General features: G+C 62.8%; 106 protein-coding genes, 6 pseudogenes and 1 riboswitch (2 of these 113 only partly in view). Of the genes and pseudogenes, 37 read left to right on the top strand and 75 right to left on the bottom strand.

Annotation, left to right across the window (positions count from 1 at the left end):
- Positions 1-1,664 carry the 5' portion of a L,D-transpeptidase family protein gene (locus tag ATC00_RS23920; RefSeq protein WP_064254652.1) on the bottom strand. 229 nt of this gene lie to the left of the window's left edge, so only the first 1,664 of its 1,893 coding nucleotides appear in the window; the start codon lies at positions 1,662-1,664; the stop codon falls past the left edge of the window.
- 510 nt (positions 1,665-2,174) lie between these two features.
- On the opposite strand from ATC00_RS23920, the gene fumC reads away from it, so the two are divergent.
- Positions 2,175-3,566 carry a class II fumarate hydratase gene (gene fumC / locus ATC00_RS23910; protein WP_064254678.1) on the top strand — a complete coding sequence of 464 codons (1,392 nt, stop codon included), beginning with the start codon at positions 2,175-2,177 and terminating at the stop codon, positions 3,564-3,566.
- 154 nt (positions 3,567-3,720) lie between these two features.
- Positions 3,721-4,791, top strand: a complete 1,071-nt coding sequence (locus ATC00_RS23905) for a GGDEF domain-containing protein (protein WP_064254650.1) — start codon at positions 3,721-3,723, stop codon at positions 4,789-4,791.
- A gap of 40 nt (positions 4,792-4,831) precedes the next feature.
- On the opposite strand, the gene ATC00_RS23900 is transcribed toward ATC00_RS23905, so the two are convergent.
- Both ATC00_RS23900 and ATC00_RS23895 read right to left on the bottom strand, forming a co-directional pair.
- Positions 4,832-5,440 (bottom strand): pyridoxamine 5'-phosphate oxidase family protein, encoded by a 609-nt coding sequence (locus ATC00_RS23900; RefSeq protein ID WP_064254649.1) that lies wholly within the window; start codon positions 5,438-5,440, stop codon positions 4,832-4,834.
- Positions 5,441-5,530: 90 nt separating this feature from the next.
- Positions 5,531-6,448 carry an alpha/beta fold hydrolase gene (locus ATC00_RS23895; protein WP_064254648.1) on the bottom strand — a complete coding sequence of 306 codons (918 nt, stop codon included), beginning with the start codon at positions 6,446-6,448 and terminating at the stop codon, positions 5,531-5,533.
- 17 nt (positions 6,449-6,465) lie between these two features.
- Between ATC00_RS23895 and ATC00_RS23890 the strand changes: the two genes are divergently transcribed.
- Positions 6,466-6,999, top strand: coding sequence for a MarR family winged helix-turn-helix transcriptional regulator (locus ATC00_RS23890; RefSeq protein WP_082912526.1), 534 nt, complete (start codon positions 6,466-6,468; stop codon positions 6,997-6,999).
- Here the strand turns inward: ATC00_RS23890 and ATC00_RS23885 are convergent, their stop codons facing one another.
- On the bottom strand, positions 7,000-7,374 hold the full coding sequence (locus tag ATC00_RS23885) for a gamma-butyrobetaine hydroxylase family protein (RefSeq protein ID WP_037388905.1): 375 nt from the start codon (positions 7,372-7,374) through the stop codon (positions 7,000-7,002).
- A 164-nt stretch (positions 7,375-7,538) separates the two neighbouring features.
- On the opposite strand from ATC00_RS23885, the gene moaA reads away from it, so the two are divergent.
- Positions 7,539-8,588, top strand: coding sequence for a GTP 3',8-cyclase MoaA (gene moaA, locus ATC00_RS23880; protein WP_072642813.1), 1,050 nt, complete (start codon positions 7,539-7,541; stop codon positions 8,586-8,588).
- A gap of 159 nt (positions 8,589-8,747) precedes the next feature.
- On the opposite strand, the gene ATC00_RS23875 is transcribed toward moaA, so the two are convergent.
- Entirely contained in the window at positions 8,748-11,291 is a 2,544-nt protein-coding gene (locus ATC00_RS23875; RefSeq protein WP_064254647.1) for a methyl-accepting chemotaxis protein, read from the bottom strand.
- Here ATC00_RS23875 and ATC00_RS23870 point away from each other — a divergent pair.
- The 4 genes from ATC00_RS23870 (at position 11,281) to mobB (ending at position 13,779) form a co-directional block, all read left to right on the top strand.
- Positions 11,281-11,511: a hypothetical protein gene (locus ATC00_RS23870; protein ID WP_072642814.1), complete on the top strand. Its 231-nt coding sequence runs from the start codon at positions 11,281-11,283 to the stop codon at positions 11,509-11,511. The genes ATC00_RS23875 and ATC00_RS23870 overlap by 11 nt on opposite strands.
- Before the next feature lie 177 nt (positions 11,512-11,688).
- A complete protein-coding gene (locus tag ATC00_RS23865) occupies positions 11,689-12,597 on the top strand; it encodes a DMT family transporter (protein WP_064254645.1) in 909 nt (302 codons plus the stop codon).
- Positions 12,598-12,610: 13 nt separating this feature from the next.
- On the top strand, positions 12,611-13,270 hold the full coding sequence (gene mobA, locus ATC00_RS23860; RefSeq protein WP_064254644.1) for a molybdenum cofactor guanylyltransferase MobA: 660 nt from the start codon (positions 12,611-12,613) through the stop codon (positions 13,268-13,270).
- Positions 13,267-13,779, top strand: coding sequence for a molybdopterin-guanine dinucleotide biosynthesis protein B (gene mobB, locus ATC00_RS23855; protein ID WP_064254643.1), 513 nt, complete (start codon positions 13,267-13,269; stop codon positions 13,777-13,779). Before mobA ends, mobB begins: the two co-directional genes overlap by 4 nt.
- 105 nt (positions 13,780-13,884) lie before the next feature.
- Here the strand turns inward: mobB and ATC00_RS23850 are convergent, their stop codons facing one another.
- Entirely contained in the window at positions 13,885-16,158 is a 2,274-nt protein-coding gene (locus ATC00_RS23850; protein WP_064254642.1) for an OmpA family protein, read from the bottom strand.
- A 392-nt stretch (positions 16,159-16,550) separates the two neighbouring features.
- Between ATC00_RS23850 and ATC00_RS23845 the strand changes: the two genes are divergently transcribed.
- The 4 genes and pseudogenes from ATC00_RS23845 (at position 16,551) to ATC00_RS23830 (ending at position 19,557) form a co-directional block, all read left to right on the top strand.
- Positions 16,551-17,333 (top strand): ABC transporter substrate-binding protein, encoded by a 783-nt coding sequence (locus ATC00_RS23845; protein WP_064254641.1) that lies wholly within the window; start codon positions 16,551-16,553, stop codon positions 17,331-17,333.
- 163 nt (positions 17,334-17,496) lie between these two features.
- Positions 17,497-18,301, top strand: a pseudogene (locus tag ATC00_RS23840) (ABC transporter permease).
- Positions 18,298-19,128, top strand: coding sequence for an ABC transporter permease (locus ATC00_RS23835; protein WP_037388435.1), 831 nt, complete (start codon positions 18,298-18,300; stop codon positions 19,126-19,128). Before ATC00_RS23840 ends, ATC00_RS23835 begins: the two are co-directional and overlap by 4 nt.
- A gap of 162 nt (positions 19,129-19,290) precedes the next feature.
- Positions 19,291-19,557 (top strand): usg protein, encoded by a 267-nt coding sequence (locus ATC00_RS23830; RefSeq protein ID WP_037388432.1) that lies wholly within the window; start codon positions 19,291-19,293, stop codon positions 19,555-19,557.
- A gap of 24 nt (positions 19,558-19,581) precedes the next feature.
- Here the strand turns inward: ATC00_RS23830 and ATC00_RS23825 are convergent, their stop codons facing one another.
- Entirely contained in the window at positions 19,582-20,307 is a 726-nt protein-coding gene (locus ATC00_RS23825; RefSeq protein ID WP_037388429.1) for a DUF2270 domain-containing protein, read from the bottom strand.
- 192 nt (positions 20,308-20,499) lie between these two features.
- On the opposite strand from ATC00_RS23825, the gene ATC00_RS23820 reads away from it, so the two are divergent.
- The 3 genes from ATC00_RS23820 (at position 20,500) to ATC00_RS23810 (ending at position 22,982) form a co-directional block, all read left to right on the top strand.
- Positions 20,500-21,324: a class I SAM-dependent DNA methyltransferase gene (locus tag ATC00_RS23820; protein ID WP_064254640.1), complete on the top strand. Its 825-nt coding sequence runs from the start codon at positions 20,500-20,502 to the stop codon at positions 21,322-21,324.
- A 72-nt stretch (positions 21,325-21,396) separates the two neighbouring features.
- Entirely contained in the window at positions 21,397-22,287 is an 891-nt protein-coding gene (locus tag ATC00_RS23815) for an NAD(P)-dependent oxidoreductase (protein ID WP_268801749.1), read from the top strand.
- Entirely contained in the window at positions 22,284-22,982 is a 699-nt protein-coding gene (locus tag ATC00_RS23810; RefSeq protein WP_064254639.1) for a DNA alkylation repair protein, read from the top strand. The genes ATC00_RS23815 and ATC00_RS23810 overlap by 4 nt, the downstream gene beginning before the upstream one ends.
- Positions 22,983-23,051: 69 nt before the next feature.
- On the opposite strand, the gene ATC00_RS23805 is transcribed toward ATC00_RS23810, so the two are convergent.
- The 3 genes from ATC00_RS23805 to ATC00_RS23795 all read right to left on the bottom strand — a co-directional run bounded on the left by ATC00_RS23805 (position 23,052) and on the right by ATC00_RS23795 (position 24,934).
- On the bottom strand, positions 23,052-23,540 hold the full coding sequence (locus ATC00_RS23805) for an Lrp/AsnC family transcriptional regulator (protein WP_037386133.1): 489 nt from the start codon (positions 23,538-23,540) through the stop codon (positions 23,052-23,054).
- Between the two features lie 64 nt (positions 23,541-23,604).
- Positions 23,605-24,240, bottom strand: a complete 636-nt coding sequence (locus tag ATC00_RS23800; protein ID WP_064254675.1) for a uracil-DNA glycosylase family protein — start codon at positions 24,238-24,240, stop codon at positions 23,605-23,607.
- The gene (locus tag ATC00_RS23795) at positions 24,233-24,934 is read right to left on the bottom strand and encodes a thermonuclease family protein (RefSeq protein ID WP_064254676.1); all 702 of its coding nucleotides are present in this window, start codon (positions 24,932-24,934) and stop codon (positions 24,233-24,235) included. The genes ATC00_RS23800 and ATC00_RS23795 overlap by 8 nt, the downstream gene beginning before the upstream one ends.
- A gap of 237 nt (positions 24,935-25,171) precedes the next feature.
- On the opposite strand from ATC00_RS23795, the gene ATC00_RS23790 reads away from it, so the two are divergent.
- Positions 25,172-26,707 (top strand): sensor histidine kinase, encoded by a 1,536-nt coding sequence (locus ATC00_RS23790; protein WP_037386135.1) that lies wholly within the window; start codon positions 25,172-25,174, stop codon positions 26,705-26,707.
- Between the two features lie 23 nt (positions 26,708-26,730).
- Here ATC00_RS23790 and ATC00_RS23785 read toward each other — a convergent pair whose 3' ends face one another.
- Entirely contained in the window at positions 26,731-27,141 is a 411-nt protein-coding gene (locus tag ATC00_RS23785; protein WP_037386137.1) for a diacylglycerol kinase, read from the bottom strand.
- Between the two features lie 187 nt (positions 27,142-27,328).
- Positions 27,329-28,345, bottom strand: a complete 1,017-nt coding sequence (cobT, locus tag ATC00_RS23780) for a nicotinate-nucleotide--dimethylbenzimidazole phosphoribosyltransferase (protein ID WP_037386139.1) — start codon at positions 28,343-28,345, stop codon at positions 27,329-27,331.
- 148 nt (positions 28,346-28,493) lie between these two features.
- Here cobT and ATC00_RS23775 point away from each other — a divergent pair, with 148 nt between their 5' ends.
- From ATC00_RS23775 to ATC00_RS23765, 3 genes are read left to right on the top strand one after another with little or no spacing between them, the layout of a single operon-like run.
- On the top strand, positions 28,494-29,282 hold the full coding sequence (locus ATC00_RS23775; RefSeq protein ID WP_037386186.1) for an adenosylcobinamide-GDP ribazoletransferase: 789 nt from the start codon (positions 28,494-28,496) through the stop codon (positions 29,280-29,282).
- Positions 29,283-29,328: 46 nt separating this feature from the next.
- The gene (locus ATC00_RS23770) at positions 29,329-29,550 is read left to right on the top strand and encodes a DUF1289 domain-containing protein (RefSeq protein WP_064254638.1); all 222 of its coding nucleotides are present in this window, start codon (positions 29,329-29,331) and stop codon (positions 29,548-29,550) included.
- Complete coding sequence (locus tag ATC00_RS23765) at positions 29,547-30,248, top strand: TIGR02281 family clan AA aspartic protease (RefSeq protein WP_037386143.1); 702 nt, start codon at positions 29,547-29,549, stop codon at positions 30,246-30,248. The genes ATC00_RS23770 and ATC00_RS23765 overlap by 4 nt, the downstream gene beginning before the upstream one ends.
- A gap of 83 nt (positions 30,249-30,331) precedes the next feature.
- On the opposite strand, the gene ATC00_RS23760 is transcribed toward ATC00_RS23765, so the two are convergent.
- From ATC00_RS23760 to ATC00_RS23750, 3 genes are all read right to left on the bottom strand, one after another.
- On the bottom strand, positions 30,332-31,327 hold the full coding sequence (locus ATC00_RS23760) for an ABC transporter permease (protein ID WP_037386146.1): 996 nt from the start codon (positions 31,325-31,327) through the stop codon (positions 30,332-30,334).
- Between the two features lies 1 nt (position 31,328).
- Positions 31,329-32,894: a sugar ABC transporter ATP-binding protein gene (locus ATC00_RS23755; RefSeq protein ID WP_037386149.1), complete on the bottom strand. Its 1,566-nt coding sequence runs from the start codon at positions 32,892-32,894 to the stop codon at positions 31,329-31,331.
- 62 nt (positions 32,895-32,956) lie between these two features.
- The gene (locus ATC00_RS23750) at positions 32,957-33,889 is read right to left on the bottom strand and encodes a sugar ABC transporter substrate-binding protein (RefSeq protein ID WP_064254637.1); all 933 of its coding nucleotides are present in this window, start codon (positions 33,887-33,889) and stop codon (positions 32,957-32,959) included.
- Between the two features lie 184 nt (positions 33,890-34,073).
- Between ATC00_RS23750 and ATC00_RS23745 the strand changes: the two genes are divergently transcribed.
- Positions 34,074-35,075, top strand: coding sequence for a LacI family DNA-binding transcriptional regulator (locus ATC00_RS23745; RefSeq protein ID WP_234782411.1), 1,002 nt, complete (start codon positions 34,074-34,076; stop codon positions 35,073-35,075).
- Positions 35,076-35,100: 25 nt separating this feature from the next.
- On the opposite strand, the gene ATC00_RS23740 is transcribed toward ATC00_RS23745, so the two are convergent.
- From ATC00_RS23740 to ATC00_RS23705, 8 genes are all read right to left on the bottom strand, one after another.
- Entirely contained in the window at positions 35,101-35,862 is a 762-nt protein-coding gene (locus ATC00_RS23740; RefSeq protein ID WP_037386154.1) for an ABC transporter permease, read from the bottom strand.
- Positions 35,859-36,785 carry an ABC transporter ATP-binding protein gene (locus ATC00_RS23735; protein WP_037386190.1) on the bottom strand — a complete coding sequence of 309 codons (927 nt, stop codon included), beginning with the start codon at positions 36,783-36,785 and terminating at the stop codon, positions 35,859-35,861. The genes ATC00_RS23740 and ATC00_RS23735 overlap by 4 nt, the downstream gene beginning before the upstream one ends.
- Before the next feature lie 128 nt (positions 36,786-36,913).
- Positions 36,914-37,246 (bottom strand): ArsR/SmtB family transcription factor, encoded by a 333-nt coding sequence (locus ATC00_RS23730; RefSeq protein ID WP_037386195.1) that lies wholly within the window; start codon positions 37,244-37,246, stop codon positions 36,914-36,916.
- Positions 37,247-37,252: 6 nt separating this feature from the next.
- Complete coding sequence (locus ATC00_RS23725) at positions 37,253-38,143, bottom strand: MBL fold metallo-hydrolase (protein ID WP_037386157.1); 891 nt, start codon at positions 38,141-38,143, stop codon at positions 37,253-37,255.
- Between the two features lie 182 nt (positions 38,144-38,325).
- Positions 38,326-39,147 carry a sulfite exporter TauE/SafE family protein gene (locus ATC00_RS23720; protein WP_037386200.1) on the bottom strand — a complete coding sequence of 274 codons (822 nt, stop codon included), beginning with the start codon at positions 39,145-39,147 and terminating at the stop codon, positions 38,326-38,328.
- 279 nt (positions 39,148-39,426) lie between these two features.
- Positions 39,427-40,653, bottom strand: coding sequence for an extensin-like domain-containing protein (locus tag ATC00_RS23715; RefSeq protein ID WP_037386160.1), 1,227 nt, complete (start codon positions 40,651-40,653; stop codon positions 39,427-39,429).
- A gap of 206 nt (positions 40,654-40,859) precedes the next feature.
- Positions 40,860-41,405 (bottom strand): Kazal-type serine protease inhibitor family protein, encoded by a 546-nt coding sequence (locus ATC00_RS23710; RefSeq protein ID WP_064254636.1) that lies wholly within the window; start codon positions 41,403-41,405, stop codon positions 40,860-40,862.
- Positions 41,406-41,619: 214 nt separating this feature from the next.
- On the bottom strand, positions 41,620-43,428 hold the full coding sequence (locus tag ATC00_RS23705) for a methyl-accepting chemotaxis protein (protein WP_037386167.1): 1,809 nt from the start codon (positions 43,426-43,428) through the stop codon (positions 41,620-41,622).
- Between the two features lie 201 nt (positions 43,429-43,629).
- Here ATC00_RS23705 and ATC00_RS23700 point away from each other — a divergent pair, with 201 nt between their 5' ends.
- Both ATC00_RS23700 and ATC00_RS23695 read left to right on the top strand, forming a co-directional pair.
- Positions 43,630-44,016 (top strand): acyl-CoA thioesterase, encoded by a 387-nt coding sequence (locus ATC00_RS23700; protein WP_037386170.1) that lies wholly within the window; start codon positions 43,630-43,632, stop codon positions 44,014-44,016.
- A 10-nt stretch (positions 44,017-44,026) separates the two neighbouring features.
- Positions 44,027-44,604 (top strand): annotated as a pseudogene (locus tag ATC00_RS23695) (hypothetical protein).
- An 8-nt stretch (positions 44,605-44,612) separates the two neighbouring features.
- Here the strand turns inward: ATC00_RS23695 and ATC00_RS23690 are convergent.
- On the bottom strand, positions 44,613-44,966 hold the full coding sequence (locus ATC00_RS23690) for a DMT family protein (protein WP_037386173.1): 354 nt from the start codon (positions 44,964-44,966) through the stop codon (positions 44,613-44,615).
- Between the two features lie 247 nt (positions 44,967-45,213).
- Here ATC00_RS23690 and uvrB point away from each other — a divergent pair, with 247 nt between their 5' ends.
- Positions 45,214-48,168 (top strand): excinuclease ABC subunit UvrB, encoded by a 2,955-nt coding sequence (uvrB, locus tag ATC00_RS23685; protein ID WP_064254635.1) that lies wholly within the window; start codon positions 45,214-45,216, stop codon positions 48,166-48,168.
- Between the two features lie 497 nt (positions 48,169-48,665).
- Here uvrB and ATC00_RS34150 read toward each other — a convergent pair whose 3' ends face one another.
- Complete coding sequence (locus ATC00_RS34150) at positions 48,666-49,097, bottom strand: hypothetical protein (RefSeq protein WP_064254634.1); 432 nt, start codon at positions 49,095-49,097, stop codon at positions 48,666-48,668.
- A 303-nt stretch (positions 49,098-49,400) separates the two neighbouring features.
- Positions 49,401-50,018, bottom strand: a complete 618-nt coding sequence (locus ATC00_RS23675; RefSeq protein WP_153045278.1) for a J domain-containing protein — start codon at positions 50,016-50,018, stop codon at positions 49,401-49,403.
- A gap of 502 nt (positions 50,019-50,520) precedes the next feature.
- Between ATC00_RS23675 and ATC00_RS23670 the strand changes: the two genes are divergently transcribed.
- Positions 50,521-50,733, top strand: a complete 213-nt coding sequence (locus tag ATC00_RS23670; protein ID WP_014764845.1) for a cold-shock protein — start codon at positions 50,521-50,523, stop codon at positions 50,731-50,733.
- Positions 50,734-50,971: 238 nt separating this feature from the next.
- On the opposite strand, the gene dusA is transcribed toward ATC00_RS23670, so the two are convergent.
- Both dusA and ATC00_RS23660 read right to left on the bottom strand, forming a co-directional pair.
- A complete protein-coding gene (gene dusA / locus ATC00_RS23665) occupies positions 50,972-52,123 on the bottom strand; it encodes a tRNA dihydrouridine(20/20a) synthase DusA (protein WP_064254633.1) in 1,152 nt (383 codons plus the stop codon).
- Positions 52,124-52,384: 261 nt separating this feature from the next.
- Complete coding sequence (locus tag ATC00_RS23660) at positions 52,385-52,633, bottom strand: hypothetical protein (protein WP_037386209.1); 249 nt, start codon at positions 52,631-52,633, stop codon at positions 52,385-52,387.
- A 416-nt stretch (positions 52,634-53,049) separates the two neighbouring features.
- On the opposite strand from ATC00_RS23660, the gene ATC00_RS23655 reads away from it, so the two are divergent.
- From ATC00_RS23655 to ATC00_RS23635, 5 genes are all read left to right on the top strand, one after another.
- The gene (locus ATC00_RS23655; RefSeq protein ID WP_037386214.1) at positions 53,050-53,289 is read left to right on the top strand and encodes a DUF982 domain-containing protein; all 240 of its coding nucleotides are present in this window, start codon (positions 53,050-53,052) and stop codon (positions 53,287-53,289) included.
- A 415-nt stretch (positions 53,290-53,704) separates the two neighbouring features.
- Positions 53,705-53,914: a hypothetical protein gene (locus tag ATC00_RS23650; protein ID WP_012708291.1), complete on the top strand. Its 210-nt coding sequence runs from the start codon at positions 53,705-53,707 to the stop codon at positions 53,912-53,914.
- Between the two features lie 210 nt (positions 53,915-54,124).
- Entirely contained in the window at positions 54,125-54,811 is a 687-nt protein-coding gene (locus tag ATC00_RS23645; protein ID WP_064254632.1) for a fumarylacetoacetate hydrolase family protein, read from the top strand.
- Positions 54,812-54,867: 56 nt separating this feature from the next.
- Positions 54,868-55,398, top strand: coding sequence for a gamma carbonic anhydrase family protein (locus ATC00_RS23640; protein WP_064254631.1), 531 nt, complete (start codon positions 54,868-54,870; stop codon positions 55,396-55,398).
- Between the two features lie 73 nt (positions 55,399-55,471).
- Positions 55,472-56,125 carry a phytochelatin synthase family protein gene (locus tag ATC00_RS23635; RefSeq protein ID WP_064254630.1) on the top strand — a complete coding sequence of 218 codons (654 nt, stop codon included), beginning with the start codon at positions 55,472-55,474 and terminating at the stop codon, positions 56,123-56,125.
- Positions 56,126-56,135: 10 nt separating this feature from the next.
- Here ATC00_RS23635 and ATC00_RS23630 read toward each other — a convergent pair whose 3' ends face one another.
- Genes ATC00_RS23630 through ATC00_RS23620 form a run of 3 tightly spaced genes read right to left on the bottom strand, consistent with a single transcriptional unit; the run spans position 56,136 to position 58,253 of the window.
- Complete coding sequence (locus ATC00_RS23630; RefSeq protein ID WP_037386225.1) at positions 56,136-56,531, bottom strand: Fur family transcriptional regulator; 396 nt, start codon at positions 56,529-56,531, stop codon at positions 56,136-56,138.
- Positions 56,531-57,352, bottom strand: coding sequence for a zinc ABC transporter permease subunit ZnuB (gene znuB / locus ATC00_RS23625; protein WP_037386227.1), 822 nt, complete (start codon positions 57,350-57,352; stop codon positions 56,531-56,533). The genes ATC00_RS23630 and znuB overlap by 1 nt, the downstream gene beginning before the upstream one ends.
- Entirely contained in the window at positions 57,345-58,253 is a 909-nt protein-coding gene (locus ATC00_RS23620; RefSeq protein ID WP_064254629.1) for an ATP-binding cassette domain-containing protein, read from the bottom strand. The genes znuB and ATC00_RS23620 overlap by 8 nt, the downstream gene beginning before the upstream one ends.
- Positions 58,254-58,410: 157 nt before the next feature.
- Between ATC00_RS23620 and ATC00_RS23615 the strand changes: the two genes are divergently transcribed.
- Entirely contained in the window at positions 58,411-59,433 is a 1,023-nt protein-coding gene (locus ATC00_RS23615) for a zinc ABC transporter substrate-binding protein (protein WP_064254628.1), read from the top strand.
- Positions 59,434-59,524: 91 nt separating this feature from the next.
- On the opposite strand, the gene ATC00_RS23610 is transcribed toward ATC00_RS23615, so the two are convergent.
- The 13 genes from ATC00_RS23610 to ATC00_RS23550 all read right to left on the bottom strand — a co-directional run bounded on the left by ATC00_RS23610 (position 59,525) and on the right by ATC00_RS23550 (position 75,568).
- Positions 59,525-59,896, bottom strand: a complete 372-nt coding sequence (locus tag ATC00_RS23610; protein WP_037386233.1) for an RcnB family protein — start codon at positions 59,894-59,896, stop codon at positions 59,525-59,527.
- Between the two features lie 125 nt (positions 59,897-60,021).
- Positions 60,022-61,638, bottom strand: coding sequence for a glycoside hydrolase family 43 protein (locus ATC00_RS23605; RefSeq protein WP_459550346.1), 1,617 nt, complete (start codon positions 61,636-61,638; stop codon positions 60,022-60,024).
- 110 nt (positions 61,639-61,748) lie between these two features.
- Positions 61,749-63,197, bottom strand: coding sequence for a TRAP transporter large permease (locus tag ATC00_RS23600; protein WP_064254626.1), 1,449 nt, complete (start codon positions 63,195-63,197; stop codon positions 61,749-61,751).
- Positions 63,194-63,802, bottom strand: coding sequence for a TRAP transporter small permease subunit (locus ATC00_RS23595; RefSeq protein WP_064254625.1), 609 nt, complete (start codon positions 63,800-63,802; stop codon positions 63,194-63,196). The genes ATC00_RS23600 and ATC00_RS23595 overlap by 4 nt, the downstream gene beginning before the upstream one ends.
- 181 nt (positions 63,803-63,983) lie before the next feature.
- Entirely contained in the window at positions 63,984-65,093 is a 1,110-nt protein-coding gene (locus ATC00_RS23590; protein ID WP_037386241.1) for a TRAP transporter substrate-binding protein, read from the bottom strand.
- A 288-nt stretch (positions 65,094-65,381) separates the two neighbouring features.
- Entirely contained in the window at positions 65,382-66,410 is a 1,029-nt protein-coding gene (gene mgrA, locus ATC00_RS23585; protein WP_064254624.1) for an L-glyceraldehyde 3-phosphate reductase, read from the bottom strand.
- 208 nt (positions 66,411-66,618) lie between these two features.
- Positions 66,619-67,752 carry a Gfo/Idh/MocA family protein gene (locus tag ATC00_RS23580; protein ID WP_064254623.1) on the bottom strand — a complete coding sequence of 378 codons (1,134 nt, stop codon included), beginning with the start codon at positions 67,750-67,752 and terminating at the stop codon, positions 66,619-66,621.
- Positions 67,753-67,767: 15 nt separating this feature from the next.
- Positions 67,768-68,529 (bottom strand): sugar phosphate isomerase/epimerase family protein, encoded by a 762-nt coding sequence (locus tag ATC00_RS23575; RefSeq protein ID WP_064254622.1) that lies wholly within the window; start codon positions 68,527-68,529, stop codon positions 67,768-67,770.
- Between the two features lie 112 nt (positions 68,530-68,641).
- The gene (locus ATC00_RS23570; protein ID WP_064254621.1) at positions 68,642-71,116 is read right to left on the bottom strand and encodes a beta-mannosidase; all 2,475 of its coding nucleotides are present in this window, start codon (positions 71,114-71,116) and stop codon (positions 68,642-68,644) included.
- Positions 71,117-71,197: 81 nt separating this feature from the next.
- The gene (locus ATC00_RS23565; RefSeq protein WP_064254620.1) at positions 71,198-72,283 is read right to left on the bottom strand and encodes an ABC transporter ATP-binding protein; all 1,086 of its coding nucleotides are present in this window, start codon (positions 72,281-72,283) and stop codon (positions 71,198-71,200) included.
- 6 nt (positions 72,284-72,289) lie between these two features.
- Complete coding sequence (locus tag ATC00_RS23560) at positions 72,290-73,225, bottom strand: carbohydrate ABC transporter permease (protein ID WP_052035554.1); 936 nt, start codon at positions 73,223-73,225, stop codon at positions 72,290-72,292.
- Position 73,226: 1 nt separating this feature from the next.
- Complete coding sequence (locus ATC00_RS23555) at positions 73,227-74,135, bottom strand: carbohydrate ABC transporter permease (RefSeq protein ID WP_064254619.1); 909 nt, start codon at positions 74,133-74,135, stop codon at positions 73,227-73,229.
- A gap of 197 nt (positions 74,136-74,332) precedes the next feature.
- On the bottom strand, positions 74,333-75,568 hold the full coding sequence (locus tag ATC00_RS23550) for an ABC transporter substrate-binding protein (protein WP_037386260.1): 1,236 nt from the start codon (positions 75,566-75,568) through the stop codon (positions 74,333-74,335).
- Positions 75,569-76,016: 448 nt separating this feature from the next.
- Between ATC00_RS23550 and ATC00_RS23545 the strand changes: the two genes are divergently transcribed.
- Positions 76,017-77,078: a LacI family transcriptional regulator gene (locus ATC00_RS23545; protein WP_064254618.1), complete on the top strand. Its 1,062-nt coding sequence runs from the start codon at positions 76,017-76,019 to the stop codon at positions 77,076-77,078.
- Positions 77,079-77,100: 22 nt separating this feature from the next.
- Here the strand turns inward: ATC00_RS23545 and ATC00_RS23540 are convergent, their stop codons facing one another.
- The 3 genes from ATC00_RS23540 to ATC00_RS23530 form a co-directional block, all read right to left on the bottom strand.
- Positions 77,101-77,580, bottom strand: a complete 480-nt coding sequence (locus ATC00_RS23540; protein WP_072642816.1) for a tetratricopeptide repeat protein — start codon at positions 77,578-77,580, stop codon at positions 77,101-77,103.
- Positions 77,534-78,799 carry an adenylate/guanylate cyclase domain-containing protein gene (locus tag ATC00_RS23535; protein WP_234782412.1) on the bottom strand — a complete coding sequence of 422 codons (1,266 nt, stop codon included), beginning with the start codon at positions 78,797-78,799 and terminating at the stop codon, positions 77,534-77,536. Before ATC00_RS23535 ends, ATC00_RS23540 begins: the two co-directional genes overlap by 47 nt.
- Before the next feature lie 191 nt (positions 78,800-78,990).
- On the bottom strand, positions 78,991-79,665 hold the full coding sequence (locus ATC00_RS23530; RefSeq protein WP_064254615.1) for a hypothetical protein: 675 nt from the start codon (positions 79,663-79,665) through the stop codon (positions 78,991-78,993).
- A 204-nt stretch (positions 79,666-79,869) separates the two neighbouring features.
- Here ATC00_RS23530 and ATC00_RS23525 point away from each other — a divergent pair.
- Positions 79,870-80,468 (top strand): annotated as a pseudogene (locus tag ATC00_RS23525) (YdeI/OmpD-associated family protein).
- A 24-nt stretch (positions 80,469-80,492) separates the two neighbouring features.
- Here the strand turns inward: ATC00_RS23525 and ATC00_RS23520 are convergent.
- The 6 genes from ATC00_RS23520 to ccoG form a co-directional block, all read right to left on the bottom strand.
- On the bottom strand, positions 80,493-80,762 hold the full coding sequence (locus ATC00_RS23520; protein ID WP_064254614.1) for a hypothetical protein: 270 nt from the start codon (positions 80,760-80,762) through the stop codon (positions 80,493-80,495).
- 105 nt (positions 80,763-80,867) lie between these two features.
- Positions 80,868-82,298 carry an NADP-dependent phosphogluconate dehydrogenase gene (gene gndA, locus ATC00_RS23515; protein ID WP_064254613.1) on the bottom strand — a complete coding sequence of 477 codons (1,431 nt, stop codon included), beginning with the start codon at positions 82,296-82,298 and terminating at the stop codon, positions 80,868-80,870.
- Between the two features lie 177 nt (positions 82,299-82,475).
- Complete coding sequence (ccoS, locus tag ATC00_RS23510; protein WP_037386277.1) at positions 82,476-82,634, bottom strand: cbb3-type cytochrome oxidase assembly protein CcoS; 159 nt, start codon at positions 82,632-82,634, stop codon at positions 82,476-82,478.
- Positions 82,631-84,901 carry a cation-translocating P-type ATPase gene (locus ATC00_RS23505; protein ID WP_064254612.1) on the bottom strand — a complete coding sequence of 757 codons (2,271 nt, stop codon included), beginning with the start codon at positions 84,899-84,901 and terminating at the stop codon, positions 82,631-82,633. The genes ccoS and ATC00_RS23505 overlap by 4 nt, the downstream gene beginning before the upstream one ends.
- Positions 84,898-85,392 (bottom strand): FixH family protein, encoded by a 495-nt coding sequence (locus ATC00_RS23500; RefSeq protein ID WP_037386280.1) that lies wholly within the window; start codon positions 85,390-85,392, stop codon positions 84,898-84,900. The genes ATC00_RS23505 and ATC00_RS23500 overlap by 4 nt, the downstream gene beginning before the upstream one ends.
- 7 nt (positions 85,393-85,399) lie before the next feature.
- Complete coding sequence (ccoG, locus tag ATC00_RS23495) at positions 85,400-86,974, bottom strand: cytochrome c oxidase accessory protein CcoG (RefSeq protein WP_064254611.1); 1,575 nt, start codon at positions 86,972-86,974, stop codon at positions 85,400-85,402.
- Between the two features lie 203 nt (positions 86,975-87,177).
- Here ccoG and ATC00_RS23490 point away from each other — a divergent pair.
- From ATC00_RS23490 to ATC00_RS23480, 3 genes and pseudogenes are all read left to right on the top strand, one after another.
- Positions 87,178-87,984: pseudogene (locus ATC00_RS23490) on the top strand (helix-turn-helix domain-containing protein).
- A gap of 108 nt (positions 87,985-88,092) precedes the next feature.
- Positions 88,093-88,518: a polyketide cyclase gene (locus ATC00_RS23485; protein WP_037386283.1), complete on the top strand. Its 426-nt coding sequence runs from the start codon at positions 88,093-88,095 to the stop codon at positions 88,516-88,518.
- Complete coding sequence (locus ATC00_RS23480) at positions 88,515-88,862, top strand: VOC family protein (RefSeq protein WP_064254609.1); 348 nt, start codon at positions 88,515-88,517, stop codon at positions 88,860-88,862. The genes ATC00_RS23485 and ATC00_RS23480 overlap by 4 nt, the downstream gene beginning before the upstream one ends.
- 330 nt (positions 88,863-89,192) lie before the next feature.
- Here the strand turns inward: ATC00_RS23480 and ccoP are convergent, their stop codons facing one another.
- The 18 genes and pseudogenes from ccoP to ATC00_RS23395 form a co-directional block, all read right to left on the bottom strand.
- Complete coding sequence (gene ccoP, locus ATC00_RS23475) at positions 89,193-90,056, bottom strand: cytochrome-c oxidase, cbb3-type subunit III (protein ID WP_064254608.1); 864 nt, start codon at positions 90,054-90,056, stop codon at positions 89,193-89,195.
- A gap of 83 nt (positions 90,057-90,139) precedes the next feature.
- A pseudogene (locus ATC00_RS33765) lies at positions 90,140-90,289 on the bottom strand (cbb3-type cytochrome c oxidase subunit 3); the annotation flags it as partial.
- 14 nt (positions 90,290-90,303) lie between these two features.
- On the bottom strand, positions 90,304-91,035 hold the full coding sequence (gene ccoO, locus ATC00_RS23465) for a cytochrome-c oxidase, cbb3-type subunit II (protein ID WP_064254607.1): 732 nt from the start codon (positions 91,033-91,035) through the stop codon (positions 90,304-90,306).
- Between the two features lie 13 nt (positions 91,036-91,048).
- Positions 91,049-91,772: pseudogene (locus tag ATC00_RS33760) on the bottom strand (cbb3-type cytochrome c oxidase subunit I); the annotation flags it as partial.
- Between the two features lies 1 nt (position 91,773).
- The coding region (locus ATC00_RS33755; protein ID WP_234782409.1) for a cbb3-type cytochrome c oxidase subunit I at positions 91,774-92,592 on the bottom strand (819 nt) is incomplete at its 3' end.
- Positions 92,593-92,929: 337 nt separating this feature from the next.
- On the bottom strand, positions 92,930-93,640 hold the full coding sequence (locus tag ATC00_RS23455) for a PAS domain-containing protein (protein ID WP_064254672.1): 711 nt from the start codon (positions 93,638-93,640) through the stop codon (positions 92,930-92,932).
- A gap of 376 nt (positions 93,641-94,016) precedes the next feature.
- Positions 94,017-94,940: a lipid A biosynthesis lauroyl acyltransferase gene (locus tag ATC00_RS23450; protein ID WP_064254606.1), complete on the bottom strand. Its 924-nt coding sequence runs from the start codon at positions 94,938-94,940 to the stop codon at positions 94,017-94,019.
- An 11-nt stretch (positions 94,941-94,951) separates the two neighbouring features.
- Entirely contained in the window at positions 94,952-95,980 is a 1,029-nt protein-coding gene (locus ATC00_RS23445; RefSeq protein WP_064254605.1) for a zinc-binding dehydrogenase, read from the bottom strand.
- A gap of 42 nt (positions 95,981-96,022) precedes the next feature.
- Positions 96,023-97,306 (bottom strand): beta-ketoacyl-ACP synthase, encoded by a 1,284-nt coding sequence (locus tag ATC00_RS23440; protein ID WP_064254604.1) that lies wholly within the window; start codon positions 97,304-97,306, stop codon positions 96,023-96,025.
- The gene (locus ATC00_RS23435; protein ID WP_064254603.1) at positions 97,303-98,517 is read right to left on the bottom strand and encodes a beta-ketoacyl-ACP synthase; all 1,215 of its coding nucleotides are present in this window, start codon (positions 98,515-98,517) and stop codon (positions 97,303-97,305) included. Before ATC00_RS23435 ends, ATC00_RS23440 begins: the two co-directional genes overlap by 4 nt.
- Before the next feature lies 1 nt (position 98,518).
- The gene (locus ATC00_RS23430) at positions 98,519-98,995 is read right to left on the bottom strand and encodes a 3-hydroxyacyl-ACP dehydratase FabZ family protein (RefSeq protein ID WP_064254602.1); all 477 of its coding nucleotides are present in this window, start codon (positions 98,993-98,995) and stop codon (positions 98,519-98,521) included.
- Positions 98,996-99,111: 116 nt separating this feature from the next.
- Positions 99,112-99,390 carry an acyl carrier protein gene (locus tag ATC00_RS23425; RefSeq protein ID WP_012708338.1) on the bottom strand — a complete coding sequence of 93 codons (279 nt, stop codon included), beginning with the start codon at positions 99,388-99,390 and terminating at the stop codon, positions 99,112-99,114.
- Between the two features lie 176 nt (positions 99,391-99,566).
- Entirely contained in the window at positions 99,567-100,322 is a 756-nt protein-coding gene (locus ATC00_RS23420; RefSeq protein ID WP_412458421.1) for a glycerophosphodiester phosphodiesterase, read from the bottom strand.
- A 20-nt stretch (positions 100,323-100,342) separates the two neighbouring features.
- Entirely contained in the window at positions 100,343-101,323 is a 981-nt protein-coding gene (cbiB, locus tag ATC00_RS23415) for an adenosylcobinamide-phosphate synthase CbiB (protein ID WP_064254601.1), read from the bottom strand.
- Positions 101,324-102,325: a threonine-phosphate decarboxylase CobD gene (cobD, locus tag ATC00_RS23410; RefSeq protein WP_037386314.1), complete on the bottom strand. Its 1,002-nt coding sequence runs from the start codon at positions 102,323-102,325 to the stop codon at positions 101,324-101,326.
- Between the two features lie 2 nt (positions 102,326-102,327).
- Entirely contained in the window at positions 102,328-103,623 is a 1,296-nt protein-coding gene (locus ATC00_RS23405; protein ID WP_064254600.1) for a cobyrinate a,c-diamide synthase, read from the bottom strand.
- Entirely contained in the window at positions 103,620-104,462 is an 843-nt protein-coding gene (gene cobA, locus ATC00_RS23400; protein ID WP_064254599.1) for a uroporphyrinogen-III C-methyltransferase, read from the bottom strand. The genes ATC00_RS23405 and cobA overlap by 4 nt, the downstream gene beginning before the upstream one ends.
- Before the next feature lie 115 nt (positions 104,463-104,577).
- Complete coding sequence (locus ATC00_RS23395) at positions 104,578-105,036, bottom strand: cobalamin biosynthesis protein (RefSeq protein WP_064254598.1); 459 nt, start codon at positions 105,034-105,036, stop codon at positions 104,578-104,580.
- A gap of 239 nt (positions 105,037-105,275) precedes the next feature.
- Between ATC00_RS23395 and ATC00_RS32685 the strand changes: the two genes are divergently transcribed.
- On the top strand, positions 105,276-105,443 hold the full coding sequence (locus tag ATC00_RS32685; RefSeq protein WP_156877936.1) for a hypothetical protein: 168 nt from the start codon (positions 105,276-105,278) through the stop codon (positions 105,441-105,443).
- A 39-nt stretch (positions 105,444-105,482) separates the two neighbouring features.
- Positions 105,483-106,268 carry a TSUP family transporter gene (locus ATC00_RS23390; protein ID WP_037386325.1) on the top strand — a complete coding sequence of 262 codons (786 nt, stop codon included), beginning with the start codon at positions 105,483-105,485 and terminating at the stop codon, positions 106,266-106,268.
- Between the two features lie 51 nt (positions 106,269-106,319).
- Here the strand turns inward: ATC00_RS23390 and cobO are convergent, their stop codons facing one another.
- The 4 genes from cobO to cobU form a co-directional block, all read right to left on the bottom strand.
- Entirely contained in the window at positions 106,320-106,964 is a 645-nt protein-coding gene (cobO, locus tag ATC00_RS23385) for a cob(I)yrinic acid a,c-diamide adenosyltransferase (protein WP_064254597.1), read from the bottom strand.
- A 13-nt stretch (positions 106,965-106,977) separates the two neighbouring features.
- The gene (cobN, locus tag ATC00_RS23380) at positions 106,978-110,832 is read right to left on the bottom strand and encodes a cobaltochelatase subunit CobN (protein ID WP_064254596.1); all 3,855 of its coding nucleotides are present in this window, start codon (positions 110,830-110,832) and stop codon (positions 106,978-106,980) included.
- A 225-nt stretch (positions 110,833-111,057) separates the two neighbouring features.
- A complete protein-coding gene (gene cobW, locus ATC00_RS23375; protein WP_064254595.1) occupies positions 111,058-112,122 on the bottom strand; it encodes a cobalamin biosynthesis protein CobW in 1,065 nt (354 codons plus the stop codon).
- A gap of 3 nt (positions 112,123-112,125) precedes the next feature.
- Entirely contained in the window at positions 112,126-112,653 is a 528-nt protein-coding gene (gene cobU, locus ATC00_RS23370) for a bifunctional adenosylcobinamide kinase/adenosylcobinamide-phosphate guanylyltransferase (RefSeq protein WP_037386335.1), read from the bottom strand.
- 133 nt (positions 112,654-112,786) lie between these two features.
- A riboswitch (cobalamin riboswitch) is annotated at positions 112,787-113,073 on the bottom strand (it continues 110 nt past the right edge of the window).

Below are 113,073 nucleotides of genomic sequence, written 5' to 3'. Positions count from 1 at the left end.
GCCATACGACGCGGCTCGGCGAGGCGGACGCAGCCGTGGCTCAGCGCACGCTGGTCGCGTTTGAAGAAGCTCTTCGACGGCGTGTCGTGCATGTAGATCGCGTGGGAATTCGGGAAGAGGATCTTCAATTCGCCAAGGGCGTTGTCGCTGCTCGGCGGTTGGCGCACGGCAATCGAGTTCGTCGATCCGTACCAGTCGACCGCATAGGACGGCACGACCTGGCCGCCGACTTCGACCTGATACCCCATGCGGTCGAGATAGCTCGGATCGCTGCGCAGCTTCGGCAGCATCTCGTTGACGATGATCGACTGGGGCACGCCCCAATAGGGATTGACCTCGACGGTCTGGATCTCGTCGTGGAAGAAATAGGTCTGGTTCGCCTTCGAGCCGACCACGACGCGCATCGAGAATTGCTCTGCGCCCTGGTCGGTATAATAGGCCATGAAAGCGGGCTGGTTGATGAAGACGTAGCGATTGCCGAGATCGTTCGGCAGCCAGCGGGCCTGCTCCATCGCGATCTCGAGCTTGTTGATTTTGCTGGCGGTCGTGTCGCCGCCGGTCAGCACCCGGATCGAGGCCTGGCCAACGACACCGTCCGCCTTCAACCCCTGCTCCTTCTGGAAGGCTTCGACAAGGGAAACGAGTTCGGGCGTGTACTCAGGCGTCCCCTGATAACCGGCCAGCACCACGGCATGCTCGGTCTTCAGCGCTTCGGAAGCCTTCAGCTTGATCCCGGCGATGATATTGGCAAGCTCCGGATTGTTATCGCCCGGCTTCAGCAGCGTTCCCGGCGCGATCTCGACACGCGGAGCGGCGGCCGTTTCGGCTCGCAGCCTTTCGAGTTCCTGTTTCAACGCCAGGAACTGCGGGTGCTTCGGATTGCGCTCTTCGATCAGGGCTGCAATGTCAGCGCTCGTGGCGGCCTTGTCGAGGAAGGCGACGAGATCGACGCTCTTGCGCTTGAAGTCGTGGTAGCCGGAAATTTTGTTCGGGTCGATGCGCCCCCGAACCGTGTCCTCGACATAGGTGAGGACCGCCGCGGACATGGCGATCTCGAATTGCACCAAATCTTTTTCCCGCGCGACCATGTCGGCTGGGTCGAAGTCACCGGCCGGAACAGTGACGGCATAGTCCTTCGGGTCGAGCCCAACCTTGGCAGCATCGTCGAGTACCGCCAGGGCGGCACGGGCCCGCCCATTGACGCCCTCGCCTCCGATCCAGACGAAATCGGTCCGGCCGGCATAAAAGGCTTCGACCGCCTTTGCCACCTCGGCCGGGGCGCGCACCTCGACCTGCGGCAGAAGCTTGCGGGCATCGGCAAGCGGGATCCGCAGCATGGGCGGAAAGCCGTAGCTCTGCACCGAGCCCGTCACGACTGGATCGACCAGGCGATCAGTCGCAATCCTGCGCATCTGCTCGGGCTTGTAGTTATAGTAGCGCGGACTGGAAACCTTTGGCGGCTTTACCGCTGTCCTGTCTTCGAGGCGCTGCGGCGCCATCATGTCGTAGCCCGGCTGAACCGGATAGGCCTGCTCGGGCGTCCGCTTCCTGCCGCCGCGGATAAAATCCATCAGCGTGAGAGCTGAGGCTGGTCGCACATCCATGGTTGCAATCGCACAGCCGCCCATAAGCGCCACAATCGCTACCGACTTGATCATTTTCATAAGAATAAACGTCCCCGTATCGCGTTTCCGCCGAATTCGGCCGCTGCCAGATTCTCGCCACGCCCTCGTGCCCGAAGACTTATAGAAAAGGATGGTGAATGAAAAGGAAACGACCGCCTTCGATTTCGAACAGCTGCCCTGAAACTGTTGGCCCCGTCTCGCGCGCGAAGGCCGGCAAGCCTCTGATTTGCATCCATTTTGCACCAAGCGATTGCGCTTAGATGCTCCCCGGCGGCACCGTCAGCGTCAAAATGAAGACGCCCCTCTGTGACGGAAAGGCCACAAGGAGTGCAGGCGACGCGCACGTGTTGTGCAACGCCTCCCACGCGCCTGCGAAAACGACCGCATTGCAACAATTTTCAAACGATTGTAGCTCGCCGCCGGTCCCGGCGGCCCCTTTACAAGCCGGCATCGCCGGGGCAGAGAGATGCCCGGCTCCGGGGAGGACACCGGCCGACACCGGCATTTCGCCTCGGCTTGATGAAGCGCATCACGAAGGCAGGTATCACGATGACATCGAAGCGCACGGAAACTGATACGTTCGGCCCCATCGAAGTGGCGAACGACCGCTACTGGGGTGCCCAGGCCCAACGCTCGCTCGGCAATTTCAAGATCGGCTGGGAAAAGCAGCCGCTGGCGATCGTCCGGGCGCTCGGCATCGTCAAGCAGGCGGCAGCCCGCGCCAACATGGCGCTTGACCGCCTCGATCCGAATATTGGCGACGCCATCGTCAAGGCGGCCCAGGAGGTGATCGACGGCAAGCTCAACGACCATTTTCCGCTCGTCGTCTGGCAGACCGGCTCCGGCACGCAGTCGAACATGAATGCCAACGAGGTCATTTCCAACCGGGCGATCGAGCTGCTCGGCGGCGTCATGGGGTCGAAGAAGCCCGTGCACCCGAACGACCATGTTAACATGAGCCAGTCTTCGAACGACACCTACCCGACGGCCATGCACATCGCCTGTGCCGAGCGGGTGATCCACGATCTGCTGCCGGCACTCAAGCACCTGCACAAGGCGCTTGAGGAGAAGGTCAAGGCATTCGACCACATCATCAAGATCGGCCGCACGCACACGCAGGATGCGACGCCGCTGACCCTCGGCCAGGAGTTCTCCGGCTACGCGGCTCAGGTCGCCTCCTCGATCAAGCGCATCGAGATGACGCTCCCCGGCCTTTGCGAGCTCGCCCAGGGCGGCACCGCCGTCGGCACAGGCCTCAACGCCCCGATCGGCTTCGCCGAGAAGGTGGCCGAGGAAATCGCCGCCATCACGGGTATCGCCTTCACCTCGGCAACGAACAAGTTCGAGGCACTCGCCGCGCATGATTCGATGGTGTTCAGCCATGGGGCGATCAATGCGACGGCCGCGGCCCTCTTCAAGATTGCCAACGACATCCGCTTCCTCGGTTCGGGCCCTCGTTCCGGGCTCGGCGAACTGTCACTGCCGGAAAACGAACCGGGCTCCTCGATCATGCCCGGCAAGGTCAACCCGACCCAGTGCGAAGCGCTTACCCAGGTCTGCGCCCAAGTGTTCGGCAACCACGCGTCCCTCACCTTCGCCGGCAGCCAGGGTCACTTCGAGCTCAACGTTTTCAACCCGCTGATGGCCTACAACTTCCTGCAGTCGGTTCAGCTGCTCGCCGATGCGGCGGTTTCCTTCACCGACAATTGCGTGGTCGGCATCGAGGCGCGCGAAGAGAACATCAAGGCCGCGCTCGACCGATCGCTGATGCTCGTCACGGCGCTGGCGCCGAAGATCGGCTACGACAATGCCGCCAAGATCGCCAAGACGGCCCACAAGAACGGCACGACCTTGCGCGAGGAAGCTGTCGGCGGCGGTTATGTGACGAACGAGGAATTCGATGCGATCGTTCGTCCCGAAACGATGATCAGCCCCGCCTGAGATCAACAAGGGCCGCGGTCGCCCGCCGGCGCCGCGGCCTCCCCAAATCCTTCGAATTGCATCGACAAACCCAAGCAATCGTTAAGACTTCCCAAAGCTTTTACCCCTAAAAAATAGAGCACTATTTGAATTTTTATTTTTAAAGGCTTGGCTGATGCAGACGGCAACTTCGAACAGGACGCCGACGCCGGATATCGCTGCGCAGATTACCCATGCAATGCGCATGATGGGCGTTGCGCCGATTCCGCGCAATTATGAGCTTTACTACGAGGCCTATCTCGGCTCGAACCCGCAACTGTCGAAGGATCTGGCAGCGCTCGGCAGCCGCGCCACGCAGGAAGAGCTAGACGCGATCGGTGCGCGTTATTTCAGCCATATCCACCATTCTCGCGGGATAGAGCGCGCCCATAGTACGCTGGCGGCAAAGCTGAGCGAACTGATCGTGCTCCTGCGCGACGAACAATACGCGCTCGAGAGCTACAACAAGGTTCTCGACGAGGCCTATCTGAACATTACCAGCAAGAGTGCGGCGAGCGCCGACCTCCTCCGCCACGCGATCGACATTCTGAGCGAAGCGACCGCCGACACGATGAACCAGGGCAAGGAGCGCGTTCAGACCGTCGTTCAGAAATCCTTCGAGATGGAAGCGATCCGCCAGGAACTCGATGAATACAAGCGCATTGCCAACACCGATTCGCTGACGCGGCTCGGCAATCGCCGCGCCTTCGACGAGACCCTCGCCGCGGTCTACAACAACGAGCAAATGCGCAATTACACGGGCTTGCTCGTCGTCGACATCGACCATTTCAAGAAGGTTAATGACAGTTTCGGCCACCCGGTCGGGGACAAGATCCTCTCCACCGTCGGCACCGTCATTCGCGCCAATCTCCGCCGGGACGCCTTCGTTGCCCGGACCGGCGGCGAGGAATTTGCCGTCATCCTGAACGACAGCACGCAGGAGGAATGCCTGCAGGCCGCTGACCGCATCCGCACCGTCCTGGCAAACACGCCGTTCAAGAACTCCAAGACTGGCGTCAACTACGGCCCGATCACTCTCTCCGTCGGCGTGTGCATGGCAACGGCGGCGGACGATCCGCTCGACCTCTACCACAAGGCCGACATCGCGCTTTACGCAGCCAAGAATTCCGGGCGCAACAGGACGATTCTCTTCGAGGACGGCATGCGCAAGGATTCCGGCCGCAACTGGCTGATCTACCGTCGCTGAGAGCCTGAAATTTCGGGCCGTCGCACGCGGCCAACCGGGTCTACCACATCGACTTTGCGGCGCGGCCAGGCCATTGCCGGTCATAGCTGTCCTTGTCGAAATCGGCTTTTGCAGCCTTCAACAGCGCGCCGGGCGTCGGTAGCGAGGCCGGTTCGACGAAGCGTTCCGGATTCCACAGCTGCGAACGCAACAATGCCCTGGCACACTGGAAATAGATTTCATTGATCGTGATGACGATGACGGAGCGGGGATGTTTGCCGTCGACTTCAAAGGAGCCGATCAAGACGGGATCGACGCTGACGACCGCTGTCCCGTTGATCCGCATCGTCGTGTTTGAGCCGGGAACGAGGAAGAGGAGCGCCACCCGCGGATCGCGGACGATATTGGCAAGCGAGTCGGTGCGGTTGTTGCCTCGCCAATCCGGCATCAACACCGTCTTGTCGTCCGCAATCCGGACGACCGTCAGATCGTCGCCGCGGGGCGAGCAATCAAGGCCCTCCGGCCCAACCGTCGCGATCGCCGCAAAGGGCGAGGCCTCGATCATCTGACGGTATTCGGCGGTGAGCGTCTCCGTAACCTTGACAATCGACGCCTCACCCGCATCGCCGTAGAGCGCCTTCAGTTCCTCAACCGTCCTGATGATGGTCATTCTGTCCTCCGATCCGGCTCTGCACACCTTACGCAGAAGCGCAGTCCTGCTCACTCCTTGTCGGAATAGCATGACGTTCCGATGACGGCATCATGCGATCCTCTTGAGGTGCTCCGTTTGCTGGCGTTCGCCAAGGAAAGCGACGATCTTCTCGATGACCGGCGGTGCGGAAACGATGCGGCGGTGGCCAAGGCCGTTCGCCCAATGCAATTCGACATGCGGGCCGCTCGCAGCGTAACGGCGGGCGTGATCGGCGGAAACCTCCTTGTCGTCCTCGGCGTGGACAACAAGGACCGGCTTCTTATGCGCAGCCATGACGCCTGCCGCGTCAAAATCCTCGACGCGGCGGCCGGACAAGCGCTTGACCATGCCCTCGAAGGCCGCCTGCGCGGCCGGCACAAGGGCCATCATCTTGCCGAAGCCTTTGAAGAGCCAAGCCATCTCGCTCGGCGCGCCGATGAGCACCAGCTTGGCTGGCACACGCGCAGGCAGGTCGCAAACCACGCCTCCCGCCGCACAGGCCAGGCTGGCGCCGCCAAAGGAATGACCGATGCAGACATCGAAACCGTCGAAGTGCCGCCAGGCGGCATCGATCGCCCGCACCGCCTGCGGCATGGTGAGAGAGCGGCCCGGCGACCCCCCGTGCCCCGGCCAGTCGAGCGCAACAACCTCGGCACCCGCCGCCAGCAGGCCATCGATCAGCGCCGCGAGGTAGTCGCTGCGAGATCCCCAGCCGTGGGTGAGCAGTACGCGCGGTCCCCTGCCGCTTCCGCGACGCTGGAAGTGACGGACGAAAACCCAACCGCCTGCAAAGGACAGCGTCACTTTTCGCGATTGCTGCATCAAAGGCGCCGCAGCGCCCAGCAGTGCCCGTTCCTTGCCGTTCTTCGGCATGCGGTTCGGGGTGAGGCAGAATATCCGAAACGCCAATTCGCCGGCGGCCCCTGGAGAGACCGCCGACACGGCCTTGAGCGAGAGTCGGATGACCTTGGTCGCAAAGGATGCCATAGTGAATCGAGCCCTTAATGTTCAAGCATGAACATATTTGTCCAAGGATGAACAAAAATCAAGTGACTACCGAAGATCACCACTTTCCCTGGGAGCATCCCCGCTTTCGCAGCTGGATCGCCGTCGGGCGCGCATGCCAGCTGATGCAGCAGACGTTGACGCGCCGGCTGGCCCATCTGGACATCAAGCCACCGCATCTCGATATTCTGATCAACCTCTACCGCTTCGCTGGCATTTCGCAGCAGGAACTCGCGCGCAAGCTGCTCGTCGGCCGCTCGAACATGAGCATGCTGCTGCCGCAGCTCGAAAGGCGCGGCCTGATCGAGCGCCGTGGCGATGCCAAGGACAAACGGGTGCTGCGGCTGTCACTGACTGCAGCTGGGCGGGCACTCACCGAAGAGGCGATGGAAATCCAGACGGCACTGATCGAAAGCTCTCACGCCGGCTCTCCGATCGAGGATTGCATGAAGGTTGCGGAATCGATGGAGCGGATCATCTCGACCCTGCTCAAGGAGGATAGCGAACTTCCAGATCGCGAAAGCCAGGACTGATCAACGCGGCTTCTCGGCCCTGTCGCGGGACATGCCCTTGTCGGCAAGCTCCTGCTCATAGGCCATGAATAGCTCTCCGCCCTTCTCGCCGAGTTCGCGCAGATAGGTCCAGGTGTAGATACCGGTGTCGTGGAAATCGTCGAATCCGATCCTTACCGCGTAGTTGCCGGTTGGCTGCACCGAGATGATCTGGACGTTGCGCTTGCCCGGCACCGTCACCCGCTGGCCGGGTCCGTGGCCCTGCACTTCCGCCGATGGGGAAAGCACCCGCAACAGTTCCGCCGAAAGATCGAAGGAAGCGCCGTCGTCGAAGCTGACAGTCAGCCGGTGGCGGTCCTTCGATACACGCAGTTCGGTCGGCCAGAATTCACTCATCGTCATCGCTCCGTTTCTCGGCCTTCGCTGAGTAAAGCAGAATCGAACCGGCGAAAATCGCCCGAAGACGACTCTCCCGATATTTGAAAAACACTTTGCGACGTTATGCGCCTTGACGCGACCTCTTTCGGTCACGACATTGGGGGCGCAGGGAGAAAAAAGACTTGAACACGGCCGCCATAGACAAGACCAGGGCACGACCACTCGACAGAATGACTGCGCCGATGATCGACCCCTTCGGCCGCATGGTCACCTATTTGCGCGTCTCGGTTACCGACCGTTGCGATTTCCGCTGCACCTATTGCATGGCGGAGCACATGACCTTCCTGCCGAAGAAGGATCTTCTAACGCTGGAGGAGCTGCAGAGGCTCTGTTCCGCCTTCATTGCCAAGGGCGTGCGCAAGCTGAGGCTGACCGGCGGCGAGCCGCTGGTGCGCAAGAACATCATGTTCCTCGTGCGCGAGCTCGGCAAGGAAATCGAGGCAGGTCGGCTCGATGAACTGACGCTGACCACCAATGGCTCACAGCTCTCGAAATTCGCGGCCGAACTGGCCGATTGCGGCGTGCGGCGGATCAACGTGTCGCTCGATACGCGCGATCCGGACAAGTTCCGCGAGATCACCCGCTGGGGCGAACTTGCGAAGGTCATCGAGGGCATCGATGCGGCACAGGCAGCCGGGTTAAAGGTCAAGATCAATGCGGTGGCGCTCAAGGGCTTCAACGATGCCGAGATTCCCGAACTGATGCACTGGGCACACGGCCGTGGCATGGACTTGACCCTGATCGAGACCATGCCGATGGGCGAGGTCGACGAGGACCGCACCGATCACTACCTGCCGCTCTCGGAGATGCGCGAACGGCTCGAGAGGGAGTTCACGCTCAAGGATATCCCCTACCGTACCGGCGGCCCTGCCCGTTACGTCGAGGTGGCGGAAACAGGCGGCCGCCTCGGCCTCATCACACCGATGACGCACAATTTCTGCGAAAGCTGCAACCGCGTCCGTCTCACCTGTACCGGTACGCTCTATATGTGCCTCGGCCAGAATGATGCCGCCGATTTGCGCGCTGCCCTGCGCGCCACCGATGACGACGCCTATCTCTCTCAAGTGATCGACGAAGCGATCGGCCGCAAGCCGAAAGGCCATGATTTCATCATCGACCGCGAGCACAACCGCCCGGCCGTCGCCCGCCACATGAGTGTAACCGGCGGCTGACCGTTCCGCATCCATTCCTTGCAATATTGCCCCTCACCTGTCGGCACCTTCTCCCTGATCGCGGGGGCGAAGGGCGATGCCGCGCCTTGTTCCCACTCCCGCAGGCGGGCAGAGCGCTAGTCATCGGGCCAAACCCGAGGAGACCGGCAACTTCCCCAACTACGCGGCGTAGGTCGACCGGTATTGGCCCTGCACAACGTGGCCGCCGGCCCCAGTCTTGAAACGCTCGATCTTCTCGTTGAGCATTTCCACTTGCCGGCGCAGCCCATGGATTTCCGCCGTGTTCTCCTCGACCATCGCGGCGTTCTGCTGGGTGATCAGTTCGACCTCGTGAACGGCCGTATTGACCTCGTTGAGGCCGGTATATTGTTCGGCGGCGGCGGCTTCGATATTGGCGACCAGCTGGTGAATGGTCCCGATATGGTCGTTGATCACCGACAGGGCATCGCCAGTCTCCTGGACCAGCGCGACACCGCTGCGCACCTGGGCGGAGCTTGCCGAGATCAGTCCCTTGATCTCCCGTGCCGCGCCGGCGCAGCGCTGCGCCAGTTCGCGCACTTCCTGCGCCACCACGGCAAAGCCGCGGCCCGCCTCGCCGGCGCGCGCCGCCTCGACGCCGGCATTCAGCGCCAGGAGATTGGTCTGGAAGGCGATCTCGTCGATCACGCCGATGATCGTGCCGATCTTTTCCGACGAGCGGTTGATTTCCGCCATTGCGTCGATTGCCTTGGCTACGACCTGACCGGAATGCTGGGCGTAGGAGTTCGTCTCGTCGACCGAAACGGTGGTCTTGCGAGCGCTCTCGGCGGTGGTGCGTACGATTTCGGTGAGCTGCCGCAGGGCGCGTGAGCTTTCCTCCAGCGCCGCCGCCTGCTGCTCCGTGCGGCGCGCCAGGTCGTCGGCCGATGCCGAGAGATTGCCGGTGCCGCCGGTGATTTCCTCGGTGACGAGGCGGACATCCATCAGCGTCGCGCGCAGAGCGTCGACGGCATTGTTATAGGTCCGCGCCATCATCACGTAGTCCGCCGGCAGATCCTCCGCCATGCCTTCTTCGAGATTGCCCGCGGCAAGCTGCGCAAGGACGTCCGATAGTGCGTTGAGGGCTTGCGTCTGCTCGGCTTCGATGCGGGCGCGTTCGGCGGATCGCCGCGCCTCCTCCTCCGCCGACAAGGTGCGGGCTGCCTGGGCTTCGCGCTCGAGCCGGACGTTTTCCAAGGCATTGTCGCGGAAGACGGCAACGGAACGCACCATGTCGCCGATCTCGTCACCGCGATTGCGGCCTTCGATCGCCACTTCCAAGTCGCCCTTGGCAAGGCGCGTCATGGTTTCGGTGACGCGCTTCAGCGGACCGCGCAGCGTCTCGACGAGCATCAACCCGCCAATGATCGCGAGCAGCGTGCCGGCAACCATCGCGACGATCGAGACTGTCGCCGAACGCTGGCTATCCTGCTTGCCCGCTTCCTGGGCGCTGCTGACGAAACTCTCCAGAGTGCCGCTCGCTTTCGCAACAAGGCTCGAGGCTTCGGCCTTGGCGGCCTGCCATCGGGCGCCCACATCGATCAATGCCGCGCTGCCCTTGTGGATATCGTCGAGCGACGGTCCGAGCTTGGCCGGGAGGTCGCGCAAGGCCGCGTTCTTGCCGCCGAGTTGGGACAGCTTGCCAGCCGTCCCGCGAACGCCGTCGATGTCTGTGACGATCGGCGCACGGCTCGCCGCGTCGAGGTTGCGGTGCAGCTCGCTGACGTGCAACCGGGTGCTGGCGAGGCCCTTGAAGGTTTCATCCATCACGGCGATCAGCGTCTTCAATGTCGAAATTTCGGCGTCCATGCTGACGAAGCGCTTGGCGGCCGTATCGGAATTCTTCGCCGCCTCCTTGGCGAAGTCGGCTTCGTATTTGGAGAACTTGCTGAGGATCGGCACGAGGGCGTTCTTCTTCGCTTCGTTGTCCTGTGCTTCGGCCAGGATCGCCTTTATCTTCTGCGCCTGCTCCTTGATCTCACCGATCGGCTTCTTGACCTTGTCGGAGGCGATCCTCTCAGACTCGCCGATCTGCTTCATCAGGTGCGGCAAGAGCTTGTTCGCCTGTTCGATCTTCGCATCGGGATTGACGGCCATCGTCACCGGCAGGCGGAACTTCTTGATTCGCTCGGCGAGTCCCTGATATGCGGCCGCATCGAAGAGCAGCGCCTTGGCGAAGGCTTCCTTCTCGCCCGATTCCTCCTGGAGGATGTCGATCTGCTTATAGGCGCCGTTGCCATTCCTGGTCATCTCGGTGAGCGCCGCTTCCAGCGATTTCGTCACCGTCTCGCGTTCGACCTGTACGGCCCAGAGCTTGTCGGTCTGGCTCCGCATCGCTTCGCCGAGAGCGACGACGGAGGCGATCTGCGCCCTGTCCTCTTCCCGCGTCAGCAACGATTCGAGCGACCTGACCCCCTCCTCCTGCTCGTCGATCATCTTCGCAAGGAGTCCACGGTTCTCCTCACTCGGATCGTCCAGGAATTCCTGCAGCGCACTGCGCAGCGCCTGGAAATCCGACAGGTTGTTGATGGTTTCGCGCGTCACCGTCATGTGGCCATTGAGCGTACGGGCCGTAAAGAAGCCGACGAGACCAATCCCGGCGATTAAGGCCACAAGCGGAACGACGAAAAGCAGGACTTTCGTGACGATGCGCAGGCGCTGCAGAAGACGATCGATGACAGACATTGCGAACCCCGATTTTGTTATGGAGGAACATGTCCGCGCGGTGGAATGCTTGGCGGCCGCTGGCGGCAGCACCGGCATCGTCGACTGCCGGCGGGAGCACCTCCCTGGCTCCGGCTGGCAGTTCTGGAGTCGACGGCAGTTGCGTTTCAAAGCCGTCGCCGCCGATCGCATCATGCGATTGGACTGCGGAATCATCGGGACGATAGGCAGCGAAACTTAAGATTCCGCGAATGGACAACACCTGCGCCCGCACAGCGTGCGTCCTTGCCGCGCGGCAAAACGCAAACCTGTGCTTGAGTTTACGCGCTTTGGACGTCAAAGCTTTAGCACAGGGCGGCAGCATTCGACGGATTCGCCCGGCCCCACCCAGAACACCCCCAACCCAAGGTCATAGGGAATGCATTCCTCAGCCAATATCCGCGGCATCGTCTTCATGACGCTTGCCATGGCCGGTTTCTCCTGCAACGACGCCCTCGTCAAATCCGTCACGGGCGCCATGAACGCGGGCCAGATCATTTTCATTCGCGGCCTGATGACGACGCTGATGATACTGCTGATCGCCCACCGCTTCGGCGCGCTGCGCCCGGTTCGCACCGTCTTCAGGCCGGTCATCATGGTGCGCATCGCCATGGAGGCGCTTGCCTCGCTGACCTACGTCTCCGCTCTCGGTCACATACCGCTTGCCAATGCCTCGGCGATCATGCAGGCCTTGCCGCTGGCGGTCACGCTCGGCGCCGCGCTGTTTCTCAACGAGCCTGTCGGCTGGCGGCGCTGGAGCGCAATCGTGATCGGCTTCGTCGGCGTGCTGATCGTGCTTCGGCCCGGACCGGAAGGTTTCACGCCGGCCGCATTGACGGTCGTCGCCTGTGTCTTCTTCACGGCGACACGCGATCTTTGCACCCGCCGCATCGGCATCGACGTGCCGTCGCTCTTCATCACCGTCACGACGTCACTTGTGACGACGCTAATGGGTGCAGCGCTGATCGTTCCGTTCGGCGGCTGGCAGCCGATATCGGCAAGTTCCTTGACCCATCTCGCTGGCGCCAGCGTGCTCCTCATGCTCGGCTATCAGACCATCGTGCTCGCCATGCGCGACGGCGACATCTCGGTAGTTGCCCCTTTTCGCTATACGAGTCTTCTATGGGCGATCACCATCGGCATCGTCTTCTTCTCGGAGACGCCTGACCGCTGGATGCTGGCCGGCGTTGCCGTTATCGTCGGCTCGGGCCTCTACACATTCTATCGCGAGAGCCTGCGCGGACGCCGACCCGTGGCGCAGCGCTCTCCAGGCGGGCCCATCGAATAGAGGACGCTGAAGGATGGCCCGAAACTCTAACGTGACGAGCCCCCGCCCGCCCGCAGTCATCCTCGCCGGCGGACGGTCGTCGCGCATGGGCAAGCAGAAGGCGACGGTCATGCTCGGCGGGCGATCCATGCTCGCCCGCGTCGTCGAGCGCCTGTCGCCGCAGGCGGCCAGCATTGCGATCAACATCAATGCCGATCCGGGCATCGCCTTGCCCGGCAATCATCCCCTCCTTGTGGACACGATTCCCGGTTTCCCCGGCCCGCTTGCCGGCGTACTCACCGCCCTGCACCACGCCAGCAAAATCGCGCCCGCGGCAAGCCACGTTCTGACGGTGCCGATCGACGCCCCCTTCTTCCCGGCCACGCTTGCTGCTCGGCTTCAGGGGGCGCTGGTCGCCGGGGACGAGATTGCCGTCGCATGGTCCGGTGGAGAGATGCATCCGCTCTTCGCCCTTTGGCCGATAGCGATCGCCGACGATCTCGATGCCTGGATCCGCGCGGATGAGAAGCGCCGCGTTCGAGCCTTCATTGCTCGTCATCCATCGGTCGCGGTAGACTTTCCGGTCGCTGCGACTAAAGCGGGGCCGCTCGACCCGTTCTTCAACGTCAACACCCCGCAGCAGCTTGAAGAAGCTGAAGAGTGGCTGAACCGCCTCGAGGATTCCGAACCATGACCGCACCCAAGATTTTCGGCATCGCCGGCTGGAAGAACTCCGGCAAAACCGGCCTGATGGTTCGGCTCGTCAGCGAAATGACCCGGCGCGGCCATGTGGTGTCGACCGTCAAGCATGCCCACCACGACTTCGACATCGACAAGGTCGGCGCCGACAGCTATCGCCACCGCGAGGCCGGCGCTCACGAAGTGACGATCGTTTCATCGACCCGCTTTGCGATCATGCATGAATTACGCGGCGCACCGGAGCCCAGCTTCGAGGAAATCCTGGCGCGGCTGGCGCCCTGCGATCTGGTGCTGATCGAGGGCTACAAGCGCGAACCGATCCCGAAGATCGAGGCGCGCCGACTGGAATCGGCGAACCGCGAGCCGCTAGCGCCGACCGACCCGTATATCGTCGCGATCGCCGCCGACCACCCGGTCGCCGCGACCGAGCTTCCCTTCTTCGACCTTGACGACACGGCAGCGATTGCCAACTTCGTCGAGAAGGCCGTTGGGCTGCGGCGCTGAATCTTTGCAGCCACCCACTATCGAAGCAATCCAGAAGCTGAAGCATTACAAATGCATCGGGGCCGGCAAGCCGGCCCCCAAAATCGTGAGATTTCGCTGGCGATTTTACCGCTGCGCGACCGGTCGCACCAGCGGAGTGACGCGGCGGATCGTGACGCGGCGGTTCTCCTGCTCGGCCTCCCGCGTGCTGATCTTGAGGAACCGCTCGCCATAGCCCTGAGTCACCAGGTTTTCCGCCGGAACGCCATAGACCTCAGTCAAGAGCACGGCGACGGACTCGGCACGCTCGTCGGAGAGTACCAGGTTCGACCGGTCGGCACCGACGGCATCCGTGTGGCCCTCGATGAAGAAGGTTTCACCCGGATCCTTCTCCAGCACCTTGTTCATCGCGTCCGCGACGCCCCGCAGCGTCTTTGCCTGCGTCATCGACACCTCGGCACTGCCGGTTGCGAAATGGATGGTGTCGAGATCGATACGACGAACCTTATCGCGCAGTCGAGCGGAGTTGCGGACCTCATCGATCGTGTAGACGCGCTCGACCTGCTCGACCGGCGGCTCGGAGAGGAACTCGTAGTAGTCCCGGTCCGGATCTTCGGCGACATCGACGATATACTCGTCGACCGGTATGCCGAGCCGCATCGGCGGCAGGTCGTAGCCGACGTCGACGATCGCCGGCCGGTCCTCTTCATACTCCGGCGTGTACATCATCACATATTCATTGCCGTCCCGATCGACGCGCGTGCGCGTCAGGATATCGCCGTAGCGATTATAGACGGTGACGATCTGGTAGCCGCCGGGACGAACGATGGTTTCGCGGACGCGGCCACCCGAAAGATTGTCGTAGTAGGACTCTTCCGAGTTTTGCCGCAGACGCGGCCGGTCGTCGCCCCTGACGAAGATGCGATCGCCGACGCCGAGGATTACCCGGTCGTCCACCTGCTCGACCACCTGCACTTCCGTCACATTGTTTTCGGTCGTGTTGTTGACGGTGGTATTGTTGATGACCGTGTTATTGATCACCGTATTGTTGACGATGTTGGTGGTCTCGGGCACGGCAAAGGCCGGAGCCTCCTCGACCCGCTCGCCTTCTTCCTTCAGTACGGCCTCGATCTTCTGCGGGATCTCTTCCCGGACCTCGACCGGGATCGCCGCCTGCGCGGAAGCGTCGTCGGTCGGTGGCGCTACGGTTTCCTCCTTGGCGCGCAGTTCCTCGCGCTGCTTGCGCCGGGCTTCGCGTGCCCGGTTGCCGCCGGCATTGTCGGCGTCCTTGTCGCTGTCGAGCACGGCCGCGCCCTTCTCGACGGGCAGCACGACAGTGTCGTCGGATGCCGCCGGGTCCTCGGCGACCTTCTGCTTTTCTTCGGTCGTGCGCTCGTCGACCACTTCGGGAGCGGGCTGACCCTGGAGCTGCTCGCCTTCTGCCGTTGCCGGTTGTTCCGCACCGGGCACCGGCTGCTGCTCGCCTTCGCCCGTCTGTTGGGCCGGAGCCTCGGTCGCCGGCTGCTCGGCGGTCGTTCCGCCGTCAGGCACGACAGCCGGCTGCTCGGCGGCTTTCTGCTCATCCGTTTTACGCTGCTCTTCAGCCTGCTGCTGACGTTTCTTGCGGGAGGGAACCTGTTCCTCGGCCTGCTGCGGAGCGCCCTCCTCTGCCGCGGGCTGCTGCTCTTCGGCCTGCTGCTGGCGCTTCTTGCGCGTGGGCGCCTGCTCTTCAGCCTGCTGTGGAGCACCCTCCTCGGCGGCGGGCTGCTGCTCTTCAGCCTGTTGCTGGCGCTTCTTGCGGCGCGGTGTTTCCTGCTCCTCAGCCTGCTGCGGAGCGACCTCCTCGGCGGCGGGCTGCTGCTCTTCGGCCTGCTGCTGGCGCTTCTTGCGCCGTGGTGTTTCCTGCTCCTCGGCCTGCTGCGGCGCGGCCTCCCCGGCGGCGGGCTGCTGTTCTTCGGCCTGCTGCTGGCGCTTCTTGCGCCGCGGTGTTTCCTGCTCCTCGGCCTGCTGTGGAGCGGCCTCCTCGGCGGGCTGCTCTTCAGCCTGCTGCTGGCGCTTCTTGCGTCGTGGTGCTTCCTGCTCCTCGGCCTGCTGCGGTGCGGCCTGTTCGGCAGCGGGCTGCTGCTCTTCGGCCTGCTGCTGGCGCTTCTTGCGTCTCGGAGATTCCTGCTCCTCGGCCTGCGGCTGCTGTTCTTGCGCCTGACCCTGGGACTCCTCCTCGGCGGCGCGCTGCTTGCGCTTCTTCAGCAGCAGCAAATCCTCCGGCGACGGCTGTTCGGTGCCTTCCTGCGCGACTTCGAACGGCGCCATCAGGCTGTCGGCAAGCGCTGGTTGGACCGCTAGGGAAGCCACAAAAACGGGCAAGGCAACCGTTGCGAAAAGTTTGGATCGAATGGACATTGTCTTCCTTCCTCTTGCAGCTCGGCGCCCTCGCGCGCCGCGCCGCAGTTCAAGCCGCATCGCATCGGCACAGGGCCATGACCCGCGGTTCCGACATTTTTGTGTCGGTCGAAAATCCGTAGTCGAACTCCGCAGCTACGGATCGGTTCCGCCCAAAGGCCTACCGAAGCCGACATTAACCGTTCCTGAACGGTTCGTTCATCCGCCTGCTCAACCACCGCGACCACAAGAAGGGGACATCTCGCGTTTCGCGGTGGGTGAGACCGCTTTCCTGTTGATTTTTACAGGAAAAGCGTACGAATATCGCCGCAACCGGCGGGCAGCTCCTGCCGGCGCTATTTGGCATCCGCGCAAAAGAACAGACCGGATGCCGGCCAACAGAGAGGATAATCATGCGTATTTCCAGACGGATGGTAGCCGCCGCATCGGCTGCCGTTTTCGTGCTCATGGCGAGCTCCGCCATGGCGGAAGGCGAAAAGGTCGTGATCGGCACCGAAGGCGCTTACCCGCCCTTCAACAATCTCGAGGCGGACGGCTCGCTGACGGGCTTCGACATCGATATCGCCAAGGCACTTTGCGCGGAAATGAAGGCCGAATGCACCTTCGTGACCCAAGACTGGGAGGGGATCATCCCGGCGCTGATCGCCAAGAAGTTCGACGCGATCATCGCCTCCATGTCGATCACCGAGGAGCGCAAGCAGAAGGTCGACTTCACCCACAAATACTACAACACGCCGCCGGCAATCGTCGTGCCGAAGGATTCGCCGATTACCGAAGCGACGGAAGCTGCCCTGGAAGGAAAGATTCTCGGCGCCCAGGCTTCCACCACCCATTCCAACTATGCAGAAGCGCATATGAAGGGTGCGGAGCTGAAGCTTTATCCGACCGCCGATGAATACAAACTTGACATCGCGAACGGCCGCGTCGACGCGGTCATCGACGACGTCGTCGTGCTCTCCGAATGGCTGAAGAGCGACGATGGGGCCTGCTGCAAGCTGCTCGGCACATTGCCGGTCGACCCGGCCATCAACGGCGAAGGCGCCGGCATTGCGGTCCGCAAGGGCGACAACGCGCTGCGCGAGAAGTTTAACAAGGCTATCGAAGCCATCCGCGCCAACGGCAAGTACAAGGAAATCAACGAAAAGTACTTCCCGTTCGACGTTTACGGCAGCTGATCGCCGCACTTGCCGAGAAGTCCGGCAGTGATGCCGGGTAAGTCTCGGATGATGAAGAAAATGCACCGGTGGATGGGCTTGCCCTTCCACCGTTTTTGTTTGACAACAAAACGAAAAACATGCGCACAGCGCCAATAAGAATGGATAAGGGGAATATAGAGGCATGAGCGGATTGTTTGCCGCCCTGTACTCCGGCCTTGCCTGGGTCGTGTCGATGATCGACCCATTCTGCGGCCCGGCCGGGGTCTTTCGTTGGTTCGGTTCCGGCACACTCCTGGCGTGCGGCGATACTGGCTGGGGCGACGAGATCGCCTATGGGTTCCTAGTGAACGCGAGTCTCGCGATAGCCACGCTGCCCCTCGGGCTGGTGATCGGCTTCTTCATCGCGCTCGCAAAGCAATCGAACGAGCGGAGCCTGCGGCTTGCGGCCAACATCTACACTACCATCTTTCGCGGCCTTCCGGAACTCCTGACGCTCTTCATCGTCTATTACGGGCTTCAGAGTTCTCGTCCAGCAATTCCTCGCTACTCTCGGCTATGAAGGCCCGGTCGAAATCAATGCCTTTGCCGCGGGCATGATCGCGCTCGGCGTCGTTTTCTCCGCCTATTGCTCGGAGGTGCTGCTTTCCGCCTTCAAGGCCATTCCGCAGGGCCAGTACGAAGCGGGCGATGCCCTCGGCTTTCACCGCGGCAAGACGATGCGGCTGATCATCCTGCCGCAACTCGTGCGCATCGCGCTTCCCGGGCTCGGCAATCTCTGGATGGTACTGCTCAAGGACACCGCTCTCGTTTCGGTCGTCGGTCTGCCCGACATTCTTCGCCAGACCGGCATCGCGGCGCGCGTCACCAAGGAAGCTTTCCAGTTCTTCGGCGTCGCCTGCATCCTGTTCCTCATTCTGGCAATGGTCTCTTCGATCGCCTTCGCGGCACTCGAACGGCGGACCAAACGCGCGGAGATGCACCGATGAGCATTGCCGAAACGATGATTCCGCCGCAGGCGCCGCCGCCTGCTCCGCCGAGGCCCTATACGCTTTCCCGCTTCCTCGGCAGCGTGACGCTCGGCATCTGGCTGGCGCTCGGCGTCGGTATCTTCTTCACCGTCGTCGAAGGCTGGGACCCGGAAAAATTCTCGCGCTACGGGCCGAGCTTCCTGTCCGGTCTCGGGGTGACGCTGATGCTCGTCACCTCGTCGATCCTGATGGGCGCAATTCTGTCGCTGCCCGTGGTGCTCGGACGGATGTCGAAGCACAAATTCTGGTCCTGGCTCGCCTATGCCTATGTCTATTTCTTCCGCGGCACGCCGCTGATCACGCAACTCTTCCTCGTCTATTACGGGCTCGGCAGCTTCCGCCCGCAACTGGACGCGATCGGTCTGTGGTGGTTCTTCCGCGACGCCTGGAATTGCGCACTCTTTACCTTTACCCTGAATACCGCCGCCTACCAGGCCGAGATCCTGCGCGGCGCCATCGAAAGCGTGCCGCGCGGCCAGCATGAAGGTGCCGCCGCCCTCGGTTTGCCGGAGCGCGTCGCCTTCTTCAAGGTCATCCTGCCGCAGGCGATGATCGTGGCGCTGCGCCCCTACGGGAACGAGATCATCCTGATGGTGAAGGGCTCGGCGATCGTCGCGATCGTCACCGTGTTCGACCTGATGGGCGAGACCCGGCGCGCCTTTTCCCGCACATTCGACTACCAGATGTATGTCTGGGCGGCTGTGCTGTATCTTCTGATCGTAGAGGTTCTGCGCAATGTCTGGGGCTGGCTCGAAGCCCGCTTGACGCGCCACCTGAAGCGTTGAGTTGCAGCCGTGCGTAGCAAAGCTTGGCAGCACTCGTTTACCCTTGCTGCCAAGCTCTTGTTTTTTCAAGATTAATTGCGCGACTACGCCGATATTAGGTGTTGATTAACAAATCAAGCGCTTCATCATAGAGACCAACCTTTATTAAAAGCGAGGTCCTTGATGAGAAACGACATGGAACTGCAGCTGAAGGGTTACGGGCTGACGACGGCGCAGATACTTTACCGGATGCCTGACCATCAGGCACTGTTGCAGACCTATATCTGGCAACACTACGACATCGCCCCGGATTTTCCCGAGATGCGCAGCTTTCTCAAGTTCTGGCAGGAAAAACTGGACGGCCCCCTGCATTCGGTCCGCTATGTGCATCGCAAGCTGATATCGGCGACTGAATGGCGGGCTCTGAAGGGTGAACTCATCCTGCACTGATAATCTTGCCCCTCGTCACGGCGGTCAGACGTGCACCTCGCCATGGGCAAGTTCGCCCTCGTGTTCTTCCCTGCGAAGCGAGCCGTAGGCCACCACGCCGTAAAACAGCGCAACGCCGATCATGACGCTCCAGCCCGGCAGAAGGCCCAGCGCTGCATTCTCGGTAAAATCGCTCCAGGACTGGACATGGCCGAAAGGAACGCCGGTGGAGGATATCTTCGGCGAGGAAATCTTCAGCCCCCAGGCAAGCAGCAGGATCAAGTACATCCAGCAATAATTGCGTTGCAGTCGCCGGCAAACCGCTTCCTTGTAGGTCATTAGGAAGGCCGGCCTGCGCAGACTCTTGGCAATTGCCGCCGACCATTTGAAACTCTGCGTGCCTTCCGGGGCAAGGATTTGTGCGAAGTAGCCGCGCTCCAGCTGCCGCACACGCGCGCGATACACATCGAAAAATCGGTAACGTCTCGCTTCAATCAGCAGCAACAAGGTAATCAGCAGTATCGCAAAGAGCAGCACGCCATGATGCGAGGACGGCGTCGACAGCGACACGGAAAGCATTGCCGCGACGACGGTGATTGCCCAGTTCGATGTCCGGTCGATGCGATCACGCCAACCGGCCATGCGCCCCATTTCGCCGCGGTAGTAATGCACGATCGTGTTGATCGTCTCCTGCGGCGACTGCGGCAGGGGTGGACCTTGCTTCTCCGGCATTTCCGTTTCCAATGTCAGCGGGCTCAGATCAGCAGACATCGGCATCCTCCCGATTTCTCACGCCTTTTTGTGATGATGACTCCATTCGCTTTCGGGATAAACCCACTAGGCGGCAGGCTGGCGAATTCTTGAGCAAATGCCAAACGCGGCCCGCATCGATGACACCAGATGACAGGCAAGGAGGGATAGCGGGCGATTGCCAAAGCGCTTCCGCAGTCGTAAGAAGCGGCCATGACGCAGAAGACCAAAAAGATCGACGAAGAAGCGCTGGCGGAAGCCTATAACCGCGCGCTTTCCCTGGAAAAGTCCGGCAATTTCGACGCCGCGGCGGCAGCTTACCGCGAAGTGCTGGAGCTCGATCCCGATGATCACGGCGGAGCTTCGATCAGGCTTGCGTCCATGGGGCGGGGCGAGACACCGCTCAAGGCTCCCGATGCCTATGTCGCCACCCTGTTCGACCAGCATGCGGACGTCTTCGACAATGTGCTTGTCGATCAGCTCGGCTATTGCGTGCCGCTCCTCGTCCGCCAGCGCGTCCAAGCCCTAGAACTCGGCCCCTTCAAGCGCGTGCTCGATCTCGGCTGCGGCACGGGCCTGACCGGCGGCGCGTTGCGCGATCTGGCGGAGGACATCACCGGCATCGATCTCGCCGAGAACATGGTCGAGATTGCCCATGAGAAGGACCTCTACGAGACGCTCTATGTCGCCGAAGCAGTCGATTTCCTCGACGACAATGAAGAGGCGCCGTTCGACCTGATCGTCGCAACCGACGTGCTGCCCTATTTGGGCGCACTGGAGGCCCTCTTCTTCGGCGCCGCCGACAATCTCGTACCGGGCGGCCTGCTGATCTTCTCGAGCGAAACTCTTCCCGATGAGACATTCGCCGGCAATCCCTTCATGGTCGGCCCGCATCAGCGCTTCGCCCATTCGGAAGCCTATCTGCGCGACCGGCTCACCGCGACCGGATTTGAGATCGTCGAGGTGAGCGACATCACCGTCCGCATGGAAGAAGGCGAGCCGATTGCCGGTCAACTGGTGATCACCCGCTTCCTCTGACCCCATTCGGTCGACAAAGAGCCGACACTCGGCCTTCCGCCTCCCGTCCAATTCCGCTAAACCTTTGGCCAAATCGAAACGGGAGCATTCGCAATGGCCAAAGTCGCATTCATCGGTCTCGGCGTCATGGGTTATCCGATGGCCGGCCACCTCAAGGTTCGTGGTGGGCATGAGGTGACGGTCTACAACCGCACGGCCGCCAAGGCTGAGCGTTGGGCAACCGAGTTTGGCGGGCGCGCGGCGGCAACGCCGGCAGAGGCAGCAAGGGGCCAGGATTTCGTCTTTGCCTGCGTCGGCAATGACGACGACCTGCGTTCCGTCACCACCGGTAAGGACGGAGCATTCGAGGCGATCGGCTCCGGCGCAGTCTTCATCGACAACACGACCGCCTCCGCCGAGGTTGCCCGAGAGCTTTACGCCGCCGCCCGCGAAAAGGGTGCGCATTTCATCGATGCGCCGGTTTCCGGCGGCCAGGCTGGTGCCGAAAACGGTGTCCTGACGGTGATGTGCGGCGGCGACACCGAGGCCTTCGATCGGGCAAAGCCGGTCATCGAGGCCTATGCGCGCATGGTCGGGCTGATGGGGCCGGCGGGCGCCGGCCAGCTTACCAAGATGATCAACCAGATCTGTATTGCGGGCCTCGTTCAGGGCCTCGCCGAAGGCATCCATTTCGGCAAGAAGGCTGGGCTCGACATCGAGAAGGTGATCGAGGTCATCTCCAAGGGCGCGGCCGGCTCCTGGCAGATGGAAAACCGCCACAAGACTATGAATGCCGGAAAATACGACTTCGGCTTTGCCGTCGACTGGATGCGCAAGGACCTCGACATCGTCCTCGCCGAAGCCCGGCGGAACGGCGCCAAGCTGCCGGTCACCGCTTTGGTCGACCAGTTTTATGCCGAGGTCCAGACCCTTGGCGGCAGCCGCTGGGACACTTCCTCCCTGCTCGCCCGGCTGGAGAAATGACGCCTTCGCCGGCGTCATCGGCGGAAGAGCTCATCAATCATCTGCGTGGCCATGCCTCTGCGGAAAACCGCGCAGGCATGGGGCGCTTCGGCATTGCAACTGAAACTGCGCTCGGCATTTCCAATGTCGAGCTTCGCCGTGTCGCGCGACTGGCCAAGACCAATCATTCCCGTGCGCTCGCGCTTTGGCGGTCCGGCATCCGCGAGGCGCGCATCCTGGCCGCCTACACCGCCGATCCCAAGGCATTGACGCTTGACGAAGCACGGCTTTGGGCTTCCGACTGCAACTCCTGGGAAATCGTCGACACGGTAGCCGACCTGTTCGTCGCCGCGCGCTTCGAGCAGGTGCTGATCCCGGAATGCGTCCGCGACAACCGCGAATTCGTCCGCCGCCTCGCCTTCGCGATGATCGCCACCTGCGCCGTGCATCTGAAGCAGGAGCCGGATGCGGCCCTGCTCGCCTGGCTGCCTTTGATCGAGGCTCATGCCGACGACGAACGCAACTTTGTGAAGAAGGCGGTCAACTGGGCCTTGAGGCAGATCGGCAAGCGCAATGCCGCTTGCCACAGACCTGCGCTGGCGCTTGCGGAAAAGCTCGCCGCCAGCGGCAATCGCGCGGCGCGATGGACGGGCAAGGACGCCGTTCGAGAGCTGACCAGCGCAAATGTGCGCGGCAGGCTGGGCCTCACGATCTGAGATAAGGTATCAGAATAAAATCAAAACTATAGCAGCGAAAGTTTTACTTCTGTCTCAACTGCGCGAGGCCTAGTCGTCGTTCGATTTCGCCTGATCGATAACCATGTAGTCGAGCGGCAACTGCGTCGTATATTTGATCTGCTCCATGGCGAAGGCGGAGGAGACGTCGCGGATTTCGATCTTGGCGATCAGTCGCTTGTAGAAGGCATCATAGGCGGCAATATCGGGCACGACGACGCGCAGCAGATAATCCACATCGCCGCTCATGCGGTAGAACTCGACCACCTCCGGAAAGTCGGCGACCACTTCGGAGAAGCGGCGCAGCCACTCCATGGAGTGAGCGCTGGTGCGAACCGAAACGAACACCGTCACCTTTGTATTGACCTTGACGGGATCGAGGAGCGCGACGCGGCGGCGGATGACGCCGTCCTCTTCCATCTTCTGGATGCGCCGCCAGCATGGCGTTGTCGAAAGCCCTACCTTCTTGGCGAGGTCGGCAACGGCCAATGTCGAGTCTTCCTGCAGAAGGCGCAGGATCTTGCGGTCCAGACGGTCCATGGAAAATCCTCTCGAATATTTTTCTCTCTATACCGCGGATTTCATGAAGATAAAGAAAATTGTTTCAGCGGATCAAAGCGCCGACCCGATCGCGCAGATAGGGAAGCAGTTCTGCCTCGAACCACGGATTCATTCGCAACCAGCCGGTGTTGCGCCAGCTTGGATGGGGCATGGGCAATACGGCGATTTCGGAATTGCGCTGTACGTAGCGCCGCCAGTTGCGCACGGTCTCGGTCATGGATTTCGGACAGTCCGTTCCGAGATGCCAGCGCTGCGCGTAATGGCCGACCGCCAATACCAGTTCGATCTGCGGCATGGCGTCCATCACTCTCTGCCGCCAAAGCGGCGCACATTCGGTGCGCGGTGGCAGGTCGCTGCCATGCCTGTCATATCCAGGAAAGCAGAAGCCCATCGGCACAATTGCAAAGTTGGAGGGGTCGTAAAAGGTTTCTCGATCGACCGCCAGCCATTGCCGCAACCGGTCACCCGAAGCATCGTTGAACGGGAGCCCGCTCTCATGCACCCGCAAGCCCGGTGCCTGGCCGGCTATGAGTATCCGGGCATTGGCGGAGAGGACTGCCACGGGCCGCGGCTCATGCGGCAGCCGATGGCCCTCGCCGCGCGCCGGATCGTCGCGACAGAGGCGGCAGGCCGCGATCGCGGTGCGCAATTCCCGCAGCCGTTCCTCGGCGCTAGGCACCGACAATCCAAATCTGATTTTCGAGCCACTGCAGCATGAGTTCGAGCCAGTCGCCGGCCCGGTGCGGCGACTCTTCGCCCTTACCCTGGGTGCGGCGCCATTCCTGCGGCCGGACGAACTCGCCCGCCCACTGGCCGGCGCGGCGATTTCGCGCCTGTTCCTCCTCGTCACGATAGAGCCCATAGCTGACCGCAAGACCGGAGAGAACCATCTCGCGGCCGATGTCGCGCCCGCCGGCTTCGCAGAGGCCGAGCTCCCTGCCGTACCGGTCGCGCCCATGCAGGCGACAGCGCGTTGTCCTCCCTTCGACGAGTTCGGCCAGGCGCCGCCTTGCTTCCGCACCGCAGTCCCAGCTCGTCGTGCCACGCCGGCACCTCTGGTCGATCTCGGGAGCATCGATGCCCTCGATCCTCACGCGGCGGCCGGCGAGCCGCAGGCTGTCTCCGTCGCTGGCGACGGCGGCGCCGAGCAGTTCACCGGTAACGGCTTTTTCCGGCGGCGGCAGACTAGAGGCAACATAGGCGCCAAGACTCAACAGAAGCAGGAACACCCAGCCGCCGAACAGGCTGCCGCGTCCCTCCGAGCGATTGCTCCGCTGCGCAACGCTTCCCGGACGCCCAAAAACGAAGCGCCGTCCAGCAGCCGCCGGCTTTCCGCCACCGACGATACGGAATCTGCGGTGCCCTGGTTTCAAACGGCGACCTCTCTGTCTGGCATCAGGCAAAAACGCAATCGCGCCACAATGGTTGTCGAATCCTTCCATTCTGCATGTATCCCTAAATCATGCGATTTAGGGATAAGAACATGCAGCAATTCGAAGTGCTACAGCGACCTTAGCGCGTCTGATAGGACGCGCGGCGCTGTAGAGGCAGCAACTTCTTAAGGATTGCATCCTAGACTTCAAGCCAAACGCAATCCCCGACCCACGAGCATGAGCATCGCCGTCAGTACATCGACTGATAAGATCATCGTCGACAAGTCGCGAAACCATCGAAACAAGGCCGTTTCGAAGGCGGTGCGCGCGACTCGCCAGCGGCTGCAGACCGGTTCGTCCGCCCCTTCCGGCTTCGACCGCGAAATGCTCCTTCTCCACGTCGACGCGGTATTGCATGGCGCCATCGCCGTCCCCCTGCTCGTCGGCCTGATTTCGGTAATCGGGGTCTATCTTTCCGGGTCGCCGAGCATCCTCTTTTGGAGCGTGATGACGCTCTCGGCCCACGCGGTCACCGTCTACCTGGCGCGCAAGGCGAAGCGCCAGAACATCGGCACCGAGAAAGTCGCGATCTGGCGCCGCCGCTTTCTCGCCGGTCAATTGCTGATGGGGCTTTGCTGGGCCACCTTTGCCCTGCAGGACTGCAGTGCCTGCGGCGAGATCCAGTTCGCCCTCTTCGAAGGAACCGGACTGTTCATTGCGCTTGCCGCTACGGCCATGGGCACGTTTCTGCTGCGCAAAGCCCTCGTCTATACCTTTCTCCCCGTGGTTGCCGCGCTCGGCTTCACGTCATTGGCGGGCGGCGATCCCATTCATGTCGGCATGACCGGCATCCTGTCGCTTTCACTCGTTTTCCTGGCCTTCATGACCGAGAGGATGAACAAGGCCAATGTGCATATCCTCTCCATGCAATCGGAAAAGGACGACCTGATCGCCGAACTCGAAGTGGCGAAGTCCATGTCGGACGAGGCGCGCAGGCGCGCCGAAGAGGCAAACCTTGCCAAGTCCCGCTTCCTTGCATCGATGTCGCACGAGCTGCGCACGCCGCTCAATGCCATTCTCGGCTTCTCGGAAGTGATGTCGACGGAAGTGCTGGGTCCACTGAACAACCCGACCTACAAGGAATACACGGTCGACATTCACCGCTCCGGCGAGCATCTCCTGAACCTCATCAACGAGATCCTCGACCTTTCCCGCATTGAAGCCGGTCGCTACGAACTCAACGAAGAGGCCGTCAATCTCGTTGAGATCGCCGAGGATTGCATCGGCATGGTGCAGCTGCGCGCCCGCGGCAAGAACATCACCATCGAGCCGCAGTTCGAACAGGCGATGCCCTCCGTCTGGGTCGACGAGAAGGCGATGCGCCAGGTCGCTCTCAATCTCCTGTCGAATGCGGTCAAGTTCACGCCGTCCGGCGGAGAAATCGTCGTCAAGGCCGGCTGGACCGCCGGCGGCGGGCAATACATTTCCATCAAGGACAATGGCCCCGGCATTCCCGAGGAGGAGATTCCGATCGTGCTGTCCGCCTTCGGCCAGGGCTCGATCGCCATCAAGAGCGCCGAACAGGGCACCGGCCTAGGCCTGCCGATCGTCCAGGCAATTCTCGCCAAGCACAATGGGCAATTCATCCTGCGCTCGAAGCTTCGCGAAGGCACCGAGGCGATCGCCATCCTGCCGCCCCGCCGCGTCCTGCAGAGCCTTCCGCCGGTCGAGGACGTCCCCTCGCCGGCGCGCCGCCGCAAGAGCTTTGCCTGACCGCGCGCTCCGGGTGGCCGTGGTCAGCCGAGATGGCGGGCTAGAAATACCACGTAAAAGGCGTAGGTGGCATTCGCCAGGATGAGGCACAGGCAGGCGAAGGATCCAAGATCCTTGGCGTGCTTGCCCATTTCCGAGATCTCCGGCGAGACGCGGTCGACGATCTCCTCGATCGCCGTGTTGATCGCTTCGAACGCCATCATTAGCAGGAACAGGATGGCCATCGCCACATATTGGAAGATGCTGGCCCCGGCGATGACGAAGGCGACCATTGCAACTGCAAAGGCAATCAGCTCATGGCGAAAGGCCGCCTCGCCGACAAGCCGCTTCGCGCCGCCAAGCGAATAGCTCGCGGCCGCAAAGAGATGGCGGATGCCCTTATGCTTTGTGAACGGGGCGGTTCGGCTGCGGGGGGTGGTGTTCTTGGCGTCCATTTCGTCTCGACATGCTTGAAACTGCGAGCTTCGACAGTGCGATTGCGGCGAATGCGAGGCCGACTTCAATTGAAGAGCGCGCGCCCCGCGTCTGCGGATAGGCGAGAAGCCGCCCGGCATCAAGACCGCAGCTGCCAAGCATAACATGGCTGACAGTCGGCCGACAGGAAGCGCCGACGCCGCGGCTTCAGTCCTTGTTGCTGACGCCGGCCTGGGCGAAGGTCGCCATTCCGCCATGGCAGGCGGCGGCCGCCTTGACGATGCCCGCGGCAAGGGCCGCGCCGGTGCCCTCGCCGAGCCGCATGCCGAGCGCCAGGAGCGGCGTCTTGCCGAGCTTCTCGATGGCGCGGATATGCCCCGGCTCTGCCGAGACATGGCCGATGAGGCAATGGTCGAGTGCTGCAAGGTTGGCGGCCTTGAGGATCGCGGCGGCTGCCGTTGCCACGTAGCCGTCGATGATCACCGGCACTTTCTGCATGCGCGCCGCCAGAATGGCGCCCGCCATCGCCGCGATCTCGCGCCCGCCAAGCCGGCGCATCAGTTCGAGCGGATCGGACAGGTGATCGCGATGCAAGGCGACCGCCTTCTCGACGGCGGCGATCTTGCGCCTCAGCACCTCGCCCTCGGAGCCGGTCCCCGGCCCCACCCATTCCTCGGCCGTCCCGCCATAGAGGCCGAGGTTGATCGCGGCGGCGATCGTGGTGTTGCCGATGCCCATCTCGCCGATGCAGAGCAGGTCCGTACCGCCGGCGATCGCCTCCATGCCGAAGGCCATCGTTGCCGCGCAGTCCCGTTCCGACAGAGCGGCTTCCTCGGTGATGTCGCCGGTCGGATAATCGAGCGCTAGGTCGAAGACCTTGAGCCCGAGGTCGTGGGTGACGCAGATCTGATTGATGGCCGCCCCGCCGGCGGCGAAATTCTCCACCATTTGTGCCGTAACGGAGGACGGGAATGGTGTGACGCCCTGCCTTGTTACACCATGATTGCCGGCAAAGATCGCAACCAGCGGCCGGTTGACCGCGGGCGGACGGCCGGTCCAGGCGGCGAGCCAGAAGGCGATTTCCTCAAGACGGCCAAGCGCGCCCGGCGGCTTCGTCAGTTGCCCATCACGTTCGCGCGCCGCAACGAGCGCCGCGGCATCGGGACCCGGCAGGTTACGCAACAACTCGCGGAAATCATCAAACGGCAGGCCGCTGGCACTCATGGGGAATCCTTGCATGTCCGAAGGGGCGTTCGATGCCCTCATAGAGGCTGCCATCGCTTCCGGCAACGGCATTTGCGTCAAATGCTGTCCACGGAGCATGATCCGGCAAAGGGCCGGTGATTCGGACGGATCCGGCCCGGGAGAGACAATGCGCTTTGTCGGCGATTTCTGTGATGATCTGGCGCGGTCGATTGCGTTCCTGAGCCGCATCCCCATGCCTGAGCGGCATTTCGCCGGCCATGACGGCCGGTTGAGCCGCGCCGTGCGCGCTTTCCCGCTCGCCGGCATCCTGATTGCCTTCCCTGCCGCTCTGCTCGCCGTGCTCCTGGACGTGCTTCAGGCGAGTTCGCTGTTCACCGCTTTCCTGATCGTCGGCGTGCAGGCGCTCGTCACCGGCGCGCTGCACGAGGACGGCCTCGGCGACACCGCCGATGGCCTCGGCGGCGGCCGTGATCGCGAGAGCGCGCTGGCGATCATGAAGGACAGCCGCATCGGCACCTATGCAGCGGTGGCGCTCATCCTCTCCTTCGGCCTTCGCGTTTCCGCGCTCTCGGCCTTCCTGCCGCTCCTCTCCCCCGTCGGGGCCGCGTTTGCTCTTCTCGGGACCGCCGCCCTCAGCCGCACGGCCATGGTCTGGCACTGGTCGCGCCTACCGCCGGCGCGCCGCGACGGAGTCGCCGCGGCAGCCGGCGTTCCGGAGCCGCGCGCCACATCGCAAGCGCTTGGTTCAGGGGCGATCCTCTCGCTTCTGCTGTTTTACGCGGCCGGCGTTTCTCTGATCGCGACCCTGCTTGCATTCGCCGCATTCGCCCTCACCTTGCTGGGCTTTGGCAGGGTCGCTAACCGCAAGCTTGGTGGCCACACCGGCGACACGATCGGCGCCATGCAGCAGCTGACGGAGATCGCCGTTCTCGGCGCTCTTGCGTTGGCCATCTGAAAAGCCAATATAAATCGACGAATCAGATCGGAGCACGTCAAAGCCGATGGAATCTCCCTGCATTCTCGTCTGTGCGATCGATGACCGGACAGGCTACTGTTTCGGCTGCGGGCGTACGCGGGATGAAATCGGCTCCTGGACGCTCTACACCGATCACGAGCGGCATAGCATCATGCAGGCGCTGCCGGCGCGGCTTGAGACCGTCGAGCGCAAGCCGCGCCGGGAAACACGCCGGGCCCGTTTGGCGCGGGAACGAAGCGGCGCATGAATCGTCTGATCCTTCTGCTGGCAATCCTCGCCATCGGCCTGGCGCTCCTCCTTTTCAATCACGACAGCGGCCAGACTTTCGGCATGAACAATGACGACTTCGGCCAGCTGGTCTCGCTCGGGGCCATTGCGACGCTGCTTGCGGCCGGCATTGTCCGCAGCCGACGCCATTTCGGGGAGAGTCTGCGCCAGATCGCCACATGGCTGCTGATCACGGTCGGCCTCGTTTCCGGCTATGCCTATCGCGTCGAGCTTCAGGCCTTCGGCGACCGGGTGCTCTCCGAACTCGTGCCCGGCCGGGCGATGGTCGTCACAGACAGCGAGGGGCAGCCGGAAGTCGTGCTGCGCAAGCGCCTCGACGGCCACTTCCAGGCCGACGCGACGGTCAATGGGCAGGAGGTCAGCATGCTCGTCGATACCGGCGCGAGCAGCATCGCGCTAACCTACGAGGACGCCGAGCGGATCGGTCTCGATCCTTCCAGGCTCGGCTATACCCTGACCGTGATGACGGCGAACGGACCGGCGCTGGCGGCGCCGGTGACGCTGGAGGAATTCGCGATTGGCCCGATCGAGCGCCGCAATATCCGGGCAACCGTCGCGGCCGAAGGCAAGCTCGACCGCAGCCTGCTCGGCATGAGCTTTCTCTCGACCCTCGACACTCTGCAAATGCGGACGGATGAACTGCGCCTGCGGGACTAAAATGATCCTTCTTGCCGCCGCGACGGTCTTGGCGCTTTAGTCTGGGTGCGGCCGAGCCTTTGGCTGAGGGCGGATCGCCGCCGTCAGGCGGCCGTGATCCGTTCGCGGTACTTGTCGACGATGACCGCCAGGATGATCACCACGCCGGTGATCAGCTGACGCATGAAGTCGCTCAGTCCAAAGAGGATGAGGCCGTTCGCGAGAACGCCGATGATGCAGGCGCCAAGCAACGTTCCGATCACGCTGCCGCGTCCGCCGCTGAGGCTCGTTCCGCCGATGATGACGGCAGCGATGGCGTTGAGCTCGAAGCCGATGCCGATGATAGGGCTGGCGATGTTGAGCCGTGCCATGTAGACAATGGCGGCGATACCGACCAGCACACCGGCGATCGTGAACGCCGCGATCTTGTAGATCATCAGCGAGTGGCCCGCGAGGCGAACAGCTTCCTCGTTGTTGCCGATTCCATAGAGCAGACGCCCGAACACGGTCCTCGAAAGAACGAACCAGGCAATGCCCACCAGGGCAAGCGCAATCAGGAACACGACCGGCACGCCGTAGATCATCTGCGAGCCAAAGGCGTTGAAACTCGGCGGAAAGGAATAGATGGTCCGCGCATCCGTGACCTGCAGCGCCGCGCCGCGGGCGATGTTGAGCATGCCGAGCGTGACGATGAAGGAAGGCAGCCCCCAGAACGCGCTGATCCAGCCGTTCAGGAAGCCGCAGAGCGCACCGGTCCCGACCGCCGCAACGGTCGCCAGGCTCACCGCCTGAAAGACCGAAAGATCCGGGATCGTCAGCACCGAACCGCCGACCACCGCGCAGAACGCCAGCATGGAGCCGACCGAGAGATCGATGCCGCCGATAAGGATGACGAAGGTCATGCCAATGGCAAGGATCAGGTTGATGGTGATCTGCGTCAGGATGTTGGAAATATTGTTCGGCGACAGGAAGTGATCTGCCGTCAGCGCGAAAAACAGAATGAGCAGCAGGAGTGCGATGCCGATGCCGGCATCGCGCAGCAGCAGCTTCATCGACACCGCGGGGGCCGTTGCAGTTGGTAGGTTTTCGTCAAGTTGCATATCAATGCCCCGTCTGTCTTTTTTCGCCCTGGTAGGCATAGGTCAGGATCTTCTCTTCGGAGAAGTCGGCGCGCCGGAGCGAGCCGACGATGCGATGCTGCGACATCACCATGATCCTGTCGCACAGCGTCATAAGTTCCGGTAGCTCCGAGGAGACCACGAGCAGCGCCAGGCCGCGTTCCGCCAGCCGCCGGATCAAGGCGTAGATCTCCGCCTTGGCGCCGACATCGACGCCCCGCGTCGGTTCATCCAACAGCAGGATCTCCGGCTTGCGGGCAAGCCATTTGGCAAGAACCACCTTTTGCTGGTTGCCGCCTGAAAGCGTGGAGGCGTTCTTGCCTGGTCCGCCATATTTCAGCTTCAGATCGACTCCGAGCTTTTCGGTCAGGGCGTTTTCGGCCCGTTGGTCGAGCAGACCGTGGCGCGACACATCGGCCAGCGAGGCCATCGTGACGTTCGCCGCGATCGGCATCGACAGGATCAGCCCCTCCTCCTTGCGGTCTTCCGTGACGAAACCGATCCCCGCGCGGATCGCGTCGCGCGGCGAGCGCAAGGACATCGGTTTGCCATCCCGCAACAGCGTACCCGACAGGGGTGGCTCGGCGGCGAAGATGGCGCGCAGCAGTTCGGTGCGACCGGAGCCCACCAGACCGGCAATCCCTAGAATTTCGCCCTTGTGCAGATCAAAGGATACGCCGTCTTCGTGCGGCGACTCCGTATGTCGGAAGTTGACTAGCGACAGCACTGTCTCGGAGCGCGCCGACGACTCGATGCTGTGGGTCATTTCCTTTTGCAATTGCTGGCCGACCATGGCTCGGACGAGTTCGTCCTGGGTCGTCGCGCCGATGCGGCGGCTCGTGACGGTCTCACCGTTACGCAACACCGTTACCCGGTCGCACAGCCTGAAGACCTCGTCGAGGTGATGCGAGACGAAAATGATGGATACGCCACGACGCCGCAGATCGTCGATGATCGCGAACAGTCGCTCGGTTTCACGCGACGTCAGGGTCGCGGTCGGTTCATCCAGGATGAGGACCCGGCTCTCGGTCATCAGTGCACGGGCGACTTCGACAAGCTGCCGATGGGCGATGCCGAGCCGTTCCACCGGCCAGCGGACGTCGATATCCTTCAGGCCGATGGCATCAAGAGCGGCTCTGGCGCGTGTATTCATGTCGCGGCGCTTCACGACTCCGAGGGCGTTGCGCGGCAGATGCTCGATGAAGATGTTCTCGGCGACCGAGAGAAAGGGGAGCAGGTTGAACTCCTGGTGCACGACCTGCACGCCGCGCGCCTTGGCGTCCCGCGGCGAGTGCGGCGAATAGGCTTCACCGGCCAACGCTATGACACCGGAGTCGGGCTTGACGATGCCACAAAGCACTTTGATGAGGGTGGACTTTCCGGCACCGTTCTCGCCGATAAGCCCGTGCACCTCTCCGGGTGCGATAGAGAGCGTCACGCCGGCCAGCGCCACCGTTCCGCCGAAGCGTTTGCGAATGTCGTGAAGCTCGAGTAGCGGCGCAGTTGCCGGGTTCGGCGCGCTGTCGGCGTGGGCCAGATTCGTATTCATGGAAACACCCGTGCGGGAGAAGACCGTACCGGTAGGAAACCGGTACGGTACGGCAGGTCCCGTTACTTCACGTCGTCCGTGGTAACGAGCTTGATGTCGGTCTTGACCCAGCCCTCGAGCTTCGGTCCGCCGCCTACCACCGCCAGGGCCTTGTCGATGGCATCGGATGCCATTTGCGAACCGAACTGGTCCACGGTGGCGAGCAGCTTGCCATCCTTAAGCAGCGGCTGGACGGCCGAGACGTTGTCGAAGCCGACGACCTTGATGTCGGAACGGCCGGCAGCATCGAGCGCCTTGATGACGCCGATTGCCATCGAATCGTTTGCCGCCATGACACCCTGGATGTCCGGGTGGGCCGTCAGCATTGTCGAGAAAACCGAGTTCGCCTCTTCCGTCTCCCAATGCGCGGTACGCGAATCGAGAAGGTTGAGCTTGCCGGCAGCGACCGCATCCTCAAAGCCGAGTTTGCGCTGGGCCGCGTTGTCGGCGCCCGGATTGCCCTCGATGATGACGACCTTGCCGCCTTCGCCGAGCGCCTTGGCGAGAGCGTCGCCGGCCAGCTTGGCACCGCCGCGGTTATCGGGACCGACGAAGGCCAGATCCAGCCCGGCATCCTTCTTGGCCTGTTCATCGAGCGAGACATCGAAGTTGACCACCGTGATGCCTGCATCGATCGCCTTCTTCAGCGGAGCGACCATGGCGCGCGAGTCGGCCGGTGCAATGACGATCGCATCGACACCCTGGGTGATGAAATTCTCGACCCCGTTCAACTGGCTTTCGAAATCCGTTTCGTTCTGCATGCCGATGGCTTTCAGCTCGTAGTCGCCACGCTTCTTGGCGTGAGCTTCGGCGCCCTCCAGCATATTCTTGAAGAAGTCGTTGGCGAGCGACTTCATAACGAGGCCGACCACCGGTTTGTCAGCGGCGACGGCAATGGTCGGAAGCGCAGTGGCTGCGACGAGCGTCAGGACGGATGCGAGTTTGGAAAGTTTCATCGATTCTCCTCCGTGAGAAACCGCCGCCCTCCAGCGACGGTGAAACGTTTCATTGCTAAGCTCAGATGTCGTTTCAGGCAGCAGGAAACCGTTTCATCGCTTTGCTGTCAATATGAAACGTTTCATCGTTGCAATCTTTTGCACTGTATCTATATCCTGCGGCCTAGAAGGCGTGTCCTCGGGGGTGCTCTTGACCGTCACCATAAAACATGTCGCCAAGGCGGCCGGTGTTGCCGTCGGCACGGTTTCGCGGGTCCTTGCGAAAAACAAGACAGTCAATGAAGAGATCCGCATCCGTGTCGAGGAGGCGATCCAGGAGCTCGGCTACCAGCCCAACACGCTTGGACGGAGCCTGAGACTGAACAAGACTGATCTCATAGGCCTGGTGATCCCCGACATCACCAACCCCTTCTTTGCCGAATTAGCGAAACACGTCGAGATGCTGGCTTCGTCCGAAGGGTATTCCGTGCTTCTTGCCAACAGCCATGACGATCCCGCCGCCGAACAGCAGCAGGTACAGGCGCTACTCGGTCGTCTGCCGAGGGGTCTTATCCTGGTCCCGGTCAGCGAAAGCACGATTGGCGACCTCGTCAGCGGCAAGAATACCGTTACCGTCGACCGGCCTCTACAGGGACAGACGCTCGTCGGGGTGGACAACCGAAGAGGCGGCTACCTCGCCGCCGACCACTTGTTGTCGCTTGGGCACCGCCGCATTGCTTACATGAGCGGTCCTCCCACACTCGATGTTGCGCGCGAACGGCGTGAAGGCTTCGTCGGCCGGATTCGCGAATTTCAGCAACAGCATCCGAGCCAGCCGCTCGCCTTCCAGACCGTTGACGGCAATTTCGACTACAGGGCCGGCGAGGAGCTTGGCAACAGGCTGCTGCGACAGGAACACCCGCCGACGGCAATCGCCACCGCCAGCGACCAGCAGGCGATCGGGCTGATGCGCGCGGCCGCCGACGTCGGTCTTTCGATACCGAATGATCTATCGATCGTCGGCTTCGACGACATTCCGCTCGCCTCCCTCGTTCTGCCACGCTTGACGACCATTCGCCAACCGCTCGCCGAGATCGCGCGGATTGCGCTCAAGGCAATCCTCAGCCGATCCTCCACGCCACACGACTGCAAGCTCGAACCGGTCCTGGTCGAACGAAACTCAACCCGCGCCTGGCCCGGGCGGTAGCAAACCGTGTCGCTTGGTCTGGCCGTCAGTTGCGCAGTCTGTAGCCGGTGCGGAAGATCCAGGTCAGGACAGCCATGCAGATCGCTAGGAAAGCCAGAATGATCACGGCGCTGGCAAGCGGGTTGACGTCGGAGATCTCGAAGAAACTCCAGCGGAAACCGCTGATCAGATAAAGCACCGGATTGAAGTGGCTGACGGCCCGCCAGAAGGGCGGCAGCATGTCGACCGAGTAGAAGCTTCCGCCCAGGAAGACGAGCGGCGGAACGACCAGCATCGGGATCAGGTTCAATTGTTCGAAGTCTTTCGCCCAGATGCCGATGATGAAGCCGAACAGGCTGAACGTCACCGCCGTCAGGACGAAGAAGAAGATCATCGCGAAGGGATGGGCGATGCTGAGATCGACGAAGAGCGATGCGGTGATCAGGATGATCGTGCCGATCATCAGCCCCTTCGTCGCCGCCGCGCCGACATAGCCGAGAACGATTTCCAGCATCGAGATTGGCGACGACAGCACTTCATAGATCGTCCCCGTGAACTTCGGGAAATAGATGCCGAAGGAGCCATTGCCGATGCATTGCGTCAGCAGTGTCAGCATCATTAGCCCGGGCGTGATGAAGGCGCCATAGGAAACCCCGTCGATCTCCTGGATGCGTTCGCCGATCGCCGCCCCGAAGACGATGAAATAGAGCGATGTCGAGATGACCGGCGATACCACGCTTTGCAGCAGGGTACGTCGCGTACGCGCCATCTCGAAGAAATAGATGGACTTGATTGCCTCGATGTTCATCGCCCCGCCTCCACGATCTCGACGAAAATGTCCTCGAGCGAACTCTGCTGCGTCGAGAGGTCCCGAAGCCTGATACCGGTTTCGGCGAGCGCCGCGAGCAGCGCGGTGATGCCGGTACGTTCGGCGCTCGTGTCGTAGTCGTAGATCAAGCTCTGGCCATTGTCCTCGAGTGTCAGATTGTAGGACGACAGAGAATCCGGAATACGCTCCAAGGGCTGGGCGAGATCGACGCGCAACTGCTTACGGCCAAGCTTGGCCATCAGCGCATTCTTGTCCTCGACCAGAAGAATTTCACCGCCGTTGATGACGGCGATCCGGTCGGCGATCTCTTCCGCTTCCTCGATGTAATGCGTGGTCAGAATGATCGTCACGCCCGCGGCGCGCAGCCGCTCGACGACCTCCCACATGCTCTTGCGCAGGCTGACGTCGACGCCGGCGGTCGGCTCGTCGAGGAAGAGCACGCGCGGCTCGTGCGACAGCGCCTTGGCGATCAAAACGCGCCGCTTCATGCCGCCGGAAAGCTCGCGCAGCATGTTGTCCTTCTTGTTCCAGAGCGACAGGTCCTTCAGCACCTTCTCGATGTGGGCGGGGTCCGGCTTCTTGCCGTGCAGGCCGCGCGAGAAGGAAACGGTGTTCCACACGGTCTCGAAGGCATCGGTCGTCAGTTCCTGCGGCACCAGCCCGATCATCGCCCGCGTTTGCCGAAAGTCGCGCACGACGTCATGGCCATTGACCGTGACCTCTCCGCCGCTCGGATTGACGATGCCGCAGATGATCGAGATCAGCGTGGTCTTGCCGGCGCCATTCGGCCCGAGCAGGGCGAGAATCTCCCCCTCCTCGATCTCGAGGCTGACGCCCTTCAGCGCCTCGAAGCCTGAGGCATAGGTTTTCGACAGGTTCGAAACGGAAACAATAGGAGCCATGAAAAACGAATCCGGAAAGCGGGGCAATATCGGCGGGTTGCCGCTCTATATGGGCCAATTCGCGCTGTTTTGCAGCCCGTCCCAGACAAAATTACGGTGACGCACCGTTCACGGACGCCGATAGATGGTTATCGCTTCGTCCCATCCCGGCAGAAGATGTCTTGGAGGGCGGTGATCAATCGCGCAGCCCTTTCTTCGGCAAGGCGATAGAAGATCTGCTTGGCGTCGCGCCGCGTCGCAACGATGCCCGCCTCGCGCAGCACGGTCAGTTGTTGCGACAAGGTCGGCTGGTGAATGCCGAGCATCTCTTCCAACTGACCCACCGAACGTTCGCCGTCGGCGAGCGTAGAGACGATCATCAGCCGATTCTGGTTTGCCAGCGTCTTGAGAAGCGCCGCAGCTTCACCCGCCTGCCCGCCCATGTCCGGAGCGAGGTTTCGACATTTGGTGACCGTTCGCATCTCCATTCAACCCCATGCCGCTCCCTTGAGGGCATTGAGCGGAAACTTCAAATAGCGCGCGCCGTTGGCCTCCGGGTCCGGCAAGCGGCCGCCGCGAATATTGACCTGCAATGCGTGCAGGATCAGCTTCGGCATCGGCAGCGTCCTGTCGCGTGCCTCGCGCAATTGAACGAACTGATCCTCGCTCACGCCGGCGATATGGTGATTGCAGCGCTTCTCCTCGCCGACCGTGCTTTCCCAGCGCGGCTCGCGGCCCCCCGAGCGGTAATCGTGCCCGGTGAAAACGCGGGTTTCGTCCGGCAGCGCCAGGATCTCGCCGATCGAATGCCACAGCTGACGCGCGTCACCCCCGGGGAAATCCGCCCTCGCCGTGCCGCTGTCCGGCATGAACACTGTGTCGTGGACGAAGGCTGCGTCGCCGACGACATAGGTGATGGAGGCAAGGGTGTGGCCCGGCGAATAGAGCACCCGGGCTTCGATCGATCCGACGTAGAAGCATTCGCCCTCATCGAAGAGATGGTCCCACTGCGACCCGTCCGTCTCGAGCTCCGGCCAATTGTAAATATCCTTCCAGAGCTTCTGCACCCGCACGATCCCGGATCCGATACCTGTCGGCGCGCCGGTCCGTTCCTTCAGATAGGCCGCGGCCGAAAAATGGTCCGCATGCGGATGGGTGTCGAGGATCCATTCGACCGTCAGGCCGTTCTCCGCGACGTAGTCGAGGATTAGATCCGCCTGCACGGTCGCCGTCGCGCCGGACTTTTCATCGAAATCGAGAACCGGGTCGATGATGGCGCAACGCTTCGTGGCCGGATCGGAGACGACATATTGGATGCTGCACGTGCGGCACTCGTAAAAGCCTTTGACTTCCGGTTTTGCAGTTGCAGCTGCCGGCATGGGCGCCTCCATATCATCGGTATATATTTAAATATAATATATATCGAAGGATCACGCCAAGTGACCCGTGCGAGTCCTGCGTTGCGTGTTCAAGAACTTGGATAGTGATTATCGCACAGCCGCAGGGGCAAGACTCAGCCATTTTGGGTGGCTGGCGAGGCGACTATCCGGGTCGGCGCTGGCTAGCCGTAAAGGCTGTAGAGAAAGCGCAAGGCGATCAAGGTCATGAAGATGCCGAACCCGAACTCCAGCTGCCGCCTGTCCATCGCATGCGCGAGCCGAACGCCGAGCGGTGCCACCAGCAGCGAGACCGGAATGATCAAGGCGACGGCGATCCAGTTGATGAAGCCGGTCGAAAGCGGCGGCAGGCCGGGCTCGCCCCAGCCCGCCCAGATATAGCCGAACAGCCCCGGGATGGAGATCAGCACGCCAACGCCGGAGGAAGTCGCGATCGCCTGGTGAATCGGCCGGTTGTACAGAGTCATGAACGTGTTGTTGAGCACGCCGCCGCCGACACCCATAAGTGCAGACAGAACGCCGATCACCACGCCGACGAGCCACTTGGCCGGATTTTTCGGAAGCTCCGTGCCAAGACGCCAGGTCGCTCGGTTGAAGATCATTCGCAATGCGACCGCAAACGCGATGACGGCGAAGACCAATCGCAGGGTCTCGCTGCTGACATAGGCGGCGATCACGGTAGCAAGGAGGGCGCCGAGCGGAATGGCAAGGATCCAATTGCGCAACACTGCCATGTCAACCATGCCGCGCCGATGGTGCGCCAGGAAGGAGCGTACCGATGTCGGCACGATGATTGCGGTCGAAGTGCCCACGGAAAGATGCATCCGCACCGCGTCGTCGACGCCAAGAAGCCCGAAAACCTGAAAGAAGACCGGCACCAGGATCGCACCGCCGCCGACGCCGAAGAGGCCGGCAAGCACACCGGACACGACGCCGGCCGCAGCCAGCGCCAGGGCAAACATCATCAGTTCCGAGAGCGGCGGCATGAGTAGCCAATCGTGCTGAAAGCCGGCAGCCGGCGCCGCCGATAGGAAAGAGCCCTTCCCTGTCATGAAACGGTGATGCTTTTCAATCACCTTCAGTGCGCGTGGAGCAACCCCGCTCTCGTGACTTGCACGCCGGAGCCTCCCCTATCCTCCGGTCGTTTTCGGCCGGCTCCCGCCGGCCATTTTTCTTTGCGCTAAAGCGCATCGTGCGACGCGAATTATTTTTTTGTCTCGCGCATGTCGTTATCCCGAAACCGCTGCACACTTTTGGGCGATGGGCTAATCGCAATGCCGGTAACCGGACTTCCGCGTCCTGAGGTCAAAGTGGAAATGGTCCTTGTGGAAGGGGTCGCTGCCGGGGCCGAGCACGGTGTTGAAATACTTGCAGCTATCGGCCCGCACCGCCTTCAGCAGCCCGCGCTCCCGGAAGGCGAAGAAGCCCTTCCGGCGCACGTCGATCTCCTTGCCGTTCTTCAGCACGAATTTGCCGACGTCGATCGCATTGCCGCGTGCGTGTTCCGACATCGGATTGCCGCGGCGCGAGTTCATCGTCCGGCAGGAATAGCCGCCGAGCGGCTTGATCGTCTTGACGCCCGACCAGTAGCGATAGCGCGAAGACGGCGCGAGCTCGTATTTCACCCACTTGGCGAAGGCTTCGGTCACCTGGCAATTGAGCTTGACCGCCGGCTTGACGCCAATATTGCCGGAAAGACCGCTGATCTCGACCGGATAGTCGATGCCGCAGGACGGACCGTCTTGGATGCGCGGCACGTCGCGGAAGACGACGCCGAGCTTTTTCAGGCGCTGGCGGCAGGCGATCTCCGACCGCGGCATTTCACCGGTATATTCCGGCGCCGACAGGGGATTGCGGGCGCGGGGCAGGAAGGCGACCTGCTGCGGCTCCTCGGTGCGCCGCACCGTTCGTTGCGGCGTGACAGATCGCGCCCTCTTCGCCTCTTCGGCGGAGATCTGCTCCGGCGTCAGCGGTGGCAGATCGGGATCGTAGCCCGGCGCTGCTTCGATGGTTGGCGCCGGCTCGGCGGGACCGCCGAACTGACGCACATTGTCCTCGCCGATGCCGCCGACGACCGGCTGGGCGGTGTTGCCTTCGGCGATGTCACCGGCTTGCTCCTGCGCCAGGCCGACAACCGGCTCGACGCCGAGCATGGCATCCATGTTGACGCCTTCGGGAGGAACGGTCATCGGGCCGGCGCTCGCGACTTGCGTCTCAGCCATCTCCGGCTCGCTGTCGATCATCGGCAGGCGGCCCTGCGTTTCGGCCGCGCCGGCGCTCCTGTCGCTGACGGTCGATACCGGCTCTGGAGAGGGATAGGCAGCCGCCTGCTGTTCCGGACTCGAAATGACGCGGCTCGGCCGGATGGCGCCGACGCGCGAGGCGTCGTCGATCCGGACGGGCGGCGACAGTACGTCCGTGCTGCAGGCCACAAGCGGAAGAGACAGCAGCAGCGCCGTCAACGGTCGATGGAGAAGAGAAACATACGCCATACCACTCGCCGCCTTCGTCCGTGACAAAGCCATGACTTTGCCGGTCCACCGCCCGCCCGCGATCGAAACCTGAAGGTCCGCTATGTCGCCAAGCGGGCAAGCGGCCGAAAAAGTCGGGCTGAGGCCGCACTATACGGAAACATGGTAAATGAAGCGTTTGCCGGCGCCGCAAATGGGACCGGCGCTCGCTTAGGGGCGACCATTCTTCAGCCGCACTCGCCGCCATGCACGATGCGGAAGCCGGCGGCACCGGCCTCGCAGGCATTCGGGAAGGTTCTGAGCCGGCCGCCGCGCTGGCCGCAAACCGGAGCATATTCCCGCGTGCAGAACTGCTGCGGCGGTGCGGGTCCATCGCCGCGACGGCATTCGCCCGCCCCGATCACGCGGAACCCGTCGGCGCGTGCCACGCAGGCATTTGCAAATGTCCGCCTCAGCCTGCCGCGCTCGCCGCAGACCGGTGCGTATTCACGGGTGCAGGCCTGCTCCACCGGTGGACGGAAGTCGGGCCGGCATTCGCCGCGGTGAAGGACGCGAAATCCGTCGGCACGGGCATTGCAGGCATTTGGGAAGGTTCTGAGGCGGTTGCCGCGTTCGCCGCAGACCGGCGCGAATTCCATGGTACACATTTGCGGCGGCCGGATCGGCGGGCGGGGACGCGGTTCGTCGACGACAACCGTGCAGGCGGAGAGCAGGCCCATGACCATCAAGATTGCCGCAGTTGTCGGCGAAATGAGAAGCCTGAGAAGCGCCATGAAGTCCTCCGCGATCGTGCTGTGCCTCGAGCGAATTGCAACAGCCGCTCGTTCCCGGCGCGATCTCACCCGGAACGGAGGACGCCGTCAATATCCGCGAACCGGTCCGACTGCATGCAACTATGAATAGGAGTAGCAAAAGCGCTGAAAAGAAGAACCCGCGCTCCTTCGAACGCGGGCCAAGCCTTGCATTTACTTCGCTTTTGTTGGTGCGTCAGGCGGCCCGGCCATAAGCCGCTTGCCCGTCCCGCAGGCGGAACCTGTCGAGCAACGTCTTCAGTTCGCGGCTTTCCTGCGCCAGGACCTGGCTGGCGGCGGTCGTTTCCTCGACCATCGCCGCATTCTGCTGGGTCATCTGGTCCATGCTGTTGACGGCCGTATTGACTTCTTGCAGGCCCGTCGCCTGTTCCCGCGCCGCGGTGGCGATCGAGGCGACCTGCTCGTTCACCTTGTTGACGAGAGCCTCGATCTCCATCAGCGCGTCGCCCGTGGAGCGGACGAGTTCGACGCCCGCACCGACCTCCTTGACCGACGTGCCGATCAGATCCTTGATCTCCTTTGCGGCCCCGGCCGAACGTTGCGCGAGCTCGCGAACTTCCTGGGCGACGACCGCGAAGCCGCGTCCCGCCTCGCCCGCCCGCGCCGCTTCCACGCCGGCATTCAGCGCCAGCAGGTTGGTCTGGAAGGCGATCTCATCGATGACCCCGATGATCTGGCTGATGCGGCTCGAGGAATCCTCGATCCGGCCCATGGCATCGATCGCGTTGCGGACGATGCCGCCCGATTTCGCCGCGCTTGCCTTGGTCTCGTTGACCATGTCACGGGCCTCAACGGCGCGGTCCGAGGCATGGCGTACGGTCGAGGTGATCTCGTCGAGCGCGGCTGCCGTTTCCTCCAAGGCGGCCGCCTGCTGTTCCGTCCGCCGCGCCAGGTTGTTCGCCGCTTCGGAAATGTCGCCGGCACTGCCGTGCACGATCTCGGTCGAATGCGAGATTGACCCGATGACATCGCGAAGCGCGGCAACGGCAGTGTTGAAGTCGTGCTTGAGCTTGCCGTATTCCGGCGCGATCCGCCCGACCTCGGCGGTGAGATCGCCGCTTGCCAGCCGCTCGAGCGCTGCGCCGAGCGCTTCCATCGCCTCGGCCTGGGTGGCGGCGGTCGAGCGCTGCAGTTCCTCGTTGCCGCGCCGTTCGGCGTTCAGACGATCCTGCTGCTCGACTTCGCGCGAGCGCAGCTCCAGGCGCTCCTTGACGGAATCCCGCAGCACCAGCAGCACCTTGGCCATCTGGCCGATCTCGTCGCCACGGTCCGTTTCGGGCACCTCCGATGAAATATCCTCGTCGGCGATCGCCTGCATGGCGACTTTCAGTTTTTCGACCGGCCGCACGACGCTGCGGACGATCGCCAGCGCCGCCAGCAGGATCGCCAACGCCGCCGCCGCCAGAATACCGCCCACCTGCCAGGCGCGCTCGCGGAACATCGCCGCGAGGTCGTCGGCATAGACGCCGGTGCCGACAACCCAGCCCCAGGGCTTGAAGCCGGCCACATGCGAATATTTCAGCACCGGCTCCTCGGCGCCAGGCTTCGGCCAGTAATAGTCGACGAAACCCCTGCCCTGTGCCTGCACCGTCTTGACGAATTCGACGAACAGGAACTTGCCGTTCGGATCCTTGTTCTGGGAGAGATCCTTGCCGTCCAGTTCCGGCTTGATCGGGTGCATCACCATGGTTGGATGCATGTCATTGACCCAGAAATAGCCGCTGTCCTGGTAGCGCATCGCCTTGATTGCTTCCAGGGCGCGCTTCTGGGCCTCCTCGCGCGAGAGCGTCCCGGCCTCTTCCTGCTTGTGATAGGCCTCGAACACCGTAACGGCGTTCTCGTTCATTGCCGAAAGCATCGCCTTTCGTTCGGCGACGAGCTTGTCCTGCGCCTGGATCAGGCCAAAGGTCAGCGCCGCCGCCATGGCCAGCAACGCAAATGCCACAAGCGCGTAGAGCCGCGCGGAAATCCGAAATCGTCTCATCCCAGCCTCCCTCAAAGTTGGTGCAGGATACAGGCAGGAATTTGCGAAGCTCCTAACAAAGGTTTTGCTAGATTTTAGGATGGACAAATTAACGTTTCGACAACCAAGACGACCGCCGACTGCTTCTCCGATCCGTGCAGAGCCCCTTTTTCGGATAGGCGCCATGCGCTAAAGCTTGCCTGAACGAGGGAGACAGGCGGCATGAATGCAGTGATCAAGCCGAACGGCGAGCTAACCTTGCGCACGCTGGCGATGCCCGGCGACGCCAATGCGGCCGGCGACATCTTCGGTGGCTGGGTGATGGCGCAGATGGACCTTTCCTGCGGCATCCGCGCCGCCGAACGCGCCCGGGGCCGCGTCGTCACCGCCGCCGTAAAGGAAATGGCCTTCGCCCTGCCGGTGAAGATCGGCGACACGCTTTGCATCTATACGGACATCGTCAGCGTTGGCCGTACTTCGATGACGCTCAAGGTCGAGGCCTGGGCGCAGCGCTATCTCTCGCATGTGATGGAGAAGGTCACCGACGCGATTTTCGTGATGGTGGCCCTCGATGGCAGCGGCAAGCCGACGCCCGTACCGGCGGAATAGCGGTAGAGCCATGGACGCGCCCGCGCCGGATCCGGCGATCTTCTCCCATATCCGCGTGGTGATGGGCATGATCATCAGCCTCAGCCTGGCTGAGCGGCGTGGCGCTCTTCATCCAGCACCCCGGCAAGACCAAGGTGTTCTGGATCCACCTCGGCTGGGTGCTGTTCCTCTTTATCTTCCTGGTGCATTTCTGGTGGTGGGAATATCACCTGCACGCCGTGGCGGTGATCGACGTCACCGTCTATTTGTTCGTCATCCTCTACGCCTGCGTCTTCTTCTTTCTCTGCGTACTGCTCTTTCCCACGTCGCTGGAGGACTACAGCGGCTACGAGCATTATTTCATGTCGCGCCGCGCCTGGTTCTTCGGCTTCCTCGCGCTCGCCTTCCTGGTCGACCTCATTGACACCGCTGGGAAAAGCCTATTTCGAGTCCTTCGGCATCGAATATCCGCTGCGCAACGCCGCTTACATATCGCTCTGCATCGCCGCTGCGCTGACGCCGAACCGCCGGTTCCACGCCGCCTTTTTCGTCGGCGGCGTGCTCTACCAACTGGCGTGGATGTATCGGGCGTTCGATTTGTTGGACTGATTCAGGGCTCACCCCTTGAAGATAAACGCCGCGCCCAGCGCGATGAACGCGAAGCCGATCAGTTGATGCCAGCCAATCGACTCCTTCAGCCAGAAGACTGAAAAGAGGACGAAGATGGTGAGTGTGATCACCTCCTGCATCGTCTTCAGCTGCGCGGCGGAATACACGGAATGGCCGATGCGGTTGGCCGGTACTGCCAGCCAGTACTCGAAAAACGCGATGCTCCAGCTGGCGAAGATGACGATGTAGAGCGGCGAAGACGTGAACTTCAGGTGGCCGTACCAGGCGAAGGTCATAAAGACATTGGAGGCGATGAGCAGCAGGATCGGCCAGATATAGGCGGGATTGATGGCGAAGGGCATGAAGACCTCGGGAGGATGCGAATCGGTGTCCGAGTATGATCTGGACGCAGTCGTCGGGGTTCAAGTTTTTCTGGTCTGCGCGAAAGCGGTCCCGCCCAACGTGACCCTGTCCCTGTAATCGCAAAGCAACGTCCGTCTCGCCCGAGCCGTCGACCGGGTCGCCAAGGCAGAAAATCCGCGCCGGCCGTTTCCCTTTTGTACTCATTCCCCCTTTCTTTTCGGGCTGACTCTCTCCATATTCCCGGCCATGGCTCAAAATCCGAAGCATCCCCAGAAGAAATCGTCAGCGCCCAGCGGTTTCGAAGAAGCCCCGCAAGCGCCGCTTTCCGGCACGCCGCTTTCCGGCAACGTCTCCGACTGGGTGAAGCAGCTCGAGGCCCAAGCGGAAACGTCCGCTTTCGAAAGCCAGCGGGAGATCGCCTCAAAGGCGGGCAAGCATCGCAAGAAGGTCGAGATTGCCGCCTCGAAGATGGGCGGCAAGGGCAAGCCTGAGACCGTCGCCGGTAAGACTGCGCGCGGCACGTCGATGGGCGGCAGCCACGATCCGAAGACGCGCGCCGCCGCCGGTCTGAACCCGGTCGCCGGTCTCGACGTGGCGCTCGAGGATGCGGACAAGCTGACGACCGGTTCCGGCGTCACCGCCACGGTCGAGGCGCTCGCCAAGCTGATCGAGAGCGGCAATCCGCTGTTCAAGGACGGCAAGCTCTGGACGCCGCACCGCCCTGCCCGGCCGGACAAGTCGGAAGGCGGCATATCGCTGAAGATGGTGACGGACTACCAGCCCTCCGGCGACCAGCCGACTGCGATCGCCGATCTCGTCGACGGGCTCTCCTCCGGCGAGCGCAACCAGGTGCTGCTCGGCGTCACCGGCTCCGGCAAGACCTTCACCATGGCCAAGGTGATCGAGGCGACGCAGCGCCCGGCGGTCATCCTGGCGCCGAACAAGACGCTCGCCGCCCAGCTCTATTCCGAATTCAAGAACTTCTTTCCGGACAACGCGGTCGAGTATTTCGTCTCCTACTACGACTACTATCAGCCGGAAGCCTACGTGCCGCGTTCCGACACCTATGTCGAGAAGGAGTCCTCGATCAACGAGCAGATCGACCGCATGCGCCACTCGGCGACGCGCTCGCTGCTCGAGCGCGACGACGTCGTCATCGTCGCCTCGGTTTCCTGCATCTACGGTATCGGCTCGGTCGAGACCTACACGGCCATGACCTTCCAGATGAATGTCGGCGACCGGCTCGACCAGCGGCAGCTCCTAGCCGACCTGGTGGCACAGCAATACAAGCGCCGCGACATGGATTTCCAGCGCGGCTCCTTCCGCGTGCGCGGCGACACCATCGAGATCTTCCCGGCCCACCTGGAGGATGCCGCCTGGCGCATTTCGATGTTCGGCGACGAGATCGACGCCATTACCGAGTTCGATCCGCTTACCGGCCAGAAGACCGGCGAGCTGAAATCGGTGAAGATCTACGCCAATTCGCACTATGTGACGCCGCGGCCGACGCTGAACGCCGCCACCAAGGCGATCAAGGAGGAGCTGACGCACCGCCTCGCCGAGCTGGAGCGCGCCGGCCGGCTGCTCGAAGCACAGCGGCTCGAACAGCGCACCCGCTACGACCTGGAAATGCTCGAAGCCACCGGCTCCTGCCAGGGCATTGAAAACTATTCGCGCTATCTGACCGGCCGCAGGCCGGGCGAGCCGCCGCCGACGCTGTTCGAATATATTCCCGACAATGCGCTGATCTTCATCGACGAGAGCCACGTCACCATTCCGCAGATCGGCGGCATGTATCGCGGCGACTTCCGCCGCAAGGCGACGCTGGCGGAATACGGCTTCCGCTTGCCCTCCTGCATGGACAATCGGCCCTTGCGTTTCGAGGAGTGGGACGCGATGCGCCCCGACACCATCGCCGTCTCCGCGACGCCCGGCGGCTGGGAGATGGAGCAGTCCGGCGGCGTCTTCGCCGAGCAGGTGATCCGCCCGACGGGACTGATCGATCCGCCGGTCGAGGTGCGCTCGGCGAAGACGCAGGTCGACGACGTGCTCGGCGAAATTCGCGAGACCGCCGCCGCCGGCTACCGCACGCTCGTCACCGTGCTGACGAAACGCATGGCAGAGGACCTCACCGAGTACCTGCACGAACAGGGCGTGCGGGTGCGCTACATGCATTCCGACATCGACACGCTGGAGCGCATCGAAATCATCCGTGACCTGCGCCTCGGCGCCTTCGACGTGCTGGTCGGCATCAACCTCTTGCGCGAGGGTCTCGACATTCCCGAATGCGGCTTCGTCGCCATTCTCGACGCCGACAAGGAAGGCTTTTTGCGTTCGGAGACCTCGCTGATCCAGACGATCGGCCGCGCCGCCCGCAACGTCGACGGCAAGGTCATCCTCTATGCGGACACCATCACCGGTTCGATGAGCCGCGCGATGGAGGAGACCGCCCGCCGCCGCGAGAAGCAGATGGCCTATAACCTCGAGAACGGCATCACGCCGGAATCGGTGAAGGCGAAAATCTCCGACATCCTCGACTCGGTCTACGAGCGCGACCACGTTCGCGCCGACATCTCCGGCGTACACGGCAAGGGCTTTGCCGAGGCCGGCCACCTCGTCGGCAACAATCTGCAGGCGCATCTCAATGCGCTCGAAAAACAGATGCGCGACGCCGCCGCCGACCTCGACTTCGAAACCGCGGCCCGCATCCGCGACGAGATGAAGCGGCTCAAGGCGGCCGAACTCGCGGTGCTCGACGACCCGATGGCGCGCGAGGAAGCGAGATCGCAGGAGAGCGGCAAGCGGGGCAGCAAGAGCGCCCCCAGCCCGATCTCCCCCGTTGCGGGGGAGATGTCCGGCAGGACAGAGGGGGGTACCTCGTCCACCGGCTACTTCCAGAAACCCTCGCTCGACGACATGGGCCCGGGCACCGACACCGAACGCCCCCTCTTCCGCAAGCCGGACCTCGACGAAATGGGCCGCGACGTGGCCATCCCCGCGGGCAAGGGTCAGTCGCTGTTCCGCAAGAACACCCTCGACGAAATGACTGTCGGCCGCACCGAAAAGCCGGCCGCTGGCCACGTTCCGGAAAAGCCGATCGTCACCCGCGCCAAACCCGGCATCGGCTCTTATGAGGACCCGGCGGACGAGAAGCGGCAGAAGGGCCGAACGAAAGGAAAAACGGGGCGACCGGGGCGGTAATGGATCGAGGGGGCTCCATTTTAACGAACCCATTGTTCACGACTCCGCCGGCCGACCGATCGATGGGCCCATAAGGGTAACGTGAGAAGACGTCTACTCACGCGCCGCACCCCATCTTTTTTATAGGCCAGTTCACGCGCCTACCGCCGTTTTCCCCATCTTCACGCAACCAAAAACCCTAACTTTATAGGGAACATTCCCGCAGATTGCGAATTTCAGTTCAAACTAATTTAGGGAGAACGAAGATGCGCACCCTGGAAACATTTTTGACGAGCACCGGTCTGGCGCTGATTTCGGCCGGATTTATTGCATCGGCCCCCGTTCCGGCACAAAGCCAGGATCGGCCCATCCTTATGGCTCAGCAGTGCAGTCCGCTGACAGACACGAACTTCGCGGCTTGTTGCGCGGCGGAAAACCGAGCCGACATCCTCACGGCCGCGCAAATCGCGCAATGCCCGCCTTTGTCTACGGCAGTGATTGCGCCCACCAATCCCTTCTCAACGACCAATTCCGGCGGCGGCGGTCTCGGCGGAGGCGGGGATAACGGCGGTGGTCCCGGTGGCGGCGGTGGTCCCGGTGGCGGCGGTGGTCCCGGTGGCGGTGGTGGCAACGGCGGCGGCGGCGGCGGCAACGACGGCGGCGGTGGCGGCAACGACGGCGGTGGTGGCGGCAACGACGGCGGCGGCGGCGGCAACGACGGCGGCGGCGGTGGCCACGACGGCGGCGGCGGTGGCCACGATGGTGGCGGCGGTGGCCACGACGACGGCAATGGTGGCGGTCATGACAATGGCAATGGCGGCGGTCATGACGACGGCAACGGCGGCGGCCACGACAACGGCAATGGCGGCGGTCATGACAATGGTGATAAGGATCGCGGCAACAACGGTTGGGGCAACGGACGGGATTCGACAAATCCCGGCAGCGCTCATGGTAAGGGCGTTTCGAAAGGTGGCCCGGGCGCCGGACATTCGCAAAGCGGCTCGAAGACGGGCGGGGCCAGATAACACGCACCGTCGATGATCGTCCCGATCCGCCGATCGATGGACAATCAATGCTCTATAGGCGGCGCCAGCGTTTGGCGCCGCCTATAGATTTTTGTACTTCCGCAGAAATACGGGCTGCTTGTGATGCAGTCCACGGGAGACCGTGATCTGGATCATTTCACGATTCGTTGCACGCTTTTCCTGAAATAGTACTGAATGGCGTTGCGGCGGCACGCTCCACACCGAAGCTTACTCCGCCGCCCGCGCCTCGATCTCCAGCGGCTCCATTTCATAGGAATAGCCTTCCAGCATCTGGTACGCCTCCTCGATCACCTCGATCTGCGCTTCGGCGTTCTTGATCGCCTCGCTGATCGACTGGCTGCGGGCGCGCAGCATCGAGCCGAGCACGTCCGTGTCCGGCCGCCGGCCGAGGCGGTCCATGTGCTTGCGGACCCGCGAGCGGTGACGCTCCAGTTCGAGGATATGGAAGCGGGTCTTGACGATGTCGTCGGAGAGTTTGCGCCGCATGGCCGCGACGGGATCGAAGCTGCCGGGCTCGCGCAGGTCGAGAATGAAATCGTTGACGAGCGTCTCGAGCATCATCAGGCCCTTGAGCTGCTTGGGATCGACGAGCTGCGGATCGTACCCGGTGTCGTCATAGACCTTGCGGCGCACCGGATCCTTTAAAAGATCATAGGCCGCCTGCAGCTTGCCGAACTCTTCTGCATCGCCGCCGCGGTCCGGATGCGCGGTCTTCACCGCCCGCCGGTAAGCCGCGCGGATCGCCCGATCGTCGGCATCGCGCTCAAGTCCAAGGAGGGCATAGGGATCGATCACGCGGGCCACCTGCTTTTCGTCGACGTGCAATGTTTCCTGTCCGGTCCAGACCTACCGGTTCGCCGCGCCAGCAGCAAGTCCAGTAACGGATGCCCAGGCGCGCCACGCTCAGCGCAGCGTCGGGACGAAATTGTGGTCGAAACGAGGCAATCCACGACATTTATCCATCGCCTCGGGCTACATTAAACTTAGGAAAAGGCCAGTCTCGCAAGGCATTGACCGGATACCGCCACGGCTAGAACTCTCTACTTGCCTTTTACCTCAATTGCTGCCACTCCTACCCCGTTCGGGCGATTTCAATCCCGGAGACTGGACTTTCGTTTGAGCCCGGCCGTAGCCGGGACGGCCGCAAGCGGCACCGTAGACGTCTTTTCCCCGATATCGTGACCACTCGACGCCTTTCAGCATCTTGCTGAAGACGACATGTTCGTTTCCTCTAGGGGGCACGAATACACTACCTCAAGCAGACAAGCCGTGCTATTGAAGCGCTGGGTTGCGGCAAATGACAGACTGAAGGAAAAGGACTTCTTCCATGGCCACCAAGGGCATCGTAAAATTCTTCAACCAGGACAAGGGTTTTGGTTTCATCACGCCGGACGGCGGCGCGAAGGACGTTTTCGTCCACATCTCCGCAGTTCAGGCTGCCGGTCTCGCGACGCTCAAGGATGGCCAGCAGGTCAGCTTCGACACCGAACCGGACCGCATGGGCAAGGGCCCGAAGGCCGTCAACCTCCAGGCGATCTAAGCCGGACGTTTGATCGGATTGTGAAAGGCGGCGCCTCGCAAGGGGCGCCGTTTTTCGTTCGGGGTCGCCCCAATGGAACTCCCTCATTCCGGTGCTCGTCACAGGAATGAGGCGCGCCAAGTCCTTGGCGCGGGAGGTGCATTGAAACTCTCAGCACCGCTTCAGTCCCAGCGCAGACGCGCTGTGGCTGGTTTCCTGTGACAAGCACAGGAATGGAGGGAACCGGGTGGAACGGCCCCTACTCCGCCGCCTCGCGCATCGTGACCGCCTCGAACACCGCATCGAAGGCGGCATGGATGACCTCCGGGCCGGCGCCCTTGCGGGTGGCGTCGGCGGAAAGAATCTGGCGAAAGCGCCGCGCCCCGGGCCAGCCCTGGAACAATCCCACCATATGGCGGGTGACATGGATCAGCCGGCCGCCGCTGTCGATATGGGCGGCCGCATAGGCCGCCATGGCATCGCGGACATTGGCCCAGTAAGCGAGCGACAGGCGATGATGGCGATCGGAGAAGGCCTCCGGCTCGATCGACGCCGGTGCGGCATCCGTCAGCGGGTGGGCGAAATAGCCGTCCGCGGCCGTCAGCAGGCCGCTGTCATGGTAGGCGGCGCGTCCGAGCATCACGCCGTCCAGCGGCACCCCATTTCCGCCCTCTGGCCCGCCAAGCGCCGGCGATGGAAGCAAGCGTGCGTCGAGATGCGCCAGCGACTGATCTAGAGTCTGAAGACCGCCGTTGAGACCGATGAAAAGATTTGGATTCTCGGCCTTCAGCCGATGCACAAGACCATAGTCGAGCGGCGGGATTTCGCGGTTCTCCCGCGGCGACAGGCCCTTAAGCCAGGCCTTGCGGGCGTGCACCCAGACGGCGTCCGTGCCGGCGTCCTTGACGCGCTCAACGAGGGCGCGAAGCGCCACCTCCGGATCCTGGTCGTCGATGCCGATGCGGCACTTGACCGTGACCGGGACCTTCACCGCCGCCTTCATCGCCGCCACGCATTCGGCGACCAGTTCCGGCTGCTGCATCAGGCAGGCGCCGAAGGTCCCGGACTGCACCCGGTCCGACGGGCAGCCGACATTCATGTTGATCTCGTCATAGCCGAAGGCTTCGGCGATCCGCGCCGCCTCTGCCATCTTGACCGGATCGTTGCCGCCGAGCTGCAGCCCGACGGGGTGCTCCGCGGTGTCATGGCCAAGCAGCCTGCCCCTGTCGCCGCGCAGGATCGCATCGGCGACGATCATCTCCGTATAGAGCAGCGCATGGCGCGAGAGCTGCCGCGCGAAGAAACGATAGTGACGGTCCGTCCAGTCGATCATCGGCGCCACGGCGAACACGGGCGCCTTGAAGTACCGGCCCGACTCGGACGTTCCGACCGATTGCGACGTCGTTCTCATGGTCTGGTCAATTCTCTTTCATTCTCTTGTGCTCGCCCTCCCTACAGAAGGCAGAGCCCGAATGGCGGAGCGTAGAATTGGGGAAAAATCCGTGCCAATGCGCGATGCCAACGAGGTCTTATACTGTGGCGACACAAAGAAGGCGAGACGGCGCGACCGTTCGGCGCGCTTGCTGAGCCTCGACAAGATAGCGGCGCGCCGCCGTCCCGCGCCGGGCGACCTGGCACGTGCAGCGGTGACGCGACGGCTATGGCTCGTCGGCTACCGAAATCCGGCCTGCCGGAACCACTCCTGGACGCCGGCCAGCACCGCCGACTTGGCGCCCTCGAGCGTCGGCGCATAATGAAAGCCGGTATTGTTGGTGCCGTTGCAATGTGAAATGCGCCAAGCCCAGTCGCTCATCGTCTCGCGCTTCATGACGAAGGCGACTTCGTGCCGGCCCAGCATGGCACAATAGGTTCCGTTGCGCAGCGGCAACCATGTCAAGCGGATCTCTGCAACCTCTATCATTTCTGCCTCCAGCCGAAAAATATAGTAGGCTGGCAATCAAGTGCCTGAAACCCCAGCAATTGAGGGGCTTGCGGCCGGAGGCGGGGAAGAACGGCTATCGCGGACGGAACAACCTTGGAGGGAAGCGGCGAGCCGGCCGAAATGCGCGGCCGGGCACTGTCAGCCGCTTGCGCCGACGCAAAAAGGCCAGCCTCTCGAAAATGCGGACAAATGAAAAAACCTGCGCTAGATTGAAGAGCCTGACTGCGGACGCGCCCAGAGCCTGCGCGGAACCGGGCCATGGCCGACGACGTTTTTGCATTCGAATCTCGAATAGGCGGGAGGAGCCGCGCTCGTAAGCCCTCCACCCGACTATCGGAACCGAAATTGCGCTGGTCCCGGACTTGTCCGAGACGTCGCACCTCAGGAGGAGAAGCATGCATCAGGTGTTGTGGAACCGTCCTATCGAGCTTGGACTGACCGCCGGCGATATCCGCATGGTCAAGGGGCCATCCGATGCGCTCGCATGCCTGGCAGGTCAGTGGCCGCACCGCGGCCCCTATTACGTCGCAGCGCGCAGCGCCTGCCGTGCGGCGATCGCCGGCCGTCGGACTCCCGACGAGGCGCGCAGGCTGTTCATTTTTGCCGTCGAGGAAGCGCATCTGACAGCTCATTGAGCCGGAGAGACGCTATTTCGACCGATCCAGTGTTCAGCGTCTGTGTACGCCCGCACCTGTATTGTCTGCTATTTGCGTGCCAAAGCCACGTCGGGAGGCCGAAATCATAATATTTATAGGTAGATCGAGGTGCGCATAAATAGTATTAATATCGTCAGCCAACGGCTTTGCTTGAAGATCAAGGTCATTTCTAATATAAGCAATGGCGCAAACTTTCCGTCATCAGCATGCCTTCGGGCGAGGCCGAATTTGCGGCCAATCTTGAAATGACACGGAAATTTCCGCGAAACCGCCGGATTTCTGTCGTGAAGCGTTCATTTAAAGCCCTTATATTCTGAGGTGCCTCATAAAGAACAAGTTCGGAGTGTTTAACTCCGGATAAAAAGGGAAAAGAAAATACTACGGGAGAGACATCATGATGAGAGAGAGCAATCTCCGACGTATTGTCGAAGTCAGCATGAAGCGTGAAACCGGCCGCAAGGACATCGGCATCATGACCGTTCGCCAGGCCCTTGAACTTCCCGAAGTGCCGAGCCTCGAATACAGCCACCCGGAACTCAACTCGCGCTCGGACGGTCGCTTTCTGACCCGCGACCAGCTTGAAGCCTATGCCCGCTGCGCCTGACCGCAGGCCCTGCGAGCCCTATAAATCACTCTCGGCATAAGTTTGCCTATTGCCGCAGCCCTTCCGGCTGCTAACGTCCCACCAAAGATTCGCTACAGCACCACCGTCCAGCCGGCACGGTAGGCGGCTGTAGCGTTTCGCCTCCCGCATATTCATTTGCCCGGCGCCAAGCCTGGCGATGCGAGAACCGGACGACAGGAAACCGCCATTTTGGAAACGGTCATACCGCCCTCACCTCCCGTGCTTTTGCCGATTTCCGGGAGTGCCGTCGGCTTTCCGGTGCGGCGCGTCTATTGCGTCGGCCGCAACTATGCGGCCCATGCGCACGAGATGGGACATGACCCCGAGCGCGAGCCGCCGTTCTTTTTCCAGAAGAATGCCGACAACCTGCTGCCGACCGGCCAGGATTTCCCCTATCCGCCGCTCTCCTCGGACGTGCATCATGAGGTGGAACTGGTCGTTGCCCTTCGCCACGGCGGTGCGGATATCCCGGTCGAAGAAGCGACCGCGCATGTCTACGGCTATGGCGTCGGAATCGATTTCACCCGCCGCGACCTGCAGGCCCAGGCGAAGGAGTCCGGCCGGCCCTGGACCGCGGCCAAGGCCTTCGAGCATTCCGCGCCGATTTCGGCAATCGCGCCGGCGACGGCCGTCGGTCACCCGGCGAACGGCAACATCTGGCTGAAGGTCAATGGCGAGACGCGCCAGCAGGGCGATCTCGCCCAGATGATCTGGACGGTCCCCGAGATCATCGCCGAGCTCTCGCGCCTCTTCACTTTGGCACCCGGCGACATCATCATGACCGGAACACCCGCCGGCGTGGGTGCCGTCGAACGTGGCGACGTCGTCACCTGCGGCATCGACGGCGTCGCGGCGCTCTCCGTCAAGGTGGTCTGACGCGCCGCGACAGCGGGAAGGCTGCCCGCGCCTTGCCCCAGCAGAAGGAAAGCACCATGCCACTCTATGCATTGGGACCGCTGCAGCCGAACACGCCGCTGCAAGGCAGCTACTGGATAGCGCCGGACGCCAATGTCATCGGCCAGGTGGAGATTGGCGAAGACGTCGGCATCTGGTTCGGCGCAACGTTGCGTGGCGACAACGAGCCGATCCGCATCGGCGCACGCACCAATATCCAGGAGGCGGTGATCGTCCATGTCGATCCGGGCTTCCCGGTGACGATCGGCGAAGGCTGCACCATCGGCCACAGAGCCATCCTTCACGGCTGCGGCATCGGTGACAATTCGCTGATCGGCATGGGCGCCACCGTCCTGAACGGCGCCAGGATCGGTCGCAATTGCCTGGTCGGCGCCAATGCACTGGTCACCGAGGGCAAGCAATATCCGGACAATTCATTGATCGTTGGCGCCCCGGCCAAGGTGATCCGGACGCTCGACGACGCAGCCGTCGAAGGTCTGAAGCGCTCCGCCGAGCATTATGTAAAGAACTGGCAGCGCTACGCGGCACAGCTTACCCTGCTGGATTGAGCCTTCGACAGCATCGGTAGGCGCAGCTATCGAGATGCGCTATGCTCTGCCACCATTTTCAAAGGTGAGAGCGATGAGGCGGGGTTTTCTCGTCGGTGCTGCATTTGGTCTCGCCGTCCTCCTTGGCGGCGCTTATGTCTTGCAGCCGGCCGAAGTCTCGCCCGCAGCGATCCGGGCCTCGGTCGAGCAATCGCCTGACCTGCTGAACCGCGCCTGGGGCCTCCCCGTCGCGTCGAGCTACGGTCGGACACTGACGTGGCAGGCGAATGGCTCCTTTTGCGGTCCGGCCAGCATCGCGAATCTCTTTCGCTCTATCGGCGAAGAGGAGACGAGCGAAGCGACAGTCCTTGACGGGACGGGCTGGTGCCGCCTCGGCTTCTGCTGGATGGGGCTGACGCTCGACGAGCTTGCCGAGGTGGCGAGCGCCCAGACGGATCGCCACGTGACTGTGTTGCGCGACCTGACGCCGGAGGAATTTCGACGGCATTTGCGGGCGAGCAACGACCCAGGCAAGCGCTACATCGTCAACTTCTCACGAGAGGCGATCTTCGGCGCCGGCGTCGGCCATCATTCGCCGATCGGCGGCTATCTCAAGGCGGAAGATCTGGTTTTCGTTCTGGATGTGAACGAGCGCTTCAAGCCTTGGCTCGTTTCGCCCGAAAAACTCTATTCGGCGGTAAACACCTTGGACGGCGACCGCAAGCGCGGCTTGTTGCTTATCGAATAGATCGGCGGCATCAGGCGCAGCTCTTGCAGTGCCCGCGGATTTCGATGGTGGTCTTCTCGGTCTTGAAGCTCTGGGCGCGAACGAGCGTCGACAACCGCTGTTCGATCGCCTCGTCGTGGAACTCGGTGACCTGCCCGCAGCCTTCGCAGATCGTGAAAGCAGTCACGCCGTGCTCATGATCGTGGTCCTGCGGGCAGGTGCAGGCCACGAAGGCGTTGAGGCTTTCTAGCCGATGGACGAGCCCGTATTCCAAGAGCTTGTCGAGGGCGCGATAAACCTGGAGCGGCGCCCGGAAGCCGTGGTCCCTGAGCTTGTCGAGGATCGTATAGGCGCTCATAGGTCCGTCCGAATGAGCGAGCGCACCCATGACCAGCGACTGGTTCTTCGTCAATTGGGGCGTACCCATCATTTTCCTCCATGCGAAGTATGTGACGCGCGTTCCAGTCGGCCGACAGGCAACAGACTCAAGACGAAGAGCGCCAGGGCGGCAACCACGATAGAGGGTCCGGACGGCGTATCCCAGTGCAGCGAGCCGAAAAGACCGCCGGTGACGGCAAGGGCGCCGATCAGCGAGGCGAGAACCGCCATGACTTCCGGCGAGGTGGCGAAGCGCCGCGCGGTCGCCGCCGGGATGATCAGCAGCGAAGTGATGAGGAGAATGCCGACGATCTTCATGGCGATCGCAATCACCAGCGCCATCAGCAGCATGAAGAAGAGCCGCGCCCTTTCCGGGTTCATCCCCTCGGCCTCTGCGAGCTCCGGGTTGACCGTCGAGGCGAGCAACGGCCGCCAGAGATAGACGAGCGCCAGGATCACCAGGATGCCGCCGCCCCAGATGATGTCGATATCGGCCTCCGAAACGGCGAGGATATCGCCGAAAAGGAAGCCGACGAGGTCGATGCGGACCCAGGTCATGAAGGCGACGATGACCAGGCCGATCGACAGCGCCGAATGCGATAGAATGCCGAGCAGCGCATCCGTCGACAGCGCGCCGCGCCTCTGCAGGAAGAGAAGCAGCAGCGAAACGACCGAGGCGACGATGAAGACACTGACCATCAGATTGAGGTCGAGAAGCAGCGACAGCGCCACGCCAAGCAGCGCCGAATGCGCCATCGTGTCGCCGAAATAGGCCATGCGCCGCCAGATGACAAAGCAGCCGAGCGGCCCCGCGACCATGGCGATGCCGATGCCGGCGACCAGCGCCCGGATGAAGAAATCGTCAAGCATCGCGCTTCTCCGCGGCGTCGAATCCGTGCAGGCGTGTGTGATGGCCGCAACCGCAGTCCGGCTCGTGGTCGTGGACGTTTTCGGCCTCGTCATGGTGATGATGGCCATCGCCGGGGAAACAGCTCTCGGTGATGCTGCCGTCGGCGTGCAGCACCCGCCCGTCCGGCAGATGCGTGTGGTCGTGGTGATGACTGTAGACGGCGAGCGCCCCGGCGGCCCGCCGCCCGAACAGTTTCAGATATTCCGGGCTCTGGCTGACGGCCTGCGGCGTGCCGCGGCAGCATACATGGCCGTTCAGGCAAACGACCGTATCGGTCTCCGCCATAACGATGTGCAGATCATGCGAGATCAGCAGGATGCCGCAGCCGGTGCGGTTGCGGATCTGCTTGATCAATTCGTAGAGCGCGATCTCGCCGGAAAAGTCGACGCCCTGCACCGGCTCGTCGAGAACGAGCAGATCCGGCTTGCGGGCGATGGCGCGCGCCAGCAGCGCCCGCTGGAATTCGCCGCCAGAAAGATGCTGCACCTCGGCCTTGGCCATATGCAGCATGCCCGTTGCGGCCAGCGCTTCCTCGATCTCCCTGCCCTTCAATGGCCCGGTCAGTGTCATCAACCGCTCGACCGTCAGCGGCAGGGTCCAATCGACAGCAAGCTTTTGCGGTACGTAGCCGACCTTGAGACCGGCAAGCCGCGCGACACTGCCTTCATCGGGCTTCAACACCCCGATGGCGGTCTTCGCAGTCGTCGATTTCCCCGAACCGTTCGGCCCGATGAGCGTGACGATCTCGCCGCGGCTGATCGAAAACTCGACGCCGCGCACGAGCCAGCGCCTATTGCGGCGCACGCCGGCATTGGTAAGGCTGACGAGCGGCACAATGTCTGGCGATCGGAAATTCAGCATCGAAAAATTCCGTTCTTTCACGGTTGCCTCTGGCTATCGCACACGTTATAGCATAACGCAATTGATGTAATAACATTACATGGCGATGCCGCGCAATCTCGGAAGCGCAGATTCGCTGGTGCGATTTGAACATTGAACTGCAACCTCGGAGAATCCGATGAAATCGACGCCTGCCCTCCTCCTGCTCTCCCCCCTCCTGCTGTCGTCGCCCGCCTGGGCGGGGGCTCCCAATGTGGTGGTCTCGATCAAGCCGATCCATTCCCTCGTCGCCTCGATCATGCAGGGCGTCGGCGAGCCCTCGCTGATCGTCGAAGGCGCCGCCTCACCCCATACCTACAATATGAAGCCTTCAAACGCCGCCGCCCTGCAGGCGGCAAACCTGGTGTTCTTGGTCGGCCCCGGGCTCGAGATCTTCCTTGAAAAACCGCTTGAAGCCCTCGGCGGCGACGCCAAAGTGGTCGAACTCAGCGAGGCGCCCGGTATCGAGAAACTGAAATTCCGCGAAGGCGGCGCCTTCGAACCGCACGACGATGACGATCAGCATGGCGAGGAAGGGCACGAGCACGGTGCCGAGGACGCCAGCCACGAGGGGCACGATGCCGACGCCCATGGCGCCGCAGCGGAGGAAGCCGAGCACCATCACGCTCACGGCGAAAGCGAATTCGACATGCATCTGTGGCTCGACCCGATGAATGCCAAGGCAATGGCCGCCGAGATCGAGAAGACGCTCGCCGAAGCTGACCCCGCCAATGCCGCGGCTTACCGGACGAATCTGGAGAAGCTGAACCAGAGGCTCGATGGCCTGGACAAGAGCCTCGCCGAGACGGTCGCACCGATCAAGGACAAGCCCTTCATCGTCTTCCATGATGCCTATCAATATTTCGAGCACCGCTACGACGTGCGCGTCGCCGGCTCGATCACCGTCAGCCCGGAGGTGCTGCCGGGCGCGGAGCGGCTTTCCGAGATCCACGCCAAGATCGAGGATCTCGGCGCCACCTGCGTCTTTGCCGAACCGCAATTCGAGCCGAAGCTGGTCAATGTCGTGCTAGAGGGCACGCCGGCCAAGTCCGGCACGCTCGACCCGGAGGCGGCCACTCTGGAGGCAGGCCCGGATCTTTACTTTCAGCTGATGGAAAATGTCGGCGCTTCGCTGAAGGACTGCCTTTCTTCGGCCAGTTAACCCTCCTGGAAGCGAGAGCGGGCTCGCAGGAGCCCGCCTTCTTCATGACGGCGTCGAGCGCCGAATTCCTCTCGTCCCTCGCATTCACATACTAATGGGCCGAGGCCAAGCCGACGATGACACCCGTAGCAAGGCTGATCAGCAGCAAGTCATTGTCGACGCGCACCCATTGCTGGCCGCGCGGCGGGGTTCGCAGCCTATAGCGCCGGTAATCGCGGACATAGGCCATATGGCGCCGCTCGGACGGGCTCAGCCTATCGCCGCGCGCCCAGCGGTATTTCTTGATGATCACGCGCTTTTCGATGGTCTTTTCGACCCGCTTCTCGACATGGCGATCGACCGGCCTGTGACGATAGCGATCATGCGCCTGTGCAAGCTCGAAGGAGGCGCCGGTCGTCTGAGCGAACGCCATCGGCGTGGCTAGGAATGAACTGGCGACGAGCGCGATCAGGAGGCGTTTCATGGGGTTTCCTTTCTTGTCTGCTCCCGAAAACTAGTCCCCGCCTCCTGAACAGAACATGAAATCGAGATTACATTTATGTAATGATAATCGATGCTTATAAGAATTTTCTTACAAACAATCTCAGATCACAAACCAAGCGCCTGATAGCGAAAGCGGTCGAAATCCGCCGGCATTCCGCTGCCGGATGTGTCGAAGGCGAACATGCCGGCAAAGGCGCCGGTGAAAGAGCCGTGCTCGCCGCGGCCGCCCTCGTCCGAAACGACGCCCGCATCCAGCATGGGCCCGATGGAGGTCCAATCCTCCTCAGCGTTGGCCCGCCAGAAGAACTGGAGTTCGTTGTCCCTGACCTCCATCGCCAGGTGAACCGCGCCATCCGGAATAGCCACGCCGCTCCCTGCCGGATACTCCAGACGTCCGTGCGGAAAATCACCCGGGCACGAAAGGATGGTGACGACGCGGCCGAGCGTCTCGTGGCAGGTGACGCCGAGCGCGTGGAACTTGTGGCGGTTATAATAGTGCGTCAGGCCGGCGACCTGCTGGTAGGTATGGGGTGCAAAGTCGACGACCGTCTCGGCTCGGAACGAATGATGCTCCTGGCGCCTCGCCACGAGCGCCTGCTCGAACCAACTGCCGATGCTTTCGCGGCCGAAGAGGCGCAAATGTCCTTCGCGCCTCTCCGGCGAGAAGATTCGCTCCGGCAGCGGCGTGCGCAGCCATTGAAACTCAGGCGCAAGGGTCGTCTCGTCGAAATCCGTCTCGATGACGGCGGGCTGCGAAAGAAAGCTCGTCTCGGCCGGAGCCGGGACGCTTAGCTCCGGCACGATGCCGCCGCTTTCCAGATAAAGCCAACCGTCTTCCCGCCAGACGCACTTCTGCAGGGCCGTCTCGCGGCCGAGCGTGCAGCGGCGATGCGGCGGCAGCGGCCGGCCGCAAAGATGCGTGTGATAGGCCTGCCCATCCGGCGTCTCGACATATTGACCGTGGCCGGCCCGCTGCAGCGGCGCCTCCGGATGATCCTTCGAGGTGATGAGATGAACCTGCGGGTGCATCTCATACGGGCCGTCGATCGTCCGCGAGCGCGCCATGGTCACCGCATGGTCGTAGCCCGTTCCCCCCTCCGCCGTGGTCAGGTAATACCAGCCATCACGTTTGAAGAGATGCGGACCCTCGACGAGACCGAGCGGACTGCCGGCGAAGATGTTCTTGACCGGACCGACGAGCTTGCGCGTCCGCTCGTCCCATTCCTGCAGCAAGATGCCGTCGAAGGCCGGATGCTTCGGCGCACCGCCAAAACTCTCGGTGCGATGGTTCCACTGCATGTTCAGGAACCACTTGCGGCCGTCCTCATCATGGAAGAGCGACGGATCGAAGCCGGAGGAGTTTACATAGACGGGGTCGGACCAGGTCGCCTCCACCGCTTCGGCTGTGACGATGTAGTTGTGCGCATCCTTGAAGTTGCCGTCGAATCGCTTCACGTCCGTATAGACGAGCCAGAACAGCCCGTCGCAATAGGAAAGGCACGGGGCCCATATCCCGCAGCTGTCGGGATTGCCGCGCATGTCGAGCTGGCTCGCCCTCTCCAGCGGCCGACGGACGAGACGCCAGTTCACGAGATCGCGCGAGTGGTGGATCTGCACGCCCGGAAACCACTCGAAGGTGGACGTCGCGATGTAATAGTCGCCGCCAACCCGGCAGATCGACGGGTCGGGATTGAAGCCCGGCAGGATCGGATTGCGGATCATCGCGGTCATGAGAAAGCTCCCTCGCTCATGCTGACGTACCAGTCACGCGCCAATGCGGTTTCATGAAATGGCCCGGCGGGAAGGCCGAAGCCTACCCGCCACTCCACCTGTCAGAACTTCGGTGGAGAATCGAGCCCGAAAGACGGAGGCGAATCAAGTCCATTCTGCGTGCCGCCGTCGGCACCCGGCACGAGACTCTTGATCGTATCGAGGTCCTGGACGACCTCCTTGTCGAGGAAGAAGGTGACCATTTCGGGGAAGGCGATCAACAGACCCACCAGGATGAGCTGCAGGCAGAGCCAGGGGATCGCACCAAAGTAGATGTCGCGCGTGCGAATCGTCCTGGGGGCTATGCCGCGCAGGTAGAACAGCGCGAAGCCGAAGGGCGGATGCATGAAGCTCGTCTGCATGTTGGCGCAGATCATCACCCCGAACCAGATGAGGTCGATGCCGAGTGCGGTCGCGGCCGGTGCCAACAACGGGATGATGATGAAGGCGATCTCGAAGAAATCGAGGAAGAACGCCATGATGAAGACGAAGATGTTGACGAAGATCAGGAAGCCGACAACCCCGCCCGGAAGCGACGTCAGCATGCTTTCGATCCAGTGTCCGCCGCCCACACCCTGGAACACGAGGCTGAACACACGGGCGCCGAGCAGAATGAAGACGACCATGGCCGTCAGCCGCATGGTGATGTCCATGCCCTGATAGACGAGGTTCCAGGTCAGCCGCCGGTTCAGCCAGGCGAGAATGAAGGCGCCGACGACGCCCATCGCACCCGCCTCAGTCGGCGTCGCCAGCCCCATGAAGATCGTGCCGAGGACGACGAAGATCAGCGCCAGCGACGGCACCATGCCGCGGATGCATTTCCTGTAGAGCGGCCAGCCGCGGAGCGTGCGCGCTTCAGGGGGCAGCGCCGGCACATGATCGGGCTTGAAGATGCTGAGCAGGAAGACCCAGCCCATGAACAGCAGCACCTGGACGATGCTGGCGCCGGTCGCACCGATATACATGTCGCCGGGCGATCTCTGCAGCTGGTCCGCCAGAACGATCAGCACCAGCGAGGGCGGAATGAGCTGCGTGATCGTGCCTGAGGCCGCGATGACGCCGGTCGCATGGCGCACGTTATAGCCGTATTTCGTCATGATCGGCAGCGAGATCAGCCCCATGGCGATGACCGAGGCGGCGACCGTACCGGTGATCGCTCCGAGGATGGCACCGACGAGGATGACCGCATAGGAAAGACCGCCGCGCACGCCGCCGAAAAGCTGCCCGAACCCCTCGAGCAGGTCCTCGGCGAGCCCGCATCGTTCGAGAATGACGCCCATGAAGGTGAAGAACGGGATCGCCAGCAAGAGCTCGTTCGAGACCACCGAAAAGAGCTGGTAAGTAAGATTACCGAGGAAGTCCGGCGCGATCAGGCCGAGCTCGATTGCGATCAGCCCGAAGAAGAGCCCTACCGCCGCCAGCGAGAAGGCCGCCGGGTAACCGATGACCATGAAGAAGATCAGCCCTAGGAACATCAGGGGCGCGATGTTGTGTACGAACCAGTCCATCATTGCAGCGGCTTCTCGTAGGCGAATTCACGGACATAGTTCGTGGTCAGAGCCAGAATGCATTTGATGATCTCGGCAACGCCCTGCAGGGCGACCAGCCCGAAGCCGACCGGAATCAGCAGCTTCACCGGCCAGCGCGGCAGACCGCCGGCATTGAGCGAGCCCTCATTCGTAACCCAGGACTGAACGAACCAAGGCCAGGTGAAGTAAATCATCAGCAGACACATGGGCAGCAGGAAGAAAATGCCGCCGAGCAGGTCGATCCAGGTGCGCGTACGCTCGCTGACCCAGCCGTAGAACAGGTCGACCCGCACGTGCTCGTTCATCTTCAGCGCCCACGGCCCGCCGAGCAGAACGATCGCGGCAAACATGTACCACTGCATTTCCGAGAGCGTATTGGAGTTGTTGCGGTATAGATCGAGCATGCCGCCGAAGATGTGCAGCCCGCCGTAATTGCGCTCCAGCCAGAGAAGCGAGTCCGTGCTGTAGCGAAAGATCGCATTAAAAGCGGAGACCAGCGAACAGAAGAGCACGAGGTAGATGGCAATGATGCCGATGCGCCTGCTCAAGCCGTCGATCACCGCAATGAGTCGCAGTGCCAATTGCAATGTATTCCCCTCCCGTCCTTCGCGAACGGTTCGCCGAACCGGCCCTTGTTCTTCTATGGCCGGCCTCAGATCACGATGCACGGCGCCTCCGAACATCGCCCCTCACACCAAGTGGAAGGCGGGCACGCGCCCGCCCGCCTTCTCTTCTATCCGGGTCTAGCGCCGGCGCCTCAGCCCTGCGTCAGCCGAGCTTGCCGCCGCGCTGAAGCTGCATCATGAAGGTGTCGTTGGCATACTCCGCTACCTGCAGCCACAGGAAGTAGTCCTTGCGGAAGGCCTTGATCGAACCCCAGATCTTCTTGAAGTTCTCGTTCTTCTCTTCCATTTCCGCATAGGTGGATTCGGCGGCTTCGAAGCAGGCAGCCAGGATTTCCGGACTATAGGGCTGGAGCTTCGCGCCGTTGGCGACAAGCTTCTTGATCGCCGTCGGGTTCAGGTGATCATACTTCTGCAGCATGTTGGCATCGGTCGCCTGAGCGGCGGTGCGGACCAGCGCCTGATAGTTCTTCGGCAGTTCGTCGAACTTCGCCTTGTTGAACATCAGATGCACCGTCGGACCACCCTCCCAGAAACCCGGGTAGTAGTAGTAAGGCGCGACCTTCTGGAAGCCGAGCTTCTCGTCGTCATAGGGACCGACCCATTCAGCCGCGTCGATCGTGCCCTTTTCCAGCGCCTGGTAGATTTCGCCGCCCGCGATCTGCTGCGGAATGACGCCGAGCTTGGCGACGATGGCACCGGCGAAGCCTCCGATGCGGAACTTGAGGCCCTGCAGGTCGGCGACCGTCTTGATCTCCTTGCGGAACCAGCCGCCCATCTGCACACCGGTATTGCCGCCCGGATAGACCACCAGGTTCTGACCAGCGAAGAACTCGTTGATGAGATCGATACCGCCACCGTGATAGTGCCAGGCGTTCATGCCGCGAGCGTTGAGGGCGAAAGGCACGGCCGAAGCGAGCGCCCAGGTCGGATCCTTGCCCCAGTAGTAGTAGGCGACCGTATGGCAAGCCTCGACGGTGCCGGCCGAGACGGCATCGGCGGCCTGCAGGCCAGGCACGATCTCGTTGGCCGCGAAGACTTGAATCTCGAAATTGCCATCCGTTGCTTCGGAGATGTGCTTGGCGAAAACCTCTGCACCGCCGTAGATCGTGTCGAGCCCCTTGGGGAACGACGACGTCAAACGCCAAGTCACTTTCGGATTGCTTTGCGCGATGGCCGGCGATGCGAGCGCCGACGCCGCAGCCGCACCGAGGCCGCCGAGGCTCGCATTTTTTATGAATGAACGGCGATCCATAGTTCCTCCCTGGTTCCCGCCATGGCGGTTTCGGCGCCGAACAGCGCCACCGCCTGTTGAGCCCTTTTCTCAGCCGATTCGGGCCGGCGAAGGGTCTCGTTCCTCCTCGTCTGCTGCCGAGCCAACCTCAAACGGGCTTCGCAAATCGGACAACATCAACGCACCATACAGAATAGCGAATGCATGTCCAGCGGCGGCATCGAGCCGCCGCCCCCTACTTTTGTACAGGCTTGGGAAACTATGTCCGGTTGCCATAAATTCAAGGCAAATCAAGGCATTCCGGTGCAATCAGCGTTCGGCTGACGAAGCCCAGAGGTTGATGTCGGCTTCACGGGCGTAGAGGTCGATCTCCGCCAGTTCCTCGGCCGTGAAAGCGTCGTTATCGAGCGCCCTGACGCAATCGACGATCTGCTCGGAACGGCTCGCGCCGATCAGTGCCGAGGTGATGCGGCCGCCGCGCAGCACCCAGGCAAGCGCCATCTGCGCCAGCGTCTGGCCGCGCCGTTCGGCGATAGCGTTCAACTTGCGAATGTTGTCGGTGATCGCAGGACGAATGAAGTCCTTCTTGAGGAAGTGGTTCTGGGCAGCGCGGCTGTCCTCCGGGATGCCAGTCAGATACTTCGTCGTCAGCATTCCCTGCGCGAGCGGCGAGAAGACGATCGAGCCGATGCCGAGCTCTTCAAGGGTGCCGACAAGCCCGTCGTCTTCGACCCAGCGGTTTAGCATGGAATAGCTCGGCTGGTGGATGAGGCACGGCGTGCCGAGTTCCTTGAGGATCGCTGCCGCCTCGCGGGTGCGCTGCGAATTGTAGGAGGATATGCCGACATAAAGCGCCCTGCCCGAGCGGACGATGTGGTCGAGCGCGCCGCAGGTCTCCTCGAGCGGCGTGTCCGGATCGAAGCGGTGGGAATAGAAGATGTCGACATAGTCGAGCCCCAAGCGCTTCAGGCTCTGGTCGCAGGAGGCGATCAGATATTTGCGGCTGCCCCATTCGCCATAGGGACCCGGCCACATGTCGTATCCTGCCTTGGAGGAGATGATGAGTTCGTCGCGCAGATCGGCGAAATCGGTCCTGAGGATTTCGCCGAAGGCCGTCTCGGCCGAACCGGGCGGCGGGCCGTAGTTGTTGGCGAGATCGAAATGGGTGATGCCGAGGTCGAAAGCCGTCCGGCACATGTCGATTTTGCGCTGATGCGGCGTGTCGCCGCCGAAATTGTGCCACAGCCCCAGCGAGATCGCCGGCAGCTTCAGCCCGCTCCGGCCGCAGCGGTTGTACTTCATCTTCTCGTATCGGTTTTCCGCCGGTTGCCAGGCCATGGCTACGCTCCTCGTTTGCGTGATGGGTGCTTTGAATACCCCTCCCCAACCCCTCCCCACAAGGGGGAGGGGCAAGTCGTGCCCGCTGCGATCACGTGCCATTTCCAATTGCGCGACTTGCGTAGAGGTCGAGAGGGCGGTGGAAACGGTCCGGCCGAGAAGCCCCTCCCCCTTGTGGGGAGGCGTTGGGGGAGGGGTTTGTTCGGCCTCACCGCAGCAACGCCTGCGCCTCCTCGATGCCGAGCGCCGCCGGCTGGGTGCAGGTCGTGGACAGAGTCACGAAGCGGCCCTCCTCGCCCGATTTCAAAATCGACACCATGACATCGACGGCATGAAGCGCCCGATCGAGCGAGCAACGCGCGTCGCGGCCGGTCAGGATGGCGTCCGCCAGGTCGGCGAGGCCGGCCGTGCGATAGTTGGCGATCGGGCCGAGCGGATGCTCCCAGTTGTCGACGGCGAACGGGTGCTCCCACATCGTGAGCGGCTGGATCTCCTTGTCCTGGCCGCTGGCCTCGACCGTGCCGCCGAAGAAATTCGGATCCGGTACGAACAACGAGCCTTCGGTGCCGTAGAGCTCCATGTTGGCGTGGCGGTGCGACCAGACATCCCAACTCGCTGAAAGAGTAATCGTCGCGCCGCTGTGGAATTGGAGCAGCGCGTGGATGTTGGTCGGCGTCTTGACCGGGATCACCTCACCCTTCCGCGGCTCGCTGGTGATCGTGCGGGTCTGGCTCGCCATCGAGGAAAGTGCTGCGACGCGCTTCACCGGTCCGATAAGGTTGATGAGATTGGCAATGTAATAGGGCCCGAGGTCGAGCACCGGCCCGCCGCCCGGCAGGAAGAAGAAGTCCGGATTCGGATGCCACATCTCCATGCCGGGGCTCATCACATGGCAGGTCCCCGAGGTGACCCGACCGATCTTGCCCGCGTCGATATGGGCACGGGCAAGCTGGTGCGCGCCGCCGAGGAAGGTGTCCGGCGCCGAGCCGACCATCAGCCCCTTCGCTTTTGCGATCGCCCGCAGTTCCTCGCCCTGCTCGAGCGTCAGCACCAGCGGCTTCTCGGAATAGACATGCTTGCCGGATTCGAGGATTGCCTTCGAAACCGGGAAATGTGCATCGGGGATGGTCAGGTTGACGACGATGTCGATCTCCGGATTGACGAGCATCGCCTCGATGCTTTGCGCCGTCACGTCGAATTCAGCCGCGCGCGCCTCGGCGGCCGCCGGATTGATGTCGGCGCAGGAGATGAGCCTGATGCCCTTGAAGAGCGGCGCGAGCTTGAAATAAGTGGTTGAAATATTGCCGCATCCGATGATGCCGACGCCCAGTTCTTTTGCCATGGAGGTATCCGCTTCTCAGTAGGATTGAATGGAAGCCAGCGAGCGCTTGGCGAAGCGCCGGAAGTCGCTGGGATTGTCGTGCTCGGCGATGAAGTATTTGGCCGAGGCCCTGGAGAGCGCCTGGATGAGCGCCTTCCAGTCTAGCGTGCCCTGCCCGACATCCGCCCAGCCGTCTTCGCTTGCATTCTCGCCCTTTGGCGCGATGTCCTTAACGTGGACGGCGGTGATGCGGCTGCCGTATTTCGAGATCCAGGCAAAGGGATCTGCATCGCCGCGAACGATCCAGGCGATGTCGGCCTCCCAGGAGAGTTCCGGGCCGCCGGCAAAAATCAGGTCGAGCGGTACGGAGCCGTCCGGAAGGGCAAAGAACTCGAAGTCATGGTTGTGCCAGCCGAAGTCGAGCCCCGCCTCGCGGAACGGCTTGCCCGCCGCCTGCAGCCGCGCTCCGAAGGCGCGCCAGCCGGTCGCATCGGTCGGGCGCTGGTCGGGCATCAGATAGGGGCAATAAATGGCGCGGATGCCCAGCGTCTTGGCGATCTTCAGGACGCGCTCCGGATCGGCCTCGAGCATGTCGAGCCCGAAATGGGCGGTCGGCATGGCGAGGCCGTGGCGATCGAGACCGCTCTTGAAACCCGCGATCTCGCCGTCGGTAAGCGATGCGTAGAGCGCACCATAGCCCTCGACCTGCGTGTAGCCGGCTTCGCCGAGAGCGGAGAGCACCTCGGCGAGCGGCGGGAAGTTGCGGGCGCTATAGAGTTGGAAGCTGACGTCTTTCATTGAGAATCTCCTCGTGGGACTTGCGGGAAAGATTGCTGGAAAAAAGGGATAACGACCGCCCATACGTCGGACGCGGAGCCGCGGGCCATTTGCCGGAATACGCCTCACTCGCTCACCCTTTTCCCTGGCAGGATTCGAGATCGCAGGCGGCGAAGCGCGGCAGAGCGCCCTCGGCGAGCCGGGTTCTTGGTGTAAAGCGAATGGTCTTGGATTGGCCCGCCGTCAGGTCGAAGGCATTATCGGAATAGCGGCCTTCGACATCGGCCTCGAGCATGACATGCAGGGCGAGACCAGTCGCGGTCGCAGTGACGTCGAAACTGCCGTCCGGCCGCGATGCCACTTCGAGCGACAGCCCGGACGGCGCGAGATCGAGCGCCTTGTAGGTGCCGTGGACGTAGTGCCCCTGGCCGCGCATGCCGTTGGAGGCCTCGAAGGACCAGAAGAGCAGTGCATCCCGCGGAATGTCGGTTGCGGCGATGCTCACGAGCGTCGCCGCGCGGTCCGGCGAGCAGGAGCCCATGGCGGCCAGCAATGGACGGCGGCTGCCGTCGAGCGCAACGAGGAATGCTTCCAGTTCGATCGTCACCGGCTCGGGTGTATCGTTCACGACTGAGAAGGCGATCTCCCGGCCATCCACCGAAGGAATCGCTGCGACGGCGACCGGCTGGAAGAAGCGGCGCGCCATGTAATGCATGGCCTTCCAATGGCCGCCATAGTCCAGGCTCGACCAGGAGGCGACCGGCCAAGTGTCGTTGAGCTGCCAGTAAAGCGTGCCCATGCAATGGGGCTTCAGCGAGCGCCAGTAGTCAACCGCCGTGCGGATCGCCAGGCCCTGCTGGATCTGGCTCAGATAGACGAAGCTTGGAAAATCCTTCGGGAAGCGGAAATAGCGGAACATGGTGCCGGCGATCCGCTCGTTGCCGCCGGCATTCTTCTGATGCGCCTCCATCACCGGCGAGGCGATATTCAAGTCCCGGGCCTCGGCGAACTGCCGTATCACCGGCATCGACGTATAGGACTGGAAGCCGAATTCCGAGCAGAAGCGTGGCCGAACGGTGCGGTAATTGTCGAACGACTTGTTCTCGTGCCAAACGGACCAGTAGTGCATGTCGCCGGCGCCGTCGGCATGCCAGGCATCGCCGAAATTCAGATACCCCACCGATGGGCTCGAGGGCCACCAGAGCGCCTCCGGTGAGGCGGCCTTCATCGCCCTTTCGACGGTTCGGTTCAAACGATCATAGGAAACCAGATAGCGGTCGCGATCCTTGCGACTTTCCTCGAACCAGGTCAGCGCCCCGACCAGTTCGTTGTCACCGCACCAGAGCGCGATCGACGGATGGGACTGAAGCCTTTTGACCTGATATTCCACTTCCGCGGCAACGTTCTCGAGGAAGTCCGGCGTCGAGGGATAGAGATTGCAGGCGAACATGAAGTCCTGCCAGACGAGCAGGCCGAGCCGGTCGCAGAGATCATAGAACCAATCCGGCTCATAGAAGCCACCGCCCCAGACGCGGATCATGTTCATGTTGGCTTCGACTGCGGAGCGCAACAGGTCCTCGACGCCCTCCGGTGTCACGCGGGACATCAGCGCATCGGCCGGTATCCAGTTGGCGCCGCGGCAGAAAATCTCGCGGCCGTTGACGCGCAGGGCGAAACGGCTGCCGGTCTCGTCCTTGTCGGTGACGAGTTCGAGCGTCCGAAAGCCGATCTGCCGCGTGATGCTCTCCTCGGGCGTTTCCACCGTGAGGATCGAAAGCGCCTGCTCGCCGCTGCCGGCCGGCCACCAGCGCTTGGGGTCCGCCACGTTGAACACATGGGTGATGCGGGTTTCGCCGGCGGCCACGCTGCAGTCCAGGCGCTCACGCAGGCCATCGAGTTCGAAATGGATCGGCAGGATGCCCGGATCGCGGGCATAGAGCTCGACGGTCACCTGCAGGTCGACAGACCCGTCATCGAGCCAGACCTGGCGTGTCGTCACATGTTCGATGCGCGCCGTTTCCAGCCGGCAGAGCGCCGAGGAGCCGTAGACGCCGAGCGGCGCGATGGCGATGTTCCAGTCCCAGCCGAAATGGCATTGCGGCTTGCGCAGCATGTTGCCGTTGGCGATCGGCGAGTTGCCGTCGTGATAGGGCACGTAAAACGGCTGCTCCGCCTGGCGCCGGGTACCTTCGGCGATCGAGGAATGCAGCACGAGGCGGATCCGGTTCTCCCCGGCGACAAGCGCCTGCGACACATCGGGGCGATGGCGGCGGAAGCAATTGTCCACCTGCAAGACGAGCCGATCGTTGACGAAGATCGAGGCGACCGTGTCGATGCTATCGAAATCGAGATACCAGTGTCCCTCGAGATCGCCCGCGTCGATGGCGACCGTGCGCTCGAGCACCCAGTCCTTGTACGCCACCCATTGGACGTCCGCCTCGTTCCTGCCGTGATAGGGGTCGGCAATGATGCCGGCGCGCTGCAGCGCGCTGTGGACGTCGCCCGGCAGTGCGATCGTCAGGGCATGGCTGTTGTCGGCCGAAGCGAGCAGCCAGTCGCCGGAAAGATCGATGCGGATCGGGTCACGATTGTTGATCTCGGAAGGCATTCCCACAGTCCATTCATTGGCCGGTGATTTCGCGCCGGCTTTCATCCGATCAGAGGCCGTCACCGGCCTATCGGATGTTCGTCAAAGTCGATTTTCGCTGGCTGCGTCGAAGATCGAGGCGACGGCCATGTCGAAGGAGAGACGCACCGTGCTGCCCGGAGGGTAGCGCCGCTGACCGGCGATCCGCACCGACATGGATTGGCCGGCAAGCCTCAGCCACAGGAGGTTGTCGGCGCCCATCGGCTCCTCGATGTCGACGGTCGCCGGATGCACCTCGTGCCCTTCCGTCGCCTCGTCGACCTTGACGTGTTCGGGCCTCAGGCCGAGGACCACCTTCTGGCCAGGGTGGAGCCTCGTGCGTGCCGGATAGGACGTGACGTCGAAGGCGACATCATTCACCCGTACGAAACTGCGGCTGTCCTTCGCCTCCACCTCGCCGCGGAAGAAATTCATCGACGGCGAGCCAATGAAGCCGGCAACGAAGAGGTTCTCCGGGGCGTTGTAGATGGTCATCGGATCGGCAAGCTGCTGGATGACCCCGCTCTTCATAACGGCGATTCGGTCGGCGAGCGTCAGCGCCTCGATCTGGTCGTGCGTCACGTAGATCATCGTGTTCTTCAGCGACTGGTGCAGCCGCTTGATCTCAACGCGCAGCTCGGAGCGCAGCTTGGCGTCGAGGTTCGAGAGCGGCTCGTCGAAGAGGAAGACGTCGACGTCGCGCACCAGCGCCCGCCCGATCGCCACACGCTGGCGCTGCCCGCCGGAAAGCTCGGACGGCTTGCGCTTCAGCAAGGGCTGGATCTGCAGGATCTCCGAGGCGCGCTTCACGCGCTTGTCAATTTCCGCCTGCGGAATTTTGGCGACCTGCAGGCCGAAGGAAAGGTTCTTCTCGACGGACATTTGCGGATAGAGCGCGTAGGACTGGAACACCATGCCGATGCCCCGGTCCTTGGGCTCCTCCCAGGTCACATTGCGGTCCTTGATGAAGATCTGACCATCGGACACGTCGAGCAGACCGGCGATGCAGTTTAGCAGTGTCGACTTTCCGCAGCCGGACGAGCCGAGCAGAACGAGGAATTCGCCATGGTCGATGTCGAGATTGAGCCTGTCGAGAACCGTGACGGCGCCGAAATTCAGTGACAGATCCCTGACGGAAACACTTGTCATGCTTGCTTATCCTTTCACTGCACCGGCCGCGATGCCGCGGACAAAGAGCCGACCGGAGACGAAGTAGACGACGAGCGGAACGGCTCCCGTCAAAATCGTTGCCGCCATGTTGACGTTGTATTCCTTCACGCCCTGCACAGAGTTGACGATGTTGTTGAGCTGGACGGTCATCGGATAATACTCCGGCCGCGTGAAGACGACGCCGAACAGGAAGTCGTTCCAGATACCGGTGACCTGCAGGATCATCGCCACCACGAAGATCGGCAGCGACATCGGCAGCATGATCTTGAAGTAGATGGTCCAGAAACCGGCGCCATCGACACGCGCCGCCTTGAAGAGTTCCTCCGGCAAGCCCGCGAAGTAATTGCGGAACAGGAGGGTGAGGATCGGCATCCCGAAGATGGTGTGCACGATGACAAGGCCGGTCAGCGTGCCATAGACGCCCATTTCACGAAGCACGATCACGATTGGATAGATCATCACCTGGTAGGGGATGAAGGCGCCGACGACCAGGATGGTGAAGAAGAGCTCCGCCCCCTTGAAGCGCCAATTCGCCAGAGCGTAGCCGTTCACCGAGGCAACGGCGATCGAAATGATCACCGAAGGCACGGTGATGCGGACCGAATTCCAGAAGCCGCGGGAGAGCCCGTCGCAATTGAGCCCGGTGCAAGCCTCCGCCCAGGCCTTCACCCAGGGTTCGAAGGTGATTTCGAGCGGCGGCGCGAAAATATTGCCGACGCGAATTTCCGGCATGCCTTTGAGCGACGTCACGATCATAACGTAGAGCGGCAGCAGATAGTAAAGCGCCACGACGATCAGGGTGCCGTAGACGATGATATTGCGCCGCGAGAGCCTGCGGCGCGGCTTGCGGCCGCTCGGGCCGGCTTTGATCCGCCCGGTACCCGTCTCATTGGCAGTGAGCGTGCCGTTGCTGGCGACCATGTTATCCACGCTTGCGGCCTCCTCCGAATTCCAGATACGCCCACGGCACGATGATGATGGCGACGGTGATCAGCATCATGGTGGAGGCGGCGAAGCCCTGGCCGAGGTTCTGGGCCTGGAACATGTAGTCGTAGACGTATTTTGCAGGCACTTCCGATGCGATCCCCGGGCCTCCGCTCGTCTGCGCCACGACGAGGTCGTAGACCTTGACGATGCCGCTCGCGATGATCACCAGGGTGGTGATGAAGACGCCGCGCATCATCGGGATGATGATCAGCACATAGGTCTTCCACATCGGGATGCCGTCCACTCGCGCCGCCTTCCAGATATCCTCGTCAATGCCGCGTAAGCCCGCGAGCATCAGGCACATGACGAGCCCCGTGCCCTGCCAGAGCGCGGCAATCAGGATGCCGTAAATGACGATGTCCGCGTCGTAGAGCGGATCGAAGGAGAAGCTCTCCCAGCCAAGCGACCGCACGATGGACTGGATGCCGAATTGCGGGTTGAGGAGCCACTGCCAGACCAGCCCCGTCACGATGAAGGACAGGGCAAAGGGATAGAGCATGATCGTCCGGAAGGTATTCTCGAAGCGGATTTTCTGGTCCATCAGCGCCGCGAGCACGAAGCCGATCACCAGGCTGAAGACCAGCGAGAAGAAGCCGTAGAGTGCAAGGTTCTGGATGGAGATGATCCAGCGCGGCGCCGCCCACAGCCGCTCGTACTGGTCGAGGCCGACGAAGGAGAGACGCGGCAGCAATTTCGAGTTGGTGAACGAGTAGACGACAGTCCAGATCGTGCCGCCGAGGAAGATGACCACGGCTGTCAGGATCATCGGGATCGAGGCGATCTTCGCATTCAGGTTGCGCAGCCACTGGTTCGGCCTGCCCGAACCACGTGTTAGAGCCGTCATGTTTCCTCCTCCGGAACTGCGACAATGTCTGGCGGCGGGCGGCACCGGCGACCAGCAAGCCGCCGAACGTCAACGCCGACCACGGACGTGGCCCCTGCCCTTGACTGCCACGCCCGACCCCGGGTCAGCGGCATCCGGACACGGCGGCAGGCCGAGCGACGGCCTCGCGCAGCAGCGAGGCCGTCAGCAAGCCGCGATCAGTCCGCTGCGGCGATGATTTCGGCGAAGCGCTTCTGAGCGTCTTCCGGCGTCATCGACGGGTTTGCGAAGAACTCGGAGAAGAGGTCTTCCTTCTGCTTCTGACTGTCGGCCGACAGCAGCTGGTCGGTGCCCTGGATCACGTTGCCCTTGGCGAGGATTTCCAGCCCCTTCTTCATGCAGTCGTTGGCGGTTGCGAGGTCCACGTCGCCGCGCACCGGCAGCGAGCCCTTCTTCAGATTGAAAGCGACCTGTGTCTTCGGATTGAGGAGCGTCGATGCCAGCACTTCCTGCGCCTTCGACTTTTCCTCATCCTCGAGCAGCGGAAAATAGAAGGCATCGCCGCCGGTCGAGATCACTTCGTTCACGCCAAGACCCGGAAGGCAAGTGTAGTCGACTCCGGCCTTCTGGCCCGCCACCTGGAACTCGCCCTGGGCCCAGTCACCCATGATCTGGCCGCCGGCCTTGCCGGTGATCACCAGGTTCGTCGCCTGGTTCCAGTCCTGAACATTGGTGCCTTTCGACAGGCGGCGTGCATCGTCGGCGGCCTTGAAGACCTTGGCGATCTCTGCTCCGGCTGCGACTTCCTCATCCTTCTTGGCAAAGACTTGCTCGAACACGTCTTTGCCGGCGATCGCCACCATCAGCACGTCGAACGCGCCGGCCGCCTGCCACGGCTGACCGCCGACGGCAAGCGGTATGATGCCGGCCTTTTCAAGCGCCGGCCCGGCCGCAACGAACTCGTCCCAGTTCTTCGGCACCGGCACACCGGCCTGCTTGAAGGCAGCATTCGAAAGCCACAGCCATTGCCAGGAATGGATGTTGACGGGCGCGCAATAGATCTTGCCTTCGATCGTGCATGAATCGAGCAGGCTGGCCGGCTTGACGATTTCTTTCCAGTTTTCGCGCGTGGCGACATCGGTCAGGTCGCGCATCAACCCGGCCTCGACCAGTTCCTCGGCCTGACGGCCATGGTTGAACTGAGTCGCGCCCATCGGGTCGCCGCCGGTGATGCGGCTGATCATGATCGGCCGCGCCGTGCCGCCGGAGCCGGCGATCGCACCGTCAACCCATTTATTACCGGTCGCGTCAAACGCCTTCGCCAGTTCGGCGACTGCGGCAGCTTCGCCCCCGGACGTCCACCAATGCGTGACCTCCAGATCGGTGGCCTGAGCCAGGCCGAACGGCAGGGCCACGGTTGCAGCCAGAGCGCCGGCCAAAGAACGCAATTTCATGAGTCTCCTCCCTCACTGTAACGTTACCGTAAAAAACTTAGTTCAATCCAATTGCCGACGCAACACCCACAACGGATAATTCAAATTAATTATCCAGCGACATCCGATGATTGTATTCCGAGACCTTCGACACGGCTCCGTTCGGCCCCACTAAGCCGCCACATCGCTTCAATAAAACTCGCTTACCACATTGTTTTGTAACAGTTAATTAAAACGACTGCGAACGGCACGGTCCGTTGAACCTTCGCCAACGCAGCATGATACTGCACTCACCCCTAGTTCAACCCACCGTTTACGGTCTTCGCGGCGCAATAACAAAAGGGCTCGACATTCCTACTGTATCGTTACAGATTTCCCAGAGCGACTTCACGTCGCCCCAATATGGTGCATTTGGGCAAATCGTATATAACGCCGCGGTGAGCTAAGAGACGGGCATTGCGTGACGGGCATGGAAGACAGGACAAGAAACAGGCCAGCGGCAGCGCCACCAACGGAGGGCGGAAGGCCGACATTGAAGACGATCGCCTTCATGACCGGGCTCGGCATCACAACCGTTTCCCGCGCGCTGAAGGACGCGCCCGACATCGGCGCCGAAACCAAGGAGCGGGTGCGACTGGTCGCCAAGCAGATCGGCTATCAGCCGAACCGCGCGGGCGTCCGCCTCAGGACCGGCAAGACGAATGTCATCAGCCTGGTGCTGACGCTCGAGGAAGAGATCATGGGCATCACCAGTCCGATGGTCATAGGGATCACCGAGATCCTCGCCGGCACGCCCTACCACCTCGTCGTCACGCCCTATAGTTCCTCCAAGGATCCGCTCGGGCCGATCCGCTACATTCTCGATACCGGTGCCGCCGATGGCGTGATCATCTCTCGAATGGAGCCACACGATCCGCGCGTGACGCTGCTGACCGAGCGTCAATTTCCCTTCGCCACGCATGGCCGGACCGAAATGGGGATCGCCCATCCCTATCACGATTTCGACAACGGACGCTTCGCCTATGAGGCGGTGCGCAAGCTCGTCGAACGCGGCAGGCGACGGCTGGTGCTCCTGGAACCGCCGCCGCACCTCACCTTCCATTCGCACATGCGCACAGGCTTCGAGCACGGTCTCAAGGATTTCGGCGCGGAGTCTGTCAGCTTCCATCAGGTCAACATCGACTACAGCCTCGTCGCCATCCGCGACGCTTTCGAGAAGCTGATGGGCTCTTCGGACGCCCCCGACGGGATCGTCTCCGGCAGCGGCTCGGGCGCGATTGCACTGATTGCCGGCATCGAGGCGGCACGCAAGAAGCTCGGCGAGGATGCAGACATGGTCTCCAAGGTGCCTAGCGACTTCCTGCGCTGGCTGCGTCCGGAGGTGATGACCATGTATGAGGATATCCGCGTCGCCGGACGTGAACTCGCCAAGGCGGTCATCGGCCGCATCGAGGGCAAGCCTCCCGAAACGCTTCAAAGCCTCAGCCAGCCCGAATTCCAGCCGCCAATGGCACGGTCGCCGGAAGCATAGACTAGGTCGGTCGATCCGCGGGCTACCAGTTGCCCTGCCAGCCCGCCTTGCGGAGACTAGTGCGTATTTGTTCGCGTTGCTCGGGATTGACGAAGCGCGATACGAACTCGCCGAGTTCCTCCTGTCCTTCAGACGAGTTCCGTTGCATTTCGGCGGCTGCCTGTTCGGCCTCACGCTGGCGCCCCAGTTCCACGAGACAACAGGCGAGTGCGCAGTGCGTGGAGGGTAGATCCGGCCGCTTGGCCGCGGCATTGAGCGCCGGTTGAAGCGATTCTTCGTACTCCCCTGTGAGGAAATGCGCGAAGGCCAGGAAATGCAGCCATAGGAATGCAAGCGGATCGTGCGGACTGAGGCGCAGGCCTCTCTGAAATGGCTCAATCGCCTGGCCGGCCCGGCCGAGGAAGAGGCGCGACATGCCGAGGAGCATATAGCCGAGCGCAAAGCTGGGACTGAGGTCAATCGATCTTTGGGCGGCCTCCATTGCCCGATGGAGCCTGCCCATGACGACGCTCATAATTCCCACCGCATAATGCGCATAGGGGTCGGTTTCGGCAAGTTGCGCGGCACGCAGTGCCGCCTGCCATCCCTCCGCCATGTCCCCCGAGGGGTTCTCGCTCCACCGGAAGAACAGCGTCCCTGCGTTGCACCTGCCGAGCCACGTGTATCCTTCGGCGATATTCCGCCACGATCGCCTTGCGAAACAGCTCGCGCGCACAGCGATGCTCGGCCGGCGTGAACTGATAGAAGTGCCACATGCCGCGAAAGATCAGTTCCCAGGCGGTCAGGTTCTCCGGCGCTTTGCGCCGCACCCGTAGGGTCTCCATTCTCAGCATTTCCGGCTCGATCGCGCCGGCAACGCGGTCGACGATCTCGTCCTGCAGCGCGAAGAGCTCCGCCAGGTCACGGTCGTACCGTTCGGCCCAGACATGATGGCCGGTTTCCGCTTCAACCAACTGCGCCGTGACGCGAACCCTGTCGCTCGATTTGCGCGTGCTCCCCTCCAACACATAACGCACGCCGAGTTCACTGCCTATCTGCTGCACCGTGGCGGCGCGGTTCTTGTAGGTGAAGCTCGAATTGCGGGCGATGACGAAAAACCACCGGAACTTTGCGAGGGCCGTAATAAGATCCTCTGTCAGGCCGTCAGCAAAGTAATCCTGCTCGGCATCTCCGCTCATATTGACGAATGGCATCACCGCGATCGACGGCTTGTCCGGCAAGGCCAAAGAGCCGCTCTGGAGCTCGGTTATCGGCACAGGCGGCTCCATGCTGGAGCGGACGCGATAGGCGCGCACCGGTCGCGCGATATTTTTCAAGGTTTTTTCGCCGAGGCACTCACACGCAAAGCTTAGCTTCCCGACGATTTGATCATGCACGGAAGCAGAGATACAGATGTCGCCCGGTTCGTCGAGCGTCTGCAGCCGCGCCGCTATGTTGACCCCGTCTCCGAAGAGATCGCCGCCGCGGGCGATTACGTCGCCAAGATTGATGCCGATGCGGAACATCATGCGGCGGCGTTCGGGGAGATCGATATTGCGGCGGCCGAGGGCGCGCTGAATAGCGACGGCGCAACGCACCGCCTGTACGGCACTTGCGAACTCGACCATGACGCCATCGCCAGCCATGTTGAACACCCGACCGCGGTGTTCCGCGACAAGACCCGCAATGATCTCCTGATACTTAGTAAGTAGGCTGAGCGTCGCCTCTTCGTCTTCCGACATGAGACGGCTGTATCCAGCGACGTCGGCAGCCAGGACAACGGCCAGATGGCGTCCCTTTGCTTCATTCGTCGGCACTAGCCCCTCCCTCGCCCCTCCATGGATCAAGTCTACACCTTGCCGGACGCCTTCATCCAGAGGCGACACCGATGAGATGCACCGCCGCGGACGAACATTTCAGATTTCACAATGTTTCAAAGGACGCAGCCGCACCTCGCGGATCGGGCATAGGAGACGATCTCGGCCCGTTTGCTGCGCCCGTCGCCGAGGAATTCGTCGACGGCCGCGGCGACGTCGCTCGGCCGGTACCGTGCCCAATGGCCGAGGCCATGGAGGGCTGCTTCCTGGCACGCGATCGAGCTGAGCCCTAGCGTGCGGCGCATGACATCGATCGCTGCCTTCTGCATGCGGTCGCAAGAAGGATCGTCCGGGAGCGCCAAACACGGGAACTCGTCCCACCACATGTAACAGACAGTGTTCAGGGGAGCTGCGCCGGGCTCGTCTATGTGACCCAACACAGCAGCACAGCGAGGGGCGAACAGATCGGTGAAGACGTTCTCAATGGCTTCAATGCAGGAGAGCCGCGCCGCCGTCGGCGTAGAGGTGCTGTAGAACCACCCGTTGTCACCCGAGGCGCTGGTGCTCAGGAGATAGGCGAGGCCCTGGGCAATCTGCGCATCGGAGAAGCTGGCGAGCGAGTGCTCAGTTGTAGAAAAGAGCCTCATGAAGTACTCGATGGCGACGGGCGGCTCCGGATTCCACCATGGAGGGTCTTCATCGAAGAACCAAGGGTAGCCGTGCGGCCGGATCGCGTGGCCAAAGGCGTGCTCGAGCCAGGCATCGTAGCTCAGGTTCGAAACCGCGGGCATGCAAACCTCTTCCTTGAAGCCAAGTTAATGCGCAGAGCGTCGCGGGGGTCAATCGTCCGCTTCGCCAAACCATCTCACGAGCCCATCGCCTACGCCAGTAGCGTTCACTCGGGCCGCTTGTCGATTCGGTCGCAGTTAGGGGCTGGAAGGCAACAGCGGCGCCTTGTAGGCTGCACGCCGATACTGCCAGGAGGAAACTGACTGATGCCGCCCGTCAAGGTCGATCCCGACAAGGTGCACGAGTTCGAGGAAGCCGCAAGCTTCTATGCCTGGCTCGGCAAGCACCACGGCAGGGAGGACGAGGTCTGGATCAAAATCCACAAGGTGGGCTCCGGGCTCAAGTCGATAACGCCCAAGGAGGCCATCGACGCGGTGCTCTGCTGGGGCTGGATCGACGGCATACGCAAGGGGCTTAACGACCAGAGCTATCTCCAACGCTATACCCCGCGGGGCAGGAAGAGCACCTGGAGCCAGATCAATGTCGATAATGTCGCGCGACTGATCGAGGACGGCCGGATGACGGAGCACGGCCTTCGGCAGGTGGAGATGGCCAAGGCCGACGGCCGCTGGGACCGCGCCTATAAGAGCGGCAAGGACATGAAGATCCCCGGCGACCTCCAGGTCGCAATCGAAGCCGAACCAAAGGCCAGGGAGATGCTTGGCAAGCTTAGCGAACAGAACCGCTTCGCGCTCGCCTTCCGCACCCACAACATGAAGACCGAAGCCGGCCGGAAGAAGAAGATCGCGACCTTTGTCGAGAGCTGAAGCGCGGCGAGACGATTTATCCGCAAGGGAAGAAGTGAGGCGATCGAACGCGTGCTTATGCTTCACATGCTCACGGCTGGCCAGTACTTGTCGTCGGTAAAATCCGTCGGGATCGGATTGAGCTGTTCGAGTTTCTCGGCAACGAAATCGATCTGCATCTTCAGATAGCGGATTGAATGCGGGATCGGCGCACCGGTGGCGAGGCTGCGGACCCGCCATTGCTCGTAGCCTGACGCCGTTATGCGCCGCTCCGCCTCGCCGCGGATGCCTGTCGGACCGGTGCCGGACCCAGTGTCGATCGCCTTGCCCCCTTCGATCACCCTGAATTTCATGCTGCCTTCCCGATTGCTCCCTTGCTTGAGATGTCGTGAGCTTGCCGTGGAAGGCCGACCGGCGCCACCCTTCCTTTGGTAGAAGCGATCTAAACTGATTCTAAACTAAGCGGTCAATCCGCTGCCCCAGGGCCTGTGGTGGCTGTCGGCGCCGTCGATGCGGTCGAAGCCATGGGCGCCGAAGAAGTCGCGCTGCGCCTGGATGACGTTCGCCGTGCCGCGGCCGCGGCGGTAGCTGTCGAAATAGCCGAGCGCCGAGGCGAGCGCCGGCACCGGCAGGCCGCCGAGCACCGCCGCGGAGACGACGCGGCGGAGCGCCCCGTCGGTTTCCTTGACCATCGCCGCGAAGGCGGGCGTGACGATCAGGTTGGCCGCATCGGGGGCCTTGGTGAAGGCGGTGGTGATTTCGTCGAGAAATTGCGAGCGGATGATGCAGCCGGCCCGCCAGATCCGGGCGATCGTCGGCATCGGCAGGTTCCAGTTGAACTCCTTCGAGGCAGCCGACATCACCGCGAAGCCCTGCGCATAGGCGCCGATCTTGGCGGCGAGCAGCGCGCTTTCGAGGTCCTTGATGAAGGCTTGCTTGTCGGTCATCTTGAACTCGCCGACCGGCGGCAGCCCGAGGACCTTCTCGGCCGCCTCACGCTCCTCCTTCGCGGAGGAAATGCTGCGGGCGGCGACGGCCGCTTCGATGGCGGTCGCCGGCACGCCCATGTTCTGCGCCTCGATCACCGACCATTTGCCGGTGCCCTTCTGGCCGGCCCTGTCGAGGATCAGGTCGACCATCGGCTTGCCGGTCAAAGGATCGGCGGCCTTCAGAACCTTTTCGGTGATTTCGATCAGGTAGGAATTGAGCCGGCCCTTGTTCCAGGCACCGAACACCTCGCCGATCTCCTGCGCCGTCATCTTCAGCCCGTCGCGCAGGATGCCGTAGATCTCGGCGATCATCTGCATGTCGGCATATTCGATGCCGTTATGGATCGTCTTGACGAAGTGGCCGGCACCGTTTTCGCCGAGCCAGGCGACGCAGGGATCATTATCGTATTTCGCAGCGATCGAGGTCAGCACCTTCTCGACTCGGGCATAGGATTCCTCCGTGCCGCCGACCATGATCGACGGTCCGTGGCGCGCACCCTCCTCGCCGCCGGAAACGCCCATGCCGATGAAGGTGAGGCCGCTGTCCTTCAGGGCTTCGAAGCGGCGCATCGTGTCGCGGAAATTGGCATTGCCCGCGTCGATCATGATGTCGCCCTTGGCGAGATGGGGCTTCAGCGCCTGCATCTGCTGGTCGACAGGGTCGCCGGCCTTGATCATGATGATGATCGGCCGCGGCGGACGGATCGCGGCGACGAATTCCTCGATCGTTTCGCAGGGAACGATCTGTTCCTTGAGCGCGCCGGCTTCTGCGTAGAATTTCCGCGTCGCGTCAACCGTACGGTTGAAAACGGCGATCTTGTTGCCTTTTTCCGCGATATTGAGCGCCAGGTTCGATCCCATGACGCCGAGACCGATGAGGCCGATTTCCGCCTGTGACACGTGCTTCCTCCATTGGGCAGGAGAGCCATGCACGGGCCGCGAAGTCGCGTCGGTGCCGGCTCCTTCAAATTGAACTGCGCACGTCCCGGTGGCCCGCGAAGGGGGTGCCGGCAACATGCGGCGGAGGAGGCTGTTTTGGCACTCAAATCGATTTACGACAAGCCATTCCTGAGAAAATCACTGCTTCTCCGGCTTGCCGTCGCCGTCGTCGAGCACGCGCCATGACGCGCCGTCGAGATCCTCGTATTGTCCGCTCCTCAGCGCCCAGAGAAAGGCAGCGAGGCTGAGACCGCCAAGCAGCAAAGCAATCGGGATGAGGTAGACGAGCGTGTTCATCGGACGCTCCCTGCCGGCTGCAAGAGCACTGGCGTGGCCGGCGTCCCAGCCGTCGGGGTCGGAGCAAGGCTTCGCAATCTCAAGGCATTCGCGACGACGATCACCGACGAGGTGGACATCGCGATCGCCGCCACCAGCGGCGTCGCATAGCCGAGGATCGCGATCGGAACGGCGATGAGGTTGTAGCCGACGGCCAGAGCGAAATTCTGCCGGATCAGCCGGCCGGCCCGTCGCGAGACCTCGATTGTGAAGGGCACTGCCGTCAATGGCTGGTGCATGAAGACGAAATCGGCCGCCTGTCGCCCGACGTCGGCGGCGGTCGCCGGCGCCATCGAGACATGGGCGGCGCGAAGTGCCGGCGCATCGTTGATGCCGTCGCCGACCATCAGCACCCGACCGGCCGCAGCGGCGGAGGCCTCGACCTTGCCGCGCGGTGAGAGCTCGGCCCGCCAGCTTGCAATGCCGAGCCTGCGGCCGATCTCCGCCACGACCGGCTCACGGTCGCCGGAAAGGATGCCGGTCGCAAGCCCGAGCTTGTCGAGCGCTACGATGCTCTCGCGTGCGGCGGGACGCAGGCGGTCTTCGAAGCGGAAGCAGGCAAGCTCCCGGCCGTCGCGCGAAAGGATCGCTTCGGGCACTCCACTCGCGGCACCGCTCTCCCCACAGGCAAAGCGGCGGCTGCCAAGCCGATAGACGCCTTCGACCGCCCTGGCTTCGATGCCTGCGCCGGGAATTTCCCGGACTTCTCCTTCGAGATGCCCATCGCGGGCCGCATGCTGCAGGGCCGTCGAGATCGGATGGCGCGAATGCGCAGCGAGGGCCGAAGCGGTCGCCAACAGACCGGGTGCAATCTCGTCCGCATTGACGAGCCGCGGCTCTCCGAGCGTAAGTGTCCCTGTCTTGTCGAAAAGCACCGTGTCGATCTCGGCGAGGCGTTCCATGGCCGAGCCGTCCTTGACCATGACACCGCCCTGGAAGAGGCGCCCGGCGGCAACGACCTGCACGACCGGCACCGCCAATCCGAGCGCGCAGGGGCAGGTAATGATCAGGACGGCAACCGCGACCAGCATGGCATGGCGGACGTCGCCCTCCACCAGCATCCAGCCGATGAAGGTCAGGAGCGCAAGCAGATGGACGGCCGGCGAATAGTAGCGTGCCGCCCGGTCGGCGATGCGACGATAGCGGGCCCTTCCCCCTTCGGCCGCCTCCATCAGCCCCATGATCTCGGCCAGAAACGAATCGCGCGCCGCTGCGGTCGTCTCCAACGTAAGGGGACCTGTCAGGTTGAGCGTCCCGGCCTGGACGAGATCGCCAGCAGCGACCGCGATGGGCACGCTCTCGCCGTTGACGACGGAGCGGTCGAGATCGCTACTGCCGGAAAGCACCCGCCCGTCGACCGGGATCCGCTCCCCGGCAGCGATCATCAGGCGTTCGCCCGGCTTGATCTCGTCGACGGCGCGATACTCGCGCGCGCCATCGGCGTGGACGACTGTCGCGCCGCGCGGCGACAGCCGAGCCAGGCCGCTGATCGCCGACCTTGCGCGCCCGCGCATCATGTGATCGAGGGTGCGGCCGATCAAAAGGAAGAACAGCAGCGTGACGGATGCATCGAACCAGGCATGCTCGCCGTGGCGGATCGTTTCGTAGAGCGACATGCCATAGGACAGCGTCACGGCGAGTGCGATCGGCACATCCATGTTGGTCCGCCCATGACGAATCGCGTTCCACGCCGACTGGTAGAAGAAGCGGCCGGCATAGACCAGCGTCGGCGCCGCGATCAGCGCCGAGATCCAGTGGAAGAGATCGCGTGTGGCCGCATCGGCGCCCGACCAGACGGAAACGGAGAGCAGCATGATGTTCATTGCCGCGAAACCGGAAACGGCAACCGCGCGGATCAATTGCTTGAGCAGCCCGTCGCCCTCCTCCTCGCCGGACGAGAAGAGATGCGCCTGGTAGCCGCAGGCGGCGATCGCCTGCATGAACTCGGCGGGATCGCTCCGGCGACCGCCGGCCTCCTCCTTCCAGACGATCGATACACGGCGCGACGAGAGATTGACGCGGGCGCGCTCGACCTCGGCTCTGGCGCGCAGCGCGCTTTCGATCATGGTGATGCAGGCGCCGCAGTGGACGCCCGGTACGCTGAGATCCGTCTGGCGCAGCCCGCCTCCGAGGCTTCGGCTCGCAAGCCAGAGCTCTTCGGAGGCGGGTAGCGCCTGCCCCCCTTCGGCAACGACAATGGTCTCGACGCCGGCGGCACAGCAGCTCATTTGCCTTCTCCCGGAGCAATGAAGCGGACGGCCTGGCGGTAGACGACAGCGCCTCCCGAAATTGCCGTGAGGTCTGCGATCCACTGACCTGGCTTCAGCCTTTTCGTCGCAAGGAATGCACCCTGCCCCTGCCGATCGAATTCCACCTGCAGATCCTCATGCTGCTCGACCGGGCGCTTGAAGACGGCGACGACCCTGTCGATCTGCTGCGCGGGCTCGCCTTTGCGGGTAAGGACGTAGCGGATAGCGCCCGGCTCCGCCCTCAGCCGGCCCGCGAGGCCGTTTGCCTGGAAGCTACGGGCCTCGGCCATTTTGCCGTTGAACTGCTGGCTTGCGATATAGGTGTTCTCGACGACGAGGCCGCTCCAGCTTCGACTGGCGTTCCACGCCATGACGAAGTTGACGGAGATGATGGTCCCGAAGAACAGGGCCATCACCGCCGCCATATGCCAGCCGGTGAAACCCCGCTGCTTACCTGCCTGCTTGATCATAGGGGCCTCATCTTTCCGGTAGCGGCCGGTTGAAATTCGCCTGATACAGGTCCTGCTCATGGCTCGACGGGTCGTCGGCCACCAAGGTGAAGCCGGCATCCGCCTCTGCGAGGTTTTCCCTCGGCAAGGTCACGAAGACCTTGAGCGGCGTGACTTTGTCCGGATCGACGCTGATGGCGAAGCGGCGGCCATCGCCTGGCGCCTGGCCGGCAATGCGCATGCGCGCCGATGGCATGCCGTCGACCACGAGCGTGATGGTGCGCGGCTCGGGGATCATGTTGAGCAGCTTGACCATGTAGCCGTTGCGCACCGAACCATCGGACTCGACGACATATTGCGGGTTTCGGTCATGCAGCACGTTGAGCTCAAGCCGGTCGCGCGACGCGAGCGCGACGCCCAGGCCGAGTCCCATCAGCGCCCAGGCGGCGAAATAGACGAGAACGCGGGTGCGGAAGATGATGCGCCAGTCAAAATGCCTGACCTTGTCCACGAAGGCGCCGTCCGTGCCGCGCACGCGCCTCGGATCGATCGCCGCCGTCCCGTTATTGGTCGCAAGCGCCATATTGGCGGCATAGTCGCTGAGCGTCGCGTAGGAGATCAGCCCGCGCTCGCGCCCGAGCTTGTCCATCACGCCGTCGCACGCATCGATGCAGAGCGCGCAGGTGATGCATTCGAGCTGCTGGCCGTCGCGGATGTCGATGCCCATCGGACAGACCGCGACGCAGGCATTGCAGTCGACGCAATCGCCGACGATCTCGCCCGCTGCCGCCGCCTTCTTGGCGTGGCGCGAGCGCGGTTCGCCACGCCAGTCGTTATAGGTGACGACGAGCGAATTCTCGTCCAGCATCGTCGCCTGGATGCGCGGCCACGGGCACATATAAGTACAGACCTGCTCGCGCATCAGCCCGCCGAAGACGTAGGTCGTCGCGGTGAGGATCCCCACGGTGAAATAGGCGACCGGCGGCGCCTCGAAGGTAACGAAACTCTTCAGCAGGACCGGCGCGTCGGCGAAGTAGAAGATCCAGGCGCCCCCTGTCGCCACGCCGATCACGAGCCAGATCGCGTGCTTGGCAAGGCGCTTGCCGAGCTTGTCGAACGTCCACGGCCCGGCATCGAGACGCATTCGGGCATTTCGGTCGCCTTCGATGAAGCGCTCGACCACCAGGAAGAGATCCACCCATACCGTCTGCGGACAGGCATAGCCGCACCAGGCGCGGCCCACGGCAGAAGTCACGAGGAAGAGGCCGAAGCCCGCCATGACGAGGAGGCCTGCGACGAAGAAGAATTCCTGCGGCCAGATCTCGATGAAAAAGAAATAGAAGCGTCGTGCCGTAAGATCGACAAGGACCGCCTGGTCCGGTGCGTGGTCGCCGCGCTCCCAGCGGATCCACGGCGTCAGGTAGTAGATGCCGAGCGTTACCAGCATGACAAGCCATTTGAAGCGCCGAAAGCGCCCCTCGGCCCGCTTCGGAAAAATCTTCCTCCGCTTCTCATAGAGCGGCTTGCGAGCACGCGCGGCATTGACCGGCTCGGCTTCCAGCCTTTCGATCGAGTGAGCTTTTGCAAGAGCTTGGGGACGCATCCACGGAATCCGGACTGGTTCGTTCTTGCTCTTTCATTGCCGATTTCGCCGGCCCCTATCCTTGATCTGCGTCAAGTTCTGGAGTCGAATGCGCGCGGTGCGTCGAAAAGCCCCCGGCAACAATCAGCTCCTTTCGGCCCACTTCCGGCTGTAAGATGGCTGCCGTGTCGCCGTGGAAGCGCCGACATCGAGGAGAGCCGGGCATGCCGAACATCACACCGCCCAGACTTGCGCAAAGCACGGGCATTTACCGGGAGCGGCCCGCCGCCGGCGCGCTTGCTGCCTATTTCAAATGCCTGTGGCTGCATCGACTCCCCGACGGCGAAGCGCCGAGCATGGCCGTCGTGCCGGACGGCTGCGCCGACATCATCTGGACGTCCGGCGGCCCGGCAATCGTTGGACCCGACCGTGTCGCCGCATTCCCCAAGCTCGCCGCAGGGGAAGCCATCTTCGGTGCCCGGTTCAGAATTGGTGCAGCGGCCGCCTGGCTGCGCACGCCGCTGAGCGCGTTGACCGGCCGGGCGGTCCCACTCGACCTCCTGTGGGGGCGAACCGCCGGCGAAATGGACGAGCGGATGGCGCTGGCATCGGACACCTCCGAGCGGCTCGCGATTTTGGCAAACGCATTGAGAGAACACCTCTCGACCGCGCACCCCCCGCCACCGAACATCGCTTCGTTGGTGAAGCCTCTCCACGCGGCCCGCCCAGCCGCGGCCGATCCCATCCGAAAACTGGCGCGAACCGCCGGCCTCAGCGAGCGAAGTCTCCGCCGTCTCTGCCTCGAGCATTTCGGCTATGGTGCCAAGGCCCTCGATCGCGTCCTTCGCCTGCAGCGCTTCCTGGCTGCCGGCCGCGGCCGGCCGCAGGATAAATTGGCGGCTCTGGCGGTCGATGCAGGCTATGCCGACTAGGCACACCTTACCCGGGAAACGAGGGAGCTCACCTCGCTGACGCCTGGCGAAATCCTGCGGCAGCTCGCTCCAGGCCCATCCTTGGAATCGAAGGGGTGATTTCAGCAGGACGATTGGCCGTTTCGTTCAAGACCATTGCACAACGAGGTGCTATCCGAGCTCAAATTGCACAACGAGGTGCTATCCGAGCTCAAAACGGAGACGAGCATGACCACGATGGCCGCCAGAATTATCCACGTTTCGATCGAGCGGGACTGGCGCGATGTCTACGCCTTCATGGCCGATCACCAAAAGATGCCGCTTTGGGCCTCCGGGCTCTCGACGGGGCTTGCGCCTGACGGCGACGAATGGATCGCGCCGGGCCCGCTCGGCAATGCCCGTGTTCGTTTCGCTCCCGCCAATGAGTTCGGCGTCGTGGACCATTTGGTGACGCTCGAGAACGGCGCGAAGGTCCACAACGCGCTCCGGGTCGTGCCGAATGGCGACGGCGCGGAAGTGATGTTCACCCTGCTGAGACAGTTCGACATGGGCGACGAGCAATTTGCGGCGGATGCCGCCTGCGTCCATAAGGATCTCGACACCTTGAAGACCATTCTGGAAGAATCAAAAGACGGCAAAAGGACAACGCTATGACCGGTAGCGACCAACGGATCGACTATATCGAATTCAACGTGGCGGACATCGCGGCGAGCAAGGCCTTCTACGGCAGCGCATTCGGCTGGACCTTTACCGACTACGGTCCGGAATATTGCGAGTTCGCCGACGGCCGGCTGACCGGCGGCTTCACGACGCTCGGTCCGGTCCGCAGCGGAGGGCCGCTCGTCATCATCTATGCCGATGACCTGGAAGGCGCGCTCGCCCGCGTCGAGGGCGCCGGCGGCAGGATCGTCAAGCCGATCTTCACCTTCCCCGGCGGCAGGCGCTTTCACTTTGCCGATCCGGACGGTTACGAGCTGGCGGTCTGGTCCAAGCAATAGCGGCAGTTCGAAATGTTCGACGGGCGGAGTGGACGGCGAAGGGCTATTCGCCAAAGCGTATGAAAAGCGCGCTGACGAGGCCGAAGACGACGATGCACTGGAGGATGAACATGGGCCATTCCTGTGACATCCGCTTCTCCTCCCGCGTGACCACCGCCACAATGGATAAGCTGTGAGGAGCGGCGCCGCGGCACAGGCCCCTCACGGCAACCGCCAATTTCCATTGGCATCCCGCCGCCGGCAAAGTTTAGCATCTCCTGTTGAACTACGCACGAAAAGCCGCGCGTCCAGAAGGACGCGCGGCTCGCAGCGCTTTCTCGTGTTATTTTGCTACTCGCCGCCGCCGAGGGAGTGGACGAAGACCGCGAGTTGCTTGACTGTCGTATCGCCTATGCGCGGCAGCCAGGCCGGCATGACGCCATGCTTCGGCGCCTTCATCTGGTTGACGATCGCCTGCTCGCCCTCCCCGTTCAACCAGATTGCGTCCGCCAGATTGGGCGCCCCCATCTCGCGATTGCCCTTTGCATCCGCGCCGTGACATGCGGAGCAATTGTCAGCGAATAGCTGCTTCCCGTCCTTAGCGAGCTCCGCGCTGGCCGACGCGCCACTAAGACCGAGCACGTAGGCCGCGGTCGCGCGCATCTCTTCGGACGTCAGCAGCTCCGCGAAGGACGCCATTTCGGAGACGCGCGTCTCCGCGTCCCCGCCGTGACGGATACCATGCGCGATCGTCTGATAGATTTCCTCCGGCTTGCCGCCCCAAAGCCACTCGTCGTCGTTGAGGTTTGGAAAACCCTTGGCGCCTGCGGCGCCGGAGCCGTGGCACTGGGCACAGTTGACCTTGAAGGCCGAGGCACCGCCCGCAACGGCGAACTGCTGAAGTTGCGGGTCGGCGATGATCTCGTCGAGCGAACTCGATGCGATGCGCTCGAGGCTGCCTGCCTGGGCTGCCTTGGCATTCGCAAGCTCCGTGCTGACTTCGGCGCGGCTGGAGAAGCCGAGCATGCCCTTGGTCGCATCCGTCAGCATCGGGATCGAAGGATAGGCGATCGCGTAACCGACGCCCCAGAGAATTGTCGCGTAGAACGTGTAGACCCACCAGCGCGGCATCGGATTGTTGAGTTCGCGGATGCCGTCCCATTCGTGGCCGGTGGTTTCGACGCCGCTGATCTCGTCGATATGCTTGTCCGCCATGATCAGTCCTCCTTTCGAGCGGCATGAGGAAAAGTGTGCAACGGTTTTCCGCCCGCATGCCGCTCTGGCTCAGAGCCGATCACATCGTGATCGAAGGGTATGGAAGCGGCCTGGTTGGCGGCCTTCTTGGCGCCAGGCCGGAAGATGAATGCGACGACGCCGAGGAAGAAGAGCACCATGCCGAGCAGGGCCCAGCTGTCGGCGAAATGGCGCATGGTGGTATAGGTTTCCATGTCAGCTCCCCTTCTCAGCGATAGCCTGTGGTGTCGTCATAGGTGGAGAAATCGACGAGCGTGCCGAGCATCTGCAGATAGGCGACAAGTGCGTCCATCTCAGTCAGCTTTTGCGGATCGCCATCGAAGTCCCCCAGCTTCGCCTTGGGATAACGCGCCTCGATACCGGAGGTGTCGGCATTCGGATCGGCCTGCGCTTTGACGTCCGCCAGCGCCGCATCGATCATATCGTCCGAATAGGGGACACCGACCGCCCGGTTCGCCTCGAGGCTCATGGCAACGTTCTTCACCTCGAGCGGCGTCTCCTTGAGGAAGGCATAGCTCGGCATGACCGACTCCGGCACGACCGAGCGCGGTTCGATCATGTGCTGGACGTGCCACTCGTTCGAATAGCGCTCGCCGACGCGGGCGAGATCTGGACCGGTGCGCTTCGAACCCCACTGGAAGGGATGGTCGTACATCGACTCCGCTGCCAGCGAATAATGCCCGTAGCGCTCGACCTCATCGCGAAACGGCCGGATCATCTGGCTGTGGCAGACATAACAGCCCTCGCGGACATAGATGTCGCGGCCGGCAAGCTCCAGCGGCGAATAGGGCCGCATGCCTTCGACCTTCTCGATGGTGTTCTCGAGATAGAAGAGCGGCGCGATTTCGACGATGCCGCCGATCGAGACGACGAGCAGGGAACCGACGAGCAGCAGCGTGGCGTTGCGTTCGAGTAGCGAGTGTTTGTCGAGAATGGACATGGGCCCTGCCCTCCTATTCCGCAGCCACGGGCAGCGCCGCGGCATCGACGATCGAGGCCTCGTCGCGAACGCGGCCGAGGATCGTCATTGTTACGTTGAAGGCCATTAAGAGGGCGCCGGCGAGGAACAGGGCGCCGCCAGCGGCACGCATGACATAATAGGGAAGCATCGCTGCGACCGATTCCGCGAAGGAATAGACGAGGAAGCCCTGGTCGTCGTATTCGCGCCACATCAGACCCTGCTGGATGCCGGCAACCCACATCGTCGCGGCGTAGACGACGATGCCGAGGGTGGCGAGCCAGAAGTGCCAGTTGACCATGCGCAGGCTGTAGAGCCGCTGTCGGTTCCATAGCTTAGGCGCGAGGTAGTAAATAGCGCCGAAGGTGATGAGGCCGTTCCAGCCGAGCGCGCCCGAATGCACGTGGCCGATGGTCCAGTCGGTGTAGTGGCTGAGCGAATTGACCGCCTTGATCGACATCATCGGCCCCTCGAAGGTTGCCATGCCGTAGAAGGCAACCGCCATGACCATCATGCGGACGATGGGATCGGTGCGGACCTTGTCCCAGGCTCCCGAGAGCGTCATCAGGCCGTTGATCATGCCGCCCCAGGAGGGCATCCAGAGCATAACGGAAAACACCATGCCGAGCGTCTGCGCCCAATCGGGCAGCGCCGTGTAATGGAGGTGATGGGGACCGGCCCAGATATACATGAAGATCAGCGACCAGAAGTGGATGATTNCAGGAAGAAGCCGACGGCGTTGTGGCCGTACCACCATTGCGTCAGCGCATCCTGCACGCCGGCAAAGGCCGAGTAGCTCTTGGATCCGAGGAAGGAGACCGGTACCGCCAGGTTGTTGACGACGTGCAGCATGGCGATCGTGACGATGAAGGCGAGATAGAACCAGTTCGCCACGTAGATGTGCGGTTCCTTGCGCACCAGGATCGTGCCGAGGAAGACGATGAGGTAAGCGACCCAGACGATCGTCAGCCACAGGTCGACATACCATTCCGGTTCCGCATATTCGCGGCTCTGGGTAATGCCGAGCAGGTAGCCGGTGGCGGCGAGTACGATGAAGAGCTGGTAGCCCCAGAAGACGAACCAGCCGAGATTGCCGCCGAAAAGCCGGGCGCGGCTGGTGCGCTGCACGACATAGAAGGACGTCGCGATCAGGGCATTGCCGCCGAAGGCGAAGATCACCGCCGAGGTATGCAGCGGCCGCACGCGCCCGAAGTTGAACCACGGCTCGACATTGAGATCGGGAAAGGCGAGCTGCAGCGCCACGGCGACTCCGACGAGGAATCCGACGACGCCCCAGAAGACCGTGGCGATCACGCCGTACTTCACCACCTCGTCGAAATATTCCTGACGCTGCGGCGCTTGCCCTGCCACGGCGGGACGAAAATCGACCTGCCGCATCAGCACGATCGTGCCGCCGATGAGCACAAAAAACAGCACCCACATATGCGCCGCGAAAAAGCGGTCCTCAGCGAAACCGGCCGCCACCAGCGCCAGGAAGGCGCCGACACCGAGCAGGATCGTCTCGACTGTGTATTTCATTGTTGGGCCCCCAACTCTTCTACCTGCCGGCCGGCGCGCACCGTGGCGCGTCCGGCCAACGCGACTGGAGAATTGGCGGAATCACCCGTTGCCCGCCTTGATTCAGATCAAGGTCGGAAACTGCGCACTGCCGCACTGTCCCGTCATGGGGGGCCGCGGCATGAGGAGATGCTGGAGGGGAACTGAGCGGATTATGGCGAGGCTCAAGCGGATGAGGCCTTCGCACGACCAGCCTGAAAGCCAGACGAAGCGGCGCTGCTTTGCGGCAGTCTATAGCGGCGCGCGTCTAATTCTAGACGCGTCCCGGAACCCTGCCGGCCTGAACGAAAGACACCGCTTAGGCGGCCACGGCCCTGCGCCGGTCGGCGTGTTCCTGAATGACCAGGATGGCACCAATGAGCTTGCCGGCACAGGATCGGCAGGGTGTCATCCGGCAGCGGACGACGACGGTACGGCTGTCGACGGTTTTGGCGAAGGTGTAATCGATCACCTCCCCGGCGAAGCAGCGGTCCAGGTGGAGCCTGGCGCGCTCCTCGAAACGCCTGAGCCCGATGAACTCGACGACATGCCGACCGATCAGGTCCATCGGCCGTCGTTCGAGATGGCTTGCATGCGCGGCATTGGTGTAGAGGTACCGGTAATCCGGCGTGATGACCGCGACACGGTCGGGAAGACAGTCGAGGATCGCCTCGTTCAACAAGTCCTCGTCGGCGCGCCCCTTGCTCGGCAGTTTCGAAGCCCGATCAAGATTGAGGCCGGCGAAATCGGCGGTTCCCGTCGCCGCAAGATAACGGTCGATCAGCGCCTTGAGCAATCGCGAATGGCGCAGCACGCAGGTGGCGTCCTCCGCCTCGGCACGCAACAGGTCCAGGAGAAATTGAAACTGAAGGCGGGCATCTTCAATACTCCCGGCCTTCGCGTCATAGACGGCCCGCAGGATCGGGTCGAGTTCACGATCGATGATTCCGACCAGATGTTCGTCTGCGATCCTTACCGCATACTGCAATTGCGAATACTTGAACCAAAACAGTTCAATCAGTTCGTTCAATTCGAAAACCCCATTCCGCGGCAAAACCCGCGCCAATGTGTTCAATGGCGAGCCAGTACAGCTGAAATTTCTAAATCTTGACCGAACCCGGATGCGGCGCGTAATCGCGTCGCACCTTGGCGCCCCCAGCACAAGGAGAGTGTACACCCATCGCGTAGTCGTTCAACAGCAGAAGGGCGGAGCAATCGGCCGCAAACGTTTTCGACGCCGAATATTTGCGATGGTATTCACAGGTGGTGTCTGGAAACGCTCCGAGCAAGCGTGAAACGGGGGGCGGCGTGCATCCGAAGCGCCCTTCCATTGTGCGCTTCGCCGGGCGCGCAGCCTCCTGGCACCAAAACCGGGATCGCGCCCCTGGCAATTCGATGAGAGTGGTTCAGAGGCTGCGCTTGATACGCCAGCGATCGTGATACCAGAGCCATTGGCCCGGATATTCGCGAACCCAGCTCTCGACCTTGTCGTTCAGCATCTGCGCTGTCGCGGTGACGTCGACGCTGCCATCGGCCCTGCGCGGAATTTCGACGGCCGGCTCGAGTTCCAGACGAAACCGGCCGCCGGGGAGACGGATGCAACGAGCCGGATAGACCTCGCAATTGAACTGGCGCACCAGCTTTGCGAGCAGCGGATTGGTCTGGACGTCCTGTCCGAAGAACTTCGTCTTCAGTCCCTTGCGGAACTTCTGGTCGACCAGCACACCGACGCCGCCGCCGCGTTCGAGCTGGCGGGCAAGCGCGAAGGACGAGCCCGCATGGGACGGCACGAGGTTACCCATCCGCTCCTTGCGGAATTCGAAGACCTTGTCGGCCATGTAAGGATTGTTTGGCGGGCGGAAGAGAACCGTCACGTCCAGACCGAAGGCGGAGCCCGCCACCGGCAGCATCTCGAAATTGCCGCTATGCGCCGTGAAGACGATGAAGGGCCGCGGATTGTCGCGCAACTCCAGGAAGAGCGGAATGCCCGAGACCTCCACCCTGCCCGGCTGGGCGCTGTGCGGATCGAAGTCGAAGAGCCGGTCGAGGAAGACATATTCGGCCGCGAGCCGGCCCATATTGCCCCAGCTTTCGAGCGCGATCTCCTCTATCCAGGCGTCGCTCTTCTCAGGATACGCATTGCGCAGATTGGTAAGCGTCAGCTTATGGCGCCCGGTCTTCGGACCGATCCAGCGCGCCACCCGATCCATGAAATTGATCGCCGCATCCGCCGGAAACAGCTTCAAAACGTTGAGGAGCAGGAACACGAACTGCGCGATCAGCCATTGCCGGAAGCGATCGGCAGCGAGCACCAGCCGTGTGATCAGCATTCGCACCGGAATCAATCCATCCGCAGAATGATCTTGCCGAAGATCTGCCGCGACTCCATCCGCTCGAGCGCACGATCGATGTCGGCGAGGCCGACCTCCGTATCGATCACCGGATGAACGAGGCCGCGCGCCATTTTCTGCATGGCGTTCGCCATGTTCTCCATGCGGCAGCCGAAGGAGCCGAGCAGCTTCAACTGCTGCTGGAAGAGCATCATCAGGTTCATGTCGGTCGAGACGCCGGAGGTCGAGCCGCAGGTGACGAGCCGGCCGCCGCGCTTCATCGATAGCATCGAGCCCGCCCAGGTGTCCTTGCCGACATGTTCGAAGACGACGTCGACGCCCTTCTTCCTGGTGAGCTTGCGCACCACGCCCTCGAAGCGGTCGGTGCGGTAGTTGATGACGTGATCGGCGCCGAGCGCCTTTGCCTTCTCGATCTTGTCGTCGGAGCCGACCGTGGTGATGACCGTGCAGCCGATCTTCTTGGCAAGCTGGATCGCGGCCGAGCCAATGCCGGAGCCACCGGCATGGACGAGAATCGTTTCGCCCGGCTCGAGTTTGGCATTGTCGAACAGCATGTGCTCGACTGTACCGAAGGTGACCGGTGCGAGCGCCGCCCCGACCGCGTCGACACCCCGCGGCGCCGGGACCAGCAGCCGAGCCGGCAGATTGATCTTTTCCTGGGCGAAGCCGTCGAGGTGGAAGCCGTGCACGCCGCCGACATGTTCGCAGAGGTTGTCGCGCCCTTCCTTGCAGGGGCGGCAGAGGCCGCAGGTGCGCGCACCGTAGATCGAGACGAGCTGGCCCGGCAGCACATTTGCCACGCCCGGACCAATGTTCTCGACGATGCCGGACGCTTCCGCACCGATGACCAGCGGCATCTTGCGCTTGGCAAAGGCCATGCCGCGCCAGCCCCAGACGTCGATATGGTTGAGCGCGACGGCCTTGACCCGCAGCGTCACCTCGCCCGGACCGGGCGCCTCCGGTTCCGGCAGGTCGGTGATTTCAAGCTTGCGGTCATCGAGCAGTTGCAGGGCGCGCATGATCTTTCCTTTGCGGAAGGCAGGTATTCGATGGTCGAGCGGCTAGGCCGGCTCGGCGGTCATGACAAGGCTGGCGTTCTGACCGCCGAAACCGAAGGAATTCGACAGGACGGCGGTGACCTGCTGGCTGCGCTTCGCGTTCGGCACGACGTCGAGAACGATCGCCGGATCCGGGTTCTGGTAGTTGATGGTCGGCGGCAGAGTGCCGGTGAGCATCGTCTGGATCGAGAAAACCGCCTCGACCGCACCGGCGGCGGTCAGCGTGTGGCCGATCATCGACTTGTTGGACGAAACCGGGATCGACGGCAGCCGCTCGCCGAAGACGGCCGACATCGACAGATATTCCATCTTGTCGTTCTCCGGCGTCGAGGTGCCGTGCGCATTGATGTAGCCGATGCCGGTTTCATCAATGCCGGCGTCCGCAAGCGCCGCGCGGATCGTCGCGATTGCCGGCCCGCCATCGGGCGAGGAGCGCGTGCGGTGGAAGAGATCGGCCTTTTCGCCGCAGCCCTTGAGGATGCCGTAGACGCGGGCGCCGCGTGCGATCGCCGCTTCGAGCGATTCCAGCACAAGCGTGGCCGCACCTTCGGCAATCACGAAGCCGTCGCGATCCTTGGTGAAGGGTTTTGACGCCTTTTCCGGCGGATCGTTCTGGGTCGAGAGTGCCGAAAGCAGCGAGAAGCGGATCAGCGCCTCGGCACTGACCGAACCGTCGGTCGCGACCGTCAGTGCCCGGTCGGTGCGGCCCTGGCGGATTGCCTCGACGCCGAGTTGGATGGCCGTGGCGCCCGACGCGCAGGCGGTCGACAGCGTCACCGGCAAGCCGCGCGTCCCGAAACGATCGGCGAGCCGCTCGGAAATCGACCCGAACAGCACCGCCTCATGGAAGGCCGGGTCGGCCTTCTGGCGCATGGCGGCGAGGAAGCGGTTATAGGCGTCGCCCGGCCGCTCCGAGGCCGGCGCCCGGTCGGCGAGCTCGAAGCGCGCGCTCCACTCCGGTTCGATCGGCGGCGCGGCGAGGAAGAGCGGGCCGTTGAAATCGCCGGAGAGGCCCGCCTGGGCGAGAGCTTCCAGGGTCGTCTCGCGCGCCATCGCATAGGAGCGTTCGACGGCATTTTCAGCCGAAATTTCAATGAAGTCGACCGTGCCGCTGATGCGGGTCGAAAGGCCTTCGGTCGGGAAGCGGGTGATCTTGTGAATGCCGGAAACGCCGCCGCTGAGCGCCGCCCAGTTGTCCTCCAGCCCCTGGCCGAGCGAGGTGATGACACCCATGCCGGTGACGGCGACGATCGGGCGGCCGAGGTGGTCCGTGTAAGCCTTGCTCATGCCTGAGCTCCTTCTTCCGCGGAAAGCACGGCGACGCCTTCGCCGCGGGAATGGCCGATGGTGGTGACGATCGCCGCCTTGGCCGGCGCCGTCATCGGCGCTTCGGCAGGATCGAAGGGCGGCACCTTGGCCGCATGCCCGAGCGAAAGCGCGGCAAAAGCCATGCCGACCGGGAACTGCGCCTCGATGCCGTGGCCGACGAGACCGCCATAGGCGCGGACCGGCCGTCCGGCGAACTCCCTGTCGAGGAATACCTTCTCACGGCGCGCCAGGTCATGGAAGCCGCTGGTGCCGGAAAACACCACGGTCGACTGCGGCTCAAGTTCTGCGGCAGGTCGTGCAAGATCCCGGAGCCGAGCTTCGAGCCGGCCGTCCTTTCGGCTGCCTCGATCGCCTTCGATTGCATCGATCGTGGCATAGATGCGGGCGCCGCGGGCTTCGGCATACTCGCGCGATTCCAGAACGAGGAAAGCGCCGACGGAGCCCAGGATCATGCCGCCGCCTTTCTCGGGATTGCGCGACCAGATCGGGTGCCACTCGCCAAGCGCATGCCCCTGGATGGCTTCGATCAACAGGATGATGTCGAGGCGTTCGGCCGAGAAGGCCCCCCCGACCAGCGTATGCGTCGACTGCCCGGCCTTGATGCGGGCAAAGGCGGTTTCGATTGCCGAAATGCCCGCCGCTTCCTCACCCATGAAGGTGCGCGACGAGCCCGTCACCTTGTGGACGATCGAGATGTTGCCGGCCAGCAGGTTGGAGAGTTGGGCCAGAAAGAGCGTCGGGCGGAGCTCCGTCGTCAGCTTCTCGTTGAGGAGCTGTTCGCGATCGTTGCGCTTCAGGCCCTCGTCGACGATCAAGGAGTCGACATTGATGTCGCGTTCGCCGCCCCCAGCAGCGACGATCATGTCCATGCTGCCGCAGGCTTCGAGATTGTCCTTGAGCCCTGCGTCGTCCAGCGCCAGCCCGGCTGCGAAGACGCCGAGGCGCTGCCAGTTCTCCATCTGCCGCTGATCGCCGCGTTTGGCGATCTGTGCCGACCAGTCGATCTCCGGCAGGGGATGGACCGGATAGGGCGCGAAACGCTCCGTCTCGACCCGGGCCTTCGGTGGTTCGACGGCACTGAGCAGGGCAACATGCGGCTCGGCGCCGACGCCCTGGCTCGTCACAATGCCGACGCCGGTGATCACCGCGTCGTTTGCGGACTTGTTCATCTTAGTTCTCCGAAGCGGCCGCAGCGGCCATCAGTCCCACATCCTCTGCGCGCTTGCGAACGATCTCGCCAAGCGGCACCTGGTCGAACGGCATCGTCCTCAACTTCAGCTGGGCATCGCAGATCTTCTTGCCGCCCGATGCGATCCTGGCCTTGGTCACCGCGAAACCCGACCCCTCGTGCTCCAGGAATGCTTCGATCTCAAGCTCGGCGGCCGGCTCGACGAATGTGCGCATCTTGGCGCCGTCGACCGACATCAGGAAGGGCATCGCCACAAATTTGGTGACGGCAAGCACGAGAAAGCCGGAGGCCTGCGCCATGGTTTCGATCAGGAGCACGCCGGGAACCAGCGGATAGCCGGGAAAATGCCCCTCGAAGACCGGGCTCTTCTCCGGCACGACAGATCGCGCCGTCAGCCGCCCGGCAGTGAGATCGACGGTTTCGATCCGATCGATCATCTGGAAATATTCAAGGAGCATCAGGGCTCATCCCGTTCGTTTCGGGCTCAAGTAAAAATGCCGATGCCGCCTGTCAAGCGAAGGACGCAGCAGGCGGCATCGGTAAACGGATCGAACCCGTGTCGGCGGCGAGGCGATCAGGCCTTGGCGGCCCGCAGCTCGTCGATCTTGGCGCAGAGGTTTTTCAGCACGAAATACTCCTCGGTCGACACCTTGCCTTCGTTGACTTCTTGGGTCCACTGCTCGAGTGGAATCTTGATGCCGAATTCCTTGTCGATCGCAAAGACGATGTCGAGGAAGTCCAGGCTGTCGATGCCGAGATCATCGATCGTGTGGCTTTCCGGCTTGATCGTCTCGCGGTCGATCTCGCTCGTTTCCGCAATGATGTCGGCAACCTTGTCGAATGTAGCTGTCACGCGCTTACCTCTTGAAAATCGAGTCTTGGCGATCCCTATAGAAAAATGCACCGCAAAAGCCAATGCCTCGCGGAGTTTTGCGACCCAGATTTGAAAAACGGTGTTGCTAAACGGCGACCGAGTGCCGGTCGGCTGAGGCGTCGTGCCCGTTGACAGCTGATCCGCTCCCTACGGCCTTATCCGAAACGACCTGCCGCCAGGCGCGGATCGTCCAAGAGGATCGCGTCAGGCCCAATCGCGCGCAGGCGCTCAAGTCCTTCTCCGTCGACCAGGCCGACCGGAAACGGCGGGTATTCCGGCAACGGGATTGAGCGCGGCTGCCCCACCATCACCGCGAGGAGCAGACCGGCGTGGCGAACGATCGCCGCACGTTCGGGGCTCGCTGCGCCCTGCCATAGCCTGAACCAGTCTGCACCGGCATTCCGAGCCCGAGTGGCGGAGTCCGGCTCCTCCAAGAAAGCGAGAATGGCGATGTCCGCTTTGGCGGAGCGGACTGTAGCGATGAGGTCGAGGCTGCGCAGGCCAAGCATCGTTCGCTCGGTCGCACTCGCCTCGGTGACCTCGTCGACGACGCGCTGGACGTGCTGCGGGTCGGAAAGCTTGACATCCAGAAGCACCCCTAGCGAGCCCGAGGCGGTTAGCGCCTCTCGAAGCGTCATCGTGGCCGGCAGCAGGCGCTTAAGCGTTGCCAGATCGACATCCGAAACGGCGCGTCCATCACCGCAGAGCCGTCGAAGATCGTCATCGTGCATGCAAATGAGAGCGCCGTCCTTCGTCAGTCGAATGTCCATCTCGATGGCGTCTGCGCCAGCGCGGGCGGCGGCATGCAGCGCATCCGCGGTGTTTTCGCCAGCAAGCGCCGCACCGCCACGATGCGCGACGATGAGAGGATCGCGGCCGGAGCGACCAAACCAGAAATCAGAGGGCATCATCGTCGCCTGCTCCTGGAGTTTTAGAAAAGCAGGAACGGCAAAACCAGTGCGGCGGCGATCAAGGTGAGTGCGCTGCAGGCACCATAAAAGACGATTACCGCGTCGTCGATGTCGACGGCCGTTGCAACTGCACGGCCGGAGCCGTTGATCATCGGCTCGTCGACGCGCGCGCCGCCATAGACCCGCGGCCCGGCAAGCTGGATATCGAGCGCGCCGGCCATCGCCGCCTCGGGCCAGCCGGAGTTGGGCGAGCGGTGAAAAGCGTGATCGCTCTTTGCCACCTCGATTGCAGCCTTCGCCGCTTCGGCGCCGCGCTTGAAGCGAGCCCCTGCGGCGATGAGAAGAGCCGAAAGCCGTGCGGCCGGAAGGTTGACGAGATCGTCGAGCCGTGCCGAGGCCCAGCCGAAATGAAGGTATTTCGGGCTCTTATGGCCGATCATCGAATCGGCCGTGTTCAACATCTTGTAGGCAAAAAGGCCGGGGAGTCCCGCAACCGCATACCAAAGGGCGGGCGCTACGACGCCGTCGGAAAAGTTTTCCGCAAGGCTCTCGGTCGCCGCACGGCAGACGCCGGGCTCATCAAGCGGTTTCGGATCCCGGCCGACGATCATCGACACGGCCTCCCGGCCTCCTTCCAGACCGTCGCGGCGCAATCCGTCGGCGACGCGGCGGACGTGATCGGCAAGGCTCTTCTGGGCCAGGAAGACCGCAACGGTCATCGCCTCGAGGACGAAACCGAGCGTGCCGAGAACATCGAACAGCCGATTGAGTACCACACCGAGCAGCATGCTTGCTGCGACAAGGATGACGATGGCCGCAACACCCCGCATCTTCCGCCAGCCGCCGTCCCCGCCGCGATTGAGCGCCGCGTCGAAAACACCGATAGCCTTGCCGAAGAGCACCACCGGATGCGTCACCCGCTCCCAAAGCCAATCGGGATCGCCGACGAGGCGGTCGACGATCAGCGCGACGACGAGGACGAGGAAAATTTCAGCCGACATCTAAACTCCTGCTCGGTGCAAGGCTTCGGCAAGACGGCGGTCGCCGTCCGCATCCGCGGCCAGGCCGATCCGCAGCCAGCGCCGGTCGTAATCGAACTTGCGCGTCAGAATGTGCTCCCGGCAGAGCGCCGTATGAAGATCGTGTGCTCGTTCGTGGTCGACGAGCGCGAAGAGACCGGTACCACCGATGACGTCCATGCCGGCGCCACGAAGCACCGCATGGAGGGCCGCGTTGCGTTCGAGGATGCCTTCCCTGACCGTGTTCGTGTCCCCTTCCATCAACCTCGCCGCCATCGCGAGTGCCGGGCCTGATACCGCCCAGGGGCCGAGCCATTCGCGGAAGGAGTCCGTGACCATAGCGTTTGCTATGACGAAGCCGAGCCTCAGGCCCGCAAGGCCAAAGAACTTGCCGAAAGAACGGAAGACGACGAGGTTGTGCTGGGCAGCGACATATGGCGCGACGCTTGTCTCCGGATCGAGATCCCCGAAGGCCTCGTCGACGACGAGCAGTCCGCCACTCGCCGCGATCGCCCTTGCCATGGCAAGCACGTCGTCAGGCGGGAAAAGCCGGCCGGTCGGATTATTGGGATTTACCAGGACCACGAGCCCTTGTGCCGCGGAGAGATCTTCGGCGCGCGCGACAGGGTCGACTACAAGGCCGGCCGCCGTCAAGACGCGCGCATATTCTCCGTAAGTCGGCCCGAATATCGCGGCGCGCCTTTTCGAATCGGCAAGCCGCGGCAGCAACTGAATGACAGCCTGGGTTCCTGGGACCGGCAGCGGTATGAGATCGCCGGTCCGATAGTAGCTGGATGCGGCTGCGCGGGCTGCCTCTTCCAGATGCCGATCCGGCAGCCGATGCCATACCCGCGCCTCGATCTCCGGCAGCGCCACCGGGCACGGGTTGATGCCGGTCGAAAGGTCGAGCCAATCTCCCGGGGCGCCGCCGAAACGGGCCGCGGCCTCGGTGATCCCGCCGCCATGGACGATCGGCGCGGTCATCATCATTCCGAAAGATCGATGAGATGCATGAAGGAGCCGGCAACACTCCCGCGGCGGAGGCCGGCATTGCCGAGGTCTACACCTGCCGCATCCGAAACGGCGAAGAGCGGCTCGGCCGCCCCTTCGGAAACGATGGTCGAATAGTGAAACTCGTGCGCCGTCATCGGTCCCTCGAAAAATGCATTGTCGACTGGCGCAACGCGCCGGTAGCCGAGATGCCGCTTGCGCTCGGCGAAACTGGTGACCAGCGGCAACAGCCCGAGCATCTCGTAACGCCTGCCATCCGCAGCGACAAGACCTTCGCCTAACGTCATGTAGCCGCCGCACTCCCCGAAGATGCGCGCGCCGCGAACGGCCGCCACATGCACCGCGGTACGGAAACGCCAAGCGCCGGCGAGCCGTTCGGCGTGCAATTCCGGATAGCCGCCCGGCAGATAGATCGCGTCGGCGCCGGCATCGGGCGCTTCATCGGCCAGTGGCGAAAAGAACGAGATGTCCGCTCCCTGCCTCATCCAGCCGGAGAGCACATGCTCGTAGCTAAAGGCAAAGGCGACGTCGCGGGCTACGGCAATCCGCTGGCCTAGAGGCCTTAGCATCCGGGCGTCCTGCGCCGGCTTCCCCCGCAAGGGAGACGCTGTTGCCAGAAGAGCTTCGACGTCACAGACCGAAGCAACGCATGCCGCGGCGTGCTCGATGAAAGCTTCGAGCGACCCGTGCTCACCGGCCTGGACAAGACCCAGATGCCGTTCCGGCAGCTTCAACGCGCCATCCTGGCGCAGCACCCCGCAAATCGCCACTCCTGCGCGGTCCAGCGCATCTCGCAGCATCGCCTCATGGCGGTCGCTGCCGACGCGGTTCAGGATGACGCCGGCGACGCGCACATCATCGCGATGATCCATATAGCCGCGCACCAGCGCCGCGACCGAGTGCGAGAGCCGGGCGCAATCGACGACCAGGACCACCGCCAGCCCCAGAGTCGCGGCGAGGTCCGCCGGCGATCCGGTCCCGTCCGCAGCGCCGTCATAGAGCCCCATCATCGCCTCGACGATCAGCGTGGAGCCGTCCTTCGTCGCGGCCGCGGCGTTGGCAAGCAGCAGTTCCGGTCGCATCGCCCAGGGATCATAGTTGAGGCAGGCCTTGCCGCTTGCCGCCGTATGGAATGCCGGATCGATATAGTCCGGGCCTGCCTTGCCCGGTGCGATGGAGACGCCGCGCCGCGCCAGCGCCCGCAGGAGACCGAGCGTCACCGTCGTCTTGCCCGAGCCGGAGCTCGGGGCGGCGATCATCAGACCGCTCATGCCGGGTTCCGTCGGATTTGGCTCGAGAACGGATCGGCGGCAAGCGTGCGGCCATTGAGTGCGCCGAGCCAATCGAGCGACGAACGCAGCCGAACGACTTCACCGACGACGACGATTGCCGGCGGCTCCAGCCCGGACGCCGTCACATCGGCCTCGGCGCGGGACAGCGTGGTCTCGAGAACCGCCTGCTCCGGTGTCGCCGCATTGCAGACGAAGGCAACGGGCTCGTCAGGCGCTCGCCCCGCAGCGATGAGGTTCGCGGAAATCTGACCGATATGCTTCATCGCCATGTACATGACGATGACCGGCGATCCTTTGGCGATGCCTTCCCAGTTGATCCGGTCCGGCACCACGCCGGAGGAATCGTGGCCAGTGAGGAAGGTGACCGCATGATTGACTTCCCGGTGGGTCACCGGGATGCCGGCATAGGCCAGTCCGCCGATCCCCGCAGTGATGCCGGGCACGATACGAAATGGAATACCGTGTTCGACGAGGGTCAGGGCCTCCTCGCCGCCGCGGCCGAAGACGAAGGGATCGCCGCCCTTGAGGCGCAGTACCCTAAGCCCGGCGCGTGCGAGTTCGACCAGGCGGAGCGAGATATCGCGCTGCTTCGGCGACGGCTTGCCGCCGCGTTTACCGGCAAATTCGAGCTTGGCGGCCGGCTTGGCGAGCTTCAGGCAATCGGCATTGACCAGCGCATCGTGAACGATCACATCCGCCTGGCGGAGTGCATTGGCGGCATGCAGTGTCAAAAGGCCCGGATCGCCGGGTCCGGCACCCACCAGCCAAACTGAACCGGGATTGAGTTCCGGCAGGTCGGCAAAAAACGCATCCGTCACGGCTTGTCACTCCGGGCCTGGCGAAACATCTGAGCTGATTCTCTCTCGTAGGAAATGATGGCAGAACATTGAATCTGCGCATGAAATGACAATATGTGCGCGGCCCCGCAATGCATCAGCTGTCTCCCACGGCGCCCGCTTCCGTCTCGCGGGTGAAGGCATGGTGCGGCGGTCCCGCGATTGCTGCCGTTGCCCGGACCGAGCGGATCTTCGGAACGAGCAGGACTGCATCACACCCTGCCGCCGCCAATGCCGCCCCTTCGGCAACACCATGGCAGCCAGTATGGGCAAAGACGATTTCGGACGGACTTTTAAGTCGCGCGGCTTCTGCCTCAAGCGTCGCAGCGTCGAAGAAGCGCACGGGTACGGAAAAATGCCGCCCGGCCGCGTGGATGGCGGGCTCTTCGGCGCGCGCGTCCAGCGAAGCCACGAATGCAACATCGCTCTTCGACGCGCCGGCGTCGGCGAGCGCCCGCTCGGCAAGCGCGATCACTTCCCCGGGCGCTGTATTTCGCTCGCAGCCGAGGCCGAGAACGAGTCGTGCGGCTGAAACTGGCCTCGTGACCAAAGACATCTGCAGTGCGGCTCCCCTGCAGCGCCACACGTCCCGGAGGCGCAGAGTCGCTGCAAATCAGTGTACATTGCGCGATAGTCCCATGCCTCTGGGGTTGGGAGCCGCGCAGCGGTCGGCGTTCCACACGAAGCGCCGGCCTGGGTAGAAACCGCACCGGTCAGGACAGCACCGGGTCTGGCCCCCTGAATGGGTCGGCCGCACCGGACGCTCTTTCGATCCGCTCGCACGGACGCCGTCGCATGATCTTCATTTTTACCGAAGGGCATCAGGGCGGTCAAACCGGGATTGCGCCATCATCGCGTCGTAAACGGCACAACCAGGCGCCGCCGCTCCGGCTGGCGGAGAAGAACGGCATTTTCTGCGGAAATTGCCGCCGACAAGCCTTTGCCTTTCATGCCCGGCTCTGACACAAGGCGGAAACAATTCCGTTTCGTCTTGAGCTTTCCGTGACCGACCTCGCTATCCACCTGCTGCTCTTTTTATTCATAGCCGCCTTCATGGCCGGCTTCATCGATTCGATCGCCGGGGGCGGCGGGATGATCACCATTCCCGCCATGTTGATCGCCGGCATTCCGCCGCTCGAATCGCTCGGCACGAACAAGCTGCAATCGCTCTTCGGGTCGGGCTCCGCCAGTATTGCCTATGCGCGACACGGCCATGTGAACCTGAAGGAACAGCTGCCGATGGCGCTGATGTCGGCCGCGGGGTCGGTGCTCGGCGCCTTGATCGCGACGGTCGTTCCAGCCGATGCGCTGAAGGGCGTGCTGCCATTTCTGCTGATCGCAATCGCCGTCTATTTCGGCTGCAAGCCGAATATCGGCGACGTCGAAAAGCATCGCCGCCTGTCGGCTTTTCTTTTCACCCTCAGCTTCGTACCGCTGATCGGCTTCTATGACGGCATTTTCGGACCGGGCACGGGCTCGTTCTTCATGCTCGGTTTCGTCTCGCTTGCCGGCTACGGCATCCTCAAGGCGACAGCCCACACGAAGTTCCTGAACTTCGGCTCCAATCTCGGCGCCTTCATCGTCTTCGTTCTCTACGGGGTCGTGCTCTGGAAGGTCGGGCTTCTGATGGGAGCGGGTCAGTTTCTCGGTGCGCAGGTCGGCTCACGTTACGCGATGGCGAAAGGCGCGAAGATCATCAAGCCGTTGCTCGTCATCGTCTCGATCGCGTTGGCGATCCGGCTGCTGGCGGACCCGACGCATCCGCTGAGGATTTGGCTGGGGATCTGATCGCGCCGGCCTGTTCCACGGCCGGCGCATGAAAAAGCCGGCTTTGCACCGTCAGAACTCGACGCCCTTCTGACCCTTGATGCCGGAGCGGAACGGATGCTTGATCAGTTCCATCTCCGTTACCAGATCGGCAATCTCCATGAGATCTTCCTTGGCGTTGCGGCCGGTGAGCACCACATGCGTCATGTGCGGCTTCTCTTCCTTGAGGAAGCGAACGACCTCGGCAATGTCGATATAGTCGTAACGCAAGGCGATGTTGATCTCGTCGAGCAGCACCATGGAATTGCGTTCGTCGCGGATCAGTTCCTTCGCCTTTTCCCAGGCTTTTTCGGCCGTCGCCACGTCGCGGGCGCGGTCCTGCGTCTCCCAGGTGAAGCCTTCGCCGAGCGTGTAGAACTGGCAGAGGTCGCCGAAATGCTTGTCGATCAGATCGCGCTCGCCGGTCTGCATCGCGCCCTTGATGAACTGCACGACGGCACAGGGCATGCCATGGGCGATATGCCGGAAGATCATGCCGAAGCCGGCGGTCGACTTGCCCTTGCCCTTGCCCGTATGGACGATGATCAGACCCTTCTCGTCGGTCTTCGTCGCCATGATCTTGTCACGCGCCGTCTTCTTCTTTGCCATCTTCATGGCGTGGCGGGCTTCGTCCTTCTCGGCGACCGGTTCGCCGGTATTTGCGGTTTCGTCGCTCATGGCATCCTCCCTATTAGTTGCCGGCGCGCGGGCGCTCAGGCGCCGCGCGGGCCGACAGACTGTTCAGTTCATATCGCGCCGAATTGGAGCGCGGGTTCCAGAGACCTCGGTCGACCGCCTCCAGGAACCGCTCGGCGAGCTCGGCAAGTGCGGCCGAGTTCTTGTCGCGCAGGAAATCGAGGACTTTCTCGTCGGCGATGAAGGCCTGGTAGGCCGCCTCGAAATGATGGTCGCGCACCGCACCGGTCGTCGCGGCGAAGGCGAACATGTAGTCGACCGTCGCGGCAATCTCGAAGGCGCCCTTGTAGCCATGGCGCATGACCCCGTCGATCCATTTCGGATTGACGACACGGGCCCGCACCACGCGGCCGATCTCCTCCTCCAGCGACCGGATCACCGGCTTCTCCGGGCGGGAGTGATCGTTGTGGTAGATCGCCGGGCGTTGCCCCTTGAGACGCTCAGCGGCAGCGCTCATGCCGCCTTCGAACTGATAGTAATCGTCGCTGTCGAGCAGATCGTGCTCGCGATTGTCCTGATTTTGAACAACCGCCTCGATGGTTCGCAAGCGCTCCTCGAAAAGCCCGCGCTCCGCCTTGCCGTCTTCGCCGGCGCCATAGGCATAGCCGCCCCAGGTAAGATAGGCCTCGGCGAGATCGGCGGGCTTTTCCCAGCCCTTTTCGTCGATGAGCGCCTGCAGGCCGGCGCCATAGGCGCCCGGCTTGGCGCCGAACACCCTATAGGAGGCGCGCCTTGCCGCCTCCTTCGGCTCGACGCCGTTTTCCTCAAGGCGACGTGCCTCGGCGCGCATCCGGGCGGCGATCATGTTGTCGGCATCGTCCTCTTCCAGTGCGCCAATGGCACGGATCGCCTTGTCGAACAGCGCGATCTGCTCCGGAAAAGCGTCGCGGAAGAAGCCGGATATCCTGAGCGTGACGTCGACGCGCGGGCGTCCGAGCACGGCAAGCGGGACAATCTCGTAGCCGGTCACCCGACGCGACGCCATGTCCCAGATCGGCTTGGCGCCGATCAACGCCAGCGCCTGGGCGATGTCGTCGCCGCCGGTGCGCATATTGGACGTGCCCCAGGCGGTGAGGCCGAAGGAGGACGGCCATTCGCCATGGTCCTGCAGATAGCGGCGGATGAGCAGTTCGGCCGATTTCTTGCCGAGTTCATAGGCCGCCGGCGTCGGCACGGCGCGGCTGTCGACGGAATAGAAATTGCGGCCGGTCGGCAGCACGTCCGGACGGCCGCGCGTCGGCGCGCCGGAAGGACCGGGGGCCACGAAGCGACCGTCGAGGCCGGTGAGCAGGCCGGTGATTTCGGCTGCACCCGACCGCTCTATTGAAGGCTTCAGCCGTGCCTCGATCTCATTGAGCACCGCTTGCGTGTTGGTCCAGCCGTCGGGGCAGGCGACCTCACCCGACATCAGCTTCGTGGCGAGCAGTTCGATGCGCTCGACCGTATCGCCCGCGCTGCGCCAGGGGGCATCCGAAAGGTTGGCGAGAAGATCGGGTTTCGGGCCGCTCCAGGGCGCGGAAAGAACGCAATCCAGCGGGTCGAAACCTCGAGGGTCAATACCCCGCTCTGTCCTGCCGGACATCTCCCCCAGGACAGAGCGGGGTGCTTGCCGCAATCCCAGATCCACCGCAATCGCGCGCTGCAAGCTCTGATCCCCACCCTCGCCCAGACCGCGCGGCACCCGGGCCAGCGCCACGGTAAGGTCGGTGAGCAGCCGCCCCTCCGGCGCCACGCCGAAGATATGCAGCCCGTCGCGGATCTGCATCTCCTTGAGGTCGCAGAGATAGGCGTCGAGCTTTTCGAGCGCCTTGTCGTCGCTGTCGCCCTTGTCGATGCCGGCGTCGTGGTCGAGGCCGATGTCGCGCACGAGATCGAGGATTTGGCGGCTGAGCAACCGCAGCCGCCGCGGATCGCCGCCCGCCGCCTCGTAATACTCGTCGACCAGCGCTTCGAGATCCTTGAGTGGCCCGTAGGACTCGGCCCGCGTCAAAGGCGGCGTCAGGTGGTCGATGATCACCGCGCTGGTGCGGCGTTTCGCTTGCGTCCCCTCGCCGGGGTCGTTAACGATGAAGGGATAGAGATGCGGCATCGGGCCGAAGACCGCCTCGGGATAGCAGGTCTCGGAAAGCGCCAGCGCCTTGCCGGGCAGCCATTCGAGATTGCCGTGTTTGCCCATATGAATGATGGCATCGGCGCCGAAGACCTGCCGCAGATGGGCATAGAAGGCGAGATAGCCGTGCGGCGGCACGAGGTCCGGGGCGTGATAGGTTTCCTTCGGATCGATATTGTAGCCGCGGGCCGGCTGGATGCCGACGATGACCTGACCGAATCGAGCGAGCGGCAGCGCGAAGTGCCCGGCAAGGAAGAAGGGATCGGCCTCCGGCGCTCCCCAACGCTCGCCCACCTCCTGCTGAATCTTTTTCGGAAGAGAGGCAAAGAAGTCCTTGTAGCGATTCAAGGAAATGGTTTCGCGGATTTCCCGGTCGCGGCTCGCCGCATTGGTCGGCCCGGCCATCAGGAAGCGCATCAGCGCATCGCCATCTTCGGGCAGCTCGGCGACCGGATAGCCTTGCGCCGCCATGGCCTTCAGCACCTCGATCGTCCCGGCGGGCGTATCGAGGCCGACGCCGTTGCCGAGACGACCGTCGCGGTTCGGGTAGTTTGCCATGACTATGGCGATGCGGCGTGCGTCCGGCTTCGCCCTGCGGAGCCTTGCCCAATTACCGGCGAGCCGGGCGGCGAAGCGCACGCGGCCGGCAAGCGGCTCATGGCCGACGATGTTTGCCTCGACAAGCGGGTCGTAGACCGATGCCGCCTTGAAGGAGACGGCGCGCGAAAGGATCCGTCCATCCACCTCCGGCAGCGCGACATTCATGCCGAGGTCGCGCGCCATCAGCCCTTGCGGCGAGGCTTCCCAGGCTTCGCGGGAGGAACCCGAAAAGATGACCTGCAGCACCGGCGCATCGGTCGATTCCAGCACAGTTGGCTGTCGGTCGGCGCCGGGTGCCGAGACGGCAAAGCCAGTGGCATTCATCACCACGTCCGGCGCCGCCTCGGCAAAGATCGCTTCGAGAGTACCGATCGACACCTGATCCTTGAGGCTCGAGACGAAGACCGGAAGCGGGCGCATGCCCTCTTCGGCGAGCGCCTCGATCAGGGCCTCGACCGGCTTGGTCTCGCCGCTTTGAACGAGGGCGCGGTAGAAACAGATGGCGACGGTCGGGGTCGGAAGCATGTCAGGGTGGTTACCCCCCTCTGCCCTGCCGCCTGCAGTGCGCATCCACTCGGCAACCCCGATCACGCCCCTGCCCGGCCACCAGATGCCGGCTTTCAGCAGCGGCCGCGCCGGCTGCGGCTTCTCGCCGCCGTCGATCAGCGCCTCGGCATAGTCGAGGAAGAGGCCGGCATTGTCGGCGCCGCCCTCGGTGAAATAGGCCCAGAGACGCCGCCGGTCTTCCGTCGAAACGGTCGAGAAAGGTTCAAGGCCGGGGTCGGGCTTGTCGTCGCCCGGCAGCACCGCGATCTGGAACTTGCCCGCCACAGCCGCGGCATAGAGCGCCTCCAGCACGTAGCGAAAATAGCTGGCGCCGCCGAGCGGCCGGACGACGATCAGCTTCGCATGCCGCGCGGTGCGCTCGACATAGGTGTCGACCGACATCGGGTGCATGAGGCTCATGAGGCTGGCGATGCGCAGGCTCTTTGCGCCTACGCGCCGGCGATGGGCGGCGGCAATCGACGCAAGCTCAGTATCGGCCGCCGACAGGAACAGGATATCGGCCGGGTTTTGGCCGAGATCGATCGCTTCGTTGCCGTCGGCGATCGTGCCTTTCTGGGCTAGCAGGAGGTGCATGGCTGCTCCTCGTGGCGCTCGCGAAAAGACCGCTCCCCAACCCCTCCCAACAAGAGGGAGGGGCCAGGTCGTGCCACACGCACTCTTTCCCCGAATATCAGCCGTTCCGGCCAAAACGCCACGCCCCTTTGGGAACGGAAGCGTCGCGGCAAATGCCAGCCAAGCCCCTCCCCCTTGTGGGGAGGGGTCGGGAAAGGGTTTTTCTCACACGCGCTCAAAACAACCTCACGCCAGCGCCGAAATCGTCGCGCGCACGGCGGCCTCGTCCATGTCGTGCAGGCCGATGACGACGAGGCGCGTGCCGCGCGTCTCGCCGGGTGCCCAGGCACGATCATAATATTGATCGACACGGCTGCCGACCGCCTGGATCAACAGACGCATCGGCTTGCCGGGTACGTCGGCAAAACCCTTGAGGCGCAGCACGTCGTGCTCGGCGATGACGGCCTTGAGCCGATCGATGAAGGCGGCCGGTTCGGCGATCGGGCCAAGCTCGACAACGAAGCTGTCGAACTCGTCGTGATCGTGCTCCTCGCCGGCCTCGTGCTCCATCTCGTGATGCGATTTGCGGTCGGCGATCTCGTCTTCCGTGCCGACGCCAAGCCCGAGCAGGATCGCGGCGGCCACCTCGCCGTTCTTGGCCTCGATCATCGCCGGCTTGCGGCTGATGCGCGAGGCGACTTCGTCGCGCACGGACTTGAGGCCCGCAGCATCGATGAGATCGGTCTTGTTGAGAACGATGAGGTCGGCGGCGGTGAGTTGGTCCTCGAAGAGCTCTTCCAGCGGGCTCTCGTGGTCGAGATTGTCGTCACTGACGCGCAGCGCATCGACCTTGTCGTGATCGTCGGCAAAACGGCCGGCGGCAACGGCGGCGCTGTCGACAACGGTGACGACGCCGTCGACCGTCACTTCGCTGCGAATGTCCGGCCAGTTGAACGCGGCGACCAACGGCTGCGGCAACGCCAGGCCGGATGTCTCGATGACGATATGGTCCGGGCGGTTCTCGCGCTCGAGCAGCTTGGTCATGGTCGGGATGAAGTCGTCGGCCACGGTGCAGCAGATGCAGCCATTGGTAAGCTCGATGATGTCCTCTTCCGAGCAGGCTTCAGCACCGCAACCCTTCAGCACGTCGCCATCGACACCGAGATCGCCGAACTCGTTGATGATCAACGCAATCCGTTTGCCCTCGGCGTTCTGCAGCAGGTTGCGGATCATCGTCGTCTTGCCGGCACCGAGGAAGCCGGTGATGACCGTGGCGGGGATCTTGCCCGATTGAGCCTTTGCAAGTGTCATGAATCAACCCTTCATTTTCAGCGGCAACCCGGCCGCGGCGAAATAGACTTCGGCGGATTTCTCCGCGACGATTTGATGGAGGCGGCCGGCATGGTCGCGGAAGTCTCGCGCCATGCGGTTCTCCGGCACGATGCCGAGACCGACCTCATTGGAGACGATGATGACGCGCGCCTGCATGGCAGGCAGCAAGCCGGCAAGTGCCGCAAACTCCGCCGGCATGTCACGCTCTTCCATCATTAGGTTCGTCACCCACAGCGTGAGACAGTCGACAAGAATTACGCGCTCCGGTGCATCTAGTCGACGAAGCAGACCGCAGAGATCGAGCGGTTCTTCATGCGTCTCCCAGCCCTTGCCCTGCCGCGCGGCCCGGTGGCGGGCGATACGATCGCGCATTTCCTCATCATAGGCGCGGCCGGTCGCGACATAGTGCATCCTGAGCCCCGAGGCTTCGGCGAGCTTTTCCGCAAAACTGGATTTTCCGGAGCGCGCGCCGCCGAGCACAAAGACCGGACCGACATTGAGGAATGTCATCCGACCAGATCCCATGCCAGGAAACCGGTAGGATCAAAGCAACGATAGCAAGCGGACGCGTGACGGGCACGCGCAGAAGACGATAAATGAGCCACGACAACCTCCGTGCTGGCATTGGGGAGGACTCCCCCGGGCGATGCCCTGATGGACGGCAGGTCTCCTGGCTCTCGGCGTCACGGGCAAGCGCTGCGCACGCGGTGCGCATCGCTATTGGGCCCGAACGGGTCCGCCTCGCCTTCCCGGCGTTTGCTGGCTCGTGAAGGCGGACGATTCGTAGAAGAAGAGGCGTCCAGCCCGGCTGCTCACGATGCCACGCCAGTGGCTTTTCCGGCATACCCTCCGAAATCCGCGAAAACCGCCCCATGCAGTTTCACCGGAAGAGGTGCGGCATGTCCGATGGCGAACCCTGACCGTTCTACA

Origin of the sequence: Sinorhizobium americanum, assembly GCF_001651855.1 — a bacterium.
Classification (GTDB): Bacteria; Pseudomonadota; Alphaproteobacteria; order Rhizobiales; family Rhizobiaceae; genus Sinorhizobium; species Sinorhizobium americanum.
The sequence above is the reverse complement of the archived record's forward strand: the minus strand, read 5'-3'. Positions and strand labels throughout refer to the sequence as shown.

Bases quoted from the DNA above. Each gene is read 5' to 3' on its own strand.
- ATC00_RS23735 (WP_037386190.1), bottom strand. From the start codon at position 36,785: ATGGCTCCTATTGTTTCCGTTTCGAACCTGTCGAAAACCTATGCCTCA.
- znuB (WP_037386227.1), bottom strand. From the start codon at position 57,352: ATGCTTGACGATTTCTTCATCCGGGCGCTGGTCGCCGGCATCGGCATC.
- cobO (WP_064254597.1), bottom strand. From the start codon at position 106,964: ATGAGCGACGAAACCGCAAATACCGGCGAACCGGTCGCCGAGAAGGAC.
- ATC00_RS23420 (WP_412458421.1), bottom strand. From the start codon at position 100,322: ATGATGCCCTCTGATTTCTGGTTTGGTCGCTCCGGCCGCGATCCTCTC.
- ATC00_RS23590 (WP_037386241.1), bottom strand. From the start codon at position 65,093: ATGGATCGCCGTTCATTCATAAAAAATGCGAGCCTCGGCGGCCTCGGT.
- ATC00_RS23830 (WP_037388432.1), top strand. From the start codon at position 19,291: ATGAGAAACGACATGGAACTGCAGCTGAAGGGTTACGGGCTGACGACG.
- ATC00_RS23505 (WP_064254612.1), bottom strand. From the start codon at position 84,901: ATGAGCTGCTGTGCCGCCGGCGTCGAGACCATTGTCGTTGCCGAAGGG.
- ATC00_RS23570 (WP_064254621.1), bottom strand. From the start codon at position 71,116: ATGCCTTCCGAGATCAACAATCGTGACCCGATCCGCATCGATCTTTCC.
- ATC00_RS23725 (WP_037386157.1), bottom strand. From the start codon at position 38,143: ATGCCGGCAGCTGCAACTGCAAAACCGGAAGTCAAAGGCTTTTACGAG.
- ATC00_RS23555 (WP_064254619.1), bottom strand. From the start codon at position 74,135: ATGACGGCTCTAACACGTGGTTCGGGCAGGCCGAACCAGTGGCTGCGC.
- ATC00_RS23575 (WP_064254622.1), bottom strand. From the start codon at position 68,529: ATGAAAGACGTCAGCTTCCAACTCTATAGCGCCCGCAACTTCCCGCCG.
- ATC00_RS23870 (WP_072642814.1), top strand. From the start codon at position 11,281: ATGACAGACATTGCGAACCCCGATTTTGTTATGGAGGAACATGTCCGC.
- ATC00_RS23655 (WP_037386214.1), top strand. From the start codon at position 53,050: ATGCATCAGGTGTTGTGGAACCGTCCTATCGAGCTTGGACTGACCGCC.
- ATC00_RS23405 (WP_064254600.1), bottom strand. From the start codon at position 103,623: ATGAGCGGTCTGATGATCGCCGCCCCGAGCTCCGGCTCGGGCAAGACG.
- ATC00_RS23430 (WP_064254602.1), bottom strand. From the start codon at position 98,995: ATGCTCCTTGAATATTTCCAGATGATCGATCGGATCGAAACCGTCGAT.
- ATC00_RS23535 (WP_234782412.1), bottom strand. From the start codon at position 78,799: ATGTCGGAAGACGAAGAGGCGACGCTCAGCCTACTTACTAAGTATCAG.
- mobB (WP_064254643.1), top strand. From the start codon at position 13,267: ATGACCGCACCCAAGATTTTCGGCATCGCCGGCTGGAAGAACTCCGGC.
- ATC00_RS23615 (WP_064254628.1), top strand. From the start codon at position 58,411: ATGAAATCGACGCCTGCCCTCCTCCTGCTCTCCCCCCTCCTGCTGTCG.
- ATC00_RS23820 (WP_064254640.1), top strand. From the start codon at position 20,500: ATGACGCAGAAGACCAAAAAGATCGACGAAGAAGCGCTGGCGGAAGCC.
- mobA (WP_064254644.1), top strand. From the start codon at position 12,611: ATGGCCCGAAACTCTAACGTGACGAGCCCCCGCCCGCCCGCAGTCATC.
- ATC00_RS23850 (WP_064254642.1), bottom strand. From the start codon at position 16,158: ATGTCCATTCGATCCAAACTTTTCGCAACGGTTGCCTTGCCCGTTTTT.
- ATC00_RS23690 (WP_037386173.1), bottom strand. From the start codon at position 44,966: ATGCCCTTCGCCATCAATCCCGCCTATATCTGGCCGATCCTGCTGCTC.
- ATC00_RS23670 (WP_014764845.1), top strand. From the start codon at position 50,521: ATGGCCACCAAGGGCATCGTAAAATTCTTCAACCAGGACAAGGGTTTT.
- cbiB (WP_064254601.1), bottom strand. From the start codon at position 101,323: ATGTCGGCTGAAATTTTCCTCGTCCTCGTCGTCGCGCTGATCGTCGAC.
- cobD (WP_037386314.1), bottom strand. From the start codon at position 102,325: ATGACCGCGCCGATCGTCCATGGCGGCGGGATCACCGAGGCCGCGGCC.
- ATC00_RS23730 (WP_037386195.1), bottom strand. From the start codon at position 37,246: ATGCGAACGGTCACCAAATGTCGAAACCTCGCTCCGGACATGGGCGGG.
- ATC00_RS23905 (WP_064254650.1), top strand. From the start codon at position 3,721: ATGCAGACGGCAACTTCGAACAGGACGCCGACGCCGGATATCGCTGCG.
- cobN (WP_064254596.1), bottom strand. From the start codon at position 110,832: ATGCACCTCCTGCTAGCCCAGAAAGGCACGATCGCCGACGGCAACGAA.
- ATC00_RS23715 (WP_037386160.1), bottom strand. From the start codon at position 40,653: ATGGCGTATGTTTCTCTTCTCCATCGACCGTTGACGGCGCTGCTGCTG.
- uvrB (WP_064254635.1), top strand. From the start codon at position 45,214: ATGGCTCAAAATCCGAAGCATCCCCAGAAGAAATCGTCAGCGCCCAGC.
- ATC00_RS23640 (WP_064254631.1), top strand. From the start codon at position 54,868: ATGCCACTCTATGCATTGGGACCGCTGCAGCCGAACACGCCGCTGCAA.
- ATC00_RS23520 (WP_064254614.1), bottom strand. From the start codon at position 80,762: ATGAAATTCAGGGTGATCGAAGGGGGCAAGGCGATCGACACTGGGTCC.
- ATC00_RS23485 (WP_037386283.1), top strand. From the start codon at position 88,093: ATGACCACGATGGCCGCCAGAATTATCCACGTTTCGATCGAGCGGGAC.
- ATC00_RS23650 (WP_012708291.1), top strand. From the start codon at position 53,705: ATGATGAGAGAGAGCAATCTCCGACGTATTGTCGAAGTCAGCATGAAG.
- dusA (WP_064254633.1), bottom strand. From the start codon at position 52,123: ATGAGAACGACGTCGCAATCGGTCGGAACGTCCGAGTCGGGCCGGTAC.
- ATC00_RS23825 (WP_037388429.1), bottom strand. From the start codon at position 20,307: ATGTCTGCTGATCTGAGCCCGCTGACATTGGAAACGGAAATGCCGGAG.
- ATC00_RS23545 (WP_064254618.1), top strand. From the start codon at position 76,017: ATGGAAGACAGGACAAGAAACAGGCCAGCGGCAGCGCCACCAACGGAG.
- ATC00_RS23530 (WP_064254615.1), bottom strand. From the start codon at position 79,665: ATGCCCGCGGTTTCGAACCTGAGCTACGATGCCTGGCTCGAGCACGCC.
- ATC00_RS23890 (WP_082912526.1), top strand. From the start codon at position 6,466: ATGTTCAAGCATGAACATATTTGTCCAAGGATGAACAAAAATCAAGTG.
- ATC00_RS23885 (WP_037388905.1), bottom strand. From the start codon at position 7,374: ATGAGTGAATTCTGGCCGACCGAACTGCGTGTATCGAAGGACCGCCAC.
- ATC00_RS23480 (WP_064254609.1), top strand. From the start codon at position 88,515: ATGACCGGTAGCGACCAACGGATCGACTATATCGAATTCAACGTGGCG.
- ATC00_RS23660 (WP_037386209.1), bottom strand. From the start codon at position 52,633: ATGATAGAGGTTGCAGAGATCCGCTTGACATGGTTGCCGCTGCGCAAC.
- ATC00_RS23875 (WP_064254647.1), bottom strand. From the start codon at position 11,291: ATGTCTGTCATCGATCGTCTTCTGCAGCGCCTGCGCATCGTCACGAAA.
- cobT (WP_037386139.1), bottom strand. From the start codon at position 28,345: ATGAGTGCCAGCGGCCTGCCGTTTGATGATTTCCGCGAGTTGTTGCGT.
- ATC00_RS23610 (WP_037386233.1), bottom strand. From the start codon at position 59,896: ATGAAACGCCTCCTGATCGCGCTCGTCGCCAGTTCATTCCTAGCCACG.
- ATC00_RS23895 (WP_064254648.1), bottom strand. From the start codon at position 6,448: ATGGCATCCTTTGCGACCAAGGTCATCCGACTCTCGCTCAAGGCCGTG.
- cobU (WP_037386335.1), bottom strand. From the start codon at position 112,653: ATGACATTCCTCAATGTCGGTCCGGTCTTTGTGCTCGGCGGCGCGCGC.
- ccoG (WP_064254611.1), bottom strand. From the start codon at position 86,974: ATGCGTCCCCAAGCTCTTGCAAAAGCTCACTCGATCGAAAGGCTGGAA.
- ATC00_RS23770 (WP_064254638.1), top strand. From the start codon at position 29,329: ATGGAATCTCCCTGCATTCTCGTCTGTGCGATCGATGACCGGACAGGC.
- ATC00_RS32685 (WP_156877936.1), top strand. From the start codon at position 105,276: ATGATCTTCATTTTTACCGAAGGGCATCAGGGCGGTCAAACCGGGATT.
- ATC00_RS23810 (WP_064254639.1), top strand. From the start codon at position 22,284: ATGACGCCTTCGCCGGCGTCATCGGCGGAAGAGCTCATCAATCATCTG.
- ATC00_RS23805 (WP_037386133.1), bottom strand. From the start codon at position 23,540: ATGGACCGTCTGGACCGCAAGATCCTGCGCCTTCTGCAGGAAGACTCG.
- ATC00_RS23605 (WP_459550346.1), bottom strand. From the start codon at position 61,638: ATGATCCGCAATCCGATCCTGCCGGGCTTCAATCCCGACCCGTCGATC.
- ATC00_RS23560 (WP_052035554.1), bottom strand. From the start codon at position 73,225: ATGGTCGCCAGCAACGGCACGCTCACTGCCAATGAGACGGGTACCGGG.
- ccoS (WP_037386277.1), bottom strand. From the start codon at position 82,634: ATGAACACGCTCGTCTACCTCATCCCGATTGCTTTGCTGCTTGGCGGT.
- ATC00_RS23790 (WP_037386135.1), top strand. From the start codon at position 25,172: ATGAGCATCGCCGTCAGTACATCGACTGATAAGATCATCGTCGACAAG.
- cobW (WP_064254595.1), bottom strand. From the start codon at position 112,122: ATGACACTTGCAAAGGCTCAATCGGGCAAGATCCCCGCCACGGTCATC.
- ATC00_RS23755 (WP_037386149.1), bottom strand. From the start codon at position 32,894: ATGAATACGAATCTGGCCCACGCCGACAGCGCGCCGAACCCGGCAACT.
- ATC00_RS23540 (WP_072642816.1), bottom strand. From the start codon at position 77,580: ATGGGCAGGCTCCATCGGGCAATGGAGGCCGCCCAAAGATCGATTGAC.
- ATC00_RS23765 (WP_037386143.1), top strand. From the start codon at position 29,547: ATGAATCGTCTGATCCTTCTGCTGGCAATCCTCGCCATCGGCCTGGCG.
- ATC00_RS23700 (WP_037386170.1), top strand. From the start codon at position 43,630: ATGAATGCAGTGATCAAGCCGAACGGCGAGCTAACCTTGCGCACGCTG.
- ATC00_RS23395 (WP_064254598.1), bottom strand. From the start codon at position 105,036: ATGTCTTTGGTCACGAGGCCAGTTTCAGCCGCACGACTCGTTCTCGGC.
- ccoO (WP_064254607.1), bottom strand. From the start codon at position 91,035: ATGTCCATTCTCGACAAACACTCGCTACTCGAACGCAACGCCACGCTG.
- ATC00_RS23720 (WP_037386200.1), bottom strand. From the start codon at position 39,147: ATGCCGCCGCTCTCGGAACTGATGATGTTTGCCCTGGCGCTGGCTGCG.
- ATC00_RS23750 (WP_064254637.1), bottom strand. From the start codon at position 33,889: ATGAAACTTTCCAAACTCGCATCCGTCCTGACGCTCGTCGCAGCCACT.
- ATC00_RS34150 (WP_064254634.1), bottom strand. From the start codon at position 49,097: ATGAGCGCTGCCGGGATTTGTCGAATCCCGTCCGTTGCCCCAACCGTT.
- ATC00_RS23785 (WP_037386137.1), bottom strand. From the start codon at position 27,141: ATGGACGCCAAGAACACCACCCCCCGCAGCCGAACCGCCCCGTTCACA.
- ATC00_RS23565 (WP_064254620.1), bottom strand. From the start codon at position 72,283: ATGACAAGTGTTTCCGTCAGGGATCTGTCACTGAATTTCGGCGCCGTC.
- mgrA (WP_064254624.1), bottom strand. From the start codon at position 66,410: ATGGCCTGGCAACCGGCGGAAAACCGATACGAGAAGATGAAGTACAAC.
- ATC00_RS23865 (WP_064254645.1), top strand. From the start codon at position 11,689: ATGCATTCCTCAGCCAATATCCGCGGCATCGTCTTCATGACGCTTGCC.
- ATC00_RS23705 (WP_037386167.1), bottom strand. From the start codon at position 43,428: ATGAGACGATTTCGGATTTCCGCGCGGCTCTACGCGCTTGTGGCATTT.
- ccoP (WP_064254608.1), bottom strand. From the start codon at position 90,056: ATGGCGGACAAGCATATCGACGAGATCAGCGGCGTCGAAACCACCGGC.
- ATC00_RS23435 (WP_064254603.1), bottom strand. From the start codon at position 98,517: ATGAACAAGTCCGCAAACGACGCGGTGATCACCGGCGTCGGCATTGTG.
- ATC00_RS23620 (WP_064254629.1), bottom strand. From the start codon at position 58,253: ATGCTGAATTTCCGATCGCCAGACATTGTGCCGCTCGTCAGCCTTACC.
- ATC00_RS23835 (WP_037388435.1), top strand. From the start codon at position 18,298: ATGAGCATTGCCGAAACGATGATTCCGCCGCAGGCGCCGCCGCCTGCT.
- ATC00_RS23630 (WP_037386225.1), bottom strand. From the start codon at position 56,531: ATGGGTACGCCCCAATTGACGAAGAACCAGTCGCTGGTCATGGGTGCG.
- ATC00_RS23710 (WP_064254636.1), bottom strand. From the start codon at position 41,405: ATGGCGCTTCTCAGGCTTCTCATTTCGCCGACAACTGCGGCAATCTTG.
- ATC00_RS23500 (WP_037386280.1), bottom strand. From the start codon at position 85,392: ATGATCAAGCAGGCAGGTAAGCAGCGGGGTTTCACCGGCTGGCATATG.
- ATC00_RS23760 (WP_037386146.1), bottom strand. From the start codon at position 31,327: ATGCAACTTGACGAAAACCTACCAACTGCAACGGCCCCCGCGGTGTCG.
- ATC00_RS23635 (WP_064254630.1), top strand. From the start codon at position 55,472: ATGAGGCGGGGTTTTCTCGTCGGTGCTGCATTTGGTCTCGCCGTCCTC.
- ATC00_RS23775 (WP_037386186.1), top strand. From the start codon at position 28,494: ATGCGCTTTGTCGGCGATTTCTGTGATGATCTGGCGCGGTCGATTGCG.
- ATC00_RS23900 (WP_064254649.1), bottom strand. From the start codon at position 5,440: ATGACCATCATCAGGACGGTTGAGGAACTGAAGGCGCTCTACGGCGAT.
- fumC (WP_064254678.1), top strand. From the start codon at position 2,175: ATGACATCGAAGCGCACGGAAACTGATACGTTCGGCCCCATCGAAGTG.
- ATC00_RS23600 (WP_064254626.1), bottom strand. From the start codon at position 63,197: ATGATGGACTGGTTCGTACACAACATCGCGCCCCTGATGTTCCTAGGG.
- ATC00_RS23440 (WP_064254604.1), bottom strand. From the start codon at position 97,306: ATGAGCAAGGCTTACACGGACCACCTCGGCCGCCCGATCGTCGCCGTC.
- ATC00_RS23740 (WP_037386154.1), bottom strand. From the start codon at position 35,862: ATGAACATCGAGGCAATCAAGTCCATCTATTTCTTCGAGATGGCGCGT.
- ATC00_RS23450 (WP_064254606.1), bottom strand. From the start codon at position 94,940: ATGCTGATCACACGGCTGGTGCTCGCTGCCGATCGCTTCCGGCAATGG.
- ATC00_RS23550 (WP_037386260.1), bottom strand. From the start codon at position 75,568: ATGAAATTGCGTTCTTTGGCCGGCGCTCTGGCTGCAACCGTGGCCCTG.
- ATC00_RS23445 (WP_064254605.1), bottom strand. From the start codon at position 95,980: ATGCGCGCCCTGCAACTGCTCGATGACCGCAAGCTTGAAATCACCGAC.
- ATC00_RS23845 (WP_064254641.1), top strand. From the start codon at position 16,551: ATGCGTATTTCCAGACGGATGGTAGCCGCCGCATCGGCTGCCGTTTTC.
- ATC00_RS23580 (WP_064254623.1), bottom strand. From the start codon at position 67,752: ATGGCAAAAGAACTGGGCGTCGGCATCATCGGATGCGGCAATATTTCA.